The 115,343-nt window shown below is 55.4% G+C and carries 109 protein-coding genes (1 of these 109 only partly in view); 42 read left to right on the top strand and 67 right to left on the bottom strand.

Annotation, left to right across the window (positions count from 1 at the left end; translation table 11 throughout):
* The first annotated feature begins 59 nt into the window (after nucleotides 1-59).
* Complete coding sequence (locus tag QT230_RS02320) at nucleotides 60-518, top strand: ZapG family protein (RefSeq protein WP_308319870.1); 459 nt, start codon at nucleotides 60-62, stop codon at nucleotides 516-518.
* A gap of 53 nt (nucleotides 519-571) precedes the next feature.
* Here QT230_RS02320 and QT230_RS02315 read toward each other — a convergent pair whose 3' ends face one another.
* Nucleotides 572-1,333 (bottom strand): Nif3-like dinuclear metal center hexameric protein, encoded by a 762-nt coding sequence (locus QT230_RS02315; protein WP_308319869.1) that lies wholly within the window; start codon nucleotides 1,331-1,333, stop codon nucleotides 572-574.
* 128 nt (nucleotides 1,334-1,461) lie between these two features.
* On the opposite strand from QT230_RS02315, the gene QT230_RS02310 reads away from it, so the two are divergent.
* Nucleotides 1,462-2,736, top strand: a complete 1,275-nt coding sequence (locus tag QT230_RS02310) for a Do family serine endopeptidase (RefSeq protein WP_308319868.1) — start codon at nucleotides 1,462-1,464, stop codon at nucleotides 2,734-2,736.
* Nucleotides 2,737-2,797: 61 nt separating this feature from the next.
* Here QT230_RS02310 and hisD read toward each other — a convergent pair whose 3' ends face one another.
* From hisD to QT230_RS02265, 9 genes are all read right to left on the bottom strand, one after another.
* A complete protein-coding gene (gene hisD / locus QT230_RS02305; RefSeq protein ID WP_308319867.1) occupies nucleotides 2,798-4,138 on the bottom strand; it encodes a histidinol dehydrogenase in 1,341 nt (446 codons plus the stop codon).
* A 13-nt stretch (nucleotides 4,139-4,151) separates the two neighbouring features.
* Entirely contained in the window at nucleotides 4,152-4,805 is a 654-nt protein-coding gene (hisG, locus tag QT230_RS02300; RefSeq protein WP_308319866.1) for an ATP phosphoribosyltransferase, read from the bottom strand.
* 28 nt (nucleotides 4,806-4,833) lie between these two features.
* Nucleotides 4,834-6,096: a UDP-N-acetylglucosamine 1-carboxyvinyltransferase gene (murA, locus tag QT230_RS02295; RefSeq protein ID WP_308319865.1), complete on the bottom strand. Its 1,263-nt coding sequence runs from the start codon at nucleotides 6,094-6,096 to the stop codon at nucleotides 4,834-4,836.
* 10 nt (nucleotides 6,097-6,106) lie between these two features.
* Complete coding sequence (locus QT230_RS02290) at nucleotides 6,107-6,358, bottom strand: BolA family protein (RefSeq protein WP_308319864.1); 252 nt, start codon at nucleotides 6,356-6,358, stop codon at nucleotides 6,107-6,109.
* A gap of 113 nt (nucleotides 6,359-6,471) precedes the next feature.
* Nucleotides 6,472-6,810 carry an STAS domain-containing protein gene (locus tag QT230_RS02285; RefSeq protein ID WP_308319863.1) on the bottom strand — a complete coding sequence of 113 codons (339 nt, stop codon included), beginning with the start codon at nucleotides 6,808-6,810 and terminating at the stop codon, nucleotides 6,472-6,474.
* Entirely contained in the window at nucleotides 6,807-7,466 is a 660-nt protein-coding gene (locus QT230_RS02280; RefSeq protein ID WP_308320113.1) for an ABC transporter substrate-binding protein, read from the bottom strand. Before QT230_RS02280 ends, QT230_RS02285 begins: the two co-directional genes overlap by 4 nt.
* Before the next feature lie 39 nt (nucleotides 7,467-7,505).
* A complete protein-coding gene (mlaD, locus tag QT230_RS02275; RefSeq protein ID WP_308319862.1) occupies nucleotides 7,506-7,970 on the bottom strand; it encodes an outer membrane lipid asymmetry maintenance protein MlaD in 465 nt (154 codons plus the stop codon).
* A 16-nt stretch (nucleotides 7,971-7,986) separates the two neighbouring features.
* The gene (gene mlaE, locus QT230_RS02270) at nucleotides 7,987-8,787 is read right to left on the bottom strand and encodes a lipid asymmetry maintenance ABC transporter permease subunit MlaE (protein WP_308319861.1); all 801 of its coding nucleotides are present in this window, start codon (nucleotides 8,785-8,787) and stop codon (nucleotides 7,987-7,989) included.
* 18 nt (nucleotides 8,788-8,805) lie between these two features.
* Entirely contained in the window at nucleotides 8,806-9,627 is an 822-nt protein-coding gene (locus tag QT230_RS02265) for an ATP-binding cassette domain-containing protein (protein WP_308319860.1), read from the bottom strand.
* Between the two features lie 367 nt (nucleotides 9,628-9,994).
* Between QT230_RS02265 and QT230_RS02260 the strand changes: the two genes are divergently transcribed.
* The 10 genes from QT230_RS02260 to QT230_RS02215 all read left to right on the top strand — a co-directional run bounded on the left by QT230_RS02260 (nucleotide 9,995) and on the right by QT230_RS02215 (nucleotide 17,207).
* On the top strand, nucleotides 9,995-10,981 hold the full coding sequence (locus QT230_RS02260; RefSeq protein ID WP_308319859.1) for a KpsF/GutQ family sugar-phosphate isomerase: 987 nt from the start codon (nucleotides 9,995-9,997) through the stop codon (nucleotides 10,979-10,981).
* A 44-nt stretch (nucleotides 10,982-11,025) separates the two neighbouring features.
* Complete coding sequence (locus QT230_RS02255) at nucleotides 11,026-11,568, top strand: HAD hydrolase family protein (protein ID WP_308319858.1); 543 nt, start codon at nucleotides 11,026-11,028, stop codon at nucleotides 11,566-11,568.
* Nucleotides 11,569-12,138, top strand: a complete 570-nt coding sequence (gene lptC / locus QT230_RS02250) for an LPS export ABC transporter periplasmic protein LptC (RefSeq protein ID WP_308319857.1) — start codon at nucleotides 11,569-11,571, stop codon at nucleotides 12,136-12,138.
* Nucleotides 12,139-12,149: 11 nt separating this feature from the next.
* Complete coding sequence (gene lptA, locus QT230_RS02245; RefSeq protein ID WP_308319856.1) at nucleotides 12,150-12,644, top strand: lipopolysaccharide transport periplasmic protein LptA; 495 nt, start codon at nucleotides 12,150-12,152, stop codon at nucleotides 12,642-12,644.
* Between the two features lie 10 nt (nucleotides 12,645-12,654).
* Complete coding sequence (gene lptB / locus QT230_RS02240) at nucleotides 12,655-13,404, top strand: LPS export ABC transporter ATP-binding protein (RefSeq protein WP_308319855.1); 750 nt, start codon at nucleotides 12,655-12,657, stop codon at nucleotides 13,402-13,404.
* A gap of 164 nt (nucleotides 13,405-13,568) precedes the next feature.
* Nucleotides 13,569-14,984, top strand: coding sequence for an RNA polymerase factor sigma-54 (locus QT230_RS02235; RefSeq protein ID WP_308319854.1), 1,416 nt, complete (start codon nucleotides 13,569-13,571; stop codon nucleotides 14,982-14,984).
* A gap of 98 nt (nucleotides 14,985-15,082) precedes the next feature.
* Entirely contained in the window at nucleotides 15,083-15,391 is a 309-nt protein-coding gene (gene hpf / locus QT230_RS02230) for a ribosome hibernation-promoting factor, HPF/YfiA family (RefSeq protein WP_071692811.1), read from the top strand.
* Between the two features lie 4 nt (nucleotides 15,392-15,395).
* Entirely contained in the window at nucleotides 15,396-15,866 is a 471-nt protein-coding gene (locus QT230_RS02225; protein WP_308319853.1) for a PTS sugar transporter subunit IIA, read from the top strand.
* A gap of 93 nt (nucleotides 15,867-15,959) precedes the next feature.
* Entirely contained in the window at nucleotides 15,960-16,892 is a 933-nt protein-coding gene (gene rapZ / locus QT230_RS02220) for an RNase adapter RapZ (RefSeq protein WP_308319852.1), read from the top strand.
* 45 nt (nucleotides 16,893-16,937) lie between these two features.
* Nucleotides 16,938-17,207: an HPr family phosphocarrier protein gene (locus QT230_RS02215; protein ID WP_308319851.1), complete on the top strand. Its 270-nt coding sequence runs from the start codon at nucleotides 16,938-16,940 to the stop codon at nucleotides 17,205-17,207.
* Nucleotides 17,208-17,227: 20 nt separating this feature from the next.
* Here QT230_RS02215 and pmbA read toward each other — a convergent pair whose 3' ends face one another.
* A complete protein-coding gene (gene pmbA / locus QT230_RS02210) occupies nucleotides 17,228-18,568 on the bottom strand; it encodes a metalloprotease PmbA (RefSeq protein WP_308319850.1) in 1,341 nt (446 codons plus the stop codon).
* A gap of 140 nt (nucleotides 18,569-18,708) precedes the next feature.
* Here pmbA and yjgA point away from each other — a divergent pair, with 140 nt between their 5' ends.
* On the top strand, nucleotides 18,709-19,242 hold the full coding sequence (gene yjgA / locus QT230_RS02205) for a ribosome biogenesis factor YjgA (RefSeq protein ID WP_308319849.1): 534 nt from the start codon (nucleotides 18,709-18,711) through the stop codon (nucleotides 19,240-19,242).
* Nucleotides 19,243-19,277: 35 nt separating this feature from the next.
* Here the strand turns inward: yjgA and tldD are convergent, their stop codons facing one another.
* From tldD to QT230_RS02170, 7 genes are all read right to left on the bottom strand, one after another.
* Nucleotides 19,278-20,729, bottom strand: coding sequence for a metalloprotease TldD (tldD, locus tag QT230_RS02200; RefSeq protein ID WP_308319848.1), 1,452 nt, complete (start codon nucleotides 20,727-20,729; stop codon nucleotides 19,278-19,280).
* Nucleotides 20,726-24,580 (bottom strand): AsmA-like C-terminal region-containing protein, encoded by a 3,855-nt coding sequence (locus QT230_RS02195; RefSeq protein ID WP_308319847.1) that lies wholly within the window; start codon nucleotides 24,578-24,580, stop codon nucleotides 20,726-20,728. The genes tldD and QT230_RS02195 overlap by 4 nt, the downstream gene beginning before the upstream one ends.
* A gap of 2 nt (nucleotides 24,581-24,582) precedes the next feature.
* The gene (rng, locus tag QT230_RS02190) at nucleotides 24,583-26,046 is read right to left on the bottom strand and encodes a ribonuclease G (protein ID WP_308319846.1); all 1,464 of its coding nucleotides are present in this window, start codon (nucleotides 26,044-26,046) and stop codon (nucleotides 24,583-24,585) included.
* Between the two features lie 70 nt (nucleotides 26,047-26,116).
* Complete coding sequence (locus tag QT230_RS02185) at nucleotides 26,117-26,701, bottom strand: Maf family protein (RefSeq protein ID WP_308319845.1); 585 nt, start codon at nucleotides 26,699-26,701, stop codon at nucleotides 26,117-26,119.
* Nucleotides 26,698-27,186 carry a rod shape-determining protein MreD gene (gene mreD / locus QT230_RS02180; protein WP_308319844.1) on the bottom strand — a complete coding sequence of 163 codons (489 nt, stop codon included), beginning with the start codon at nucleotides 27,184-27,186 and terminating at the stop codon, nucleotides 26,698-26,700. The genes QT230_RS02185 and mreD overlap by 4 nt, the downstream gene beginning before the upstream one ends.
* Complete coding sequence (gene mreC, locus QT230_RS02175) at nucleotides 27,186-28,175, bottom strand: rod shape-determining protein MreC (protein ID WP_308319843.1); 990 nt, start codon at nucleotides 28,173-28,175, stop codon at nucleotides 27,186-27,188. Before mreC ends, mreD begins: the two co-directional genes overlap by 1 nt.
* 24 nt (nucleotides 28,176-28,199) lie before the next feature.
* Nucleotides 28,200-29,237: a rod shape-determining protein gene (locus tag QT230_RS02170; RefSeq protein ID WP_007114671.1), complete on the bottom strand. Its 1,038-nt coding sequence runs from the start codon at nucleotides 29,235-29,237 to the stop codon at nucleotides 28,200-28,202.
* 229 nt (nucleotides 29,238-29,466) lie between these two features.
* On the opposite strand from QT230_RS02170, the gene gatC reads away from it, so the two are divergent.
* The 3 genes from gatC to gatB all read left to right on the top strand — a co-directional run bounded on the left by gatC (nucleotide 29,467) and on the right by gatB (nucleotide 32,764).
* On the top strand, nucleotides 29,467-29,754 hold the full coding sequence (gene gatC / locus QT230_RS02165; protein ID WP_308319842.1) for an Asp-tRNA(Asn)/Glu-tRNA(Gln) amidotransferase subunit GatC: 288 nt from the start codon (nucleotides 29,467-29,469) through the stop codon (nucleotides 29,752-29,754).
* 95 nt (nucleotides 29,755-29,849) lie between these two features.
* Entirely contained in the window at nucleotides 29,850-31,310 is a 1,461-nt protein-coding gene (gene gatA / locus QT230_RS02160) for an Asp-tRNA(Asn)/Glu-tRNA(Gln) amidotransferase subunit GatA (RefSeq protein WP_308319841.1), read from the top strand.
* The gene (gene gatB, locus QT230_RS02155) at nucleotides 31,310-32,764 is read left to right on the top strand and encodes an Asp-tRNA(Asn)/Glu-tRNA(Gln) amidotransferase subunit GatB (RefSeq protein WP_308319840.1); all 1,455 of its coding nucleotides are present in this window, start codon (nucleotides 31,310-31,312) and stop codon (nucleotides 32,762-32,764) included. Before gatA ends, gatB begins: the two co-directional genes overlap by 1 nt.
* Before the next feature lie 54 nt (nucleotides 32,765-32,818).
* On the opposite strand, the gene sixA is transcribed toward gatB, so the two are convergent.
* The 4 genes from sixA to QT230_RS02135 form a co-directional block, all read right to left on the bottom strand.
* On the bottom strand, nucleotides 32,819-33,301 hold the full coding sequence (sixA, locus tag QT230_RS02150; RefSeq protein WP_308319839.1) for a phosphohistidine phosphatase SixA: 483 nt from the start codon (nucleotides 33,299-33,301) through the stop codon (nucleotides 32,819-32,821).
* Nucleotides 33,294-34,424, bottom strand: a complete 1,131-nt coding sequence (locus QT230_RS02145; protein ID WP_308320112.1) for an NAD(P)H-dependent glycerol-3-phosphate dehydrogenase — start codon at nucleotides 34,422-34,424, stop codon at nucleotides 33,294-33,296. The genes sixA and QT230_RS02145 overlap by 8 nt, the downstream gene beginning before the upstream one ends.
* 110 nt (nucleotides 34,425-34,534) lie before the next feature.
* Nucleotides 34,535-36,469 (bottom strand): molecular chaperone HtpG, encoded by a 1,935-nt coding sequence (htpG, locus tag QT230_RS02140; RefSeq protein ID WP_308319838.1) that lies wholly within the window; start codon nucleotides 36,467-36,469, stop codon nucleotides 34,535-34,537.
* A 136-nt stretch (nucleotides 36,470-36,605) separates the two neighbouring features.
* The gene (locus tag QT230_RS02135) at nucleotides 36,606-36,938 is read right to left on the bottom strand and encodes a YkvA family protein (RefSeq protein WP_308319837.1); all 333 of its coding nucleotides are present in this window, start codon (nucleotides 36,936-36,938) and stop codon (nucleotides 36,606-36,608) included.
* Nucleotides 36,939-37,076: 138 nt separating this feature from the next.
* Between QT230_RS02135 and QT230_RS02130 the strand changes: the two genes are divergently transcribed.
* Nucleotides 37,077-39,023, top strand: coding sequence for a transglycosylase SLT domain-containing protein (locus QT230_RS02130; RefSeq protein WP_308319836.1), 1,947 nt, complete (start codon nucleotides 37,077-37,079; stop codon nucleotides 39,021-39,023).
* A gap of 34 nt (nucleotides 39,024-39,057) precedes the next feature.
* Here the strand turns inward: QT230_RS02130 and QT230_RS02125 are convergent, their stop codons facing one another.
* Nucleotides 39,058-39,714: a LysE family translocator gene (locus tag QT230_RS02125; RefSeq protein ID WP_308319835.1), complete on the bottom strand. Its 657-nt coding sequence runs from the start codon at nucleotides 39,712-39,714 to the stop codon at nucleotides 39,058-39,060.
* Nucleotides 39,715-39,847: 133 nt separating this feature from the next.
* Here QT230_RS02125 and QT230_RS02120 point away from each other — a divergent pair, with 133 nt between their 5' ends.
* The gene (locus tag QT230_RS02120) at nucleotides 39,848-40,051 is read left to right on the top strand and encodes a cold-shock protein (protein ID WP_007114660.1); all 204 of its coding nucleotides are present in this window, start codon (nucleotides 39,848-39,850) and stop codon (nucleotides 40,049-40,051) included.
* A gap of 69 nt (nucleotides 40,052-40,120) precedes the next feature.
* On the opposite strand, the gene QT230_RS02115 is transcribed toward QT230_RS02120, so the two are convergent.
* The 4 genes from QT230_RS02115 to QT230_RS02100 all read right to left on the bottom strand — a co-directional run bounded on the left by QT230_RS02115 (nucleotide 40,121) and on the right by QT230_RS02100 (nucleotide 45,221).
* Nucleotides 40,121-40,984, bottom strand: coding sequence for a hypothetical protein (locus tag QT230_RS02115; RefSeq protein WP_308319834.1), 864 nt, complete (start codon nucleotides 40,982-40,984; stop codon nucleotides 40,121-40,123).
* Nucleotides 40,985-41,029: 45 nt separating this feature from the next.
* The gene (gene yegS, locus QT230_RS02110) at nucleotides 41,030-41,986 is read right to left on the bottom strand and encodes a lipid kinase YegS (protein ID WP_308319833.1); all 957 of its coding nucleotides are present in this window, start codon (nucleotides 41,984-41,986) and stop codon (nucleotides 41,030-41,032) included.
* Between the two features lie 44 nt (nucleotides 41,987-42,030).
* Nucleotides 42,031-44,661: an aminopeptidase N gene (pepN, locus tag QT230_RS02105; protein WP_308319832.1), complete on the bottom strand. Its 2,631-nt coding sequence runs from the start codon at nucleotides 44,659-44,661 to the stop codon at nucleotides 42,031-42,033.
* Between the two features lie 74 nt (nucleotides 44,662-44,735).
* Nucleotides 44,736-45,221, bottom strand: coding sequence for a YajQ family cyclic di-GMP-binding protein (locus QT230_RS02100; protein ID WP_308319831.1), 486 nt, complete (start codon nucleotides 45,219-45,221; stop codon nucleotides 44,736-44,738).
* 181 nt (nucleotides 45,222-45,402) lie between these two features.
* Between QT230_RS02100 and cobO the strand changes: the two genes are divergently transcribed.
* Complete coding sequence (cobO, locus tag QT230_RS02095; protein WP_308319830.1) at nucleotides 45,403-46,002, top strand: cob(I)yrinic acid a,c-diamide adenosyltransferase; 600 nt, start codon at nucleotides 45,403-45,405, stop codon at nucleotides 46,000-46,002.
* 106 nt (nucleotides 46,003-46,108) lie between these two features.
* Here cobO and QT230_RS02090 read toward each other — a convergent pair whose 3' ends face one another.
* The 11 genes from QT230_RS02090 to QT230_RS02040 all read right to left on the bottom strand — a co-directional run bounded on the left by QT230_RS02090 (nucleotide 46,109) and on the right by QT230_RS02040 (nucleotide 59,345).
* On the bottom strand, nucleotides 46,109-47,404 hold the full coding sequence (locus tag QT230_RS02090) for an adenylosuccinate synthase (protein WP_308319829.1): 1,296 nt from the start codon (nucleotides 47,402-47,404) through the stop codon (nucleotides 46,109-46,111).
* Complete coding sequence (locus QT230_RS02085) at nucleotides 47,404-48,600, bottom strand: ATP phosphoribosyltransferase regulatory subunit (protein WP_308319828.1); 1,197 nt, start codon at nucleotides 48,598-48,600, stop codon at nucleotides 47,404-47,406. Before QT230_RS02085 ends, QT230_RS02090 begins: the two co-directional genes overlap by 1 nt.
* 198 nt (nucleotides 48,601-48,798) lie before the next feature.
* Nucleotides 48,799-49,695, bottom strand: coding sequence for a protease modulator HflC (gene hflC, locus QT230_RS02080; protein WP_308319827.1), 897 nt, complete (start codon nucleotides 49,693-49,695; stop codon nucleotides 48,799-48,801).
* Nucleotides 49,696-50,961 carry an FtsH protease activity modulator HflK gene (hflK, locus tag QT230_RS02075; RefSeq protein WP_308319826.1) on the bottom strand — a complete coding sequence of 422 codons (1,266 nt, stop codon included), beginning with the start codon at nucleotides 50,959-50,961 and terminating at the stop codon, nucleotides 49,696-49,698. It abuts the gene before it with no gap.
* Nucleotides 50,962-51,109: 148 nt separating this feature from the next.
* Nucleotides 51,110-52,420 carry a ribosome rescue GTPase HflX gene (gene hflX, locus QT230_RS02070; RefSeq protein ID WP_308319825.1) on the bottom strand — a complete coding sequence of 437 codons (1,311 nt, stop codon included), beginning with the start codon at nucleotides 52,418-52,420 and terminating at the stop codon, nucleotides 51,110-51,112.
* 37 nt (nucleotides 52,421-52,457) lie between these two features.
* Nucleotides 52,458-52,706: an RNA chaperone Hfq gene (gene hfq / locus QT230_RS02065; RefSeq protein WP_280106403.1), complete on the bottom strand. Its 249-nt coding sequence runs from the start codon at nucleotides 52,704-52,706 to the stop codon at nucleotides 52,458-52,460.
* A 195-nt stretch (nucleotides 52,707-52,901) separates the two neighbouring features.
* A complete protein-coding gene (miaA, locus tag QT230_RS02060) occupies nucleotides 52,902-53,840 on the bottom strand; it encodes a tRNA (adenosine(37)-N6)-dimethylallyltransferase MiaA (RefSeq protein ID WP_308319824.1) in 939 nt (312 codons plus the stop codon).
* A 77-nt stretch (nucleotides 53,841-53,917) separates the two neighbouring features.
* Nucleotides 53,918-55,861 (bottom strand): DNA mismatch repair endonuclease MutL, encoded by a 1,944-nt coding sequence (mutL, locus tag QT230_RS02055; RefSeq protein WP_308319823.1) that lies wholly within the window; start codon nucleotides 55,859-55,861, stop codon nucleotides 53,918-53,920.
* Between the two features lie 9 nt (nucleotides 55,862-55,870).
* The gene (locus tag QT230_RS02050; RefSeq protein ID WP_308319822.1) at nucleotides 55,871-57,334 is read right to left on the bottom strand and encodes an N-acetylmuramoyl-L-alanine amidase; all 1,464 of its coding nucleotides are present in this window, start codon (nucleotides 57,332-57,334) and stop codon (nucleotides 55,871-55,873) included.
* On the bottom strand, nucleotides 57,325-57,840 hold the full coding sequence (gene tsaE / locus QT230_RS02045; protein WP_308320111.1) for a tRNA (adenosine(37)-N6)-threonylcarbamoyltransferase complex ATPase subunit type 1 TsaE: 516 nt from the start codon (nucleotides 57,838-57,840) through the stop codon (nucleotides 57,325-57,327). Before tsaE ends, QT230_RS02050 begins: the two co-directional genes overlap by 10 nt.
* 32 nt (nucleotides 57,841-57,872) lie before the next feature.
* On the bottom strand, nucleotides 57,873-59,345 hold the full coding sequence (locus QT230_RS02040; RefSeq protein WP_308320110.1) for an NAD(P)H-hydrate dehydratase: 1,473 nt from the start codon (nucleotides 59,343-59,345) through the stop codon (nucleotides 57,873-57,875).
* 194 nt (nucleotides 59,346-59,539) lie between these two features.
* Between QT230_RS02040 and queG the strand changes: the two genes are divergently transcribed.
* A complete protein-coding gene (gene queG / locus QT230_RS02035) occupies nucleotides 59,540-60,628 on the top strand; it encodes a tRNA epoxyqueuosine(34) reductase QueG (RefSeq protein WP_308320108.1) in 1,089 nt (362 codons plus the stop codon).
* 42 nt (nucleotides 60,629-60,670) lie between these two features.
* Here queG and orn read toward each other — a convergent pair whose 3' ends face one another.
* Nucleotides 60,671-61,264, bottom strand: a complete 594-nt coding sequence (gene orn / locus QT230_RS02030; protein WP_308319821.1) for an oligoribonuclease — start codon at nucleotides 61,262-61,264, stop codon at nucleotides 60,671-60,673.
* Between the two features lie 157 nt (nucleotides 61,265-61,421).
* On the opposite strand from orn, the gene rsgA reads away from it, so the two are divergent.
* From rsgA to asd, 3 genes are read left to right on the top strand one after another with little or no spacing between them, the layout of a single operon-like run.
* Nucleotides 61,422-62,441: a small ribosomal subunit biogenesis GTPase RsgA gene (gene rsgA / locus QT230_RS02025; RefSeq protein WP_308319820.1), complete on the top strand. Its 1,020-nt coding sequence runs from the start codon at nucleotides 61,422-61,424 to the stop codon at nucleotides 62,439-62,441.
* An 18-nt stretch (nucleotides 62,442-62,459) separates the two neighbouring features.
* Nucleotides 62,460-63,302 (top strand): sulfurtransferase, encoded by an 843-nt coding sequence (locus QT230_RS02020; RefSeq protein WP_308319819.1) that lies wholly within the window; start codon nucleotides 62,460-62,462, stop codon nucleotides 63,300-63,302.
* A 10-nt stretch (nucleotides 63,303-63,312) separates the two neighbouring features.
* On the top strand, nucleotides 63,313-64,155 hold the full coding sequence (gene asd, locus QT230_RS02015; protein ID WP_308319818.1) for an archaetidylserine decarboxylase: 843 nt from the start codon (nucleotides 63,313-63,315) through the stop codon (nucleotides 64,153-64,155).
* Here the strand turns inward: asd and QT230_RS02010 are convergent.
* A complete protein-coding gene (locus tag QT230_RS02010) occupies nucleotides 64,132-64,794 on the bottom strand; it encodes a TetR/AcrR family transcriptional regulator (RefSeq protein ID WP_308319817.1) in 663 nt (220 codons plus the stop codon). The two genes, asd and QT230_RS02010, sit on opposite strands and share 24 nt — an antisense overlap.
* A 180-nt stretch (nucleotides 64,795-64,974) precedes the next feature.
* Here QT230_RS02010 and QT230_RS02005 point away from each other — a divergent pair, with 180 nt between their 5' ends.
* Nucleotides 64,975-66,180 carry an HlyD family secretion protein gene (locus tag QT230_RS02005; RefSeq protein ID WP_308319816.1) on the top strand — a complete coding sequence of 402 codons (1,206 nt, stop codon included), beginning with the start codon at nucleotides 64,975-64,977 and terminating at the stop codon, nucleotides 66,178-66,180.
* Nucleotides 66,177-67,727 carry a DHA2 family efflux MFS transporter permease subunit gene (locus tag QT230_RS02000; RefSeq protein ID WP_308319815.1) on the top strand — a complete coding sequence of 517 codons (1,551 nt, stop codon included), beginning with the start codon at nucleotides 66,177-66,179 and terminating at the stop codon, nucleotides 67,725-67,727. Before QT230_RS02005 ends, QT230_RS02000 begins: the two co-directional genes overlap by 4 nt.
* 13 nt (nucleotides 67,728-67,740) lie before the next feature.
* On the opposite strand, the gene epmA is transcribed toward QT230_RS02000, so the two are convergent.
* Together epmA and efp are read right to left on the bottom strand one after the other, a co-directional pair.
* Nucleotides 67,741-68,721, bottom strand: coding sequence for an EF-P lysine aminoacylase EpmA (gene epmA / locus QT230_RS01995; RefSeq protein WP_308319814.1), 981 nt, complete (start codon nucleotides 68,719-68,721; stop codon nucleotides 67,741-67,743).
* Nucleotides 68,722-68,818: 97 nt separating this feature from the next.
* A complete protein-coding gene (efp, locus tag QT230_RS01990; RefSeq protein WP_308319813.1) occupies nucleotides 68,819-69,385 on the bottom strand; it encodes an elongation factor P in 567 nt (188 codons plus the stop codon).
* 97 nt (nucleotides 69,386-69,482) lie between these two features.
* Between efp and epmB the strand changes: the two genes are divergently transcribed.
* From epmB to QT230_RS01975, 3 genes are all read left to right on the top strand, one after another.
* Nucleotides 69,483-70,505 carry an EF-P beta-lysylation protein EpmB gene (gene epmB / locus QT230_RS01985; RefSeq protein ID WP_308319812.1) on the top strand — a complete coding sequence of 341 codons (1,023 nt, stop codon included), beginning with the start codon at nucleotides 69,483-69,485 and terminating at the stop codon, nucleotides 70,503-70,505.
* Between the two features lie 217 nt (nucleotides 70,506-70,722).
* Nucleotides 70,723-71,088, top strand: coding sequence for a hypothetical protein (locus tag QT230_RS01980; protein ID WP_308319811.1), 366 nt, complete (start codon nucleotides 70,723-70,725; stop codon nucleotides 71,086-71,088).
* 10 nt (nucleotides 71,089-71,098) lie between these two features.
* A complete protein-coding gene (locus QT230_RS01975; protein ID WP_308319810.1) occupies nucleotides 71,099-73,093 on the top strand; it encodes a pyrroloquinoline quinone-dependent dehydrogenase in 1,995 nt (664 codons plus the stop codon).
* 122 nt (nucleotides 73,094-73,215) lie between these two features.
* On the opposite strand, the gene leuA is transcribed toward QT230_RS01975, so the two are convergent.
* Both leuA and QT230_RS01965 read right to left on the bottom strand, forming a co-directional pair.
* Nucleotides 73,216-74,922, bottom strand: coding sequence for a 2-isopropylmalate synthase (gene leuA / locus QT230_RS01970; RefSeq protein WP_308319809.1), 1,707 nt, complete (start codon nucleotides 74,920-74,922; stop codon nucleotides 73,216-73,218).
* A gap of 15 nt (nucleotides 74,923-74,937) precedes the next feature.
* Entirely contained in the window at nucleotides 74,938-75,828 is an 891-nt protein-coding gene (locus QT230_RS01965; RefSeq protein ID WP_308319808.1) for an ion transporter, read from the bottom strand.
* 172 nt (nucleotides 75,829-76,000) lie between these two features.
* On the opposite strand from QT230_RS01965, the gene QT230_RS01960 reads away from it, so the two are divergent.
* From QT230_RS01960 to QT230_RS01935, 6 genes are read left to right on the top strand one after another with little or no spacing between them, the layout of a single operon-like run.
* Nucleotides 76,001-78,841 carry a monovalent cation/H+ antiporter subunit A gene (locus tag QT230_RS01960; RefSeq protein ID WP_308319807.1) on the top strand — a complete coding sequence of 947 codons (2,841 nt, stop codon included), beginning with the start codon at nucleotides 76,001-76,003 and terminating at the stop codon, nucleotides 78,839-78,841.
* Nucleotides 78,841-79,173: a Na+/H+ antiporter subunit C gene (locus QT230_RS01955; RefSeq protein ID WP_308319806.1), complete on the top strand. Its 333-nt coding sequence runs from the start codon at nucleotides 78,841-78,843 to the stop codon at nucleotides 79,171-79,173. Before QT230_RS01960 ends, QT230_RS01955 begins: the two co-directional genes overlap by 1 nt.
* Nucleotides 79,170-80,681 (top strand): monovalent cation/H+ antiporter subunit D, encoded by a 1,512-nt coding sequence (locus QT230_RS01950; protein WP_308319805.1) that lies wholly within the window; start codon nucleotides 79,170-79,172, stop codon nucleotides 80,679-80,681. The genes QT230_RS01955 and QT230_RS01950 overlap by 4 nt, the downstream gene beginning before the upstream one ends.
* Nucleotides 80,678-81,175 carry a Na+/H+ antiporter subunit E gene (locus QT230_RS01945; protein ID WP_308319804.1) on the top strand — a complete coding sequence of 166 codons (498 nt, stop codon included), beginning with the start codon at nucleotides 80,678-80,680 and terminating at the stop codon, nucleotides 81,173-81,175. Before QT230_RS01950 ends, QT230_RS01945 begins: the two co-directional genes overlap by 4 nt.
* Nucleotides 81,169-81,438 carry a K+/H+ antiporter subunit F gene (locus QT230_RS01940; protein ID WP_008958594.1) on the top strand — a complete coding sequence of 90 codons (270 nt, stop codon included), beginning with the start codon at nucleotides 81,169-81,171 and terminating at the stop codon, nucleotides 81,436-81,438. Before QT230_RS01945 ends, QT230_RS01940 begins: the two co-directional genes overlap by 7 nt.
* Before the next feature lie 43 nt (nucleotides 81,439-81,481).
* Complete coding sequence (locus QT230_RS01935) at nucleotides 81,482-81,868, top strand: Na+/H+ antiporter subunit G (RefSeq protein WP_308319803.1); 387 nt, start codon at nucleotides 81,482-81,484, stop codon at nucleotides 81,866-81,868.
* A 66-nt stretch (nucleotides 81,869-81,934) separates the two neighbouring features.
* On the opposite strand, the gene serB is transcribed toward QT230_RS01935, so the two are convergent.
* From serB to pgi, 4 genes are all read right to left on the bottom strand, one after another.
* Nucleotides 81,935-82,858, bottom strand: a complete 924-nt coding sequence (serB, locus tag QT230_RS01930) for a phosphoserine phosphatase SerB (RefSeq protein WP_308319802.1) — start codon at nucleotides 82,856-82,858, stop codon at nucleotides 81,935-81,937.
* Nucleotides 82,859-82,878: 20 nt separating this feature from the next.
* Nucleotides 82,879-85,131, bottom strand: a complete 2,253-nt coding sequence (parC, locus tag QT230_RS01925) for a DNA topoisomerase IV subunit A (protein WP_308319801.1) — start codon at nucleotides 85,129-85,131, stop codon at nucleotides 82,879-82,881.
* A 6-nt stretch (nucleotides 85,132-85,137) separates the two neighbouring features.
* Entirely contained in the window at nucleotides 85,138-87,033 is a 1,896-nt protein-coding gene (parE, locus tag QT230_RS01920; protein WP_308319800.1) for a DNA topoisomerase IV subunit B, read from the bottom strand.
* A 181-nt stretch (nucleotides 87,034-87,214) separates the two neighbouring features.
* Nucleotides 87,215-88,897 carry a glucose-6-phosphate isomerase gene (gene pgi / locus QT230_RS01915; RefSeq protein ID WP_308319799.1) on the bottom strand — a complete coding sequence of 561 codons (1,683 nt, stop codon included), beginning with the start codon at nucleotides 88,895-88,897 and terminating at the stop codon, nucleotides 87,215-87,217.
* 121 nt (nucleotides 88,898-89,018) lie between these two features.
* Between pgi and cmoA the strand changes: the two genes are divergently transcribed.
* From cmoA to cmoB, 3 genes are read left to right on the top strand one after another with little or no spacing between them, the layout of a single operon-like run.
* The gene (gene cmoA, locus QT230_RS01910) at nucleotides 89,019-89,759 is read left to right on the top strand and encodes a carboxy-S-adenosyl-L-methionine synthase CmoA (RefSeq protein WP_308319798.1); all 741 of its coding nucleotides are present in this window, start codon (nucleotides 89,019-89,021) and stop codon (nucleotides 89,757-89,759) included.
* Nucleotides 89,756-91,186, top strand: coding sequence for a phospholipase D-like domain-containing protein (locus tag QT230_RS01905; protein ID WP_308319797.1), 1,431 nt, complete (start codon nucleotides 89,756-89,758; stop codon nucleotides 91,184-91,186). Before cmoA ends, QT230_RS01905 begins: the two co-directional genes overlap by 4 nt.
* Nucleotides 91,187-91,202: 16 nt before the next feature.
* A complete protein-coding gene (cmoB, locus tag QT230_RS01900; protein WP_308319796.1) occupies nucleotides 91,203-92,207 on the top strand; it encodes a tRNA 5-methoxyuridine(34)/uridine 5-oxyacetic acid(34) synthase CmoB in 1,005 nt (334 codons plus the stop codon).
* Between the two features lie 27 nt (nucleotides 92,208-92,234).
* On the opposite strand, the gene QT230_RS01895 is transcribed toward cmoB, so the two are convergent.
* From QT230_RS01895 to QT230_RS01860, 8 genes are all read right to left on the bottom strand, one after another.
* The gene (locus QT230_RS01895) at nucleotides 92,235-93,461 is read right to left on the bottom strand and encodes a WD40 repeat domain-containing protein (protein ID WP_308319795.1); all 1,227 of its coding nucleotides are present in this window, start codon (nucleotides 93,459-93,461) and stop codon (nucleotides 92,235-92,237) included.
* Nucleotides 93,454-93,846: a hypothetical protein gene (locus QT230_RS01890; RefSeq protein ID WP_308319794.1), complete on the bottom strand. Its 393-nt coding sequence runs from the start codon at nucleotides 93,844-93,846 to the stop codon at nucleotides 93,454-93,456. The genes QT230_RS01895 and QT230_RS01890 overlap by 8 nt, the downstream gene beginning before the upstream one ends.
* A 144-nt stretch (nucleotides 93,847-93,990) precedes the next feature.
* A complete protein-coding gene (locus tag QT230_RS01885) occupies nucleotides 93,991-95,187 on the bottom strand; it encodes a hypothetical protein (RefSeq protein ID WP_308319793.1) in 1,197 nt (398 codons plus the stop codon).
* An 8-nt stretch (nucleotides 95,188-95,195) separates the two neighbouring features.
* On the bottom strand, nucleotides 95,196-96,107 hold the full coding sequence (locus tag QT230_RS01880; protein ID WP_308319792.1) for a hypothetical protein: 912 nt from the start codon (nucleotides 96,105-96,107) through the stop codon (nucleotides 95,196-95,198).
* Nucleotides 96,108-96,109: 2 nt separating this feature from the next.
* Entirely contained in the window at nucleotides 96,110-98,254 is a 2,145-nt protein-coding gene (locus QT230_RS01875; RefSeq protein ID WP_308319791.1) for a type VI secretion system tip protein VgrG, read from the bottom strand.
* A 206-nt stretch (nucleotides 98,255-98,460) separates the two neighbouring features.
* Nucleotides 98,461-99,135: a zinc metallopeptidase gene (locus QT230_RS01870; RefSeq protein ID WP_308319790.1), complete on the bottom strand. Its 675-nt coding sequence runs from the start codon at nucleotides 99,133-99,135 to the stop codon at nucleotides 98,461-98,463.
* A 120-nt stretch (nucleotides 99,136-99,255) separates the two neighbouring features.
* A complete protein-coding gene (locus QT230_RS01865) occupies nucleotides 99,256-100,374 on the bottom strand; it encodes a phosphatase domain-containing protein (protein ID WP_308319789.1) in 1,119 nt (372 codons plus the stop codon).
* Nucleotides 100,375-100,630: 256 nt separating this feature from the next.
* Nucleotides 100,631-101,518 carry a helix-turn-helix transcriptional regulator gene (locus tag QT230_RS01860; RefSeq protein ID WP_308319788.1) on the bottom strand — a complete coding sequence of 296 codons (888 nt, stop codon included), beginning with the start codon at nucleotides 101,516-101,518 and terminating at the stop codon, nucleotides 100,631-100,633.
* 136 nt (nucleotides 101,519-101,654) lie between these two features.
* On the opposite strand from QT230_RS01860, the gene QT230_RS01855 reads away from it, so the two are divergent.
* From QT230_RS01855 to QT230_RS01845, 3 genes are read left to right on the top strand one after another with little or no spacing between them, the layout of a single operon-like run.
* On the top strand, nucleotides 101,655-102,359 hold the full coding sequence (locus QT230_RS01855) for an ABC transporter permease (RefSeq protein WP_308319787.1): 705 nt from the start codon (nucleotides 101,655-101,657) through the stop codon (nucleotides 102,357-102,359).
* A complete protein-coding gene (locus tag QT230_RS01850; protein ID WP_308319786.1) occupies nucleotides 102,356-103,087 on the top strand; it encodes an ATP-binding cassette domain-containing protein in 732 nt (243 codons plus the stop codon). Before QT230_RS01855 ends, QT230_RS01850 begins: the two co-directional genes overlap by 4 nt.
* A 45-nt stretch (nucleotides 103,088-103,132) precedes the next feature.
* Nucleotides 103,133-103,942 carry a substrate-binding domain-containing protein gene (locus QT230_RS01845; RefSeq protein WP_308319785.1) on the top strand — a complete coding sequence of 270 codons (810 nt, stop codon included), beginning with the start codon at nucleotides 103,133-103,135 and terminating at the stop codon, nucleotides 103,940-103,942.
* A 69-nt stretch (nucleotides 103,943-104,011) separates the two neighbouring features.
* Here the strand turns inward: QT230_RS01845 and cysN are convergent, their stop codons facing one another.
* The 6 genes from cysN to QT230_RS01815 form a co-directional block, all read right to left on the bottom strand.
* Complete coding sequence (gene cysN / locus QT230_RS01840) at nucleotides 104,012-105,454, bottom strand: sulfate adenylyltransferase subunit CysN (protein WP_308319784.1); 1,443 nt, start codon at nucleotides 105,452-105,454, stop codon at nucleotides 104,012-104,014.
* Nucleotides 105,455-106,447 (bottom strand): sulfate adenylyltransferase subunit CysD, encoded by a 993-nt coding sequence (gene cysD / locus QT230_RS01835; protein ID WP_308319783.1) that lies wholly within the window; start codon nucleotides 106,445-106,447, stop codon nucleotides 105,455-105,457.
* Nucleotides 106,448-106,621: 174 nt separating this feature from the next.
* On the bottom strand, nucleotides 106,622-107,368 hold the full coding sequence (locus QT230_RS01830) for a metallophosphoesterase (RefSeq protein WP_308319782.1): 747 nt from the start codon (nucleotides 107,366-107,368) through the stop codon (nucleotides 106,622-106,624).
* A complete protein-coding gene (locus QT230_RS01825) occupies nucleotides 107,368-107,814 on the bottom strand; it encodes a DUF1249 domain-containing protein (RefSeq protein ID WP_308319781.1) in 447 nt (148 codons plus the stop codon). The genes QT230_RS01830 and QT230_RS01825 overlap by 1 nt, the downstream gene beginning before the upstream one ends.
* A 2-nt stretch (nucleotides 107,815-107,816) precedes the next feature.
* Nucleotides 107,817-108,506, bottom strand: a complete 690-nt coding sequence (locus QT230_RS01820) for an NUDIX domain-containing protein (RefSeq protein ID WP_308319780.1) — start codon at nucleotides 108,504-108,506, stop codon at nucleotides 107,817-107,819.
* A 72-nt stretch (nucleotides 108,507-108,578) separates the two neighbouring features.
* A complete protein-coding gene (locus tag QT230_RS01815; protein WP_308319779.1) occupies nucleotides 108,579-109,238 on the bottom strand; it encodes a TRAP transporter TatT component family protein in 660 nt (219 codons plus the stop codon).
* Between the two features lie 228 nt (nucleotides 109,239-109,466).
* Here QT230_RS01815 and greB point away from each other — a divergent pair, with 228 nt between their 5' ends.
* Nucleotides 109,467-109,997, top strand: a complete 531-nt coding sequence (greB, locus tag QT230_RS01810; protein ID WP_308319778.1) for a transcription elongation factor GreB — start codon at nucleotides 109,467-109,469, stop codon at nucleotides 109,995-109,997.
* Nucleotides 109,998-110,045: 48 nt separating this feature from the next.
* Here the strand turns inward: greB and QT230_RS01805 are convergent, their stop codons facing one another.
* The 5 genes from QT230_RS01805 to QT230_RS01785 form a co-directional block, all read right to left on the bottom strand.
* The gene (locus QT230_RS01805; RefSeq protein ID WP_308319777.1) at nucleotides 110,046-110,774 is read right to left on the bottom strand and encodes an SIMPL domain-containing protein; all 729 of its coding nucleotides are present in this window, start codon (nucleotides 110,772-110,774) and stop codon (nucleotides 110,046-110,048) included.
* A 378-nt stretch (nucleotides 110,775-111,152) separates the two neighbouring features.
* Nucleotides 111,153-111,995 carry a fumarylacetoacetate hydrolase family protein gene (locus tag QT230_RS01800; RefSeq protein WP_308319776.1) on the bottom strand — a complete coding sequence of 281 codons (843 nt, stop codon included), beginning with the start codon at nucleotides 111,993-111,995 and terminating at the stop codon, nucleotides 111,153-111,155.
* A gap of 22 nt (nucleotides 111,996-112,017) precedes the next feature.
* Nucleotides 112,018-112,761, bottom strand: a complete 744-nt coding sequence (locus QT230_RS01795; RefSeq protein WP_308319775.1) for an SDR family oxidoreductase — start codon at nucleotides 112,759-112,761, stop codon at nucleotides 112,018-112,020.
* A 190-nt stretch (nucleotides 112,762-112,951) separates the two neighbouring features.
* Nucleotides 112,952-113,977: a methyltransferase gene (locus QT230_RS01790; RefSeq protein WP_308319774.1), complete on the bottom strand. Its 1,026-nt coding sequence runs from the start codon at nucleotides 113,975-113,977 to the stop codon at nucleotides 112,952-112,954.
* On the bottom strand, nucleotides 113,974-114,783 hold the full coding sequence (locus QT230_RS01785) for a methyltransferase domain-containing protein (RefSeq protein ID WP_308319773.1): 810 nt from the start codon (nucleotides 114,781-114,783) through the stop codon (nucleotides 113,974-113,976). The genes QT230_RS01790 and QT230_RS01785 overlap by 4 nt, the downstream gene beginning before the upstream one ends.
* A 131-nt stretch (nucleotides 114,784-114,914) precedes the next feature.
* Between QT230_RS01785 and QT230_RS01780 the strand changes: the two genes are divergently transcribed.
* Nucleotides 114,915-115,343: the beginning of a substrate-binding domain-containing protein gene (locus QT230_RS01780; RefSeq protein ID WP_308319772.1), read on the top strand. Its footprint extends 588 nt past the window's final position; 429 of the gene's 1,017 nt are visible here — the first part of the coding sequence; its start codon is at nucleotides 114,915-114,917; the stop codon falls past the right edge of the window.

Genomic DNA, 115,343 nt, shown 5'->3' with positions numbered 1-115,343 from the left:
TAGTTTCTTAAGCTGCAGGCCAATGCAGCTACTGTTACATAAGGCGCCAGGAGAAAACTGTGGACGCAAGCTCACCATTAACCTTTGCCATCATCAGTCTTATCGTCGGTTTTATCGCAGGAATGGGGTGTTACCGCCTGTTCAGCAAAAGCCAGCGTGAGGCTGCCTCCATGCGTCAAAAGCTACTTGAAAAAGAGCATCAAATTGCAGAAATGAAAAACAGCGTAGGCAGTCATTTAACGGGGATTTATGAACGCCTCAGTAACATTCGCGATGAAGCCAATCAGTTGGAGCTTCAATTGAAAGAGGACGCTGCAGAGTGGGATATTCGTGATACGGCTATTCAGCCCAGCCTTGATTTCTCCAGTCTAAAATCACCCCAAGAGCAGCAGACAAAAGAGGGCAATAGTACGCCAACAACGCCCCGCGACTACGCCGATGGCAAAGGCGGCACGCTATCGGAAGATTTTGGCCTGAAAGGTAACGAGGCAGCGACTCCACAGCCCCCGCGCTATTAAAGCCACACGACACGCCCCGGCATCACGTATCAACGAGTCGGGGCGCTTTAGTATTAAGCAGGGTTATCAATATCAACAAATCGATGCTCGACGTCGTACTCATCGCTTAGCCATTCACCCATTGCCTGAACGCCGTAACGCTCGGTGGCATGATGGCCTGCGGCAATATAGTGAATCCCCATTTCGCGCGCTAAGTGCGTCGTTCGTTCCGATATTTCACCCGATACAAATACTTGCGCACCCGCCTCATAAGCGTTAGTAATCATGTCCTGCGCACCGCCAGTGCACCATGCAATGCGCTCAACTTCTCCTACCTGGACAGCCTCAACCACCAGTGGTTCGCGCTGCAGGGTGTGAGCAATCTGCGCTGCCAGCGCGTGCACCGACTGCGCTTGCGCTAGTCGCCCCGACCATAAAAGCCCCTCTCCCAGCTCGCCATCAATACACCCTTCAACCTTCCACCCTAGCCGCCTGGCCAACTCGGCGTTATTACCCATTTCTACATGCGCATCCAGAGGCAAGTGATAAGCAAGCAAGCTAATGTTGTGATCCAGCAGTGTTTTAATCCGCTTCTGCTTCATGCCAGTAATGGCAACCGGTTCATTTTTCCAAAAGTAGCCGTGATGTACCAACACCATATTGGCCTGCCAAGCAACGGCTTCATCCAGCAGTGCCTGACAGGCAGTCACCCCGGTCATAATGCGTTTAACGTGATCGCCACCCGCCACTTGCAAACCGTTGATCGTAAAGTCTTGAAACTGGGTAGTACGCATCTGATGGTCACAGGCCGCCACTAATTGGTCGCGATGAATCATAGAAACTCCGTTGATGATGTTATTGCAGCCGTGAGGAAGTAGCTAAGAAAGTGTTACCATTAAACCATTGTAAAACTCGCTTCATTTTATCGCGAACGGTAAGCCCGACCCGTTAAGGAATTTATTACATGCGACGCTATGTGTTGCCTTACTTATGGCCTGTTATCACTGGCGTGCTGGTCGCTTTGTTGGTCTTATTTGCACTGCCCGAGCAGTTGCCCAACCCATTTCGGGATTCAGAGCCACAACCCTCGGCGCCAGCTATTTCTCCACCCCCTACTATTTCCACTGTTCCAGCCGTTGTCGCCCCAAACTCTAATCGCCCTGCACCAAAGATTCATCAGGCAGCGCCACTTACCCGTGACCAGGGGCCTGCAAGCTACGCCCACGCCGTCGAGCAAGCCGCCCCGGCGGTCGTTAATATTTACTCGTCACGCATCGTTGAGCGTGATCAACACCCACTGATGTCAGATCCTTTTTTTCAACAGTTTTTTAACAATCAAAGCGATGACGCCACCACCCATCAGCGCATGCTATCTAGCCTTGGCTCCGGCGTTATTGTCAGCGAAGACGGCTACGTACTGACCAACCACCATGTCATTAATGGCGCCGATGAAATCCAGGTCGCGCTTCGCGACGGGCGCGAAACACTTGCTGAAGTAATCGGCACTGACCCGGAAAGTGATTTGGCAGTACTTAGAATCGACCTAGATGACTTACCGGTTATTGAGCTAACCGATTCAGCCGATGTAGCCATAGGCGACGTAGCGCTGGCAATTGGCAACCCTTTTGGCGTCGGCCAGACGGTCACCATGGGCATTATTAGCGCAACGGGGCGCAATCATTTAGGGCTGAACGCCTACGAAGACTTTATTCAAACCGATGCAGCCATTAACCCAGGCAACTCTGGCGGTGCGCTGATTAATCCCGAAGGCGCGATGGTCGGCATTAATACAGCAATTTTTTCGCGCTCGGGCGGCTCACAAGGCATCGGGTTTGCAATTCCCGCCAACCTTGCCCACAGCATTCTTGATGAGATAGTCACCCAAGGGCGGGTAATTCGTGGCTGGCTAGGCATTGAAGCGCAGGCGTTATCACGGGAACTGGCGGCTTCCTTTGGACTGCAAACGCCCCAAGGCGTCATCGTTGCAGGCGTCGTCAGCGATGGTCCAGCGGCAAAAGCAGGGTTAGAGCCGGGCGATGTGCTGCTTTCCGTTGATGGGCAGCCTATCTTGGACGCCCGCGCCACAATGAGCGAAATCGCCTCTATTCCACCCGGCACCTCGCTGCCGCTCACCATCGTACGAAGCGGTGAGCGCATGGAGATGACGCTAAAAGTCGGCGAGCGCCCGCTGCCCGCCATTCCGATTAACGAAGAGATACCAGGGCAGCGCGACTCATAATGGTTACAAGCACACCCAGGTAAGCACATGAGTGTGCTTACACCAGGCGTATTAGGGTGTATTAATCGCGAATACGATATTCGGCTGAGCGGGCGTGGGCAGTGAGTGACTCACCACGCGCCAATACCGAGGCGATTTTACCCAGTTCAGAAGCACCGTCTGCAGAGCAGTGGATAATCGAAGAGCGCTTCTGGAAATCATAAACGCCCAACGGTGAGGAGAAGCGTGCCGTACCTGAGGTGGGCAGCACGTGATTCGGCCCCGCACAGTAGTCACCCAACGCTTCGGCGGTGTAGCGCCCCATAAAGATCGCCCCTGCGTGGCGAATATCGTCCAGCCAAGCTTCAGGTTCGGCCACTGAAAGCTCCAGATGCTCTGGAGCAATCCGGTTAATCATGGTCACGGCTTGTTGAGCATCCTGGCAGTGAATCAAAGCACCGCGACGGCGCAATGACTCACGCACAATCTCTTCACGCTCTAAGCTAGGCAGCAGCCGCTCGATGGCCGCCTCAACGGCGTCCAAGTGCTCAGCATCCCAACTTACCAGGATCGCCTGAGCATCTTCGTCGTGCTCCGCCTGGGAGAATAGGTCCATCGCCAGCCAGTTAGGGTCGGTTTTGCCATCAGAAACGACCATGATTTCCGAGGGGCCGGCGATCATATCGATACCCACTTGACCAAACACTGCACGCTTGGCCGTAGCGACATAAATATTGCCGGGGCCAACGATTTTATCGACCCTAGGCACGCTTTCAGTGCCATAGGCGAGCGCAGCGATCGCCTGAGCACCACCGATCGTGAATACATAGTCGACACCCGCCAAGTGGGCAGCAGCCAGCACCAGCTCGTTTAATACGCCATCTGGAGTGGGCACAACCATGACTATTTCGCGCACTCCTGCCACATGGGCAGGTATCGCATTCATCAGCACCGAGGATGGGTACGCCGCTTTGCCGCCGGGAACGTAGATTCCAGCACGATCAAGCGGGGTTACTTTTTGCCCGAGCACCGTGCCGTCGGCCTCTTCATACTGCCAGGAGTTCGGCTTTTGACGCTCGTGATAGCGTTTAATCCGCTCGGCAGCGCTGGATAGCGCTTCGCGCTGCTCCGCAGGCAAGTTATCAAACGCTTGCTTCAACTGCGCTGGCGTTAACTGCAGCTCGCCCATGTGCGTGGCTGTGAGTCGATCGAAACGATTGGTGGCTTCGATCACCGCCGCGTCGCCACGCTGCTTTACGCTGGCAAGAATTTCTTCCACACGCGTCTGAACGGCTTTATCAGACACCCCTTCCCAGTCTAAAAGCGTATCTAAGCGATGGTGAAAATCTGCATCGCTGGTCGAAAGGCGTGAAATCATAGCGGTACCTTGATCATTATTGAGTTCACTTATCGGATCGCTCATGGATCACCTCACATCATTCGGCAAGCTGTGTCTGGCGCTTTCGAACCGCGCTTTCTAAACGGGCCAATAACGGCTTAATGCGATCATGCTTCATCGTCATGGCGGCTTTATTGACCACCAGCCGGGTACTGATATGGGCGATCAGCTCACGGGGCTCCATGCCATTCGCCCGCAGGGTATTACCGGTATCGACAATATCGACAATCTCATCGGCCAAATTCATCAAGGGCGCCAGCTCCATAGCCCCGTAGAGCTTAATGACTTCCGCCTGAATGCCCTGCTCGGCGTAATAGCGGCGCGCCACATTAACGAATTTGGTTGCCACACGGCGACGGGCGTGCGCTGGCAACTGCCCGGTAACGCCCGCCGTCATTAATTTACAGCGGGCGATCTCCAGGTCCAGGGGCTCGTACAGACCCTCAGCACCATGCTCAAGCAGCACGTCTTTACCCGCGATACCGACATCCGCAGCACCTAGCTGAACGTAAGTCGGCACATCCGTAGCGCGAATAATGACCAGCTTTACGTCGGGCAAGTTTGTATCAAACAGCAGCTTGCGGCTTTTACTCAGGTCTTCAGCGGGGGTTATGCCCGCATCCGCGAGTAGTGGCAGCGTTTCTTCAAGAATACGGCCCTTAGAGAGGGCTAAAATCAGTTGCTTACTCATCAAATAGGCCAGTAGTTGGTAGCTTGGCTTAGCCAGGAATACGGCGAATGCGCGCACCCAGCAGCTGCAGTTTCTCTTCGATACACTCGTAGCCACGATCAATGTGGTAGATCCGATCTACCAGCGTCTCGCCCTCAGCCATCATCGCCGCAATGACGAGCGAAGCGGAAGCGCGCAGGTCGGTCGCCATCACCGGCGCACCAGAAAGCTTCTCCACCCCTTCAATTATGGCGGTGTTGCCTTCCAGCACAATATTAGTGCCCATGCGGTTAAGCTCTTGAACGTGCATAAAGCGGTTCTCGAAAATGGTTTCAACTACTCGAGAATGCCCTATAGCCACCGCGTTCATGGCGACAAACTGCGCCTGCATATCGGTTGGGAAGGCGGGATAAGGTGCGGTGCGAATATTCACCGCCTTTGGTCGCTTACCGTGCATATCCAGAGCGATCCAGTCTTCACCGCTGGTAACTTCGGCACCCGCCTCTTCCAGCTTGGCAATCACCGCTTCCAAAATATCCGCGCGAGTGCGCCTAACCTTCACCCGCCCACCCGTCATGGCGGCGGCAACTAAAAACGTGCCTGTCTCGATACGATCAGGCATGACATCGTGTTCACAACCATGCAGCTTCTCAACACCTTCAATGGTGATGGTATCGGTGCCATGGCCGCTGATCTTGGCGCCCATTTTGATCAAACACTGCGCCAAGTCGACAATTTCGGGCTCACGGGCGGCATTTTCTAAAATGGTTTTGCCATCGGCCAGGGTCGCCGCCATCAGCAGATTTTCAGTACCGGTGACCGTTACGGTATCAAAGTAGATAGTCGCACCTTTGAGGCGACCGTCAACCCGTGCGCGGATATAGCCAGCCTCAACGCGGATTTCTGCGCCCATGGCTTCCAGCCCACGGATATGCAAATCCACTGGTCGTGAGCCAATCGCACAGCCACCGGGAAGCGACACATCCGCTTTCCCAAAGTGGGCGAGTAACGGCCCGAGCACGAGAATCGAGGCGCGCATTTTCTTAACTAACTCATAGGGCGCGTGGCACTGGGTGACCTGAGAGCCATCCAACTGAATGCTCAGCTTTTCACCCATTACGGGTTCAACGCCCATACGCCCCAACAGTTCAAGCGTGGTAGTAATATCCTGCAGGTGGGGCAAATTACCAATAATCACCGGACCATCAGCCAGCAGACTGGCACACAGAATGGGCAGCGCAGCATTTTTAGCACCGCTTGCCCACACTTCACCGTCTACTGACCCATTGCCAGTAATGAGTAGCTTATCCATAGGGCGGCCGTTATTGGACGTTTTCCGACGCAGTTTGCCACTGCGTCGGAGTAAACGTTTTGATGCTGATGGCGTGTAGCGCGCCAGAGGCGATCTCGTCGCTGAGCGCAGCGTAAACCAACTGCTGACGTTTGACCGGAGAGAGACCTTCAAAGGCATCGCCAACCGCAATCACCTGAAAGTTACAGCCTTCACCCTGAATATGAAACTGGCATCCGTCGATTCGGGATTCAAGCAGTGCTTTTACCTCGTTGGGCTGCATGGCGCAAAAAACTCCTTATGGGGTCTTGATAATTTAGGGGGTCTTGATGATCAATGAGCGTAAATAGGGTCAATATAATAAAGAAAAGCAGCGCGCTTGGCGATGCTGCTTCTTTAAACAGCCAGGGCAGTCGCCGGATGATCAATCAATTCATCCAGCTCCGCCAACGAGGCGAGCCGACGCATAGGGGCTGAAAAGAGGATGGCCTGAACTTGAATGCCGCGCTGCCGACAGGTACGCAGCCATTCAAACAGCACGCTAATGGCGACACTGCTAGCTTTATCGACACGACTAAAATCCAGCGATACGGCCGCTAGCTCTGTGAGATTGAGCCACTCAACGCCCCTGGCGGCCAAATTGGCCGCCAGGGTTACATCGACATCGCCAATAACCGTTAAGGCCGTATCTTCCACGCTAACGGTAACGCTAGGGTGCGAAAACAGCGCTGTCACGCATCGCCTCCCTGCTCTAGCTCATCAACACCCACCTCAGGTGACCAGCCTTCAATGACCGCATCGTAATCGCGGTTATTATCACGCATGGCTTGATCGAACTGATTACGGAACGTCAACCCCAGGTTGATACCGTTAACGATAACATTGACGACCCGCCATTCGCCGCCAGAGAGCCTTAAACTGTAGCTAACGGGATATACTTGCCCATTATCAGCCACCACTTCCATGGCCACGCTGGCTTGATCATCATGACGCTGAGATTGCTGAGTATCCAGAACACGCAGCTCTTTATAATCAAACGTCACTAATCCACGCGTGTAGGTGTCAATGAGCGTTTGGCGAAACACATCGGCAAAGCGACTGCGCTGCTCAGGCGTGGCATTGCGGAAATAGCTACCCATGACGCTGGCACCGATATAGCGAAAATCCGCTACTTGATCGAGGTTGCTATCCACTAAGGCTTCAAGCTCACCTAAATTATCGGCGTAATAATCTTTTCGCCCTTCGAGATCGCCCATAAGCGACTCAACGTTGTCGCGAATCATCTCCTCTGGGGATTGCGACTGCGCCTGGGATTGCAGCGGCATTAATAGTGCCACCACCAGGGTCGCAGCCAATAACCAGCGACCCGACACTCGGTTAATTCCATTCATCATCATTATCTCCCTACCCACTACCGCATTGGGTTGTGTTTAATTACTTGCCATATTGGACACAAATTGCTGAATAAGTTCTTCCAGCACCAGCGCCGACTGGGTATCGCGTATCCTGTCGCCGTCCTCAAGCATCTCAGGATCTCCACCTACGCTGATACCGATATACTGCTCACCCAATAGTCCAGCGGTCAGAATAGAGGCAATAGAGTCTCGCGACAGCTGGCCTTCGAGCTCGCTATCCAGACTTAGCACAACCCGCGCATCATACCACTCGGTGTCCAGTTCAATCGCCTCGACCCGCCCCACTGTGACTCCAGCCATGGTGACTCGAGCACGCGGTTTGAGGCTGCCAATATTGGCAAAGTTGGCCTCTAGCTGAAACGACTGTGTAGGCGCAGAGAGAGAAACCCCACTCACACGCAGACCTAGAAAAACTAAACCTAAAATGCCCGCGATCATTAACAGGCCAACACCGAACTCCATGGTTTTGCTGCGTTTCATGAAACTGCTCCACCCATTAAAGGCCGCCAAACATGACGGCAGTCAACATAAAATCAAGCCCCAGTACTGCAAGCGACGAGTACACCACCGTACGTGTGGTAGCGCGGGAAATACCTTCAGAGGTCGGCACCAAATCATAGCCTTGGAAGACTGCGATCCAGGTGACCACCAAGGCAAATACGGCACTTTTGATCATGCCGTTACCAATGTCGTTGAGAAAGGAGACGTTGGCCTGCATGCTGCTCCAGTAAGAGCCTTCAAAAACTCCCAGCCACTCAACGCCCACCAAATAGCCGCCGTAAATACCTACCACACTGAAGCCCACCGTCAGAATCGGCAGCGAAACAAAACCTGCCCACAGGCGTGGGGCCACTACACGGCGCAGCGGATCAACTCCTATCATTTCCATGCTAGTGAGTTGCTCAGTGGCTTTCATCAAACCTATTTCAGCCGTTAGCGCCGAACCAGCCCGACCAGCAAAAAGCAGCGCTGCGACTACAGGCGCCAGTTCACGCAATAGCGAAAGCGCCACCATCTGACCAAGCGCCTGCTCGGCACCAAAATCGATTAGAATGGTATACCCCTGCAGCGCCAGCACCATGCCGATAAACAGCCCCGACACCAAAACAATCGCTAAGGACAGAACGCCAACAAAGTGCATCTGATGCAACCACAGCCGCCAGCCTTCTCGGGACGGCACGCCAATCGCCGATTGGAAAAGAAACATCCCTGCTCGGCCTAGCGCTTCCATTAAATCGCACCCTCTACGCCCCAGTCGGGCGATGCGTGCGGTGCTAGCGGAGAATTTTGACTGCATTGACTCTACCTTTTGCATTTAGCCTATCTTGCCAATCGGGGCTTCATCCAGAATATCGTGATAAAACGCCTCAGCGGGATAGTGAAACGGCACGGGACCATCAGGCTCGCCGTGAATAAATTGGCTAACCCGAGGGTCTTGGTTGGTATCCAAGGTTTGCGGCGTCCCATGGGCCACCACTTGGCCATCGGAAATTAAGTAGAGATAGTCCGCAATGCTCAGCGTCTCTTTGATATCGTGAGAAACCACCACCGAAGTAAGCTGCAGCGCTTGGTTCAGGCGCTTAATTAGCTGTACTAGCACGCCCATTGAAATAGGGTCCTGCCCTACAAAAGGCTCATCATATAAAATCAGTTCAGGGTCCAACGCCACCGCGCGCGCCAACGCTACTCGGCGTGCCATTCCTCCTGAGAGCTCAGCGGGCGTTAAGTGACGCGCCCCGCGCAGACCCACCGCCTGTAGCTTCAGCAGCACCAGATCGCGAACCATAGTGTTGGGCAAGTCAGTATGCACGCGTAGCGGGAAAGCGACATTCTCAAATACATCTAAATCGGAAAACAGCGCGCCGCTTTGAAATAGCATTCCCATTCGTTTACGCAGCGTAAACAACGCCTTGCGCGAAAGCTGGTGAACATCCTGACCCTCGATTAAAACCCGCCCACGCTCCGGCGTTAGCTGCCCGCCGATTAGCTTAAGCAGCGTTGTCTTACCGGTACCGCTAGGGCCCATGATCGCCGTTACTTTTCCACGCGGGATAGTCATATTGACGCCACGAAAGATCTCGTGATCGCCACGGGAAAAATGGAGGTCTTCAATTTCTATAAAAGCAGCATCTGTCATGGATCAGTTGACTCTTAACGAAGCGCAGCTAGGGCTGGTCATCATACCCTACTTGCCGCCGGCGCAGTTAAAAAACGGCGTTTCTAAAACATTATCGAACATTGTATTATAACGCTACATGACGCTACTACGCGATTGAGTGTTCCTATTGATGAGCAAATTATTAACTAAACGGTCTCACCCAAGCCCAAGCGTATCAGGTTCATCAACTCAACTAGCGCCTGTTCAACTAGTGCCTGTTCAACTAGTGCCTGTTCAACTAGTGCCTGTTCAACTAGTGCCTGTTCAACTAGTGCCTATTAAGAGTGTCGAGATGTTATTCTTGGCAGCTAAGAGTTTAATTTTTTAATTGTTAAGAGAAAACGCTATGCGCCAGCCTCTCGCTTCACCCAGCCTACTGCGCGAAAGTGCACTGCGTACGCTGCAAATTGAGCAGGCAGCCATTGGTGGCCTTCAGGCCAAGCTCGACGAAAGCTTTGACCGCGCCTGCGAGCTGATCCTTGCCTGCCAAGGCCGCGTCGTTGTTACCGGCATGGGCAAATCGGGACATATCGCTGGCAAATTGGCAGCAACACTGGCCAGTACCGGCACTCCGGCTTTTTTTGTTCACCCCGGCGAAGCCAGCCACGGCGATTTAGGCATGATCACCCGTGCTGATGTGGTACTAGCGCTATCGAATTCCGGCGAAACCGCCGAGGTCACTGCCCTGCTGCCGCTATTAAAGCGCCTGGGCACGCCGCTGGTCAGCATGACCGGGCGCCCAAACTCGACCCTGGCCAAGCACGCTGATGCCCACTTAAACAGCGGCGTGGAGCGCGAAGCGTGTCCGCTGGATCTAGCGCCCACCAGCTCCACCACAGCAGCGCTTGCGCTGGGCGATGCGCTCGCCGTTGCGCTACTCGAAGCACGCGGCTTTACCGCGGAAGATTTTGCGCTTTCTCACCCAGGTGGCAGCTTAGGCAAGCGACTACTACTGCGCGTTAGAGACCTTATGCACGATGGCACGCGGCTGCCCCAGGTCGCACTAGGCAGCCCACTGCGCGACGCACTACTAGAAATTACCCGACAGGGGCTGGGCTTTACCTGCGTGGTAGACAGCGATGGCCGTTTGGCGGGAGTTTACACCGATGGTGATCTGCGCCGTACGCTGGATCATTTCCATAACCTGCGCGACGTTCTGGTTGACGACGTCATGACCCGGCCCGGTAAACGCATCGGCCCCGATATTTTGGCGGCCGAAGCGGTACGCATCATGGAAGAGAGCCGGATTACCGCGCTTGCGGTAGTTGACGAGCAGCAGCGCCCCATCGGCGCGCTACACATGCATGACCTTCTCGCCAGCGGCGTAATCTAACGCCGTTATCGCAAGGCATATTAAGTAAATGAAATGGAGGTTTTATGTCCTTACCGGCACCACTACTTGATCGACTCCGGCGCGTTCGCCTGTTAGCACTCGACGTTGATGGCGTACTCACCGATGGCCGCCTCTATTTCCAGGCTGACGGCATTGAAATCAAAGCGTTCCATACGCAGGACGGTCACGGCTTAAAACTACTTAAGCGCGTCGGCGTACATGTGGCGCTGATTACCGGACGCGACTCCCCGATGGTGAGTCAGCGCGCTGCAGCTCTCGGCATCGATCACGTCCATCAAGGTTGTGAGGACAAGCTTGCCACGCTACGCGGACTATGTCAGCGCTTGGATATTGAGCTGGACCAAGTGGCCTATTGCGGTGACGATCTACCCGATCTTGCCGCTATCAAACGTTGTGGGGTGGGGATTACCGTTCCCAATGCGCCGGACTACATGCACACCCACGCCGACTGGACGACAGAACGCCTGGGTGGCCACGGCGCCGTGCGTGAAATTTGCGACACGCTATTGGAATCTCAAGGGCACTGGGGCGCGGTGCTTGACACCTATTTGCACGGTCGAGCATAAATGTTTAAACGGCTAAAAGTGCGACTCTGGCTTGGCGGGCTAGTCATTGCGCTGGGCGCCCTGTTGGTATGGCTTGACCCAGGCGGTCCTCAAGACACGGCCATCGACCCAGAAGCGCAGGCACAGGAGCCCGGTCACGTGCTGGAAAACTCTGAAATCACGCTGTTTGGGGATAACGGCGAGGTGTTGCAATCGCTCAAAACACCACGCCTTATCCATACCCCCCAGCAAAGCGAAACCTGGACGGAAGAGCCTGAAGCCGTACTGTACGACAGCGAAAACCGTCAGTGGTTGGCCAACGCCGATGTCGGCACGCTCAACACCGCCACCCAAACCCTGCTGCTGTCAGGTTCGGCTCGCCTGATCGCACCGGATGAGGGTTGGCAGCTAGATACCGAGCTATTGCATTATGATGGCCTGAATCAACATGCGTGGAGTGAAACACCGGTGATGCTGCAGCAACCGCCTCAGCAAATGAGTGCCTCACGCATGGATGTGTGGCTTAACACTAGCCAGGTTCGGCTAACTGATAATGTGCGCGGCACCCACCCACCGGCCTCGCAACGCTAATAGGAATCGCCATGAAAGCACTGATTTACACAGCCCTTTTTGCACTCGCGATGCCGCTATCGGCACTGGCGCAAACCTCACAACAGGCCCCTGTGGAAGTGGAAGCTGACCGTTTAGATCTCGACCAGCGGGCGGGCACTGCGGTTTACACCGGGAATGTGGACATTCGCCAGGGCGAAATGCAGCTACGCGGCGAGCGGGTAGAGATCCAACGCAACGCGGCTGGCGAACTTTCGACGGCAACCGCCACCGGGGAGCGCGCCTACCTGCGCCATCAAGCCGAAGGGCAAGATGGCCCCACGGAGGGCTGGGCGAGACGGATTATTTACCACGTCGCTGAGCGCCGTGTAGAGCTAATCGACCAAGCCGAACTGATCCAACAGGAGGACACGTTCAGCGGCGGGCGCCTTGAGTATTTTATTGACCGCGAAGTGATTCAAGCGCGCTCTGACGTTGATGGCAGTGAGCCCCAGCGCATACGTATGACCATTCAGCCGGAACAATAGGAGCCAAGCTGTGGCAACTGCTGACACTGCGCCAATCAAGACTCTGTACGCCCACCACTTGGCGAAAAGCTATAAGCGCCGTCGGGTGGTTAAAGATATTAATCTGGAAATCTCTCAGGGGAGTGTCGTTGGCTTACTGGGCCCCAACGGCGCGGGCAAGACCACCTCGTTTTATATGATTGTCGGACTGGTGAAATCCGATGCTGGCAAAGTAGGCATTGATGAGGTGGATTTAACCCACGCCCCGATGCACGAGCGCGCAGCAGCGGGGATTGGCTACCTCCCCCAAGAAGCGTCTATTTTTCGTAAATTATCGGTTGCCGATAATATTATGGCGATCCTGGAAACCCGCAAAGAACTTGACCGCGCCGGGCGCGAGCAGCGCCTGGAAGCTTTGTTGGAAGATTTTCACATCACCCATATTCGCGACAATTTAGGCATGAGCCTTTCTGGCGGCGAACGCAGGCGTGTGGAAATTGCCCGATCGCTGGCCACCGAACCCGCCTTCATCTTATTGGATGAACCCTTTGCCGGGGTTGACCCTATTTCGGTCGGTGATATTAAAACGATTATCCGTGCGTTGAAGCAGCGTCATATCGGCGTACTGATAACCGATCATAATGTGCGAGAAACCCTCGATATTTGTGATATCGCTTATATCGTTGGTGACGGCCAAATCATTGCCAGCGGCTCACCAAGCGCAATCCTCGATAACCAGAAGGTCAGAGAGGTTTATCTGGGCGCTGATTTTCGTCTCTAAGCGGATCAACCGTCTATACAACAGATGCCTGCCAATAAACCTATTTTTTGTTTCTGTAAATAGCGCGCTACAACAACTTTACTACCAATGGCATGCTTATTGCACTTGCACTGGAAACCCTCTAGCACTAGGGTGAAGCTTTCCGATTACCGAGTGGTTCTCAGATGGTCATGAAAGCTTCTCTACAACTGCGTATTGGCACACAGCTGACCATGACACCTCAGCTGCAGCAGGCGATCGCCCTGTTACAGCTCTCTACGCTGGACCTGAGGCAAGAAATTCAGCAGGCATTGGATGCCAATCCCATGCTGGAGCAGGAGGATGAATTCAGCGAACAGGCTGTCAGCGAGCCTAAAGAGGAGGAGTGGTCAGAGAGCATTCCCTCTGAACTGTCGGTAGATAGCGACTGGTCAGATACCTATCAAGATTCAGGCAGCCTGGGCGGCAACAGCAGTGAAGGCCCTGATTTTGAGCGTCAAGCCGCCGGACAAAGCCTTCATGGACACCTGCTTTGGCAGCTTGCCATGACGGATTTCGGTGTTCGTGAACAGCTTGTTGCAGAGAGCTTAATCGACGCGCTGGATGCCAACGGCTATTTGACCCAACCGCTTAACGATATTCGTGAAGGTCTACGCGCCCAGGGAATTGATGGACTGAGCCAGCGCGAAGTAGAAACGATTCTGCTCAAACTCCAGCAGTTTGAACCGACCGGTATCTTTGCTCGCGATCTGCGCGAATGTTTAATGCTGCAGCTCGCAGCACTCCCGGACGACACACCGCTACTCGTCCCCGCTCGCCGCTTAGTGCGCCAGTTTCTTGAAGCGCTGGGTAAAGACGACATGCGCTTACTCAAGCGCCGTTTAGGGCTCGACGACGAGCAACTGACCGATGTCATTCAACTGATTCGTAGCCTCGACCCACGCCCTGGCAGCGCCTACGGCGACACCGACGACAGCTATGTGACGCCCGATCTGGTCGTTCGCCATGACCACGAAGGCTGGCACCTAGAGCTCAATCCAGAAGCCTTGCCGCGGCTACGCATTCAGCCTGATTACGCCAGTTTGATAAAGCGTGCAGACAAAAGTCAGGACAATCAGTTTCTCAAAGAGCATCTGCAGGAAGCGCGCTGGTTGATCAAAAGCCTCTCCAGCCGTAACGATACGTTACTGCGCGTGGGCCGCGAAATCATCACCCGCCAGATTGGCTTTTTAGAGCACGGCGAAGAAGCCATGAAGCCGCTGATATTGGCCGATATTGCCGAAGCAGTAGAGATGCACGAATCGACGATTTCACGGGTCACTACGCAGAAATATATCCATACGCCCCGCGGTGTGTTTGAACTCAAATACTTTTTCTCAAGCCAGGTGAGCGGCCAAGATGGCGACAGCCACTCTAGCACCGCCATTCGTGCCAGACTCAAAAAACTCATTCAGGAAGAACCGCCGGGCAAACCGCTTTCTGACAGCCGCCTAGTCACGCTACTGGATGAAGGCGGTATTCAAGTAGCGCGTCGCACGGTGGCTAAATATCGTGAAGCCATGGGCATCCCCTCGTCCAGCGAACGGCGTCGTCTTCGCTAGCACTCTCCAACGATTAAGGGAAACTGTCGACAAGGGCTTTGCAACGCGGCAAAAAGGGTTACAATCGAAGTACAGTCCGATGGATAAGGAGTACGTCAATGCAAGTAAATATCACTGGTCATCACGTAGATCTGACTGACGCCTTGCGTGACTATGTCAACGAAAAGCTTGAACGTGTAGAGCGCCATTACGACAATATAACCACGGTGCAAGTCACCTTATCAGTGGAGAAAGAGCGCCAGCAGGCCGCCTGCACACTGCACGCCGCAGGTGCTGATTTACATGCGGAAGCCCTCGACAGTGATATGTACGCCGCTATCGACGCCCTAGCGGATAAAATTGATCGTCAACTCGTTAAACATAAGGAAAAAGCACAAGCCCGCGCCCAAGGCGCAGGTGTGCGTTAATTCAATGACGTTGGAAACCATACTCCCCCCGGAACGTGTTCTGTTCGACGTGCCCGGGGGCAGCAAAAAAAGGGTGCTGGAATTTTTCAGCACCTTTATCGCACAAAATACGCCCAGCCTGGACAGCCAAGAAGTGTTTAGCCGGTTAATCGGTCGAGAGCGCTTAGGTAGCACCGGCATCGGTAACGGTGTGGCTATCCCGCACGCTCGCAGCCCTCACTGCTCGGCGCCTATTGCTGGTTTTTTAAAACTGTCAGAAGCGATTGATTTCGACGCCATTGACGGCGATCCAGTTGATCTGGTGTTTGTCCTGCTCGTGCCCGAAGAGGCAGATGACACGCACCTATCCCTACTCGGCCAGGTAGCGACCATCATGAATGATGCGGACACTCGCCAACAGCTGCGCAAAACAGGCAGTCAGCGCGAACTACTTGAGTTGATTACCGCCAAAATGCGCGAGCATTCAGCGTCCTAAGCCGGAAAAGCCACCTAACGGTACTTTATACGGCAGGATGATGCCCTCGCCCACCACCCCCAATGCAGCTTGATCTAAGCAAAGAGAGACTCTATGCAACTGGTGATCATTAGCGGCCGCTCCGGGTCAGGTAAATCTATCGCGTTGCAAGCGCTGGAGGATCTTGGCTACTACGCCATTGATAATCTCCCCGCCATGCTGCTGGGATCGTTGGTGGATCAATTACGCGATCAGGGCGACCGCGCTCATTTGGCGGTTAGCATTGATGCGCGTAATTTACCTAGTGCACTGGAACGTATGCCCACGTTATTAGACGAGTTGCGCCAGCGTAAGATTGATTTTCAGGTCATCTACCTGACTACCGATGCGCGCATTCTGCTCGAGCGTTACTCCGCCACGCGGCGGCGCCACCCGCTGACCCGCGATAGCGAAATGACGTTAGAAGAAGCTATTAATAAAGAAGAAGAGACGCTCCACGATATTCGCGACATGGCCGATCTGTTAATCGACACATCGCGGTTATCGGTGCACGACTTACGCCGACGCATTACCGATCAGGTGGCACATCAGCGACCGGATAAATTGACGCTAACGCTTGAGTCATTTGGTTATAAACGCGGTGTACCACTCGATGCCGATTTGGTATTCGATGTTCGCTGTTTGCCCAACCCTTACTGGGATCCAACGCTGCGCCAATTTACCGGTCGCGATGCTAATATCGCTGCATTCTTAAGCAGCTATCCGGTTGTCGATGCCATGAGCAACGATATACAGACATGGCTTGAGCGCTGGCTACCCGCCTACCAGAATAGTCAGCGCAGCTACATGACCATTGCTATTGGCTGCACGGGGGGTCAACACCGCTCCGTCTATATGGTAGAGCAGTTGGCTAAACGGCTGGCACCTGGAATGGGTGAAGTTCAGTTGCGCCATCGGGAACTAGGGTTGCAGTTCACACTAAACGAGCGGCCTGCTGCCCCCTTGGATAACACACATCATACTGGCGAGCGGCAAGAGACTTCCTAAGCGCTTCTACCCATTAATGACACCACTCGGCGAAAAGGAACCAGGGTGCCAGAACGAATACTCACACTCACCAATCAACGCGGGCTACACGCTCGTGCGGCGACAAAACTGGTCAAATGCGGCCAACAGTTCTCGGCTAAAATACGTGTTTACAAACAGCAACAGATGGCCGACGCTGCCAACATCATGTCGCTGCTCATGCTCGCCGCCCCTTGCGGTACCGAACTAACGATCACCGCCGAAGGTGATGACGCCGAGCAGGCGCTTGAAGCTATCCAAGCGCTGTTCGATGCTCGCTTCGAGGAAGATCAGTAGCCACATTTGGCTATTCCGACTTAATCACCGGCTACCGTCATGGCATCAATTAACCAGCTACCTGTGTGAACACTGCCACGGGTATCGGTGTCATCACCAATACCCACTAAGCCAGCAAACATTCGTTCCAGGTTACCGGCAATGGTGAACTCTTCAACCGGGTACTGCACCTTACCGTTTTCGACCCAAAAGCCTGCGGCACCACGGGAGTAGTCGCCGGTCACGCTGTTGACGCCCTGCCCCATCAGTTCAGTCACCCATATACCCCGGTCCATCTCTTGCAGCAGGCTATCGCGGGATTGCAGCGGAGCTACTAAACGCACATTGCGTGCCCCACCGGCATTGCCTGTGGTTTGCATATTGAGACGGCGAGCGCTGTAAGAAGAGAGCATATAGCTGGCAATGCTGCCCTGATCGATAAAGCGATTATTGCGGGTTTGCACGCCCTCGCCATCAAACGGCGAGCTGGCCGTGGCGCCGATCTCCATCGGCCGCTCTTCGAGACTAAACCAATCGGGAAACAACGGCGTGCCGAGCCGGTCGCACAAAAACGAGGCCTGACGGTAGAGCGCGCCACCGGCTAAACCGCCGAGCAGGTGGCCGATTAAGCCACTGGCCAAGGTTGGGTCGAACAACACCGGAAAGGTGCCCGTGGGCGGGCGTTTAGCACCAAGCCTGCGCAGCGTGCGGACGGCGGCCTCACGGCCCACCTCGGCGGGATCACGCAGCGCTTTGGGGTCGCGGGCAGAGGTATAGTCGTAGTCGCGCTGCATACCCGCCGCGTCTTGGGCAATCAGCATGCACGAAAGCGAATGGCTGCTGCCTTTTTGAGTACCTAAAAAGCCGTGGCTATTGGCGTAAACGCGCACCCCTTCGCCGCTGGAGAGTGACGCGCCATCCGACTGGGAGATGCCCTCAACATCACGCCCCGCCTGCTCGCAGGCAAGCGCCAGCTCAATCGCCTCATCCGTTGTCAGCGCCCAGGGGTAGTGCACTTTTAGATCGGGCAGTTCAGTGGCCATCAGTGACGCATCAGCGAGCCCTGCGGCCGGGTCTTCGCCGGTGTAGCGGGCAATTGCCAGCGCTTTCTCTACAGCTGCCTGAATCGAGGCACTGCTGGCGTCGGTGGATGAAGCGCTGCCTTTACGCTGCCCCACGTAAAGCGTGACGGCAATGCCCTGGTCACGGGATAACTCAACCGTTTCCACTTCTCCCAGGCGTACGCTGACGCCGATGCCCTGGTCTACACTTGCGCCCACTTCGGCAGCATCCGCGCCCAAGCGCTTGGCCAGCGCTAGCGCCTCTTCAGCGCGTGCGGTCAAGAGCGACTGCTGCGCGGATGCATCAAATGCCTGTGCCATATGGCCTCCTTTTTTCAACCGAATGTCTCTCAACCGAATGTCTTTTAAGAGAGTACCTTTTAAGAGAGTACCTTCGGCGAATCAATGTTGTACTCGCAGCTGGTATAATGCCGCCACGAATCTTGTCTGTGAGTCACACTATGCGTAAGCAACGCCCCGATACCGACCCAAATACTAATCAAGTAGAAGAGCAGGAAGAACGCCCTAGCAAGTCGCAACTCAAACGCGAAATGCATGCCTTACAGGCACTTGGGGAAACCTTAATCGCCATGCGTCCGGCGGAACGCGCCCGCTTCCCCCTCTCTGACGATATGCTGCGCGCTATAGAAGAAACCTCGCGCATTCGCTCTCACGAAGGTCGCCGCCGCCATATGCAGTATGTCGGCAAGCTAATCCGTAAAGAGGATCTCACCGCCATTCAAGCCGTGTTCGATTCCATCGACCAGGAGCAGGAGCAGCGCGACCATGCGTTTCATCGCCTAGAAAAGTGGCGGGAACGCTTAATTGACGAAGGCGATCCTGCTGTCGACCTGTTTATGGCAGAGCACCCCGATGCCGACCGCCAGACCCTGCGTCAACTGATTCGCAACGCCCAGCGGGAACGCGAGCAGGGCAAACCGCCGACCAGCTCGCGCAAGCTATTCAAACACCTGCGCGAGACGCTTGATCTTTAAAGACAGCACTTAAGATCTGCTTTTAAGACAAGCTCTTAAGACTGAGTACCGCCGACGGTCAGCTCATCCAATTTCAGGGTGGGCTGGCCAACACCCACCGGCACGCCCTGCCCCTCTTTACCACACACGCCAATCCCGGTATCCAGCGCCATATCGTGGCCAATCATCGATACGCGCTGCATCGCCTCCGGCCCATTACCAATCAAGGTGGCCCCTTTCACCGGCGCTGTCACCTTACCGTCTTCAATCAGGTAGGCTTCGCTGGCAGAGAACACGAACTTACCCGAGGTGATATCCACCTGCCCGCCACCAAAGCTCACCGCATAAATACCGCGCTTAACGCTTTTGATAATATCGCTGGGTTCATCCTGGCCAGCCAGCATAACAGTGTTGGTCATACGCGGCATCGGTAGGTGAGCGAAGGACTCACGCCTTGCGTTGCCGGTAGGTGCCATCCCCATCAGACGGGCATTAAGCTTGTCCTGCATATAGCCGGTCAAAATGCCGTCTTCGATAAGCGGCGTATATTGCCCTGGGGTGCCCTCGTCATCCACGCTCATAGAGCCACGGCAATCCGCTATCGTCGCATCGTCGACAATGGTCACGCCTCTAGCGGCAACACGCTGGCCCATTTTGCCAGCAAAGGCGGAGCTGCCTTTGCGGTTAAAATCCCCTTCCAGACCGTGGCCGACGGCCTCATGGAGCAGAATCCCCGGCCACCCTGACGCCAGCACCACCGGCATTTGCCCCGCAGGCGCATCGATAGCTTCCAGGTTGACCAACGCCTGACGTACCGCTTCTTTGGCGTACTGCTCCGCGACTTGATCATCGCGCAGCTTAGCCATGGAGTAACGGCCACCACCACCTGCACTACCGCGCTCACGGCGTCCATTCTTAACCGCGATAACGCTGACATTAAAGCGCACCAGAGGGCGAATATCTGCCGCCAGAGTGCCATCACTGGCCCGCACCAGCACCACTTCATAAGTGCCAGACAAGGAAGCACTGACCTGGCTAATGCTCGGGTCCTCCGCACGCGCCACACGGTCAGCCTGTTTTAACATGGCGACTTTGTCTTCGGCGCTTAGCCCGGCTAAGGGGTCAATGCCTGCGTAGCGCGACAGAGCGGAAACGGGCTGAACCAACTGCCCCGGCAGGCGTTGACCACTGCGCACAATACCTGCCGCCGTGCGGCCAGTGTCCATTAGCGCATCGGCGGTAATTTGGTTGGAGTAGGCAAAGCCGGTTTTTTCTCCAGCCAGTGAGCGCACGCCGACGCCACCGTCAATATTGTAGCTGGCCTCTTTCACCTCTCCATCTTCCAGTACCCAGCCCTCTTGCCAGGTACGCTGGAAATAGAGGTCTGCGTAGTCAATGCCCGCGCCCATGGCGTAGCCCAACCCCGTTTCCAGAGCGTCTAAGTCAAGTCCTCCAGGGGTCAACAGAATGGCGGCAGCCGTATCTACATCACTTTTATATGCGGTCATTGGGGGCCTTCTAAAGTAACCTGCGGCGAGGTCCAAGGGCCTCGCACGCGATAATGGAGTGTCGTGGCACGATCTAGGGCGTCGCCAAACAGCTGGTCAGCAAGGAACAGTGCGCCACCCACGATGGGCGCGCCGACGGCAATTGCCGCGATCGGTAAACTTTGCGTCACTGGTAGTGTGACGCCAAGCCGCTGGTCGAGTTCACGGGTCACCAGATCGACACTGCCGGTAAGCGTTAGGGTGGTGGCCGGCGCATCAATTTGCAATGGCCCGCGTAGCGTCAGCAGCCCACCGGTAACATCGGCGGTGCCTTTGACACGGTCAAATGCCGTGCCCCGGCCGGTAACGTCAGAAAAATCCAGGCGCAGACGACGTAAAATATTATCGAAATTGAGCAAACCGATTAAACGCGCCGGCGCCGACTCCAGGGTGACAAAACGGCCGTCGCGGATGTCGGTACTGATATAGCCATCTGAGCGGCTTAGCTCCAACTGCCAAGGCGCCCCCGGCCAATCTAGCGAAGCGGCCACATCGGTACTCCGGCTGCGCATGGCCACCGGCTGGTCAAGGCGCTCAAGGGCGGTGCCAATATCCCCCCCCTGAATCGTAATGTCTGCCCGGGTATGACTAGAAACGGCATCCCCCTCCCAGTGCAGCTCGCCACGCGCCGAGAGCTGCCCCAGGGTTAAGCCAACAGGGGTCAGCGAAAAGCGCTCGCCGTCGGTTTTCCAGTAGGCGGTCAAGGGGCCAAAGCGGCGCGGCCCCATGGCAATTTCGGCTAGGCGCAATCGACCATTGGGCACATCGGCTAGCCAATCAGGAATGGCTACAGGATCCTTACGCTGAGTTTCGACCGACTCCATCCATGAGTCTGGCATCGGTGCATCACTGTCATGCTCGACATTGGCTAACGCCAGCAAGCGATCAAGCGCCAGCGCTTCAATGGTCATATCCAAAGGCTGGGGGGAATCAGCATCGTACTGTAAATGCCCAGTGACCAGATTGCCGCTTAGGCCCAAATCGATCAGCCCCGCGCTCATGCCTCCCGAGGCATTAAGACTGCCTAAACACTCCTTTTGGTACACCACGCAGGGCGTGGTCAACGAAACCATTAGGGGCGTTTGAGTGCCTGCGCTAGACGCACCCGGCGCTCCTCCAGCCATTAGCGGTGCTATTGCCTGCTGCCATGCTAGCGGGTCAAGCCGTGGCACGGCAGCGTTGAGGCTGAACCCTGGTTGGGTGGGCCAGCCGGGTAGACGCATCGCCTGGCTGCCTAAATTCAGCTCTCCGGCAAACTCACCGTTACGCTGCTGAATTCGTGCTGCGGCGATATCAGCCAGCTTTGTTTCCAGCCGTTTGGCATCTAAATCGGCGGTCAATGTCCAGGGCCAGGGCTGCTGTGGTGACTTGGCAAAAGGTTCGGGCAGGTGGCTGGTGACGCCGAGCAAGCGACTCTCAAGACGCAGGGAGGGCGTTGGGTTTATGGTGACACGACCCTGCCACTCTATCGGCCCTTCTAAGGGCAGGCGCCCTTGGCTGCTGTCTAACCCAGCAAGTCCGAAAAGCGCCGCGGTGGCGACACTTCCGTGCAGTTGTATGCCGTCGCTTTGAGTATCAATATCAGCGTTGATAGCCCCCCCAAGCAACTGACCACTAGCCTCGCCGACGAGCCCCGAACTCTCCCCATCTTGAAGCCAGGCGAGATCCCCCTCAACCGATTGAAGACGTAGATCGAGCGGTTGATAAACCACTTGCGAGAAGCGCGGTCGGGCATTGATCTCCAACTGAAGCGCCTCGGGATTTTGTAACGGTAACGACAGCGCAATATCGCCGTTAACGTCTCCCGATACCCGCAAATCACTCAACTGGGACAGATCAATCTCGGGCATCGCCTGTAAAAACGACACCAGCGCTGGCCCATCTGCCTGTAACTGCCCCGAAAGGTTGAGCGTCTCATCTTCCATCACTAGCTCGCCCTCTGAAGCGGTGACACCATGGCTCTGGGCGTTATCTATTTCAGCTTCTAACACCCTGTTCTGCCACTTCAGACGCCCCTCGACGTCGTCAAGGCGCGGCCAGCCTGGCGCAATCGGCAAATGCCCTTGCGATACCGCCAGCGCGAGCGTCGCGGTAAAGTCTTTGGCGCTCGCCCCTTCGCCTAGCGGCTGGCTTAGTTGCAACGAGCCTTCGCTGACGTAGCCGCCAATATCATTGAGCAGCCATTCGCGAAGCTCGTCGTCCATTACGCTGAGCGGTAACCACTGAGCTAGCGGGCGTTCAAGGGCATCCACGTTGCTGAAATCAAGGTCTAAACCAAAGTGGCCACGTTGATTACCCGTCACTAAACCAAAACCACCGGATATCTGAGCGCCGTCCCAATCGACGCTTAGCCGTTTGCCACTCACCATGGTGTTGGGGCCGTCGTATACCCACTCGACCTCTCCTTCAGCACGCCGCAATTGCATGGGAGCGGCAAAAAACTCGGGAAAATAGAGAGTGCTATCACCGTTACTGCTAAACAGCACGCGACCGCGAAAATCCCGCGCCTGCACCCAGGCATCCAGTGGGCCACCGCCCGGCGCCTGCTGCCAGGGTGAGACTTCCACGCCGGTTATCGCTGCGTCGACTCCCCAGTGGCCATCCTGCTGCCCCACGTGCAACCCTTCAACTTGGCCGCGGGGAGCGAGGGTTTGCAATACCCGGGTGACGGACTCGGGGAGCAGCACATAGTCACGCCAAGCGGTCAACGAAGCCAGCTCAAAGGCACTGGTGCGCACTTCCCACTGCCCTGGCTGGTGGGTGGCGTGCCAGTGACGTGGCAAGGCAGGCCCAACGTTGCCTCCAGGGGGCTGCGCCCACTCCACGCTATCTGCATCACCGCTTAGCCACGCCTCCCCCCCATCGCCGTCGCGCTGCCACAACCCATTGGCCTCAATATCCTTTAACACCGCGTATTGAACCTGATGGCGTAGCGTCAACTGGGGTACGTCGACAGCAACGCGAGCCTCCTCAATGCGTCCGTTGCTCCAGCGCCCCCAAAGCCGCGCACTGCCCCCGGCTTGCTCTAAGTAAGCGGCATGATCCGGCCGGAACATATCCGCCAGAACGACCAACTGGTCAAGCTGAATATCCAGTTGCAACGCTGCCGAAAAATCGCTGAAACCCCGTTGTCCGGGCTGCATTTCGACCTTTATTTCCGCTGCTGGGAGCGCCTCTTCCCGGGCTTGCTGCATAGTTTCAGCAATGTTGATCGCGCCGGCCAGTCGCGTCCTCCGCTCATTACCGGTGAGCAGCAAGGTCTGGGCATGCAGCATCACGGTATCGTGCTGACCATGCAGCACCACACTGGTGTTATCTGCCCATACTCGCTGGCGTAAAATCAGACCTGTCCAGACATCTACGGTGTCGAGATCCACCTCAGGCTCTGGCGCCATCAGTGGCGGCAACTCGGCGGGCTCAGGCCACTGCCACGATTGGCCATCGCCTTGATAGAGATGAAACTCTAAACCGCTAATGCGGGCATCGCTAAAAATTGGCGCCCAATTGGCAAGTGTGGCCCATGTACCTAATCGCAGATCGGCATGCTCAAGAGAAAATAGCGTTTGACCGTCCGGCGTTTCAGCATTGACACCGTCAAGCCGCAATATCAAGTCATTACGGGCAAACGAAAGCGATAAGTGCTCGATAGTGACCGGCACGCCAATTTGCGTTTCAAGCAGCGTTTCAATACGCGGAGTCAGGGCGTCGGTTTGGCTGATAGCCAAACGCAGCAGTAACAGCAGCACGGCTACACTGCCTAGTAGCCAAGCCGCGATCAATAAACTCCAACGCAACAGCGAACGAGTCTGCATGATTACATCAGCACGATGTCGTACTGTTCTTGGGAGTAGTGCTGCTCGACCTGAAACCGAATCGTTTTATTGATAAACGTTTCAAGGTCCGCCACCGCCGCTGACTCCTCATCTAGCAAACGGTCAACGACGGGCTGCGATGCCAACACCATGTAGGTTTCAGCGCTATAGGCGCGCTCTTCGCGCAGAATCTCGCGAAAAATTTCGTAGCAGACGGTTTCTGGGGTTTTAAGCGTGCCCCGCCCACTGCAGGTGGGGCACGCTTCACACAGTGTTTGCTCCAGGCTTTCGCGGGTTCGTTTACGAGTAAGCTGGACAAGGCCAAGCTCGGTGATCCCTGTACACTTGGTTTTGGCGTGATCACGCTCCAGGGCTTTTTCCAATACCCGCAATACCTGCCTCTGGTGCTCAACATCGACCATATCGATAAAGTCGATAATGATGATGCCGCCCAAATTACGCAGCCGCAGTTGACGGGCGATTGCCGTGGCAGCTTCAAGATTGGTTTTGAAGATCGTCTCTTCAAGATTACGATGGCCAACATAGCCGCCAGTATTGACGTCAATGGTAGTCATTGCCTCCGTCGGATCAATCACCAAGTAACCGCCGGATTTCAGCTGAACCTTACGCCCCAGAGCTTTTTGTATCTCATCTTCGACGCTATACAGATCAAAGATGGGCCGCTCGCCGGGGTAGTACTCGATGCGCTCCACCGCGTCGGGCATAAATTCTTCGGCAAACTCGACCAGCTTGATGAAGTTTTCCCGGGAATCGATGCGCACTTTCTCTATATCGTCGCGCATTACGTCGCGCAGGGTGCGCATAAACAGCGGCAGATCATCATAAATGACGCTTTGCGGGGTAGCCGTAATTTTACGCTCACTCACTTTACGCCATAGCCGCAGCAGAAAGTGCATATCGCCTTTCAGCTCATCGTCCCCAACGCCCTCGGCGGCAGTACGGACAATAAAGCCTCCCGTCACTTCCAGCGTCTGCTCCGCCACACTGGTGTCCAACAGCGCTTTAAGTCGCTCGCGTTCACGCTCATCTTCAATTCGCTGAGAAACGCCGTGGTGCGGGGAGTCTGGCATATAGACCAAATAGCGGGAGGGGATCGAAAGGTGGGTCGTTAGCCGCGCCCCTTTACTAGCGATAGGATCTTTAGTCACTTGAACCACTAATGCCTGGCCTTCATGGAGCAATTGACCAATAGTTTGCTGCTCATCCGGCGGCGTGCCCGGCGGCATGACTTCATGAGCATGAATAAAGGCTGCACGCTCTAGACCAATATCGACAAAGGCAGCCTGCATTCCAGGCAGTACACGTACTACTTTGCCTTTGTAGATATTGCCCACGATGCCACGTCGGCGGGAACGTTCGATCAGTGCCTCTTGCAAAACGCCGTTTTCAACCAGCGCAACGCGGGTTTCCATTGGCGTTAAATTGATGAGAACTTCACCGCTCATGCAAAATTCCTTATTGGTTGACGTATTACTTGCTAGCAATACCGGTGGCATTCCTCTCAAGCCAAAAGCGTTAAACACGCTGCCAGATTGGAACTCCCTGTTGGTGTAGCAAGTTCGCCGTCTCAAACAGCGGTAGCCCTACCACTGCCGAATGACTGCCTTGAATCTCTTTTACAAATATGGACGCTAAACCCTGTATTGCGTAGCTGCCTGCCTTATCAGCGGGCTCACCAGTACGCCAATAGGCTGCCATTTCATGCTCATCTATCAGACGCATGGTTACCTGGGTGGCTACACAACAGCTAAGCATCCCTGCAGGCCCGCTCACCGCTACGCTGGTCAGCACATGGTGGCTTCTGCCAGAGAGCAGCCGCAACATACCCGCGCCTTCATCAAAATCCGCCGGTTTACCTAGGATACGCCCATCAACTACCACTGCGGTATCTGAACCTAACGTAGGCAGACCCGTCAACGGAGCCGCCGCTTCCGCTTTGGTAACCGCCAAGCGATACACATAGACTTCAGCCGACTCGCCAGCCAGCGGCGTCTCATCAATATGACATGGGCGAACCGTGACCGGTACGCCAATAGAGGCCAGTAGCGCCTTACGGCGCGGAGAGGCAGACGCTAAGCATAGGACTGGGGTTGCCGTCATGACGCGGTCAACCGGCGCTCTAACGCCTGGAACATGGTTGCCAGCCACGGCCAAAGCAAGGCGCTAATCAGCGAAGGAATTAAAAAGGCTAGATGTATCGAAAAATCGCCGACAATCGTGCGCAACCACTGTGCCATTAATTGCACCAAGCCGAGTAGCACCAGTACTAACGCCGACTGCTGTACCAACGAATAAGCTCGGAAGCGGGGGTAGACCAAGGCAGATAAGAAAGCCAAGAACGCATAAATCAGCGCATGCTGACCTAACGCAGTGCCTTCAATTAAATCCAATAAAATGCCCAGCACAAAGCCGTGAAAAACGCCAACTCTGTCGGGAGTACGCATACACCAGTAGATCAGCATCAGCCCCAACCACTCGGGGCGATAGACCTGCCAACCATCGGCCAGAGGCATAACTTGCAAACACAGCGCAAAAACAAGGCTAAACCAAACAATCAGTAGCGGAACCGTCGGTGCTCGGGCCATCAGGGCACCTCTTGAGATGATGCGTTTTGGTTGCGCAACGCGTTATTGGGCTGAGCGTTATCGTGCTGAACGCTGCCAGGAACGGCAAGATGTAGCGAGGAGCGCAGTGCCTCTGCCGAAATATCCAGCGTATCATCCCACGCGTGCTCTTCTATTTCCTCTCGCGGAGGCGGAAAAAGCAGCAAGAAGTGACGTGAACGCTGCAGCTGCGCCATGGGTTCGGCGGTTACCCGCGCGAACGGCTTACCCGGATCGTGAAAAACCTCGGTGACGCGCGCCACGGGATAACCTGGGGGGAAGCGCCCCGCCAAACCAGACGTGGTCAGTAGGTCACCTTCGCGGATATCCGCCGTATCAGGCACGTGCATAACATTCACGCTGCTGTAACGACCCGCCCCTTGAACGATAAAGCGCAACCCATTGCGATTCAGTTGAACCGGTAAGGCGTGGCTTGCATCTGCTAATAACAATACGCGACTGGAGTAAGCAGACACCGCCGTAATTTGCCCCACCAGACCAAACGCATCGATCACCGGCTGCCCCACGTAGGCGCCGTTGCGATGCCCACGGTTGACCACCATTTGATGGCTGAAAGGATCATTATCAAGCGATAGCAACTCGGCGGTGATATAAGGAATATCACGCCGCTCAGCGGCTTTAAGCAAATCGCGCAGCTCGCTGTTTTCTGCCGTCAGATTGGCCATTCGTTGGCCACGATGAGAAAGAGTAAGAATCTGCTCACGAAGGCGGCGATTCTCATCCACCAGCGCCTGTTGATCAGAGAGCGCCAGCGACCCCCAATTCAACAGGTCGCTAGGCACGCTAACGACCCATTGAATAGGCGCTACGATCATCGACATCTGCGCGCGCACTTGCTCCATACGCGTGAAACGCTGGTCGACAAACATCAAAGCACTGGCAGCCAACACGCAAAAAAACAGCCGGTAGCCCGGCAGTGGCCCGTGCGAAAACAGCGGTTTAATAGGCAATCCCCCCGCAATTAACCGCTGCGATTAGTCGCTCGACAGCAACTCAAAGGTGTGCTGATCAATCATCTCCAGCGCTTTACCACCGCCGCGAGCAACGCAGGTCAACGGATCTTCGGCAACAATCACCGGGAGCCCCGTCTCTTCAGCAATCAGCTTGTCCAGATCACGCAATAGCGCACCGCCGCCGGTTAACACCAAGCCTCGCTCGGCGATATCAGACGCCAATTCAGGCGGTGACTGCTCAAGAGCGCTCTTAATCGCGGCCACGATAGACCCCAGGGTTTCTTGTAAAGCTTCCAGGGTTTCGTGGGAATTAAGTGTAAAGCTGCGTGGAATACCTTCGGCCAGATTACGCCCGCGCACGTCAATTTCGCGCAGCTCGCCACCGGGGTAGGCACAGCCAATCTCTTCTTTAATCCGCTCGGCCGTCGCTTCACCAATCAGGCTGCCGTAGTGACGACGCACGTAGGCAGTGATGGCTTCGTCAAAGCGGTCGCCACCCACCCGAATAGACTCGGAGTAGACCACGCCGTTAAGAGAAATGATCGCGATCTCAGTGGTACCACCACCGATATCCACCACCATCGACCCCTGCGCTTCATCAACTGGAAGGCCTGCGCCAATCGCTGCCGCCATGGGTTCTTCAATCAAGAACACCTCGCGGGCCCCGGCACCTTCTGCTGACTCACGAATCGCCCGACGCTCTACTTGCGTTGACATGCAAGGAACGCACACCAGCACACGCGGGCTGGGGGTCAAGAAGGTGCTCTGGTGAACTTTACGAATAAAGTGCTGGAGCATCTGTTCGGTGACGGTGAAGTCGGCAATAACGCCATCTTTCATCGGCCGAATCGCAGTAATATTACCCGGCGTGCGCCCCAGCATTCGCTTGGCATCGGTACCGACTGCCGCGACGCTGCGCATATTGCCAGACTGGCGGATAGCAACCACGGACGGCTCATCGAGCACGATACCGCGACCGCGTACATAAATCAGTGTGTTGGCCGTACCCAAGTCGATCGACAGATCGCTGGAAAACAGCCCCCTCAAACGTTTAAACATGGATGTTGTTACCTAGTGCAGACCGGGAACCCTGTGCGGATGCAAACGGTATCACCGCAACCCCCTGGCAGCAAGCACGAGTCGCGCCTAACACTGCCAGTTAAGGCCAATATGTGGTACCTTTTGCGGCTATTTTCCACGTCTGCGACACAAGACGTTTTTTTGATGTCGGTATGTATACCGCTTAATGTGGAATATGTTCCATCACCTTTGCGAGGAAATCTCGAACATGGCGATTGAAGACTCTCATGTACGCCGGGCCGCCCACCTGGCCCGACTTGCCATTAGCGATGACCAAGCCAGCGGCTTTGTAGACGACCTAAGCCGGATTATCGACATGGTTGATCAACTACAAAGCATTGATACCACAGGGATTTCGCCGCTGTCTCATCCGCTAGATGCGACCCAACGACTGCGTGCCGATGAAGTAACGGAAACTAACCAGCGCGACACTTTTCAGCGCTGTGCTCCGGCAGTGGAAAATGGCCTGTATCTGGTGCCCCGTGTCGTTGAATAAACTCATTCAATAAGTACGCGGGACAATCGCGCACGAGCATTGACAGCCAACACTATTGCCTCTTTTTTTTCTCCCCTGAACGGAGCTTCTGGGTCATGCATGAGAAAACCTTAACGCAACTCGCTGCCGCTTTGAAAAGCGGCGAGTTTTCCAGCCGCGAGCTGACCGCTCACTTTTTACAGCGCATCGACAAGGCTGACGGCAAGCTGAACAGTTTTATCAGCGTGACCGCGGAACAGGCGCTGAGACAAGCTGAAGTCGCCGACAATGCACGAGCGGCAGGCAAGACCGGGCCGCTAGCGGGCATTCCTCTGGCGCTGAAAGATATTTTCTGCACCCAGGGCTTGAAAACCAGCTGCGGCTCGAAAATGCTGGATAACTTTATCGCCCCCTATAATGCCACCGTGGTTGAAAAACTGAATGCGGCGGGGACGATCAGCCTAGGCAAAACCAATATGGATGAGTTCGCCATGGGCTCCTCCAACGAAAGCAGCTACTACGGCCCGGTTAAGAACCCCTGGGACTTAACGGCAGTCCCCGGCGGTAGCTCCGGCGGCAGCGCGGCAGCCGTCGCGGCGGGCCTGGTGCCAGCGGCCATGGGCACCGACACAGGAGGCTCGATTCGCCAACCGGCGGCGTTTTGTGGCATCACCGGCTTAAAGCCCACCTATGGCCGCGTATCGCGCTTTGGCATCATTGCCTACGCCTCGAGCCTTGACCAAGCAGGTCCGCTGGCGCGCAGTGCCGAAGATTGCGCTCACCTGCTTGGCGTTATTGCCGGCCACGACGGTCGAGACTCCACCAGCGTTGCCCGCGGCGTACCCGACTACGTGGAGGGCCTGAATGCCCCCCTCTCGGGTCTCAAGATCGGCCTGCCCAAAGAGTATTTTGGCGATGGTTTGGATCCCGAAGTCGAAAAAGCCGTCCGCGAGGCGGTAAAAGTCTACGAATCCCTGGGCGCCACGGTACGCGAAGTCAGCCTGCCGCATACCCACTATGCGATTCCAGCCTACTACGTGATTGCCCCTGCGGAGGCTTCTTCGAACCTCTCCCGCTACGACGGCGTGCGTTTCGGTCACCGCTGCGACAACCCCAGCGATCTAATTGATCTCTACAAGCGTTCGCGGGAAGAAGGCTTTGGCGAAGAGGTCAAGCGACGCATCCTAATCGGCACTCATACGCTCTCAGAAGGCTTTTTTGACGCCTACTACACCAAAGCCCAGCAGGTGCGTCGCTTGATCCGTCAGGACTTCCTGGACGCCTTTGAAGACGTCGATGTTCTGATGGGCCCCGCCTCGCCTACGCCAGCCTTCGACCTGGGCGCCAAAAAAGACCCGGTGTCGATGTATCTGCAGGATATCTATACGATTGCCGTCAACCTGGCTGGCATCCCCGGTATTAGCGTACCCGCGGGTTTTGTCGGTGGCCGCCCGGTGGGCCTACAGATTCTTGGCACCCACTTTGCCGAAGCGCAGTTGCTTAACGTCGCCCACCAGTTTCAGCAAGCGACCGACTGGCACTTACAACGTCCTGCCTTTGCCGAGGAGTATGCCTAATGCAATGGGAAACCGTGATTGGGCTTGAAGTCCACGTTCAGCTCGCAACGCGCTCTAAAATTTTCTCCGGCGCCTCCACGGCGTTTGGCGCTGAGCCAAATACCCAGGCATGTGCGGTGGATTTAGGCCTACCCGGCGTACTGCCGGTGCTTAATGAGCAAGCCGTCGCCATGGCCGTGCAGTTTGGCCTGGCAGTGCATGCCGATATCGCTGAAGTGTCGGTGTTTGACCGTAAAAACTACTTCTACCCCGATCTGCCCAAGGGCTACCAGACTAGCCAGATGTACCACCCCATCGTCGGCCCTGGCGAGGTTGAAATTACGCTAGAGGATGGCAGCACCAAGCATATCCGCATTCACCACGCCCACCTTGAAGAGGATGCCGGCAAGTCACTACATGAAGATTTTCACGGCATGACCGGTATCGACTTGAACCGGGCAGGCACGCCGCTGCTGGAAATCGTTTCGGAGCCGGATATGCGCAGCGCCAAAGAGGCCGCAGCGTATCTCAAGGCGATCCACTCCATCGTGACCTACCTGGGCATTTCCGACGGTAATATGGCGGAAGGCTCCATGCGTTGCGACGTGAACGTCTCGGTACGCCCCAAAGGTCAGGAAGCCTTTGGTACCCGTGCGGAGATTAAAAACGTTAACTCCTTCCGCTTTGTCGAGCGAGCGATTGCCTTTGAGGTTGAACGCCAGATTGAGTTGATTGAAGATGGTGGCAGCGTGGTTCAAGAAACCCGCCTGTTCGACCCGGATCGCGATGAAACCCGCAGCATGCGCACCAAGGAGGAGGCCAACGACTACCGTTACTTCCCCTGCCCCGACCTGCTGCCGGTGGTGCTCGATCAGGCCTACCTGGACCATCTGCGCAGCCAACTGCCCGAGCTCCCGGCGGATAAGCGTGAGCGCTTTCAAAACGAGCTGGGGCTGTCCGCTTATGATGCCAACGTGATCTCTGCCAGCCGCGATATGGCCGAATTTTTTGAAGCCGTGCATAGCGAATGTGGCGATGCCAAGCAGGCGGCTAACTGGGTGCAGGGCGAGCTTTCCGGGGCGCTTAACCGCGAAAGTCTAAGCATTGCCAATAGCCCGATCTCTGCCCGCCAGCTAGGCGAGCTGATCAGCCGGGTGCTGGATGACACTATTAACGGCAAAGCCGCCAAAGAGGTCTTCCAAGCGCTGTGGAATGGCCAGGGCGAAAGCGCTGATGAAGTGATCGAAGCGAAAGGCCTCAAGCAGGTGACCGACACCGGCGCTATCGAGGCAATGATCGATCAGGTAATCGCCGACAGCCCCGCCCAGGTCGCTCAATACCGCGACTCGGAGCCGGAAAAACGCGGCAAAATGATCGGCTACTTTGTCGGCCAAGTGATGAAAGCGTCGCGCGGCACCGCCAACCCACAGCAGGTGAACGGCTTGCTAAAAGAGAAGCTCGACGCGTTGTTGTAAAAACCTAGAAAATGGCTGCTCAGGCAGCCATTTTTTTAATAGTACAAATCTGAACTAGGGCAACTGGCTGGGCTGGGTAAAGCGCTTCAACTGCGCACACCTCGCCGCCCATACCTCAGCCTCAAACTCGGCGATGGCGGCGGTAGGGAAACCAACCCCCTGCGCCGGGCTGCCTTCTACCAACAACCCCGCCAACTCTCCCACCAACGGCATATGGCTGACCAGTATTATTGGCGCGCCCTCAGGCTGCTCAAGTAGCCAGTCGCTTACCGCACGGGGGGAGTCATCTGGGGTGATAAAATCCAGCGTTTCAAGCGGCGTTCCCAACGCATCGCAGAGCCTTTGGGCGGTTTGCTGCGCCCGCGCATAGGGGCTGGCATAAATCCTCGGCACTGGCAGCTCACCTGCAGCGATACGTCCGACCAGCCAGCGCGCCATTTTTTCGGCTTCCAGCTCGCCGTGAGGCGTCAAACGACGAGCCTGGTCGGGATACCCCGGCGCGGCCTCGCCGTGGCGCATAATCAACACATCAGCCATTCCTGCCTCCACTGTCTTTAGAAGCTTGGTCCTTAGAAACTTGGTTGTGATGAGATTGATCCCGATGGGCCTGCTGTACGGCTTCGCGGGGCAAGATAAACTCTACGTCGCTGCTCTGCTCGCCCATCATCAGGGTTCGCGCCATCTCCTGGGCAGGCACACCGTCAAACAGCACGTGATTGAGGCCTTCTGCCAGCGGCATATAAACGCCCATTTCACTCGCTTTAGCGCACACCAGCTTAACGGTATTCACGCCTTCCGCGACTTGACCAAGGGCATCTACGGCCTCTTCCAGCGTGCGGCCTTCGCCCATGGCGTAGCCGACCCGGTAATTGCGCGACAGGTTAGAGGAGCAGGTGACGATTAAATCGCCCACGCCTGCTAAACCCAAAAAAGTCATCGGATTGGCGCCTTGGGCAACGGCAAAGCGGCTCATCTCTGCCAAGGCACGGGTCATTAACATGCTGCGAGTGTTTTCGCCCATGCCCAGCGCCGCCGCCATACCGGCGGCAATCGCATAAATATTTTTCAGCGCACCACCCAGCTCAACGCCATGGCGGTCATCGCTGGCGTAAACGCGAAAATAACGGCAGCCCAATACCTGCTGAACCCGCGTACGGGTCAATGGATCTGCACTGGCAATCACCGTGGCAGTTAGCTGTTTATCGGCTATTTCAGAGGCCAAATTGGGGCCGGCAATCACTCCAATATGGCTATAGCCCGTCTCCTGCTCAAGCACTTGGCTCATCAGCAGAAAGCCGTCCTGTTCGATCCCTTTGGTGGTACTGACCAGGATCTGCTCTGGCCTAAGCCACGCTTTCGCCGCTTGCACGACGCTGCGAAAGGCCTTTGATGGGATCGCGATCAGCACTAGTTCAGCGTCAGCCAGCACGGCTTGAAGATCGGTCGAGGCTTCCACGGCCGGATTCATAGCATAATGCGGCAGATAGCGGCCGTTACGATGCTCCTGATTAATTTGCGTGACCAACGCCTCATCACGCATCCACTGACGAACACGCGCACCGTTGTCGGCGGCAATGCTCGCCAGCGCCGTACCAAAACTACCGCCCCCCAGTACCGCTACGCGAGCGGGCACTGCACCGTTGGTTTGCTGCTCAGCCATCATAATAGTGTCCTAAGAAGTCGTGCAGAACGTATCACCCTACTCTATCAAAACAGACGGCCCGCTGGGGTTAACCAAGCGGGCCGTCGTCGTTAGCGCAGCGTAGATTATTAGGCCGTCAAAACGCTATTCAGACGCTTCACATAGGCGGCAGGGTCGTCCAAGTGACCGCCTTCGGCGATAATTGCCTGATCCAGCAGTATATGCGCTAACTGACCAAACAGGTCGCCTTCAGCCCCCTCCAGACGCGCCACCAGTGCATGGTCTGGATTAAGCTCCAGAATCGGTTTTACTTCAGGCAGCGGCTGACCAGCGGCTTCCATAATGCGGCGCATCTGGTAGCCCATCTCATGTTCTGGCAGCACCACGCAGGCCGGTGAGTCGGTGAGGCGGTGAGTCACTTTGACCTCTTGAACACCATCACCCAACGCTTCTTTAACACGCTTGACCAGATCCTCTTTGGCTTTGGCGGTCTCTTCCTGGGCTTTTTTCTCTTCTTCGTCTTCCACATCGCCGAGGTCAAGCTCGCCCTTGGCCACATCAGCAAAGGTCTTGCCGTCGAACTCGGTGAGATGGCTCATTAGCCACTCGTCGATACGGTCAGATAGCAATAGTACTTCGATACCTTTTTTGCGGAAGATTTCCAGGTGCGGGCTGTTTTTGGCCGCGTTGAAGCTATCCGCCACCACGTAATAAATCTTCTGCTGGCCCTCTTTCATGCGCTCAACGTAGTCTGCCAGCGCATGCTCCTGAGCAGCCGTATCGCTATGGGTTGAGGCAAAGCGCAACAAGCCAGCGATTTTCTCGCGGTTGGAGGGGTCTTCACCCGGCCCTTCTTTCAATACGCTACCGAAGGTATTCCAGAAGGTTTGATACTGCTCTTTATCTTTGGCCAGCTTCTTGAGCATATCCAAACCGCGCTTGGTGAGCGCCGATTTGATTTTGTCGACCTTGGGATCCTGCTGGAGCAGTTCGCGGGAGACGTTGAGCGACAGTTCGCGGGTATCCAATACGCCTTTGATAAAGCGCAGATAGAGCGGCAGGAACTGCTCGGCGTCATCCATGATAAACACGCGCTGGACGTAGAGCTTGACGCCTCGGGCACCGTCGCGCTCAAACAGATCAAAGGGCGCGCGACCCGGCACATAGAGCAGGCTGGTGTACTCAAGCTTGCCTTCGACCTTGTTGTGACTCCAGGTCAGCGGGTCAGAAAAATCGTGGGCAACGTGCTTATAGAACGCCTTGTACTCGTCGTCGGAAACCTCGCTCTTGGGACGCGACCATAGCGCCGTCGCCTCGTTAACAGTTTCCCAGGTAGTCACTTCACTACCTTCGATGGGATTGCCCTCATCGTCCTTGGCCGTTTCGGTTTTCGGCATGCGCACAGGCACTTCGATATGATCCGAATACTTGCGCACTAAGCCCTGTAGCCGATAGTCGTCGGCAAACTCTTTGGCGTCCTCTTTCAGGTGCAGCGTGATTTCCGTGCCGTGCTGAGCACGCTCGATATCGGCAACGGTAAACTCGCCCTCCCCTTTGGAGCGCCACTCAACGCCTTCGGCAGCTTCAGTGCCCGCTTTGCGAGTACGCACGGTAATTTCATCAGCGACAATAAAGCCTGAGTAGAAACCAACGCCGAACTGGCCAATTAATTTGGCATCTTTCTGTTGCTCGCCGGAAAGCTGCTTGAGAAACTCGGCAGTACCGGAGCGCGCGATGGTGCCCAAGTTGGCGATCACGTCTTCACGGTTCATACCCACACCGTTATCACGCAGGGTGATGGTGTTGGCCTTTTTATCATGTTCGATTTCGATACGCAGTTCGCTGTCGCCTTCGTAGAGCGCATCGTTATCAAGCGCCGCGTAGCGTAGCTTGTCACAAGCATCTGCCGCGTTTGAAATAAGCTCGCGTAGAAAAATCTCCCGGTTGGAGTACAGGGAGTGAATCATTAAATTCAGCAGCTGCTTAACTTCAGTCTGAAAGCCAAGGGTTTCTTCGTGGTTGGCTTGATTATCTGTCGTTTGGTCGTGGGTAGCAGTAGTCATGCGCTTAGCCCTTATCAATCACGTTGAGTCAACTACCCCTGCATTATACTGGCAGGGGGCTTAAAGTGGTTTCGTGGTCTTGATATGGGGCTAAGCAGAGATTTTTCAAGCAGCAGGGATTAACAAGTCGACAACATTAAGAAGGCGTCACATCGGGATCGCTATATTTCCAGGCCCGATAGCCTTCCAGGCGTTGATCGATACGATTGAGCAGCCAGCCGACTATCAATACGTCGTCCACAACACCGATGAGCATCAGAAAATCGGGGATCAGATCAAAAGGCATTACCAAATAGCCCAGCGCTAATGCCATCATGCCAAAAGCCGACCAGGGAGTAGGCCGAAAATCGCCACGGATCACGTCACGTGTCATGGGTATAAACAGCTTTAACGCACGCACAATGCGTTTTGTCGCCCAAACACGGGATTTGAGTCGACGTAAGAACCACCAAGTGGATAATGGGGCCATCGTAATTAGATCCTTTAAGTATCTGGGCGGTCAGATCATGACTGCGGGTACTCGTTCAGTATAGCGGTTACTCAGCAAACTAGGCGGGCAGCCCCCAAGCCCAGATAAAGTGACACCGATCGATAGAGAGAGAGCACCATGTTGGTTTTGCCATTTCGCCATACCGCCCGCGTGCTATGTACCGCATTGCTGGCGGGGTTACCCGCGTTTTCCTGGGGCGCTTCAGACAGTGAGTTACGTGACGCTCTCGCTGCCGCAAGGGAGCAACAGTGGTCGCGGGTTGATGAACGCTCCATCGAAGACCACCCGCTGCGGGGCTACGTGGAGTACCACCGCATAAGGGGGCAACTACCCCATGTCTCCCCCGACAGAGTACAGCAATTCATTGATCAATATGCTGACTCTCCGTTAGCGGGCTGGATGCGTGGTCAAGCGATCGCCAAGTATGGTCACGCAGGGCGCTATAGCGACCTGCTCGCGGTGGCCGACGGTGAACCGGCGGGCACCGCTCGCCAGTGCCACTACTACACCGCGCTGCTCGCCACTCAGCCCCAGGTGGCAAGCGAAGCCGGGCTGGACTTATGGCGCGTCGGCAGCTCTCAGCCGGACGCCTGCGACCCACTATTTGAACGCCTGCGGGCCAACGGCACTATCGACGCCACGGCTATTTGGGAGCGCAAAATGCTCGCTTGGCAGGCGGGCGAAACACGCCTCTCAAGCTATCTGGGCGGGCTATTAAGCGGCCAGTGGCAAACCGCCCTGGATACCGTCGACAGCGTAACCGCACGCAGCAGCGCCATTACCCAGGCACCCACTTGCCTGGGTCCGGAGTGTGCCGCCACGGCCAGCTTCTACCGGGCCGCCATGCAGCGCTACACCCGTGAAGATACTCCGGCAGCCTTTGCTGCCTGGCAGACGCTCTCATCGCGCTTAAACCTGCTCCCTAGTGACCGGCAGGCCATCGAAGAGGAACTGGCCTTTTACGCTTTAGTGCGGGATGTGCCCGGCACGCTTAGTTGGGTCGACGGGGCATTACCGACACTTGAGAGCGAGCGGGTGTTAGAGCTGCGTGTACGCCATGCGCTTGCTAACCGTGACTGGAACGGGGTGATCCACTGGATTGCTGAAATGCCGACAATCCAGCAGGAAAATAGCCGTTGGCAGTATTGGCTGGGCCGCGCCAACGGGCAGCTTGGCAACCAGGCAGCCGCCGAAGCGCGCTATCAGAAGGCCGCGCAGGATCGCAGTTTCTACGGTTTTGCAGCGGCAGAAAAAATTGGCCAACCCTACCGGTTGAATCTTGAACGCAACCATTATGACGAAGCGTCACGGCAACGTATTGCGCAACTTCCCGCCGTGCAGCGCACCGAAGCCCTGCTTCGCATTGGTGAAGACGGGCTTGCCAATAGCGAGTGGCTACACGCGGTTCAGAGTTCACCCCAGCAGGCCAGGGAATTGGCCGATTATGCTGCCCAACAGCAGTGGCATGCGCGGTTAGTGCAAACCACCATTGCTGGCGAACTTTGGGATGCCTTGGACTGGCGCTTTCCTCAGGCCTACCACGATAGCTTCCAGCACTGGGGCCGCCTCACTGGCGTTGATCCTTATCTGTTGATGGCCATTACCCGGCGTGAAAGCGCTTATAACCCTAATGCGCTTTCACCAGCCGGTGCGCGGGGCTTAATGCAGTTAATGCCCGGCACCGCGAGCCAAGTTAGCCGCGAGCTGGGCATCAGTGATCCAGGTCCCTACGGCGTCCTAGACCCAGAACTTAATATTCGCCTGGGCAGCACTTACCTACGTGATAAGCTGCAACGCTACCAAGGCAACCGCCTAGCCGCAGCCGCGGCATACAATGCTGGCCCAGGTCGTGTCGACCAATGGCTGGGGGATGGTGTAGAGGCGTTTGATCTATTCGTAGAAAGCATTCCTTTTCGCGAAACCCGTGACTACGTTCAGGCCGTACTGGCTTATCGGGTCATTTTTGAGAGCCTGGCCAACGGTGGCAGTAGCGAAGGCGTTTCGCTGCTCAGTGATAACGAACAGCAGGTACGCTACGACCGAGCCTTGCTCGCCCGCCGCTAGGCCCTCCTCTACTTACCACATTCCAGCGTCCGGGTTATACCGGGCGCTGTGTTAATGCCAGGCGAAGACCAAACACCACCAAGACCGCCCCCGTAGCGGCGTTTAGAGTTTGTGCAAAGCGTGCGCTGGCCAACCACTTACCAGCACTACCCACCATTAGCACGACACCGATTTGCCAAATATTGGCGATTATAAAGTGCACCCCTGCCAGCCATAGCGACTTCAGTAACGCAGGGTCACCGGGCGCAATAAACTGAGGCAGAAAGGCCATATAAAACACCACGGTTTTAGGATTCAACACATTGGACAAAAAGCCCTCTTTGACCGGCTGCCAGCGAGAAACAGCAGGCGTACCTGCTAGCACGCCATTAACCGGTAGCGGCTGCCCGCGACGCGCTGCCAGCAAACTGGTGATCCCCAGCCAAATGAGATAGCCCGCCCCCACCAGTTTCAGCATATGAAACGCCCAGGCCGATTGCAGCAAAATCAGCGAGATGCCCAACGCAGAAATCGTGGCGTGCACAAACAGGCCAAAGCAGATCGCCACACTGGTGGTAATGCCATCGCGGATCCCCCCGCGTGCCGTATTACGAATCACCAGCAGCGTATCGACCCCGGGGCTGATCGTTAGCAGCGTGATCGCTACCAAAAAGGAAATAAACTGCGCATCAATAAAACCCAACTCGATCATATAAGCCTGCTCGCAACGAAATAAAAAATCTTAGGAATGTCGCTGGACGACAGCCGCGTTTGCATCTAGAGTAATTGTAGCGGGTGGACAATTGAGTTGCCCGTGATTACTAAGCATGTTAAGGAAATAGAAAATGGCAACTGGCACTGTTAAGTGGTTCAACGATACTAAAGGCTTCGGCTTCATCTCTCCTGATGACGGCGGAGACGATCTGTTTGCCCACTTCTCCGAAATTCAAGCTGAAGGCTTCAAGACCCTGCAAGATGGTCAAAAAGTCAGCTTTGAAGTGACTCAGGGTAAAAAAGGCCTTCAGGCTTCCAACATCCGCCCCGCTTAATTGCTCACGGATGGACAAAGGCCCGCATTAGCGGGCCTTTTTTATTGCCTAATGATAAATGCTCAAGCGTCACCCCTCACCCCGCGATTCATCACTGGCATCGACTTCCTGGCTAGGTTCACTACTTTCAGCGTCACGGTTACCAGGATCATTGCTGTCAGAATCACCGTTATCAGGGACAATGCTATCAAGTTCGCCTGACGGTTCAACTACCGCGCCACTCACGGACTGTCGATTTTCCAACTCTTGAAACTGCTCTTCAAGCCGCTGCTGAGCCTCCTCAAAGCGGCGTTCGGTATCCTCAATCAAGGCGTCAACATCGGTTGTCTCGCGATCATCTTGCAACGGCGTCTGCTCTGGCAAACTGCTTTCGGTATCCCAACTCGGCGAGACGTCCCCACTTTCCATCGGCTCTAATGTTGGCGCCTGCTGCTCAACTTCCTGAAACTGCTCTTCCAAACGCTGCTCGGCCTCTTCGAAACGGCGTTCGTTTTCGGCGATGATGTCATCCACATCAGAACGGGTGGCCTCACCCGGCATAGCACCCTCTTCATCGAGCACATCTTCAGGATTAGCTGCCAGCGTATCTTCTCCAGCGTCAACTTCCTCTCCGCCAGCCGTCGCACTGTCACTAGACGCAACGCCATTAGACTGGGTGTCGTTCTCGCTTAATGCTTCCGCTCGCTCAAGCTCTTCAGCGACCTGGCGTGCTTCAATATCATCCTCCACTTCTTCGGGACTGGACATGTCTGCCGCGTTTTCAGCGGCGTCCGGTGCCTCTTCCTCACTCGCCCCCTCGTCGCGAGCGGTCTCTTCATCCGTCACCGCAGAATCCTCACCGGGTGTCACTGTAGGATCATCCTGGGAGTCTCCGCAGGCACTAAGCAATAGAGCCACGACGGCGAGTGCGGGTATCCACACGCGATTTGCCATTTGATTCTTCTCCTTTATAACGTAAAAAAATCTAAATCCAGTATGTTATGGCCGATTGAAGGAGAGCAACGGGCACTCCTCGGGCAGTAATACACGCAACGCAAGGGGTACTACTTCCGCGCAGAACTGATCGTAATAGCGCGCCTCGCCATCTAGCGTGAGTGGCCAGGGTGAATCATTCGGCTGAGTGGTCAACGTCAGTTGGGTAGTAGTGAAATAGCGCACAAATCGCCCGTCATAGGGAAAGTTTTGCAGTTCGTTGATAAGCCTGGTCAGCTCGGTTACTGACCGAAAGTCTTTGACCAGCAGTACGTCCAGACGACCATCATCCAGCTTGGCACGCGGCCCCAGCACTTGGCCACCGCCTGATTGGCGGCCATTGCCCAGCGCCAGTAGCAACAGCGATGCGTTCTCCTCTTTCTCATCCCAATGCAGCGTGCCGCGATAGCTACGATGGCGCCACGCTTTAAGCGCCCCCATTACGGAGTAAGCTCCGCCTCCGAGCAACCGCTTTAAGGTTTTCGGTGTCGTTGACGTCACTTCAGCGCCAAACCCACCGGTGGTCATATTGATATAGTAGCTGGTGGCTGACTTATCACCGGCACCTGCGGTCACGCGCACAACATCAATAGGATAGGCGCTTAGCTCCCTTACTGCAGCCAAAGCCTCGCCTGGCTCCAGCGGCAGGCCGACCGAGGTAGCAAAATCATTGGCACTGCCTAATGGCACAATGCCCAACACAGGTCGTCGGTCATGGGGCAAGCGCATTAGCCCATTCATGACCTCGCTGACGGTGCCATCACCACCACAGGCAATCACATGGGTGATCCCCATGGCGTCAGATTGCTCAGCAATATCAGCCGCATCGCCCCCTTCCCAGGTAGCGCGAACAGTAATCAGCATCCCTGCCTGACGTTGCGCATCGACTGCTTCACGCAATGCCGGATTACCGGCGGATTTACCATTAATAATCAGTAAATAGTGTTGCTGAGAATCTGTCACTGTTGTTATTCCTTTCCTTAGGACACATAGTTGATAGCAATACCTTATGCCAATGCCTTTTCGACCACCTCGTAAACATTTGCCGATAGCGGCTGTTGCTTAATGCGCTCAAGCTCCGACCGCATCAATGCTTGACGGGTTTCATCAAAGCGCTGCCAGCGGGTTAGCGGAGTGATAAGCCGCGCTGCAATCTCTGGATTAAGTCGATTAAGTTCAATGACCACATCGGCCAGCAATTGGTAGCCTTGGCCATCCAAACGGTGGAAATTCACTCGGTTCTGAGCAAAGGCCCCTATCAAGGCGCGGACTCGGTTGGGATTTTTGAGCGAAAATGCGGGGTGCTGCATCAGATACTTGACCCGCTCAAGTACATCCGGTTGAGGGCGCGATACCTGTACGGTGAACCATTGATCCATCACCAGCGGGTCATGGGCCCATTTCTCTCCGAACGCCTTCAAGGCGGGTGACGCAAGGTCATCGCGGTCACTGTGCACTAGCTGTGTCAGCGCTTGACGCACATCGGTCATATTGTGGTCAGCCGCGAATTGCGCCTCACACCAGGCCAAGCCCTGCTCATCCTCGATTGACATTAGATAAGCGAGCGCCACGTTTTTTAGACTACGCTGGGCAATTTGCTCCGGGGTCGGCGCGTACCCTTCTTCAGACATATTGGCTTCGTAGATGGCAGCAAACTCATCGCGCAGCGCCATGGCTAACGACTGACGCACAAACTCACGCGCCGCGTGTATGGCATCAACATCGACAATAGGCTGCTGCTCGGCGATATAGGCTTCAGAAGGCAACGTCAGCATCTCTGCCAAGACTGCCTTATCACTCATTGGCCCGTTCAGCAGTGCTTTAAAGGCATCCACAACGCGGCTGTCCATGACCTTTTCAACCCCATTGCGATGGGCGGCAATCAAGTCATCCAGGGCCAGTAGTGCCAGCCGCTGGCCCGCATCCCAGCGATTGAAGCCATCGCTGTCATGGGTCAACAAGAAGGCGAGATCTTCCCGTGAGTAAGGGTAATGGATCTTCACCGGCGCGGAGAATTCGCGTAGCAAAGAGGGCACTGGCGCTTCGGCAACATCAGTAAACACAAACGTCTGCTCGCCGTCACGCAGGTGAATGACCGCATCTTTGCCTATTTTTTCGCCATTGAGCGTTAAGGTTAGATCCTGGCCCGATTTGGTGCCCACCAAGCCCATACGCACCGGGATATGCAGCGGCAGCTTCTCCGTCTGGCCTGGCGTTGCAGGCGTGCGCTGACGCAGCGTTAAGTGGTACTCGCCGTGCACGTAGTCATACTCGCCGTGGGCATCAATGTCCGGTGTTCCCGCCTGGGAGTACCAGCGCATAAACTGGCTAAAATCTTCACCGGAAACTTCCGCCATACAGCCGACGAACTCTTCAATGGTTACCGCTTGACCGTCGAAGCGCTCAAAATAGAGGTCTGAACCGCGCCGAAACGTCTCCTCCCCCACTAAGTTACGCAGCATGCGGACGACTTCCGCCCCTTTCTCATAAATCGTCAGGGTGTAGAAGTTGGTAATTTCAATATAGTGGTCAGGGCGAATCGGATGCGCCGTGGGACCGGCATCTTCGGCAAACTGGGCGGTGCGGAAAAAGGACACATCCTGGATGCGCTTAACCGGCGCTGAATTGGCATCCGCCGAAAAGCACTGGTCACGAAAGACCGTAAAACCCTCTTTCAGCGAGAGCTGAAACCAGTCGCGGCAGGTGACGCGATTGCCCGACCAGTTGTGAAAATATTCGTGGGCAACGATACCTTCGACACTCTGAAAAGCAGCATCAGTGGCTGTCTGAGGATGCGTCAATACCGCCGCAGAGTTAAAGATATTGAGGCCCTTGTTCTCCATCGCCCCCATATTGAAGTCATTGACGGCCACGATCATAAATAGATCCAGGTCGTACTCGCGACCGTACGCCTGCTCGTCCCACTCCATGGCGCGCTTTAACGAGGCCATGGCATGTTCGGTTTTATCCAGGTTGTCTTTTTCCACCCAAATCTGCAGCGTCACGTCACGCCCGCTCATGGTGGTAAAGTGATCTTCTACGCTATGCAGGTTGCCTGCCACCAGCGCAAACAGGTAGCAGGGCTTGGGGTGCGGGTCTTCCCAGATGGCAAAGTGACGACCGCCGTCCAGCTCGCCGCGCTCTATCGGGTTGCCGTTTGCCAGTAAAACCGGTTCATGCTGCTGGTCGCCGATCACCGTGACCTTGAAAGTCGCCATGACGTCCGGGCGATCTGGGTAAAAAGTAATGCGCCGAAAGCCTTCGGCTTCGCACTGGGTGCAGTACATGCCGTTGGATTGATACAGCCCCTCCAATGCCGTGTTCTCCTGAGGGGCGATCTCAACTTCGCTCTCCAATACAAATCGCTGGGGAACCTTGGCGATGCGCAGACTCTCTGCATCCATTTGGTAAGCAGCCTCCGCTAACGGCGCTTCATCAATCGCCAGAGAGATCAACGTCAAGTGTTCGCCGTTTAATACCAGCGGCGCATCCGCGTCAGCCTCGGCATGACGCTCGATTAAAAGTCGCGCTTTCACACGGGTCGCGGCGGGGTCAAGATCAAACGTCAGCTCGGTATGGGTTACCCGATAAGCGGGTGGCTGGTAGTCGCTTAAATAAACCGGCTGCGGATCAGACATAGTGCGTGACTCCTGTATAAAACGAATATTACATAATAAAAAATGTTCGACAGCTGAATACCAATACCAGCGGCTTAGTCGCGGAAGTTATCGAACTGGAGTGGCAAGTCAGGTCCCTCCTCGCCGCGCAGCAGCGCCATCACAGCTTGTAAATCGTCGCGCTTCTTACCCGTGACACGCACCTTCTCACCCTGAATTTGTGCCTGTACTTTGAGCTTGCTGGCTTTGATACGTTTGACCACATCTTTGGCCTCGGCCGCATCAAGCCCCTCCTTGAGAGCGACTTCCTGACGCGCTTTCACGCCGGAGAGTATCGGGTCTTGAACGTCCATGCAGCGAGCGTCAATGCCACGGGCAATAAGACGTGCGCGCAGTACATCGAGCATTTGTTTGAGCTGGAAATCAACTTCCGCCTCGAGCTGCACTTTGTCGCCTTCAAGGGTGAAGCTGGCATCGACGCCTTTAAAATCAAACCGTGACTGCACTTCTCGGTTGGCTTGATCGACGGCGTTGGCGCCTTCGTGTTTATCGAACTCTGAGACAATATCAAATGAGGGCATGATGTGATTCCTGACAAGACATGACCCCCTATTCTAGAGCAGCGAGACCCCTAGGGGCCAATTCTGTTGTTTTTCTCTTCTTTTAAGGCAAAATTACTGAACCCATTGTTAATTTTAATCGACAATTTTCTATACAAGATTTATTCAAAATATACTCTAAAGCGCATCCTTAGGAGACTCTATGAGTGACCGTGACACCCGCCATAAAGCATCGATGCAGAAACTTAAAGCGCGCGTAGACGAAAAAGTCGCCAGTGCTGACGAACAACGCGGCCAAATCATTATTAATACAGGCAATGGTAAAGGCAAAACCACCGCAGCCTGGGGGACGGTTACCCGAGCTTTAGGTTACGGCTATAAAGTAGGCGTGGTGCAGTTTATTAAAGGGTTATGGGAGTGTGGCGAACGCAACCGTTTAGAAGAGGATGCCAATTTGGAAGTGGCGATCATGGCGACCGGTTTTACCTGGGACACCCAAAATCGCCAAGCGGATACCGACGCCTGCCACGCCGTGTGGAAAGAAGCTGAGCGAATGCTGGCCGCGCCCGACACCTATCTAGTGGTGCTCGATGAAATCACTTACATGCTGAAATTTGGCTACCTGGAGATCGACACGGTTAAACGAGCACTGGAGAATCGCCCAACGGAGCAGACGGTCATCATTACCGGACGCAATGCCCACCGCGAACTCGTCGCTATGGCCGACACGGTAACCGAAATGCAGGAAGTTCGCCACGCCTTCAATAACGGGCTACAAGCGCGCCGCGGCATCGACTTTTAGCCACCGTCAATACATGCAAGCTATACATGCAAAAAGGGGCAACTAAGTTGCCCCTCAACCAAGCTGCCCCTTCCATTCCACTCACCCGAATCAGCTTACATCACTCTTAGCTGTCGAACGGATTACGCAGGATGATGGTTTCCATACGGTCTGGGCCGGTGGAAATAATATCGATGCTGGTGCCCACCTGCTGCTCAAGGTAGCTGATGTAAGCGCGAGCGTTGGCAGGCAAATCCTCTACACATTTAGCGCCGAGAGTCGACTCTTTCCAGCCGGGCAAGTCCTCATAAAGCGGCTCAATGGCTTCAAAGCCTTCGGAATCCACCGGGTTATCCATCACTTCACCATCTTTGCTGCGATAGCCCACACAGACACGGATATTTTCTAGTCCGTCCAATACATCCAGTTTGGTCAAACAGATACCGGATACCGAGTTGATTTGTACCGCGTGACGTAGCGCCACGGCGTCAAACCACCCACAGCGACGCGCACGACCCGTGGTCGCGCCAAATTCATGACCACGCTCGGCCAGATGGCGGCCGTCAACGTCGAAAAGCTCGGTGGGAAATGGGCCAGAACCAACGCGCGTTGTGTACGCTTTGGTAATCCCCAAGACATAGTCCAAATAGAGCGGCCCAACACCAGAGCCGGTCGCAACCCCACCGGCGGTGGTGTTGGAGCTGGTAACGTAAGGATAGGTACCGTGGTCGATATCCAGCAGCGAGCCTTGAGCCCCTTCAAACAGAATATTCTCGCCGGCCTTGCGCAGATCGTGCACCATGCTGACGGTGTCGCAGACCATGGGGCGTAACTCTTCCGCCATCTGCATGGCAGTGTCGAGGACTTCTTGGAAGTCGACCGCCGGCTCGCCGTGATAGTTGACTAGCACAAAATTGTGGTAGTCGAGCACTTCACCCAGCTTGGAAGCGAAGCGCTCGCGATGCAGCATATCGCCTAAGCGTAGGCTACGGCGCGCCACTTTGTCTTCGTAGGCAGGTCCAATGCCGCGGCCGGTGGTACCAATTTTAGCGATACCACGGGCTTTTTCACGGGCCTGATCCAAACGTACGTGATAAGGCAAAATCAGCGGGCAAGCTGGCGAAAGGCGCAGTCGTTCACGTACTGGCACGCCTTTGGCTTCCAGTTCACGAATCTCTTTGATTAGCGCTTCCGGTGAAAGCACCACACCGTTGCCGATGACACACTTTGTACCTGGGCGCAGAACACCTGAAGGAATCAGGTGAAGGACGGTTTTTTCACCGTCGATGACCAGCGTATGGCCCGCATTGTGACCACCCTGGAAACGCACCACGGCAGATGCGGACTCAGTTAGCAGATCAACGATCTTACCTTTGCCTTCGTCACCCCATTGGGTGCCCAGTACTACGACATTCTTACCCATTATGATGCACTCGTCTCTTGTGTCAGGGCCGTTGGCTGCCAACGACCATCGATAAGCTCAAGACAGCGGTCACAGTCGTGCTCCGCCGGCCCAGTACGCTGCCCAGGCAGCGCTTGAATCACGCGTTCCCCCTGCTCACGCAGCGCGACAACGGCAGCGTTAAGCGCCTCATCCTGCTTGGCAGGCGACCAAATGGCCCCTCGACTCGGTGACGCCATCGACAGCGAAGCCAACTGCTTCAGGTCCATCGAGAAGCCCGTCGCTGGACGGGCGCGGCCGAAGGCGCGGCCCGTATCATCGTAGCGTCCACCCTTGGCGAGCGCATGCCCATAACCCGGCACATAGGCGGCGAACATCATACCCGTGTGGTACTGATAGCCGCGCAGTTCAGCCAAATCAAAATAGAGCGCTACGTCAAAGCGTGCCAACACGCCTTGATACAGCGCATCTAACTGATCCAGTGCCGCCGTTACGGACGCAGGAGCACCCGCAAAACGCTCGCGCGCTTGGCTTAAAACGTCCGCCCCTCCATGCAATTCACCCAGCGCCAATAACATCTCCGCTAACGCCGGGTCACTGACACTGGTCTGCACCAATTGCGCCAACTGACTAGGGGATTTTAGCGCCAGCGCTTCAAATAGTGCACTCTCTTGCTCGTCACTTAGCGCTGCCGCTTCAACCAGGCTGCGATAAATCCCGATATGTCCCAGCGCTAAGTGAATTTCCTTAGCCCCTGCCGCCTCCAAACTAGCTAACGCCAAGTGAATAATTTCACTGTCAGCTTCAAGACCCGCATGACCAAACAGCTCAGCGCCCACCTGTACCGGGCTACGCCCACCTTGATGCTGGTCCGCTTTGGCCCGCAATACGTTTGTGCAGTAGCAGAGACGCACCGGCCCCTGGCGTTTTAACGAATGGGCATCCATGCGCGCTACTTGCGGCGTTACATCCGCAGATGCGCCCATCATACGGCCGGTTAGCTGATCGGTCAGCTTAAACGTCTGGAGATCAAGATCCCTACCGGTGCCTGTTAACAGCGAGTCCAGAAACTCTACCGGCGGCGGCATTACCTGATCATAGCCCCAGCGTTGATAGAGATCGAGCAGTGCACGGCGAAGCTCTTCCATGCGGCTTGCCTGAGGCGGAAGCACCTCATCCATGCCGTCGGGCAGCAGCCAGCGGTCAGCGATGGTCATGTGAACAATCCTGCAAGACGATGAAGGCCCAACAAATTCTATCGCTAACACCACATGCTCATTGGAGACGTTAACGTTAAACGAGGGCCACAAAAAAACCGGGCGACGCCCGGTCAACAAATTCTATCACGTTTATAGCCTTGATGAACCCCGCCAGGCACTTGGAAAACCAGGGCGGGGACACCGGCCAGCAGCGCTTTACTCGCTGTCGCCACTACTCTCTTCAGGCGTCGCGCTACGTAAATAGCGGAAGAAATCGCTATCAGGCTCTAATACCATCAGATTTCCGTCATCGGCGAAGCTGTTGCGATAGGCATCCAAGCTGCGCCAGAAGGTAAAGAACTCCTGATCCTGACTGTAAGCCTCAGAGAAGATCGCAGCGGCCTGAGCATCCCCCTCACCGCGCAGCGTTTCAGAGCGCTCATTGGCCTGGGCTAGCAGTACTTGGCGGCGACGATCCGCGTTAGCACGAATGCGCTCGGCCTCTTCTTGACCTTGAGCACGCCATTCGCGAGCTTCACGCTCACGCTCGGAGCGCATACGCTCAAACACTGCGGCTGAAACGTCCTCAGGTAAATCGATACGCTTAATACGGATATCGCGAATGGCGACACCGAGCTCTTCGCGCATCAGCTCGTCCAGCTCCGCGGTCGGCCCGGTCATAAGATCATCACGGCGTTCAGCAATGATTTCCTGAAGATTTAAGCGGCCAAACTCATTACGCAGACTTTCATCTACACGCGGCTGAATCAAACGAATCGCCATGAGCTCATCGCCAGCCGTTGCCTCGTAGTAACGCGTTGGATTAACAACTTGCCACTTAACGTAGGAGTCAACAATCACCGCTTTCTGCTCAAGCGTCAGATAGCGGCTGGTATCAGTGTCCAGCGTCAGCAAGCGTGTATCAAACTTACGAATCGTCTGAGCAATTGGCACCTTGGTGTGTAAACCAGGCTGAATATTCTCTTCAATGACTTCACCAAAACGCAGCTTCACGGCACGCTCTGTTTCGTCTACCACGTACAGCGTGTTGCTCGCCAGCCACGCAACGGCAGCCAATCCTCCAACAACTAGCAGGGATCGATTATTAATCATTTACCGGCCCTCCCTGCGAATGGAGCTACTATTAGTGTTCGATGAGGAGCTAGAGCTGCCCTGAGTATTGCGTAAACGCTCAAGCACACTGGGGTCTAACTGCTCATCGCTATTTGCATCACTCGACGATGAATTGTTGCGATTACCACCACGCAATTGATCCAGTGGTAGATACATCAACGGAGCATTTTCGCTCACATCAAGCAACACCTTCGGCGAATTACTAAATACTTCTTCAATCGTATCGAGGTACATACGTTCGCGCATAATATCCGGCGAATTGGAGTACTCAGATAGCAGCGAGTTGAAGCGGTTAGCCTGACCTTGCGCTTCTGCAACCACCGACTCGCGATAACCCTGGCCCTGCTCAACGATACGTTGCGCCTGACCTTGCGCTTCAGGAATGATGGCGTTGGCGTAAGCGATACCTTGGTTAATGGTACGCTGGCGATCTTCACGGGCACGAATAACGTCATCGAAGGCATCAATAACGGGCGCAGGCGCGGTCGTTGATTCGATGTTGATAGTTTGTAAACGAATACCCGCTCCATAGTTATCGAGGTAGGACTGCAAGCGGCTAGAAACCGAGCTGCCCAAAATCTCACGACCCGAAGTAAGGATATCGATCATATCGGTACCGCCTACTACGTGACGCAGCGAAGAATCCAACGCGTTCTCGATCGAAATAGCAGGATCCCGGACGTTAAGAACGAAATCGCGCGGATTGGCGACCTGGTATTGGGCTGAAATTTCTACTTCAACAATATTTTCGTCGCGGGTCAGCATCGACTGCGTTTGGGTTAATGACCGCACACGCGTCACATTGACCATTCGTACTTCGTCAATCAATGGCGGATTCCACTGCAAACCCGGATCAACAACACCCTGGAATTCACCAAAGCGTAGTACAACGCCACGTTCAGATTGGTCGACTAGATAGAAACCCATTGCCCCCCAGATAGCCAATGCAACGATAATCAGCAGGCCCGGCAATGCAAAGGGGTTGCGGCTTTTACCACTACCACCACCGCCGTTGCTTTTCTTACTACCACCCTTCTTACCGCCGCCTAGCATGCTATTAAGCTTATCCTGAAATTTCTTCAGCGCTTCATCCAGGTCAGGAGGCCCTTGATTATTCCCCCCTTTATTACCCCCACCGTTGCCGTTGTTACCACCACGGTTTCCGTCTCCGTCACTTCCACCGCGTCGGCCGCCACTACTCCAAGGGTCGTGCTGGTTGCCACCACCAGGCTCATTCCAGGCCATACTTCGTCTCCACTAAGGTATTCGCTAACGCCCATGCCATCGCTTGATAACGACGTTATTGCGTTTTGATATTATTGCTTTATGAATCTTGTACCATTTTTATACGATACAGAATACTGGTAGCGCTTTAGAGTGATCAACAAAGTGCCTACCACTCTTCGGACTCGCGTAGCGCTTCAGGCAAATAGGTATTGGCACGTTCGCCTAACTGTGCCATCAATTGATTAAAATCGCGCCGCGGCAAACGCACATCCAACACTGAATGGCCCTGCTCGTCAAAGGCCTCTTCGCGAACCGCATTTAACTCATGCAACCCAGCACGCAGCTTACCTTGCTCAGGAGTGAGTGTCAGTGAAAAGCCAATAACGTCATTTGCCAAGCGCTCTGTCAGCGCTTCATGCAGCAGATCCAGCCCCTGCCCCTGCTGGGCCGAGAGCCATACAACCTCTGGCACGCCATGACCGTCACGCTCAATTCGCGGTGCGCTGTCGAGCTTATCAATTTTATTCATCACTTTGAGCACCGGCACGTCATCGGCACCGATCTCTTTTAGCACCAGTTCTACCTGTTCCACGTTTAACTCGCGATCAGGATCTGCCGCATCAATCACGTGAACCAGTAGCGTTGCTTCCGATGCTTCCTGCAGCGTGGCTTGAAAGGCTTCAACCAGCTTATGTGGCAGGTGACGAATAAACCCGACGGTATCCGCCATTACGACTGGGCCAACGTCTTCTATTTCAAGCCGCCGCAGCGTTGGATCTAACGTCGCAAACAGCTTGTCAGCGGCGTAAACCTCGGCATTGGTTAAGGCGTTAAACAGCGTCGACTTACCCGCGTTGGTGTAGCCTACCAGTGATACGCTATGAATTTCAGCACGCGCACGGGCGCGGCGATTTTGGTCGCGCTGGCTACGTACTTTATCCAGGCGTTTATGAATCGATTTAATCCGTCCACGCAATAAGCGGCGGTCGGTTTCAAGCTGTGTTTCACCTGGGCCGCGCAGACCAATACCGCCTTTTTGGCGTTCAAGGTGTGTCCAGCCGCGCACTAGGCGAGTGGACATATACTCGAGTTGAGCAAGCTCTACTTGCAGCTTACCTTCATGGGTTCGTGCCCGCTGCGCAAAGATATCGAGAATCAGACCGGTACGGTCAAGCACTCGGCATTTGAGCTCTTGCTCAACATTGCGCTCTTGAGAGGGACTTAAGCTGTGGTTGAAGATCACTAGTTCTGCCGCATGAGCCGCGAGCAGTGCCCGCAGCTCTTCCAACTTACCTGACCCAATAAACGTACGTGAATCGGGACGGTGTCGGCTAGCAGTGAGTAGAGTCGCAGGCTCTGCACCAGCAGAGCGCACGAGTTCTAAAAACTCACCCGGGTCTTCACGTTTTTGCTCATCATGAAAATCGACATGAACAAGAACTGCCGTTTCACCGGCGTCTGGGCGTTCGAAAAACAATCAATACCTCGTGGGCTCTCTTGCTAATCCAGCGATGTTAAATCTCTGCATCCTGATCTGCCGGATCTTGCGCGGGCAGACGAACGTTACGAGATGGCACGACCGTGGAAATAGCGTGTTTATAAACCATCTGACTGACGGTATTGCGCAGCAAGATAACAAACTGGTCAAACGATTCGATCTGACCCTGCAACTTAATGCCGTTAACCAAAAAGATCGAGACCGGGATGCGCTCTTTGCGCAAAATGTTCAAGTATGGGTCTTGAAGGGACTGCCCTTTGGACATGTTGCTCTCCCTAAAACTGTCGTTGGGGTTAATTATCAATGGCGTGCCCTACCAGTGCTACGCCGCACGTTTAATGCCCGAAGGCCTACTTTTGCCTGAAAGGCTCAGTGTCGACGAAAGAGCCTGCTGGCCACTCGCAAACACACGCTTACTCATTCACTTTCTTGAAGAACTTCTTTGAACGACTATCTTACGCTAAGCACCGCTTTCACGCACGAGTTTCAGCACCTTATCCAACGCGTCAGAGCTCTGTGAATCTATCCACTTGAGCTCTGGCCAACTTCTCAACCACGTTAGCTGTCGCTTAGCGAGCTGACGAGTGGCAATGACGCCCCGCTCAACAAGCGTAGCGTAATCGTACTCACCTTCCAGGTACTCCCACACTTGACGATAACCAACGCTCTTCATCGCCGGCAGGCCTAAATGTAAGTCATCACGCTTTTTGAGGGCGGTGACTTCATTTATCAAGCCCTTACCCAGCATTACTTCGAAACGCTGGGCAATGCGCTGATGCAATAAAGCACGGTCAACGGGCGCCAGAGCTATCGACAGCACCCGCCATGGAAAGGTTTCCGGCTGCTGCTCTGCCCATAGCTCACTCATCGGGCGCCCGCTGGCACAATACACCTCTAATGCACGCATTAAGCGCTGAGGGTCATTAGGGTGAATACGCTGAGCGGAGATCGGATCCACCTCAGCCAGCTGTTTATGCAGCGATAATAACCCTCCAGCGCGCCACTGGGCTTCGAGTCGTTGACGAATTACCGGGTCTGCAGAGGGTAAATTAGCCACGCCTTCGACCAGCCGCTTGTAGTAAAGCATAGTGCCACCGACCAACAGCGGAGCCCTGCCCGCCGCGCTGATTTGTCGCATTAGCTGCAGCGCATCTTCACGGAAGTCGGCGGCGGAATAAGGCTCTGCAGGATCGCGAATATCGATCAGGTGGTGGGGCGCACGAGCGAGCTCGGCAGGGCTGGGCTTGGCGCTGCCAATATCCATACCGCGATACACCATGGCCGAGTCAACGCTAATCAGTTCATGACCTAAACGCTCGTGAAGCGCCATCGCAGTGTCGGTTTTCCCGGCGGCCGTCGGTCCCATTAAAAAAATCGCCCAAGGACGCGTATCAGCCATGCGCACTAAAACTCCCAATCGCTAGAAAATATAATAGGTAAAAAAATATAGCTTAACCGAGTAGAATGCCCGCGCCGCTACTGTCCGCGCAAGAACAGCCGATCAAGCGCTTTGAGACCCATTTGCGTCCATGTAGGACGCCCGTGGTTGCACTGATCGCTGCGTTCGGTACGCTCCATATCGCGCAGCAGCGCGTTCATTTCGTCGATCGTCAGCCGGCGATTGGCTCGCACGCTGCCGTGGCAGGCCATGGTGGAGAGCAACTCATGCAAGCGAGTCTCCACTTGATGGGTACGCCCATACCACGCCAACTCCTCCAGCATCTGGCGCACCAACGCTTCAGGGTCAGCTTGGGCAAGCAAAGCGGGCAATTGACGCACCAGCAGTGTCTCCGGCCCGGCGATATCAAGCTCAATACCCAGCTTTGCAATCGCTTCTTGCTCGCTCTCTGCCGTGGCCACTTCCGCTCGGCTAGCGGCGATGGAAACAGGCACTAGCAGCGGCTGCGCATCCAGTCCTTTAGCAGCGGCCAACTGAGTTTTCATGCGCTCATAGACAATTCGCTCGTGGGCGGCATGCATATCCACCAGCACTAACCCTTCAGCGTTCTGAGCTAGGATATAGATACCGTGCAACTGCCCCAGCGCAAACCCCAGCGGCGGCGCTGCAGTGGGGTCGTTGTCGGGCATCGCCAGGGGCGCTTCACGGACCTCATTGCCCCGCTCGCTGGAGGCACTCGGCTGAGGCGTTAACAGCGTCTCTTCGTGATCGGGGTGAAGTGCCTGATAACCCTGCATAAAGCGGCGTACGCGCTCAGCCCCAGGGTGTCGATCCGGCGTATGTGTGAGCGCAATACCCTGCTGCTGCCAGCGGGGTTGTTCAACGTTTTCGCTGCCCCCCTCATCTACCCGGGGAGGCTGATCATGTGCTGGCTGCTGGTGAGCGCCGACACCATTCGCCACTTCGTCGCTATTTTCCTCACCGCTTTCAGTGGGCTTGGAAGATGCCAAACAGTGATGGAGGCTCGAATAGAGGAAGTCATGCACCATTCGACCATCGCGAAAGCGCACTTCGTGTTTAGTCGGATGAACATTGACGTCTACCACGTCCGGATCAAGCGTTAGATAGAGCACAAACACCGGATGGCGGCCATTAAATAGTACATCACGGTAGGCTTGACGCACGGCATGGGCAACGAGGCGATCGCGCACCACCCGCCCGTTAACGAAAAAGTACTGCTGATCGGCCTGTGAGCGCGAATGAGTAGGCAGCCCCACCCAGCCACTTAGCCGCAAGCCGCCCGCTTCGCGTTCTATATAGCGGGCGTGCTCAATAAAATTCTTACCTAGCAGCGAGGCAATGCGCCGTTCGCGGGCCGCCGCGGAGTGGCCTACTGGCAACTGATGAATCACTTTCTGGTTATGGCGCAATACCCAGGCGATGTCATAGCGGGACAGTGCCTGGCGGCGAAACGCCTCTTCCACGTGGGCAAATTCAGTTTTCTCAGTACGCAGAAATTTGCGCCGAGCGGGAGTATTAAAAAACAGATCACGCACGCCAACACTGGTGCCTCTAGGATGGGGAGCTGGCGTCACTCGAGCATCCATGCCTCGTCCTTCAGCGACTACCCGCCAACCATGGCGAGGGTCTTCTTGCGCATTTGAGATCAGCTCTAACCGGGAAACAGAGCTGATTGATGCCAGCGCCTCACCGCGAAAACCTAACGAGCTGACCCCTTCCAAATCTTCCAGGCTGCCAATTTTACTGGTGGCGTGGCGCGCCAGGGCTAGCGGCAAATCCTCTTCACCGATGCCGATGCCATCATCGCGGACCTTAATCAGCCGCGCGCCGCCCTGCTCGATTTCCACTTCAATACGCTGACTGCCCGCATCGATGGCGTTTTCAATCAGCTCTTTGGTCACCGATGAGGGGCGCTCAACCACCTCCCCAGCGGCAATTTGGTTAGCCAGCCGGGGATCGAGCACATGAATACGCGGTGCTTTAGTCGTTGTATCAGTCAAAACGGCACCTCATGAACGAGGAATCTGTAACACTTGGCCCACTCGAATCACGTCACCATTAATGTCATTCGCCTGCTTGAGCTGATTTACCGGTACGCCATGGCGCACGGCAATCGCTGACAGCGTATCGCCCGACTGGATTCGATACTCGTTACCCGAGGGGCGGCGCTGATTATCACGCTGCCAGGCCAGCAGGCTGGCAGGCGGCGGATAGCGCTGAAAGTGATCGCGCAAGCCACTGAAAATAGCCTGAGAAAGCCCCGACTGATGCACCGGATCCCGCAGGCGACGCTCCTCATCAGGGTTGGAGATAAACCCCACCTCAATCAATAGCGAAGGAATATCGGGCGACTTCAGCACCATAAACCCCGCTTGTTCAACGCGGGTTTTATGCAACTGATTAACTCTGCCCAGTTGCTCCAGCACCTGCCCGCCGATCGACAGCGAATCATTGAGCGTGGCGGTCATGGTCAAATCCAACAACACGCCGCGCAGCACTTGATCTTTATCGCGCAGCGACAGGCTGCCATCGACACCGCCGATCAAATCAGAGCGGTTTTCGCTATCGGCCAGCCACTGTGCCGTTTCGGAGGTGGCACCACGCTGAGAGAGCGCGTACACCGAACTACCCTGAGGGCGTGGACTTGTGAAGGCATCCGCGTGAATGGAAACAAAAAAGTCGGCTTTCTGCTCACGCGCTAGGGCAGTACGTTGACGTAACCCAATGTAGTAGTCACCGTCCCGCACAAGCACGGCTTTAAAGCCTTCGGTGCCGTTCACCTGTGCAGCTAAACGCCGAGCGATTTCTAGCACGACGTCTTTTTCCCGAGTACCCGCAGGTCCAATAGCCCCCGGGTCTTCACCACCGTGACCAGCATCGATAGCAATAATAATATCTCTACGCGGATGCGGCTTGGCTTCTTGAACTTCAACTGGAGCATCGTTACTGGGCGGTTCGACACTGCCCGGCAACTGCGCCTGAGCCGATGCTCTCTGCGCTTGAATCTCCTGCTCACGAATCATCGCTTCGATGGGGTCGATGGGGTTTTCAACAGCGCTTTCGCCTGGGTATTCGAGATCGACCACCAAACGGTGCCCATACTGATCATTCGGGGTCAGGGTGAAATGGCGCGGTTCAATCTCGCGGTTAAGTTCAAGCACCACCCGCAGGCCACCGCCCTCCCGTACGCCAGTCCGAACCGACTCAATCGCACTGTCATGCAAAGGCAGCGTGCTTGGGTCGGTATCCATCTGAGTATCATCCAAGTCAATCACCAACCGCGCCGGGTTCTCCAGCGAAAACACGTTGGCATTAGTAGGGGCGGAGAGATCAAATACCAGCCGGGCATGATCCGGCGCCGCCCACAAACGCATACTTTCCACGTTGGACGCTTGAACATTAACCGCCGCTAGGGCAAGAAAACTGGCGACTAATACACGATTTACGCGTGCCGCTATGCCCTTTATTTCCATTGAATCACACCACTCTCCAACTGGTCAGAACTTAGCTTACTTACGTTACTTATCCGACGTTGCAAGGCGGTCAATATGCGTTCACCTTGATCACTACCTGCGGCTAAGGAAATCAAGCGCCCCGGATCAGCCAGCTCCAACCTCAGACGCAGATCCGGCTCAGGCAGCCACCCTTCTCCGCGGCTAGGCCACTCAACAATACTAAGCGCATCGTCGGCAAGCACATCGCGACCACCGATAAACTCTAGCTCTTCAGGATCCGCCAAACGATACAAATCTAAATGATAAATACGCTGAGCGCCTAAATCATAGGGCTCTACCAGCGTATAGGTAGGGCTTTTAACCGCTCCTAGATGGCCATAAGCGCGCAGAATACCACGGGTCAAAGTGGTTTTACCGGCACCCAGCTCACCTTCCAGATACACCAGCCCGCGTCCTTGCAATATACGCCCAAGAGCTTCGCCAAACGCGACCTGGGCCTCTTCGTTATTTAATTGCACCTGCATAGGATTTAACTGCACCTGCATGTGGGCTGCCTTCAAGGATTAATCAATTTTCGCGCATAGGATGCCAGATCGCTGGCTAGCAGGCCACGCTCGCCTTCCTGCTCGGCCGCGCAATCTGCCGCTAACGCGTGCATCATGGTCCCCAACCAAGCGCTGAACTCCACCTCGCCACGCTGGGCAACCAGCGCGCCCAGCATACCGCTGAGTACATCGCCCATGCCGCCACTGGCCATACCGGGGTTACCGTAAGGGCAAACGACCAAGCCACTGGGGCCGGCGATGAGGCTGCCTGCGCCTTTTAAAATTACGACACCGCCTCGAGCGCGCTGCAGTGCCTGAGCGGCGGCAGGCCGATCGGCCTGAATATCGGCCACCGAACAGCCCAACAACCGCGCGGCTTCGCCGGGATGGGGAGTTAAAATCCAGTTATCACGGCGAACATCCGGCCACTGGCGGGCCAAAAGATTCAGTCCATCAGCGTCGACCACCAGCGGCGCATTCGACTGCAGCGCACTTTGAAGTACCGCCTGCCCCCAGGCGGCCTGGCCAAGCCCAGGCCCTACCACCACAACATCTGCATCACTGGGCAACTCAGCCGCCTCCGCGCCTCCGCGAACGCCGTGCGCCATCACTTCCGGGCAGCGTACCAAGCTGGCGGTGATATGCTCAGGGGCTGTCGCCAAACTTACTTTACCGGCGCCCAGCCGCGCGGCGGCTTGGCAGGCCAGCAACGCCGCACCGCCAAAGCCGAGGGCGCCGCCCATGACCAGCACGTGCCCCATATCGCCTTTATGGCTGGTTCGTCGACGCGGTGCAAAGGCTTCTGCCAACAACGAATCATCCAGCCGCCAAGCCGTGGCGGGAATATCGAAATACGCCTGAGCTTTTACGCCCAGCGGGCGAAAATCGATTTCACCGGTATAAGCGGGCGCATCACCAGTATGAAGACCTACTTTATCGCCTATAAATGTCACCGTGCAGTCGGCCTCTACCGCAACCCCCAGTACAGCGCCGGTGTCAGCGACCAGCCCGGAGGGTATATCGATCGCCAGCACTGGCCGATGCGCGGCATTGATCATTTCAACCGCGCGCTTGAAGCGCCCCTCTATCTCGCCCGTCAAACCGGTGCCCAGCAACGCATCGATGATCACCTCGCCAGTCAACTCGATCCCGGCGTGCCATTCCTCGCAGTCCACTCCCGCCGATGTTGCCAGTTGAGCAGCGCGGGCCGCATCGCCGCTTAGCTCTTCGAGGGGTTTTAGCGTTACCCGCTGTACTTTAAGGTTGGACTGCATCGCTAGCGCGGCGAGCACGTGTCCATCGCCGCCGTTATTACCACTCCCGCACACAACGGTTAAGCTGCGCGCCTGGGGCCAGCGTGAACGAAAACTATGCCAAGCGCTTGAGGCGGCGCGTTGCATCAATGCAAACCCCTCAATACCACCCGCTATGGTGCGACGGTCTAATTCACGCACCTGGGCGGCTTTGTAAAGAGGGCGTAGCATAGTTGTATTCGGGATCGTCACGATCGCTCCTTTTTCACATATGTTGATGCGCATGTTGTGATAGCTGCCAATGCGTTAGCATAGCGCGCTTAATACTTGCTGTTGATTGATACTATTGAACTCACTCTCCATTTGCCTGACTTGTTTGAATAATCATGCCGGATTCCACTGCCCTTGAACGCCCTAATGTCGCAATGACTGGCCCGCAGCTTGCTCGCCTTGCCGACCTGATTAAAACCTGGGGACGCGAGCTGGGATTTCAGCAGGTAGGCATCACCGATACTGAACTATCGGCTCATGAAGCCCATCTAGACGCGTGGCTGGAAAAAGGTTATCAAGGCGAAATGGGCTTTATGACCAAACATGGCACCAAGCGCACCCGTCCTGCAGAACTTGAACCCGGCACTCAGCGCATTGTCAGCGTGCGCATGGATTACCTGCCCGCCGAAGTGGAGAGCACCAAGGTACTCGGCCAACCCAGCCGCGCTTATGTTTCGCGCTACGCTTTAGGGCGTGATTATCACAAGCTAATACGCAAACGGTTAGCCCAATTAGCCAAAAAAATTGAGCAGGAAGTCGGCGAGTTCGGCTACCGCGCGTTTGTCGACTCAGCGCCGGTAATGGAGCGCGCCCTGGCCCAAAAAGCCGGACTTGGCTGGTTCGGCAAAAACGCCATGCTGCTCAACCCCAAAGCAGGCTCGCTATTCTTTCTGGGCGAGCTCTATACCGATCTACCGTTGCCCATTGATGAACCGTTTGTGCAAGAGCACTGCGGTAGCTGCAGTGCTTGCCAAACCGCCTGCCCCACCGGCGCGATCGTGGACGACAAAGTGGTCGACTCGCGCAAATGTATTTCCTACCTCACCATCGAACTGCACGACGCGATTCCGGTTGAGTACCGCCGCGCCATGGGTAATCGTATTTACGGCTGTGATGACTGTCAGCTTGTGTGCCCCTTCACGCGCTTCACCCGCATTACCCAGGAAGATGACTTTGCCCCGCGTCATGACCTAGACCGCGCATCGCTGATCAGCCTATTTGCCTGGGGCGAAGCGGAGTTTCTGGATAAAACCGCCGGCAGCCCTATTCGGCGTATTGGCTACGAGCGCTGGTTGCGCAATATTGCCATTGGCCTGGGTAACGCGCCTTGGAGCGAGACCGTTGAGGCCGCACTGTGGGCACGTCGCGGCTTCCCTAGCGCTTTGGTGCGTGAGCACGTCGCCTGGGCGCTTGAGGAGCAGCGCCTTAAGCGCGCTGACCGCATTGCCACTGACGCGTCTTAAACGCTACTCATCTTAACTGCTCTGCCTAGCTATTCTTCCAAGCTATTCTTCTTCATCGCTACGCTGATCAACGCGTAAAAATGTATCCCGGTAGTGAGCAAGCTCAGCAATCGACTCTTTAATATCGTCCATGGCCAAGTGCACATTCTGCTTACTAAAGCCCGCTAGCGCGCCGGGGTTCCAGCGTTTTGCCACCTCTTTTATGCTAGACACATCAAGATTGCGGTAATGAAAGAAGTTGAGTAGAGCAGGCATTTCTCGCTCCAGAAAACGCCGATCCTGATGGATGCTGTTGCCACACATCGGCGAGGAGCCCGCCAATGCGTACTGCTGCAGAAACGCCAACGTTTGCTGCTCAGCTTCAGCTGTTTCCACCTGGCTTGCTTTCACACGGGCGACTAAGCCCGACTCGCCATGGGTTTTCTGGTTCCAATCGTCCATCTGCGCCAACAGGCTATCGGGCTGTTTCACCGCGATGACCGGCCCTTCCGCAACTACGTTCAAATCCGCATCGGTAATGAGTGTGGCCACTTCAATAATGCGCTCTTTATTTGGATCTAAACCCGTCATCTCTAGATCGATCCACACCAGCAGATCATCGCGTGGCGCCGCTGAATCCGTCGTTTCGTTGCTCATTAGCGTTATCCCTTTGCCTAAATGGTCATTAATATCATGCCAGTGTGCCTTAAATAGGCCTACCAAGCAGCTATACAGGACAGCTTGAGCACTTGATAAGTACAAAGATATTTTTGATAGGTACAATGCTATTTATTATACCGATCATTAGGTGGTCATGAGCAAACGTAAATTAAGTCGCCAGCAGCAGTGGCGCGTCGAGAAAGTCCAGGCGGAACGTGCCCAGCGCGCGGAAAAGCGCGACGTGCAGGACGCTGAAAAACTCGCCGCTGGCGAATACGGCGCCGAACAGCCGGGCCGTGTTGTCGCTCACTTTGGACGCACCCTTGAAGTGCGTAACAGCGATAATGAGCCGGTGCGCTGCCACTTACGCGCCAACCTTGACGGCCTGGTCACTGGCGACCGCGTGATATGGCGCGCCGGGCAAGAAGGCTCCGGCGTGGTAGTTGCCCGAGAAGAGCGCGATAGCGTACTTAAACGCCCGGACGCCCGCGGCCTGCTCAAACCGGTAGCCGCCAATATCGACCAACTGTTGATCGTGTTCGCGGTGGAACCCGCGCCCCACGCCAACCTAATCGATCGCTATCTGGTCGCCGCCGAAGCCACCGGCATTGCGCCGGTGCTGGTGCTCAATAAAACCGACCTGCTGCCGGAAGATGGCGGCGAGCTGGGTAAGCTACTCGAACGCTATCGCGCTTTAGGTTACCCCGTGGTGCGCACCACCACCGCCACCCAGAACGGGCTAGACGAGCTACGCTGCCAGCTTGAAGGTCGCACTTCGGTGTTTGTTGGCCAAAGTGGCGTCGGCAAGTCATCGCTGATCGACCTTTTGCTACCCGACGAAACCCTGCGCATCGGTGCGCTCTCGGAAGACTCCCGCAAAGGCACCCATACCACCACCACGGCACGCCTCTACACCATGAGCCGCGCCGAGGTGGCCGACGGCGACCTTATCGATTCGCCGGGCATTCGCGAGTTTGGCTTGGTGCACCTTAACGAGCAGGAAGTCACCGACGGCTTTATTGAGTTTCACCAATTCCTTGGCCACTGCCGCTTCCGTGACTGCCGCCACCGCAATGAACCCGGCTGCGCTTTACTTGCCGCGGTCGAGGCAGGCAAGATTCATCCAGCACGCTTTACCAGCTATCGGCGCATTCTCGATAGTTTGGATAGCTAGGATCTACAGGAGTTAGCCATGAGCACTGAACGCCAATCGTCGGAATCCAACTTGCTGCCACTGATCGTTGAACCCGAACAGCTGCAGGAGCATTTGGGTGATCCAAACCTGCTGATTATCGATGTGCCGATTAACGGCGACAGCTATCGCCAGGGCCATGTGCCCGGCGCTATATTCCTCGATTTCCGCTATTTAATGCGCGGTGAAGGGCCAGTCCCCAGCGACGTTCCCGATGTGGATGCGCTCTCCAGGCTGTTTAGTGCCCTAGGCCTTACTCGCGATACCCACGTAGTAGCTTACGATGACGAAGGCGGCGGCTGGGCAGCACGCTTATTGTGGACGCTAGATCTAATCGGCCATACCCGCTACTCCTACTTAAACGGCGGCATTCACGCCTGGCGCGATGCGGGCCTGGACGAAAGCAGCGAACCGACGGCCCCTACAGCCAGTGAATACAGCGCTGAGATTCTCAACCCCGACACCCTGATCACTTTTGATGAGATCAAAGAGAAACTCAACGATAAACAGTTCGCGATATGGGATGCGCGCTCCAAAGATGAGTACGATGGTGTACGCGGCAATAATAAACATCTGGGTCATATTCCCGGTGCCGTCAATATGGACTGGCTGCACGCCATGGATCGCCACCGCGCGCTGCGCATTCGCGATTACGCCGAGCTTATCACCGAGCTAGGCGCCCTAGGTCTCACGCCCGATATGGAAATCGCCACCCACTGCCAGAGCCACCACCGCAGCAGTTTCACTTGGCTAGTAGGTAAAGCCTTGGGCTTCAATATGCGCGGCTACGCGGGCTCCTGGGGTGAGTGGGGCAACCGCGACGACACACCGATCGAGAAGTGAAAATATTACTGTGATCCTTTCTCAAAAAGCCTTTTCGCTACTCCAATACCCGTTGCCTCACCACGCGCTCTCGCGCCTGACTGGCAAGTTTGCCCAGTGCGACAACCCTTGGGTGAAAAACACCCTGATCAAGGCGTTCATCAAACGCTTTAACGTGGATATGAGCCAAGCGCTGGAGCCAGATCCCACCGCCTACGCCACGTTCAACGACTTCTTTACCCGCGCGCTAAAAGCCGATGCCCGCCCACTGGGCGATGGCATCCTAAGCCCCGCCGACGGCACGCTCTCCCAATACGGGCGTTTACAGGCCGGGCAACTGGTGCAAGCCAAAGGCCACACCTACTCCGCCCAATCCCTGCTGGGCGGCGATACGGCGCTGGCAGAAGAGTTTCTGGGTGGCAGCTTTGCCACGGTTTACCTATCGCCACGGGACTACCACCGGGTGCATATGCCGGTCACCGGCACCCTGCGCGAAATGATCTACGTCCCCGGGCGACTGTTCTCGGTCAACCAAGCCACCGCCAACTACGTGCCGGGCCTATTTGCCCGCAATGAAAGGCTAGTGTGTATCTTTGATACCCAGCAAGGCCCGATGGCAATGGTATTGGTCGGGGCGATGATCGTTGCCGCTATCGAAACCGTCTGGTCAGGGCAAGTAACACCGCTTTCAGGACACCCGCAACGCATGCAGTTTGGCCAACCCATCACGCTAGAAAAAGGCGCCGAGATGGGCCGTTTCAAGCTCGGTTCCACGGTCGTCATGTGCTTTGCCGACCAAGTCAATTTCGCAGAGCTCCCCACAGCCACCATGGTGCAAATGGGGCAGACGCTAGGAACGGGCCACACCCGATAGAAAAATCGCCACACAGCGCCGTGCCCGGGCGCGGCACTGCGCCTCATCAAGGCATAAGTCGCGGCCAAGCAGCGCGTCAATATGCCACTCACCCAGCAGCATACCCGTAAACATACCGGCCGCCTCGCGGGGGTTATCAAGGTCAAGGCGGCCCGCAGTGATCTGCTCGCCAAGATATGCCGCTAACGCCTGGCGGGTCTGGTCGGGACCGCGGGTAAGGAACAGCTCGCAAAGCTCGGGGGATCGTTCAGCCTCAAAGGCCAGACCGCGAACCAGACGAATCACCCCTGGATCACACACCAGCGCCAACATGCGGCGGCCCAGCTCGTAGAGTACCTGTTCAAGCGCATGATGATCCCGCCGCCCCTCTTCCAGCACGGCCCATGCAGTGGCGATATGGCGCTCCATGGCCGCGGTAAATAACCCCTCCTTGCTGCCAAACTGCTTGTACAGCGTCGCCAGCGACCCGCCCGCGCGGATCACCACTTCGTTAACACTGGCACCTGCATAGCCCTGTTCGAGAAAGACATCTCGGGCAGCGTCCAACAGGCGTTCACGACGCGCCATACCTCTTGAAGTCACTGCGGCATCCGCACTATTAGGGTGACCGGGCGAACCAGATATTGTTGAACGAGGCATTTCCACTCCCGTTGAGGCATACGATTGATCGTCAATGATAGAGACGCTAAGCGGGGATGACATGTTTTTGCGCTAGATATGTAGTGTAGCATTCATTACACTATGCATCTTCACTTCCACGGGCGGTGTCTCTACCTCCCAGGAAAACCCCTTTGGGACGGTAGGTATCGAGGAGTGGCCATGGCAGCGGAAGGCAAGCGCAGCGAGGTACAGGTCAAACACCAGGGCGAACACCAGAGCAGCGATTCAGTCTCAGACCGAAAGGCAGGGCCCAACAAAAAACCTAAGCGCAAACTACTCATCGTACTAGCCGGGCTTATTGGCTTGTCGGCGTTAGCCTGGTGGGGTCTAGGCTGGTGGCAAACTGGTCGTTTCATCGAAGAAACCGACAATGCCTATGTGCGCACCGACAGTGTGGCGGTGCGCGCGGAACTCTCGGCACGGGTCGCCGAAGTAGCGGTGGACGACAACCAGATAGTCAAACAAGGCGATCTGCTCGTACGCCTGGACGCCGAAAGTTATCACGACCAGGTCACCCAAGCTGAGGCACAGCAGGCCGTGGCAGCGGCCTCGATTACCCAATCCCGCCGTCAGGTAGACCTCCAGCAGGCGGCCATCGATCAGGCTATAGCGGAGCAGCAGGCCGCCCAAGCTAACGTTGATCAGGCGCGCCAGCATCTCGAACGCTCCACCTCCCTTGCTGCCAATAACTATGCTTCGCGCCAACAGCGTGAAGACGACCAAGCCGCATTGCGAGTCGCCGAAGCCAATCTGGCTAAAAGTCGTGCCGCCGTCGTATCAGCCCGGCGACAGTTGGCAGTCGCCGAAAGCGACGTAACCCGCGCCAAGGCCAATCTAGACGCCGCCAGCGCCGATCTTGACTATGCGCGCCACCAGCTCGATAAGACCCGAATCGTCTCTCCTCGCGATGGGATAATCGGTAACCTTAGGGTCGAGACCGGTACGCTGGCCCAGCCGTCGTTGACACTTCTTCAGTTAGTACCGATTGATTCGGCCTACGTGGCTGCCAACTTTAAGGAAACCCAGCTCGCGCGGATCCGCGTCGGCCAGCCGGTCGAGGTACACCTCGATGCCTACCCGGATATCACTTACCAGGGGGTGGTCGACAGCTTGTCGCCAGCCACCGGCACCGAGTTCAGCCTACTGCCCCAGGACAATGCGACCGGCAACTTCAACAAAATCGTCCAGCGAGTACCGGTCAAAATTCGCGTTACGGGCCCCACCGAGGCGTTAGGTAGACTACGCGCAGGACTATCCGCCATGCCCGAGATCGACACCCGTGAACTGAACCCTCGAACGGATGATGCGACCACAGAGAGGGCCCATCCGGTGGCCGCATCTTCCGGCCCTCTGACCGATTCGTGAGCAAAGTGACCGCTGGTGCAGTCGCAGGCGTCAGCGACATGCCGCCCTGGCCGCAGCGCATCGGCTTCATCGCCGCGGTGTTCGGTATGTTTATGGCGATTCTGGATATTCAGATCGTCGCCAGTTCACTCAACGAGATCCAGGCAGGTCTGTCGGCCAGCGAAGATCAGATCTCCTGGGTGCAGACCGCCTACCTGATCGCCGAAATTGTGATGATCCCGCTGTCGGGCATGCTGATGCGGATCCTCTCAACCCGGGTAGCCTTCACCCTCTCCTGCGTCGGCTTCACCCTGGCGAGCCTCGGCTGCGCCCTGGCCACCTCAATTGAGCAACTCATTATACTGCGCGCCATTCAGGGTTTTATGGGCGGGGCGATGATTCCCATTACCCAGGCAGTGAGCTTTTCGATCTTTCCCCGGCGAGTGATGGGCAGCGTCCAGGCAGTAATCGGCATGGTAGTGACCATGGCACCCTCGGTCGGCCCCACTGTGGGCGGCTATATCACCGAAACGCTAAGCTGGCATTGGCTGTTCCTGGCCAACGTGATTCCCGGGGCGCTGGTGTGCTGGGCGGCGTGGACGTTCTTAGACATCGACAAGCCTAACCACGCCGTGGCGCGCAACCTGGACATCATCGGGTTGATACTGATCGCCCTGTTTCTCGGCTCGCTGGAGTTCGTGCTTGAGGAGGGGCCCGGCGACGACTGGTTCGCCAGCAAGCAGATCATGCTACTCAGCCTGACTTGCCTGGTAGCGGGGGTGTGGTTTTTCACCCGCACCTTGCGCCACGACCACCCGATTGTCGATCTGCGCGCTTTTGCCAACCGCAACTTCGCGATCGGCGCGGGAATGGGCTTTATCATCGGCATCGCGCTCTATGGGCTGGTCTACATCATGCCGCTGTTCTTCGGTTTTGTGCGCGGCTATTCAAGCCTGCAGATCGGCCAAGTGATGTTTGTCACCGGGGTAACGATGTTTCTGTGCGCGCCGGTCGTCGGCCAACTGACCAACCGTCTTGATCTGCGCATTATGCTGTTCATTGGCCTACTACTGGTCGGCGTGGGCACCATGATGAACAGCAACCTCACCGTCGAGTCGGGCTTCTGGCAGTTCTGCGTGCCCCAGATCGTACGCGGCATGGGTCTAATTATGTGCATCATCCCGGCTTCGCGTATCGCCATGGGCACTCTGCCGCCCAACGAGGTGGGCAACGCCAGCGGGCTGTTCAGCGTAATGCGCAACCTGGGAGGTGCTATCGGGCTGGCGCTGCTCGATACCGTGCGCGACATTCGCGAGGACTTTCACTGGAACCAACTGATTCCGGCCATCGATACCAGCCGCGAGGTGGTAGTCACGGAGATCGCCAAGTACCAGGCGATGCTCGCGGGTTCGGTACCCGATGCCTACCACGCCGCCGTCGCGATGCTGGCCCAGCGAGTCTCACAGCAGGCCCAAGTACTGGCCTTTAATGACATCTTTACCTGGCTGGGGCTGATCTACGTCGCCACGGTGCCGTTAGTGTTCCTACTTAAACGCATTGAGGCATAAGCGTTGTTGCGGCTTAGCAATTAGGCGTTGAGAATGCCAGCACATCTTCCAGGCGTGCTTTGCCCAGCGCCAGTTGAATAAGGCGATCAATCCCCAGCGCTACCCCGGCACCTTCGGGCATTCCATGCTCAAGGGCAGCCAGCAGACGCTCGTCGACATCCACTTCTGGCAAGCCCAAGCGGCGGCGCTCGGCGTTATCTTCAATAAAGCGGGCACGCTGCTCAGCCGCATCGGTCAGCTCATCGTAGCCGTTAGCCAGCTCAATACCGTTTAGATAGACCTCAAAGCGGGATGCTACCCACTCACCGTCAACATCTTGGTGGCGGCGCGCCAAAGCCGCTTGGCTGGCCGGGTAATCAGTCACCACGCTGAGCTCCTGCTGGCCTAGCTGCGGCTCGATCACCACGCTCATCAGTAGGTCAAGGCAGGTATCGCGCCCCTCGTCAGCAAATGACTGAGCGGGCATTTGCGCACGTTTAGCGGCCAACGAACGCAGTTTTTCCACTGAGGTGGTGAAGGGATCGACGTCTAAGTGAGTATGAAACAACTCCCGGTAGCGATAATGCACAAGCGGGCCGGGAAAACTGGGTAGCAGCGTCATGATCAGGGTAGCGGTCTCATCAATCAGCTTTTCCAGCGTAAACTGTGGCCGATACCACTCAAGCATGGTGAATTCGATGTTATGGCGCCCACCTACTTCACCATCACGAAAACTTCTCGCGAGCTGAAAGATCGGCCCACTGCCAGCGGCAAGCAGCCGCTTCATATGAAATTCAGGGGAGGTTTGTAGCCAGAGACGGCGCTGACCTTTATCCGTGCGTGCTAAGGTGTGAAGTGACACCAAGTGAACATCCGTGCTGCCACCTTGCCCAAGCACCGGCGTTTCTACTTCCAGCACATCACGTTGGGCAAAAAACGCGCGCACTTGGACCAATAACCGCGCTCGCTCGTGCAGCGTTTCAATTGACGCTGAGGGTTGCCAATCAATGGCCATCACTACTCCTTAGACACACGGTTGCCAAGTAAAATGGCCACGCACAAGGCGTGGCCATCTAATCGGGCCAGCAAATAGAGCTAGTGGTGAAAAGTCATTAAGCGCGGGAGACGTAGTCGCCACTGCGCGTATCAATTTTCAGCACCTCACCCTGGTTGATAAACAGCGGTACGCGGACCACTGCACCAGATGATAGCGTCGCAGGTTTAGAGCCACCCTGTGCGGTATCGCCTTTCAAGCCGGGATCCGTTTCAACGACTTCCAGCTCGATGAAGTTCGGCGGCGTCACGGAAATTGCCTTATCATTCCACAGGGTAATGATGTAGGGCACCTGCTCCTTGAGCCATTTTTCAGTGTCCCCCAACGCTTTTTTCTCTACCGCGTACTGCTCGAAGGAGCCATCGGTCTTCATAAAGTGCCACATGTCGCCATCGGTGTAGAGATACTCCATCTCTAGATCCATTACATCGGCGCCTTCCAGCGAGTCACCGGATTTAAAAGTCCGCTCGCCGACACGGCCAGTCATCAGGTTGCGCAGCTTAACGCGGTTAAACGCCTGCCCCTTACCCGGCTTAACCAGCTCGTTCTCAACGATCGAACAAGGGTCGCCATCGAGCATTACTTTCAGACCGCCTTTAAATTCATTGGTAGAATAACTCGCCATATTGCCTCTCAATTACCTATTCTTAACGACTTTGTCTGCGAAGCCGCAGCTTCACGCTATGATCTGTGCGCCGCATGATAACCCGAAGGAGGGCTTTTTGCAGGAGAACATTATTGTCGTCGCCAAGCAGGCGTCTGACCAGGCATCCCCCTCGTGGCAACAGCAACTCTCCCATGCCATTCGCGACCCACGAGCACTTTGCGAACGGCTAGGGCTCAGCCACGATTGGTTGACAGGCGCCCAAATAGGTCACGAACTGTTTAAGGTATGCGTGCCAGAAGCGTATCTCAGCAGAATAGCCTATGCCGATATAAACGACCCGCTGCTACGCCAAGTAATACCGCTAGGCGAGGAAGCGCACACGCCTCAGGGCTATGTCGTTGACCCCCTTAAAGAGGCCGACCACCAACCCGCTAAAGGGCTGATTCATAAGTATGCGGGCCGGGTACTGCTGATCGCCAGCCCGACTTGCGCTATCAACTGCCGCTACTGTTTTCGCCGCCATTTTCCCTATAGCGACAACTCACCTTCTAGAGCGCAGTGGCAGGAAGCCCTCGACTACTTACGTCACGATATTACCATTCATGAAGTGATCCTCTCTGGCGGCGACCCGCTGGCCGCCAGCGATCGTCAGTTGGCTTGGCTGGTAGCGCAGTTAGAAGGCATCCAGCACCTTACAAGGCTGCGCATTCATACCCGCCTACCGGTGGTCATTCCCGACCGGGTTGATGACGCCTTACTTGGCTGGCTAGCATCGACCCGCTTTCAAAAAGTCGTGGTGCTGCATATTAACCACGCCAACGAGATTGACCAAGCCGTCATTGATGCCTGTGCTCGCCTGAAACAAGCCGGGGTAACACTTCTTAACCAGAGCGTCCTGCTGCGTGATGTTAACGACGACGTGACGACCTTAGCTACACTGTCGGAACGGCTATTTGAAGCGGGCATTTTGCCCTATTACCTACATGTATTAGACCCCGTGCAGGGCGCTGCGCATTTTGATATCTCGGATGAAGAAGCCCGCGCGCTGGTGGCTGCGTTACGCAACCATTTGCCGGGTTTCTTAATGCCGCGGCTAGTGCGGGAAATCCCTGGCAAGGCAAGCAAAACGCCGCTTTAACACTGATCAAACGTCACACATTCATCCTAAGCGCTAAACTTGTAATTATGGCGCTTGAGGTGGATCTCTTTGCTTTTCCATACAGGTGTACTAAACAGGTCCACTAAACAGGTATACATAGGTCGAAACAATCACCTTAAACTGCTATAGTTAACATGCTAACGACATTGACTTAGCCTCAATGCCGGGTTTTTCACTTACCAGTAGGCCATATGCTATGTCGCCCTCTCTCTCTTCTAAGACAAGCTCAATCGTGCTTCTAGTCGCCTCACTCGCCGGGCTTGCCATCGCTCTATACGCTTATTTCGCCCCTCTGACCGGAGTTACCGGAACGCTCGGCGCGCTGGTGGCTATTGTGGCCTGTATCGCGCTGGTAGTGTTGGCCCTACTTCTCGCTACTGTAAAAGGGCGTGGCGCTTCCATTACCCTGCGAGTACTTATCCTATTAGGTCTGGTCGGGACATTTTTCGCTGGAATACTTCTCCATCAGTGGTGGATCTGCGTTGCGATGGTCGTCGGTCTTGTTGGCCTGATACTCGATATTATCCTCCCCTCGCGCCAAGCTCGCCTAATCCACTCTTGAGGAGCCATTCATGCCGTCTTGCTTATTTTCCAAAAGGACTCAATTCAGCTCCTTCACCTCAGGCCTGGGCACAATCACCGCTTTGGCTCTTTGCCTAACGCCCTCGGCGCTGCTAGCTCAAGAGAGCTCTGAGCCAACAGCAGCGATTCCACTGGTACCTGGAGAGCCGACCTGGGACAGTTTTCATGGTCAGCTTAACGCCCAGAAATATAGTCCGCTTGATCAGATTAATGCCGACAATGTTGGCGAATTGGAAAAAGTCTGGGAAGTGCATACCGGCGATGTTGCGGATGGTTCAGGGGATTTACCCGCGACGGTCTGGTCTGCCACGCCGGTGTTTGCCAACGACACGCTGTATATCGGCACACCATTCTATCGAATCCTTGCATTAGATCCCGGTAGCGGTGAAGAGAAGTGGAGCTTCGACACCCAATCCTCTCTTGAGGCACTGACGCAGCCTGCCTTGAAGAATCGCGGTGTCGCTTATTGGGAAGCGGACGAACCGGAAGCGGATGAGTCCTGCCAGAAAATTATCTATATGGGCACCATGGATGCCCAACTGTTCGCGGTCGATGCCAATAGCGGCGAGCTGTGCGAAAGCTTTGCTGATAATGGCGTGCTCGACGCCAATCAGTGGAATGACACCAATGAAAAATGGCCGTTGTCGCTGCTACAACCACCTACCGTGGTGGGAGACCATCTGATTTTAGGCTGGGCAGGCATGGACTGGGCCTATGAAGAGGCGCCCCCTGGCACCGTCTTCTCAATCAATGCCCGCACCGGAGAGCTCGAATGGACGTTCCAGGCACTCTCTGATGAAATGCGTGAGCAGAGCGGTACCGCCAATGTTTGGACGCACATGTCCGCCGATGAAGAGCTTGGCCTGGTCTATTTGCCGGTCTCCTCCCCTTCGCCGAACTACTGGGGCGGCAACCGCACCGAAGAGGTGCCGCTGGGCACATCGACCACCGCCGTGGATATTGAGACCGGTGAAGTGGTTTGGTCGCGCCAATGGGTGCACCACGATATATGGGATTACGACATTAACTCAGCCCCAACACTAATGGACCTTACCGTCGATGGCGAAGAGATCCCTGCGCTGATTCAGGCGACCAAAATGGGCTTTCTATTCGTGGTTAATCGCGAAACCGGCGAGGATGTATGGCCGATTGAGGAGCGCCCGGTGCCAAGTGGTGACGGTTTGATCGAGGGCGAAGTTTACGCCCCAACACAGCCCTTCCCGACTAAACCGGCCCCCCTGTTAGATCAGTCAGAAAAACCCAAAGTATGGGCGTTGGCTGATGTGGCCAGCTTCGGTGAGTGCTCGGCGCTCTGGGATGACCTCAGCTATGAAGGCATGTACACCCCACCAACAACCCAAGGCGAAGGCACGCTTGGCTACCCCATCAGTGCGGGCGGCGTTCAGTGGGGCGGCGTAGCCTTCGATCCCGAGAGCCAGACAGCGATCGTCAATACCTCGCATATCGTGCAATACATCAAGCTCTATAATCGCGAAGATTATGAAAAAGCCGATAGCGGATCGGGCAATGAAAGCGGCTTTGCTCCCCAGGAAGGCGCGCCCTATGGGATGCGTTTAGAAGTCGCACTCAATCGGTTGGGCATGCCCTGCTGGGAACCACCCTTTGGTGAGCTTGTTGCCCTTGATATGACGACAGGTGATATCAAATGGCGTCGCCCGGTGGGCGCATCGCAACAGTACGGCTTCTTTATGCCCGAGAGCTGGGGGTCGCCCACTATCGGTGGCCCAGCGGTAACCGCTGGCAACGTTATCTTTATTGGCGCTTCCATGGATGCCAAGGTGCGTGCCTACTCCCTGGAAACCGGCGATGAGCTGTGGTCGGATCAGACCGAGGCCCCTTCTGTCTCGAACCCTGCCATCTACGAGTACAACGGTCGCCAATATGTCGCCTTTGTTTCCGGTGGCAACAGCATCTTGAAAGATCAGGTGGGCGATCAGGTTGCGGTTTACGCCCTGCCGGAATAACTCTCTCGATTGTTCAATAGAAGACTAACGGGGCGGCCTTGAGGCCGCCCCGTTTATGTTCAGTCTTCTGTTCTTAGTTAGTCTCTTCGACTTGCCTTTGAGTACGCTGGACTAACGCCTGATTATCCCAACGTCTCCGCCGTTACATTCGCCGCCGCAGGCTGGGTGGAGTGGTGGCGATTGATGGCACTAAGAACGCCCTTCATGGAGGCACTGGTAATGCTCTCGTCAGTGCCTACGCCAAACACCGCGTTGCCATCGATACGCACTTCCACGTAAGCAATGGCTTCCGCATCGGCGCCCTGGCCACGAGAGTGTTCGTGGTAGTCGATGATTTCTACATCGTGCCCGGCCGCGGCCAGTGCCTTTACAAACGCTGCAAGCGGACCGTTACCTTCGCCGTTGAGGGCTTGTCGTTCGCCGTTTTGTTCGACCACGGCGTCCAGCGTTACTTTGGGGCTGTCAGGTTCAGATGACAAACGGTGATTAACTAATGCAAAGGGCGCCCGCTGCTCCAAATACTCATCGGCAAAAGCCTGATAAATCATTTGTGAGGTGATTTCTTTACCTGTGCGCTCAGCCACTTCCTGCACCACCTGACTGAATTCGATGGAAAGCCGCCGCGGCAGCTCGATTCCGTGTTCTTGTTCCAACAGATAGGAAACACCGCCCTTGCCCGACTGGCTGTTAACCCGAATAACCGCTTCGTAGCTGCGGCCTACATCCAGAGGGTCGATAGGTAGATACGGCACATCCCACAATGCGTCTGGATTCGCGCGGCGGTCCGCCATGCCCTTTTTGATCGCGTCCTGATGGGAGCCAGAGAAGGCAGTAAATACCAGATCGCCCACATAAGGATGGCGAGGGTGCACCGGCAGTTGGTTACAGTACTCCACTTCACGCATGATGGGCGTGATATTGGAAAAATCGAGCTGCGGGTTAACGCCTTGGGTGTACATGTTCATTGCCAAGGTAACGATATCGACGTTGCCGGTGCGCTCACCGTTCCCGAACAGGGTACCTTCAACACGATCAGCACCCGCCATCAACGTTAGCTCGGCGGCCGCTACGCCGGTACCGCGGTCGTTGTGCGGGTGAACGCTGACAATCAGATGATCACGATTTTTGACGTGGCGGCAGAACCACTCAATTTGATCGGCGTAGTTATTTGGCGGTGCGACTTCTACCGTGGCCGGCAGATTAACGATCATGGGTTTATCGGCGCTGGATCCGTAAGCATCCATGACCGCTTCGACGATTTCAACGGCGAAATCCATCTCAGTAGTGGTAAACAGCTCTGGCGAGTACTGAAAAGTCCAGTTGGTTGCCGGTGCTGCCTCCATCTGCGCGCGAATATGCTGAGTCGCCTCCACGGCAATTTGGACGCATTCAGGCTTATCCACGTTAAACACCACCCGGCGAAACATGGGATCGGTGGCGTTATAGACGTGGACGATGGCGTTTTTGGCCCCCTGAAGCGCTTCAAAGGTACGTTCAATCAAGTGCGGGCGCGCCTGGGTCAGTACCTGAATGGTCACGTCTTCGGGAATTTTATCCTGCTCAATCAGCGAGCGGACAAAATCAAAATCCGTTTGCGATGCCGACGGAAAGCCTACTTCTATCTGTTTAAAACCCACGCTTAGCAGCATGTCGAATAAGCGCTGCTTGCGCTCCTGATCCATAGGATCAATCAGCGACTGATTACCATCGCGAAGGTCAACGCTGCACCAGATAGGCGCTGTTTCAATACGCTGGCTCGGCCATTGGCGGTCGGGCAAATCAACGGCCACAAAGGGGCGGTACTTTTTTGCAGGATCAGTCAACATCATGGCAGCTCTCCTAAATCAGTCGGTTGTGGGCTTTTCGTTACACGCAGCGTCGGCGTCATTATGGCCGACACGAGATGTCTCGTGAGCATGAGCAAGGGCTGACTCCATACGGTCAAGCTGGGCTTTTAGCCCGTGAACATCGTTGCGTAACAACTGCAGCTCAGCCTCTTCGCCCTCACCGTTATCCAGCGCCATCTGGGCACTCTCTTTCTGCATGACATCCAGCACAATACCGATCATCATATTGAGAAAAATAAAGGCGTTTAAAAAGATGAAGGTTAAAAAATAGATCCAGGCGTAAGGGTAAACCTCCATGGCCGGATATAGCACCGCGGTGGCCCAACTCTCAAAGGTAGCGACTTGAAACAGCGTCAGCATCGCCAGCGAAATATTACCCCACAGCCCTTCATCGACATTGTGAAACAGGAAGCTGCCAATGGCGGCGTAAATATAGAAAATGATAAACATCAGCAGCACCACATAGCCCATCCGCGGTACTGACTTCACCAGCGCACTGAGCAGCATCTGCAGCTCAGGAATCATCGACACCAAGCGCAGTACGCGGAAAATACGCAGTAATCGCGCCAGCAGCACCATTTCCGAGTCGTCCATCGGAATCAGACTGGCGGTCACAATTAAGAAGTCAAAAACGTTCCAGCCTTTTTTAAAGAAACTAAGCAGTGTGCGTTCCGCGGCCATTCTGATTAAAATTTCAATTAGGAAAAAAATCGTCACTGCCATATCAAGATAGAGCAGCCACTGCTCCACCTGAGAGGTTTCTTCGTAGGTCTTTGCCCCTATCACCAGAGCAGAAATAACGATAATGGCAATTACCATAGCTTCAAAAAACTTGTTACTACGCAGCTTTTCGAAGCGGGCTTGCCAGGTATTGAATGGTTCACTCATGGAGCTGAAAATCTCTTAACGGTTGACCGGCACACTTTATACTAAAATTACACACCTGCTACACAAGTGATATCCTGTTGTTTAACTTGATGTATCCTGCGCCATCAAAATGCTACATAGGCGTCTTGGTGGTACTCTTATGATTTTTTGATATTAGCCGCTGGATGATCCCATGACACTGCTTTGGATAGCCTTATTGCCGCTGCTGGGCGTACTGGTGCCGGCACTCACCGAACGCCACGGTCGCAATATATGCTCACTTGCGACGGCAGTGCTGCCGGCTATCGCCTTAGTAATGACGCTACTCAACGTGCCAGCTCTGCTGGATGGCGAGCAACTAAGTTTTTCTGTTGCCTGGATGCCAGAACTAGCGCTGGACTTAGCGTTTCGCCTGGATGGGCTATCGCTACTGTTTAACCTGCTGATACTAGGCATCGGACTGCTGATTATTCTGTATGCCCACTACTACCTAGCAAAAGATGAACCCTTTGGCCGATTCTACGCCTTCCTGATGCTATTTATGGCATCAATGGTGGGCATTTCAATGTCAGATAACCTGATTTTGCTCTGGCTATTTTGGGAACTCACCAGCCTATCGTCTTTCTTGCTGATCGGCTATTGGTCACACCAATCGGATGCTCGCAAAGGCGCGCGGATGGCGCTAACCGTCACCGGCGCGGGCGGTCTTGCGCTATTGGCTGGCCTACTGCTACTGGGCGATATGGCAGGCAGTTACAGCATGGGCGATGTCCTGGCCAGCGGTGAGATGATTCTTGCCGATCCGCGCTACCCGCTTATGCTCGGTTTGGTGCTGCTAGGGGCCTTTACCAAATCAGCGCAGTTCCCTTTCCATTTTTGGTTACCCCACGCCATGGCGGCACCCACGCCGGTCTCGGCCTACCTGCATTCTGCCACCATGGTCAAGGCGGGCATTTTCCTGATGGCGCGGTTGCACCCCGCCATCGCCGGCAGCGAACTGTGGAGCGTGGTCGTTTCATTGGTGGGCATTATCACCATGCTGTATGGTGCTTGGTTTGCCCTGATGAAGACCGACCTCAAAGGCATTTTGGCGTTCTCCACGGTGAGTCATTTGGGATTGATCACCGTGCTGTTGGGCATCGGTAGCCCCATGGCAATCTTGGCCGCACTGTTTCATATTCTCAATCATGCCACTTTTAAAGCCGCGCTATTTATGAGCGCCGGTATTATCGATCACGAAACCGGTACCCGAGAGCTGAAGCAGTTGGGTGGGCTTAAAAAAGCCATGCCTGTCACTGCGCTACTGACCACATTGGCAGCGGCTGCCATGGCAGGAGTCCCGCTGTTTAATGGCTTTTTATCTAAAGAGATGTTCTTCACTGAAGCGCTAGCGACGCCCGTTTTAGGCGGACTGAGCTGGCTACTGCCTGCATTGGCAGCGCTCGGTGGAATCCTTTCGGTAGCTTACTCGCTGCGTTTAGTGCACGCCGTGTTCTTCAAACCGGCCCGCGAAGCGCCGCCAAAATCGCCCCATGAGCCACCGCATTTGATGCGCCTACCGGTAGAGATATTAGTGGCGCTCTGCGTAGTAGTCGGTCTATTCCCGGCATTTATGGCCACAGGATTACTAGAGCTCGCCAGCCAAGCGGTGATCGGCAGCCCGCTCGATTTTCATCTGGCTATCTGGCACGGGGTTAATCTGCCGCTGATTATGAGCTTGCTCGCTTTTGCGGTGGGTATTGCGCTCTATTGGCGTCACGCTGATGTACGCCGGTTTACCCAGCAGTTTGCAAGCGTCGATGCCCGGCGTGTGTTTGAGCGCATTGTTGTTGCTATGGGCTATCGCGCCGAGCAGCTTATCGCGACACTGGAAGGCAATTCGCTACAGCGCTATGTAGGCTGGCTGTGGCTGGCGGCGCTGTTGATGGGAGGTATTGGTCTAGTTCAAATCACTGACTTAACCGGCGCAGCAGGCAATCAGGAACTGGATGGTATTCTCCTAATTGGCGCTGGCATGTTGATATTCGGCGGCATTGCTACCGCCGCCACCCACCGCTACCGATTAATCTCTTTGTTGATGCTCTCGGTAGTGGGGCTTTTTGTAGCGCTTACCTTTGCACGTTTTTCGGCGCCAGACTTGGCGTTGACACAGCTGTCGGTGGAAGTTGTCACCATGATTCTGCTGATGCTGGCGCTATTTTTCCTGCCGCAGAAAACGCCCCCAGAATCCAGCCCGCTGCGAAATATCCGCGATATGCTGCTAGCAGGTTCACTTGGGCTTGTAGTCGCCAGCCTTAACTACGCGGTCATGACCCGTGAGATGCTGTCGATTTCCAGCTTTTTTGTGGAAAACAGCAAGCCCGGCGGGGGCGGCTATAACGTGGTTAACGTTATCCTGGTTGACTTCCGTGGCTTCGATACCCTAGGCGAAATCACTGTATTAGCGATTGCGGGTCTCGCGATATTCAAACTACTCAACCGATTACGCCTGTTTATACCGCACAGTGATGGCGAAGGCCGGGTATGGTCGCCGGACCGCTACCCGGCAATTTTGACGTCTGTTTCAATGACGATACTACCGCTAGCCTTGCTGGTTTCTGCGTTTATCTTCCTGCGCGGCCATAACCAGCCAGGCGGCGGCTTTATCGCCGGGCTGATTACTGCGGTAGCGCTGATCCTGCTATATATGGCGCGGGGCGTGGCGTGGGCGCAAGAGCGTTTGGACTTCCCCTTCCAGCCGGTGGCCGTGGTTGGCGTAGCCGTTGCTACCCTAACGGGGTTAGGTAGCTGGCTGTTTGGTCATCCGTTCTTAACCTCGGCCTTCGGTTACTTCTCGCTACCGCTGATCGGTACCTTTGAGCTGGCCACCGCGCTGCTCTTTGACCTAGGTGTGTACTTAGCCGTGGTAGGCGCCACGCTGATGATTCTTGCCAATCTGGGCAAAGTCACCACCGCCCACCGCCCGGTGACCGAAGCCGCCGAAAAAGATGCCGACACCAGCGCTGTAACGCCCTCTGCCAAGGAACCTCGCTAATGGAACTACTCTACGCGATAACCACCGGTGTATTGACAGCCTGTGGCCTTTACTTGACGTTGCGCGGCCGCACGTTTCCGGTCGTCGTGGGGCTTACGCTGCTCTCTTACGCCGTTAACCTGTTTCTGTTCTCCATGGGCGGCTTAACTACCGATGGCCCCGCCATCGTTTCTGAGGGTGCTGACGTTGCTGATCCACTTCCTCAAGCACTGGTGCTTACTGCAATTGTAATTGGCTTTGCAATGACCGCGTTCGTGGTCATTCTGGCAATGCGCGCGCGCAGTGAAGTAGGTAACGACCACGTAGACGGTAAAAAGGAAGACCGAGAATGATGCAGCACTTGATTGTTTTTCCGGTTGTTTTACCGCTCATTGCGGGCATCTTGCTGCTTTATCAGCGCCAGGGATTAGTGCGCTATAAGCGTATTGTCAGCGTCGTTGCTACTGCGCTACTGCTGCTGGTAGCAATAGGCCTGTTACGCCAAGCCGACAGCGGTGAAGTCACCTACTACGCCCTGGGTGACTGGCAAGCCCCGTTCGGTATTGTGCTGGTGCTGGATCGCCTCTCAGCGTTAATGCTGCTGCTTACGGCCGTGCTGGCCGTTGGTGCGGTGGTCTTTGCCTGCGCAGGTGATGATGAAAAAGGCAGCAACTTCCACGGCCTTTTTCAGTGGCAACTGTTGGGCATTAACGGCGCCTTTTTAACCGGTGATTTGTTCAACCTATTTGTCTTTTTTGAAGTACTGCTGCTGGCCTCTTATGCGCTGTTACTGCACGGCGGTGGCAAAGTGCGCATTCAGGCTAGTGTGCATTATGTGGTTCTCAACTTAGCTGGCTCTTCGCTATTCCTGATTGCGGTGGGGATTCTATACGGCGCCACGGGCACGCTTAATATGGCGGATATGGCTATCCGAGTAGCTGAACTACCGGCAGAGCGTGAAGGCTTGGTTACGGCGGGCGCGCTGATGCTGCTGGTGGTATTTGGCTTAAAAGCGGCAATCCTACCGCTCTACTTCTGGCTTCCCAAAGCCTACTCTTCTGCCCCGGCGCCGGTGGCGGCACTGTTTGCGATCATGACCAAGGTGGGTATCTACGCCATTTTACGCGTCTACTCACTCATTTTTGGCGATAGCGCAGGCGGCTTGGAAGCACTGGAACAACCGTGGATATGGTGGCTATCGCTGGCTACTCTCGCCATCGCTGGGGTTGGGGTGATGGCCGCACGAGACTTACGCCTAGTGGTTGCTTACTTAGTGCTAGTGTCGGTAGGTACTCTGTTGGCAGGTATCGGGCTTGGTTCGCCCGAGGCAACCTCCGCGCTACTCTACTACCTGATTCATACCACGCTGATTACCGGCGGACTATTCCTGCTCGCGGAAATGATCGGCCTACAGCGTGGTAAGGCAGGAACACGCTTGGTAAAAGGGCGCCCTATGGTGCAAGGCGCGGTACTCGCCATGCTGTTTTTTGTCGGCGCGATCGCCGTCGCAGGCATGCCGCCGCTTTCAGGGGCCATCGGTAAAGCACTGATGCTCAATGCTGCCGAGGGCATACAACGCCTGTGGCTTTGGCCACTGCTGTTGCTAACCAGCCTGGCCTCGCTAATTGCGCTTTCACGGGCGGGCTCTACGCTATTTTGGCGTAGTCAACGCGGCAGTATCAACGGCAGTCCGTTATCCCCTCGCCAGTGGTTCGGGGCTATTTGGTTGCTCAGCGCAGCGCCGCTATTAGTCATACTGGCAGGCCCTGTGAGCAACTACACTCAAGCCACGGCGGAGCAACTCGCCAACCCCCAGGTGCTGATTCGCACGCTACTACCTGAAGCTGGAGATGCCCAATGATCGCGCCGCGTTCCTGGCTACCCACGCCGGTTTTATCCATCTTACTACTAGTGGTTTGGCTACTGCTGGTACGCAGCTACGCCTTCGGTCAATTCGTGTTAGGCGGTTCGTTAGCTATTTTGATTCCCCTGCTTACCCACCGCTTTTGGGATGCCCGGCCACTGATCGCCAAGCCGTTTACCTTGCTGCGTTTTATCTTCCGAGTGCTAGGCGACATCGTCATCGCCAACTTTGAAGTGGCTTATCTGATCGCTAACCCCTGGCGCAAACTTAAACCTCATTTCATTGAATATCCGTTAATGCTCGAAGAGCGTTTCACTATCACTCTGCTCGCCAGTACGATCAGCCTGACGCCGGGGACCGTTTCGGCCAACCTGCGTATGGACGGGAAATCACTGCTAATTCATGCTTTAAATGTCGACGATGAAGAGGGGCTGATCGAACAAATACGCGAACGCTACGAACGTCCGCTAAAGGAGATTTACGAATGTTAAGCATTGCACTCTATATCACCTTAGCGCTGGTCGTGATGGCACTGCTGATGAATCTCTACCGGCTGACCATTGGCCCTAGTCTGCCCGACCGGGTGCTTGCCCTAGACACCATGTACGTCAACTCGATTGCGCTGATCGTGCTGTTGGGGCTGTGGCTGAACAGCAAAACCTACTTCGAGTCGGCGCTATTGATCGCAATGCTCGGTTTTATCAGCACCGTGGCGGTGTGCAAATATATTCTGCGCGGGGACATCATCGAATGATTAACATGAATGATCGAATGATGGATATGAGCCAGGGGGAACTATGTCATTAATTATTGAAGCGGTTATCTCACTGCTGCTGATCGCTGGCGGAATCTTTGTATTTATCGGCTCGTTGGGAATGGCACATTTGCGGGATTTCTACATGCGTCTGCATGGCCCCACCAAGGCCACCACGCTAGGCATCGGCTGTATGCTGATGGCCTCAATGCTGTATTTCTGGAGTGTCGATGGCAAGCCGGATATTCAAGAATTGCTGATTACGCTATTTCTGTTTATCACTGCCCCCGTCAGCGCCCACCTGCTGGCCAAGTCCGGGTTGCACCTGCGCTTAAAGCATGCGGTTAAAACCCAGGGCCATCCAGTAGAACTAAGGGCTGAAGAAGTCGGCGACAAACCCGTCCCTCACCCCGATAAAGGCCATGGCTAACGCCATGCTAACAAGGCAAATAAGGGGGTGCTCGCAAGCACCCCTTATTTTTTGATGTCCTATTTTTTACGACGTTAAGTCATGCTGCTGATAGCCAAGCAAATAGAGCACGCCGTCCAGGCCCACCGACGATATCGCCTGTCGCGCCTGAGCACGCACCATAGGTTTGGCTCGAAACGCGATGCCCATACCTGCTTTGGCTAGCATTTTGAGATCATTGGCGCCATCGCCCACAGCAATCGTCTGATCCAAGCTAAAACCTTGCCGTAGCGCTATGGTTTCTAGCAGTTCGGCTTTACGCTCAGCATCCACTATCGGCTCGCACACCTCGCCGGTCACCTTGCCATTTTCGATCACCAGTTCGTTGGCATGGATCTCGTCGAATCCCAGCTTCTCCTGCAAGTAGCGAGCAAAGTAGGTGAAGCCGCCGGAGAGGATGGCAGTTCGATAGCCCAAGCGCTTTAGATTGGCCATCAACCGCTCAACGCCGTCCATCAACGGCAGTTCCTCAGCAATCTCCGCTAACACTGATTCATCCAAACCGGCCAGCTTGCTCATGCGCTCACGAAAGCTCGCCTTGAAATCCAGCTCGCCGCGCATGGCACGCTCGGTGACTTCAGCCACTTCATCGCCGACGCCGTGGTGGCGTGCCAGCTCATCAATCACTTCGGCTTTGATCAACGTGGAGTCCATATCGAAACAAACCAAGCGGGGCTGCACGTGATCGCGAGCATCTTGCTGAATAACGATATCCACGCTCAGGGTTTCGCTCAGCACTAGCGCCGCTTTACGCACTGCCTCAACATCTACCTCGCCTGTCAGACGATACTCAACGCAGTCAATGTCTTCGCCATCTAGAGAAACATCGGCAAGCCGTTGAGTGCTGCTTTCCTGCAAGACAAACTGCGCAATTAACGCATCTACTTGCCTTTGAATATCGGCCGTTAAACGTGCTGCTAGTACGGTTAGGATCAAATCACCGCCTGCCATCAATTAGCTCCTGCCATTGTCTATTCCCCTGCCTCTAACCAGTCTACTTTTTGGAAACCACGAGGCAGCTTGCTGCCGCGTCGACCTCGCTCGCCGCGATAATAAGCCAGATCGTCAGCTTTTAACGTTAGCTTGCGTTTACCTGCATGAATCATAAGCGCGTCGCTAGACGCTAGTACGACAATGCCCGTGACAAACTCTTCCCGCCGCGCTGCCCGCGGGCCTGGGATATCGAGCATCTTATTGCCTTTGCCTTTGGACATCTCAGGTAGTTGATCTAGCGGGAACAACAGCAGCCGGCCTTCGTTTGAAACCGAGGCAACCCACAATTCGTCGCCCTCAGGCACGTCAACCGGTGCCATCACGTTGCAGCCTTTGGGTAGACTAAGCACCGCTTTACCGGCTTTATTTTTACCGGTGAGCGTATCGAGCCGCGCTATAAAGCCGTAGCCGCCATCGGTGGCAAGCACGAAACGTCGCTCGGGAGGCGCAAACATTAGCCCCGCCATTTTCGCCCCGGCGGCAACGTTAGCCCGCCCGGTCACTGGCTCACCCTGGCCCCGGGCACTGGGTAAGTTATGCGCTGAAAGCGTATAGGCCCGCCCCGTATCGTCTAGCAGCACCAGCGGCTGATTGGTTTTACCCTTCGCCGCCAGTTGGAAGCTGTCCCCGGCTTTATAGGAGAGCCCTTCGGGGTCGATGTCGTGCCCTTTCGCGGCACGAATCCAGCCTTTGTCCGATAGCACTACGGTAATCGGGTCGGCACCCATGAGTTCCACTTCAGACAGCGCCTTGGACTCTTCACGCTCTACCAGCGGTGAGCGGCGTTCATCGCCGTGCTCTTTACCGGCGGCACGGATCTCTTTTTCGATTAGGGTGGTAAGTTTGGCTTCACTACCCAGCAGCCCCTGTAAATATTTGCGCTCTTTTTCCAGTTCATCCTGCTCGCCGCGAATTTTCATCTCTTCGAGTTTGGCAAGGTGACGCAGGCGCAGCTCGAGAATGGCTTCGGCCTGGCGTTCGGAAAGACTGAAAGTAGCGATCAGCGAGGCTTTGGGATCATCCTCTTCGCGGATGATGCGGATCACTTCGTCAAGATCCAGGTAGGCAATCAGCAGGCCTTCCAGGATATGTAGGCGGTCTTCGACTTTGCCTAGACGGTGCTCTAAACGGCGGCGTACCGTACTGCGGCGGAACTGCAGCCACTCGCCCAACATTTCAGGCAACGGCATTACCCGTGGGCGACCATCCAGGCCGATCACGTTCATATTCACCCGCACGTTCTTTTCAAGGTCGGTGGTGGCAAACAAGTGTGCCATCAGCGACTCAACATCGATGCGGTTGGAGCGCGGCTCAATCACCAGCCGTGTTGGCTCTTCATGGGTCGATTCATCGCGCAGGTCGGCCACCATGGGGAGCTTTTTAGCCTGCATTTGGGCAGCAATCTGCTCAAGTACCTTGGCACCGCTAACCTGATACGGCACCGAGGTGATGACGATATTGGCTTCTTCGCGAATATAGCGGGCACGCAGTTTTACCGAGCCCCGGCCGGATTCATAAAGCTTACGCAGATCCGCAGGCGGCGTAATAATTTCCGCATCGGTGGGGAAATCCGGCGCGGGCACGAACTCCATTAAATCGGCGGTAGTCGCCTTGGGGTTGCGCAGCAGATGGCAGGTGGCTTCGACAATTTCCGAGACGTTATGGGGCGGAATATCGGTAGCCATGCCGACGGCAATCCCGGTGCCGCCGTTGAGCAGCACATGGGGGAGCTTGGCGGGCAGTACTAGCGGCTCCTGCATGGTGCCATCGAAGTTGGGCGCCCAATCAACGGTGCCTTGGCCCAGCTCGCCGAGCAGCACTTCGGCAAACTTGGAGAGTTTCGCCTCGGTGTAACGCATGGCAGCGAAAGATTTAGGGTCGTCAGGGCTACCCCAGTTGCCTTGACCGTCCACCAGCGGGTAGCGGTAGCTAAACGGCTGCGCCATCAGCACCATGGCTTCGTAACAGGCGCTATCGCCATGGGGATGAAATTTACCCAGCACGTCACCGACGGTACGCGCCGACTTTTTGTACTTGGCGTTGGCGTGCAGCGCCAGCTCGCGCATGGCGTAAATAATCCGCCGCTGCACGGGCTTCATGCCGTCGCCGATATTGGGCAAGGCGCGGTCGAGAATGACGTACATCGAGTAGTCGAGGTAGGCTTTTTCGGTGTAGTCGCGCAGGGAGAGTTGTTCGACGTCGCCCTCCGCAACTTGAATATCCATGGTCATCGGGGGTTATACCTCAATGTCTGCGAGGTTGCCGTAATCTTCCAGCCACTTTTTGCGGTCACCGGCGCGTTTTTTGGCCAGTAGCATATCCATCATCTCCATAGTGCCGTCGCCATCGGTCAAAGTGAGCTGCACCAGGCGGCGGGTTTCCGTCGACATGGTGGTTTCACGCAACTGCAGCGGGCTCATTTCACCCAGGCCTTTAAAGCGCTGTACGTTAGGCGTGCCGCGCTTATTGGCCAGTTGTTTGAGAATCGCGGCTTTTTCGCTCTCATCCAGGGCGTAATGCACTTCTTTGCCCAGATCGATGCGGTAGAGCGGTGGCATGGCCACATAGACGTGGCCGGCATCTACCAAGCTCGGGAAGTGGCGCACAAACAGTGCACATAGCAGCGTGGCGATGTGTAGGCCATCCGAGTCGGCGTCGGCGAGAATACAGATCTTGTGGTAGCGCAGTTTTTCCAAATCGGCGCTACCGGGGTCGGCGCCAATGGCGACCGCTATATCATGAACCTCCTGGGAGCCGTAAATATCGTGGGTTTCGACTTCCCAAGTATTCAAGATTTTACCGCGTAGCGGCAGTATCGCCTGGGTTTCGCGGTTGCGCGCCTGTTTAGCACTACCGCCGGCGGAGTCCCCTTCGACCAAAAACAGCTCGCTTTGCGCGGGATCCTGGCCGGAGCAGTCCGCCAACTTACCGGGCAGCGCCGGGCCGGAAGTGACCTTTTTACGGGCGACTTTTTTGGCTTTTTTCTGACGATTCTGCGCCGCATTGATGACCAGCTCGGCAATCGCTTCGGCTTGATCCACATGGTGGTTCAACCATAGCGAGAAAGCGTCTTTAACCACCCCGGAAACAAACCCTGCGATAGTGCGCGACGACAGCCGCTCTTTGGTTTGCCCAGCAAACTGCGGGTCGAGCATTTTTACCGAAAGGACAAAGAAGGTGCGCTCCCAGAGGTCATCGGCGGTGAGCTTGATGCCGCGAGGTAACAGGTTGCGGTATTCGCAAAACTCGCGTAGCGCGTCCAACAGACCGGAACGAAAGCCGTTTACGTGAGTGCCGCCCTGGGGTGTGGGGATCAGGTTGACGTAGCTCTCCAGCAGCGCTTCGCCGCCTTCGGGAAGCCACTGAATCGCCCAGTCCACACCGTGCTCGTCGTCATTGAAGTGGCCTACGAAAGGCTCACGAGGCAGCACTTCATAGCCGTCGGTGGCTTCAACCAAATAGTCGCGCAGGCCATCGGCAAACTCCCACTCGGTAGAGGTACCGTCGGGTTCTAGCAAGGTGACTTTTAACCCGGGGCACAGCACCGCTTTCGCACGTAGCAGGTGTTTTAGCCGCGTTAGCGCTAGTTTGGGACTATCAAAGTAGCTTTCATCGGGCCAGAAGCGCACCAGGGTGCCACTCGCCCGCTTAGGGGCTTTGCCAATTTCATGTAGCTCTTCGACCTTCTCACCGAACTCGAAGGCCATGGCATGGCGCGCGCCATCGCGGGTGACTTCGACATCCAGGCGGCGCGAAAGCGCGTTAACCACCGAAACCCCTACCCCATGTAAACCACCGGAGAAGCGGTAGCTGGTGGAGGAGAACTTGCCGCCCGAGTGCAGCTTGGTAAAGATCAGCTCAACGCCGGAGACGCCGTGCTCGGGGTGCAGGTCGATCGGCATACCACGGCCGTTATCCTGCACTTCGATCCCACCGTCACTATGCAGCTTGACGTTGATCTCGGTGGCGTGGCCCGCCAGCGCTTCATCGACGCTGTTATCAATCACTTCCTGAGCAAGGTGGTTGGGGCGTGTGGTGTCGGTATACATACCGGGACGCTTACGTACCGGCTCGAGGCCCGACAGGACTTCGATGGAACTCGCGCCGTACTGAGAGGCATCAAACTGGGTCATGTAACGTCGATTCCCTGAAAAATCGTACTTGGCAATTAATGCTGGCAAGCCGTACTAGATGTTTTTAAGAGAGTTGGCGGCTGGCAATGAGGCACAGGATAGCGGAAAAGCAAAAAGCTGTATATCTAGCCATGCTTATTACCAGGGGCGCCGGGTAGCCCCGGCTGACCACCAGCTTAATTCACTCCTGCTCAGCCGCCCAAAACGCCTCAATCAACCCCTTACTGGAAGCATCCATCCGCGATAGATCGCCCTGGTGGTCGATGATTTTCTGAGTATCGGTGGCAATCTGTTTGCCCAACTCAACGCCCCACTGATCGAACGGATTGATATCCCAAATCACCGCCTGAACAAATACCTTGTGCTCGTAAAGCGCGATCAGCGATCCAAGGGTCGCGGGCGTCAACTGGTCAAGCAGCACCGTGGTAGAGGGCTGATTGCCCCGATAGCGCTTGTGCTCAGGCCGCGGACCGTCGTCTTCCAAAGCATCGTCGCCGAGCATTAACACGCGGGACTGAGCAAAGCAGTTCGCCAGCGCTAGCCGATGCTGGGTTTTAAGATGGCGGCGGGTATCCGGTTCTTCCACCTCATCGTAGCGCTTCAGCGGCGCTATAAAGTCACATACCACCGACTGCGTGCCTTGGTGCAGTAACTGGTAAAACGCATGCTGGGCATTGGGGCCCAATTGTCCCCAGAGTACTGGGCAGGTCGAGTAGTTAACCGGCTGGCCTTGGCGGGTGACCGACTTGCCGTTGGACTCCATCTCAAGTTGTTCCAGATAAGCGGCGAAATACTCCAAACGGCCGTCATAGGGCAGGATCGAGTGCGCGCGAATATCCAGAAAATTGACGTTCCAAATACCTGCCAACCCAAGCAGCACGGGCAAGTTATCTTCCATCGGTGCTTCAGAAAAATGCCGATCCATGGCATGGGCACCGGCGAGGAATTCGCGGAAATTATCCATGCCCACTACCAGCGCAATCGGCAAACCAATCGTGCCCCACAGCGAGTAGCGCCCGCCTACCCACTCCCAAAAGGTTAACTGGTGGTCGGGAGTAATACCCCACTCGGTCATTTTGTCCGGGCTCGCCGAGACACCGATAAAGTGCTGACGAACAACTAGCTCTGCGCTGATCGGCGTCGCACCATGCTGAGTCAAGCGGCTCAGCAGCCACTCCCGCGCGGTATTAGCGTTGGAGAGCGTATCAATGGTGGTGAACGACTTTGACGACAGCACGAAAATGGTGGTTTCTGGATTCAAACGGCTGAGATAATCCGCCAACTGCGAGCCATCCATGGTGGAAGCAAAATGCACCTCCACCGGATGAATATCTTTGGGGCGAAAATCGGCCAAGGCATGGGTGACCATTAACGGCCCCAGGTCGGAGCCGCCTACCCCTAGATTCACCACATGCCGAATAGGCTTGCCGGTAGCTCCACGCCATTGGCCGGCGTGCAACCGGCTGACCAAACGCTCCATTTGAGCAAGGCTTTCGTGCACGGCGGCGACGATATCTTCTCCCTCAACCTCAAGGGTGGCATCAGCAGGTAAACGCAACGCTGTGTGTAACGCCGGACGATTTTCGCTAACGTTCACTCGCTTACCGCTTAGCAATGCCTCAACCGCCGAGGGCACGCCCGCCTCGCTGGCCAACGTAAACAGGTGCTCTAAGGTATCGTCATCCCAGCGCTGCTTGGAGAGATCCAGCGTCAAGCCCGCCACTTGGCGAGTAAAACTCTCCCAGCGCGAGGGCTCGGAGCCAAATAGCGTTTTCAGATGCACGTGCTGCAGCGTTTCAGCGTGATGCTTTAACGTCTGCCACGCAGGTAACGTATCGGGGGTAGCGCTTGATGCTGAGGCCATGTGGCGTCTCCAGTGGCGTCGTTCCATGCAAGGTCTGTTCTGGCGTACTGTTGTGACTTACTGTTCTGAACTAAATAGGACGCGTAAACTACGCAACCTTATCAATAATTTTGGCTTGATCATGAGTGATGCATCTTACCGTGACGCTATCTTTTCGACACCCCTAGACAAGGTGGCGAGGTTTTCCTTTGACGAACAGGTGGTCGCGTGCTTTCCCGACATGATCCGCCGCTCGGTGCCCGGTTACGGGCAAATACTAGGCATGCTGAGTCTAATAGCCCAGCGCCACCTACGCCACGGCGCCCATGTGTATGATCTGGGCTGCTCGCTAGGCGCCTCTGGGCTTGCACTGGCGGGGGCGTTGGCGCCTGACGCTTTTCGCTATACGGGCGTCGATCTCTCTCCCGCGATGGTGACTCAGGCACGGCAAACCTTTGTTGATGAGTGCCCAGCGTACGCTATGCAGGTAGAAGAAGCCGACATTCGTACCCTAGAGTATGCGCCTTCCGGCATGATCATTCTCAATTTTACCCTCCAGTTTCTGCCCGCCGCTGATCGCGATGCGCTGTTGGCAAGACTGTATGCCGCGCTGGAGCCCGGCGGCGTGCTGATTCTTTCCGAGAAAACCGTGGATGCCGACGAGCGCGACAACGCCTGGCGAGTCGAACGCTACCACGATTTTAAGCGCGCCAACGGCTATAGCGATTTAGAGATCAGCCAAAAGCGCACCGCACTTGAGAACGTGCTGGTGCCTGACACCCTTGAAGGGCTCCACGGTCGTTTGAAACAAGCGGGCTTTCCTCGCTCTATGACCTGGTTTCAGTACCTGAATTTCGCGTCCATCATTGCCTTTAAGCCATGAGTATCTGGGCCGTACTAACCACTGCGGCACTGGCTCTCTATCTGGTCACCGCTTGGTGGCACTCGCGCAAGCATCTACCATCCGGCCTTAGCGTCGAGGGCAAATGGCGCTTGCCTATTGCACCACGGCTGCTACTCGACGAAACCTTTGTCGATGCCGACGGCCAACGCCACTGCCGCCAACAGATTTTTGACGAAATATTTCGCCTGATCGGCCAAGCCGAAAAACTGGTGGTACTGGATATCTTCCAGTTTAACGACCCCGCCGACAACCGCCACGACTGTCATCGGCAAATATCGGTGGCGCTGCGTGACGCACTATTGGCCCGTAAGCATCAGCGTCCTGAGGTTGAAATGGTGGTGATCACCGACCCCATCAACGCCGTTTACGGCGGGCTCGAGCTTAGCCATCATCAAGCCCTTGAAGCGGCGGGCATCCGCGTCGCCACTACCGATCTGACCATCGGGCGCGACCCCAACCCCAGTTGGACCGCGCTATGGCGACTGTGCTTTCGCTGGCTGCGCCATTCGCCCCGCGGCGGCTGGTTGTCCAACCCTATTGGCCCCGGCAAAGTCGGCCTGCGCAGCTACCTGACCCTGCTTAATCTCAACGCCAACCACCGCAAGACCCTGGTGGTCGACGAAGGGGAACGCTGGACCGCCGTCATCAGCTCAGCCAATGCCGATGACGGCAGTAGCGACTATCGCGATGTGGCAATGCGCGTCTCCGGCGATACCGCCCTCGACCTACTCGCCTCCGAACGCGAGATCGCGGCCCACAGCGGCGTTACTATTGGCCATGGTCAACCGACGGCACCCACTACCGACGCAAGTGGCGACACACCGCGCCTTCGGCTGCTTAGCGAGGGCGCTATCAAAGAGGCCTTACTGGCAATCATCGACAATGCCCGTGCAACTGAGCGACTTGATATCGAGGTGCTATATCTTTGCCACCGAGGTGTCATCAACGCCCTGGCTAGAGCGGTGGTAAGGGGTGTGGAGGTACGCGTGCTACTCGATCCCAACCATCACGCCTTTGGCGTCTCTGGCAGCGGCATTCCCAATCGCCAGGCAGCCAACGACCTGGTCACCGCGGGTATCCAACTGCGCTGGAGCGATACTCATGGCGAGCAGGCCCACAGTAAAGTGCTGCTGCGCCACGGCGGCGAACGCCCTGCGCATCTGCTGCTAGGCTCGGCCAACTACACCCGACGCAGCCTCAACGATCTCAACTTCGAGGCCAATGTAGAGTGGGTCGCCGCCAGCGATGACCCCATCATCAAATCGGCCTGCACAACCTTTGACCGCCACTGGCACAATACCAACGACGAGCACTACAGCACCGGCCCCGAGACGCATCTTGACCCTTCCCGTCGCCGCTATTGGCAGTATCGATTGATGGAAGCCAGCGGTTGGTGCACTTTCTAGACACAGCGAGACAATCATGCACCACCCCCATAGCCACCGCGAGCTCTACCACGCCTTCATTGATCAAGGCCTGGACACCTGGCTGGCACGCTTGCCTGAACAGCTGACCCGCGGCCTGGATCGCAACCGCCACGGCGATTTACCCGCCTGGGAAAAAGCCGTGGCTAAACTGCCAGCGCTACCCAATGAGCGGAACGTACAGTTGGACAGCGATACCATCAGCGTTGAGCTAAACCTTAGTGATAGCCAGCAGCGCCAATGCTTCAATCTGCTGAGGAAGCTTGCTCCCTGGCGTAAAGGCCCCTTTCAGCTAGGCGGCATTCATATCGACACCGAATGGCGCTCGGACTGGAAGTGGCAAAGAGTGGCACCGCACCTTGCGCCGCTTAAGTACCGCAAAGTGCTCGATGTGGGCGGCGGCAGCGGTTACCACGCCTGGCGAATGACTGGGGCAGGCGCGGCCTTTGTATTGGTGATCGACCCCTCGCCGCGCTTTTACTGCCAGTTTCAGGCGGTGCGGCACTTTGTCGGTGATGCGGATGGAGGTAGAACCCAGTTTTTACCGGTCGGCATTGAAGACGTGCCAGACAACCTGGCGTTCTTCGATACCGTCTTTTCCATGGGTGTGCTCTACCACCGTTCGGCTCCACTGGAACATCTTCAGCAATTAAAAGCCGCCTTGGCGCCAGGCGGCGAGCTGGTGCTGGAAACCCTAGTCGTAGAAGGCGATGAGCAGACAGTATTTATGCCCGGCGAGCGCTACGCTGCCATGCCCAACGTCTACTTCCTGCCCTCCTCCAAAGCGCTGTGCCACTGGCTGGAACGCTGCGGCTTCACTAATGTACGGGTAGTGGATGAAGCCGTCACCACACTTGAAGAGCAGCGCTCAACGGAGTGGATGACCTACCAATCGCTGGCCGATTTTCTTGACCCTAACGATCGAACCCGCACCATTGAAGGCTACCCAGCACCGCGCCGAGCGGTGATTTTGGCCAATAAACCGGGTAATGAGTTTACGTAAAGAGTTACTTATCCGATAGCCCGAAACTCACCGCCCCACCCACTCCTTCGCTAACGTGCGCTCCTCGGGATCATAACGGTACACGGTGATGCCGCCATCAAAAGCATGGCCGGTGACCAGCATGTTCGCATCAGGTGCGGAGTCGATGCTCAGGTTGCGAGAGTAGTTATTGATTGAGGGAAAAGGATCCGTACCTAGATCAAGATACGCCTGGGGCCAGGGGTTGCCTCCCTCGAACAGAGCGGCATAGGCCCGACTCATCTCCTTGCCCTCGTATTGGGCTTGGCCAATACGTAAGAACTCTTCGCTGTCATTGACAAAGGCGATGGCAATGGTTTTCGGAGTCGCTAAGGATCGAATATTTCCCCACTTATCCTGCTTGGTAGACTCGGGCACTGAGATCAACTGGCTCTCATCCCAGTATTCATCTTCCTCTAATCCCTCCGGTAGGTTGTCGCGATAAAGACCGTGATCATAGCTTGCCATTCGGTGGCGCTCTTCCGGCAACTCTGTGTTCCAGAAAAGTCCGATGGTATTCTCGTCACCACTGACTACCCACTGCCCATCCGGGCTGATGGTGGCATAGGTTTTGGATGAGTTACCCAGCAATTTAGCCACTGGCTCCAAAGTATCAATATCCCACAACGTCACCCCGCCATAGCTAGAGGAAAAACGAAACTCATCCTCTTCTCGAACTGGCGGGGAGTCTTCAAGCTCGCCACCCGGACTTCCCGAGCCACCGGAAACAAAAAAGCCGCCGCCCATCGAAAGGTTCAAGACTTGCCCTGTGCCGGTAAAGCTGGGACTTTGGCTATCTAGCAAGACGGGACGTAAAGCATCACCATACCCATGGTAAATGTTCCATGTTTGGTTACTGGAAAGGTAGTGCTGTCTATCGGCAGACATTACATGCCCGTATGTAGGGAAGTGCTCGAATTCCTCAACTACCTCTCCATCAACGCGCTGCACATACACCACGTCATTCTGATCCTGCCAAAGGAATGCATCGCCTTCGGGAATAAAGTAAGCGCTATAAAGATTGGAGTCATCCGCCAGTTTCTCTCGCTGCTGGGCGTCTATATCCCATAGCACTAACGCGCCATCTTCGTGGGCAGAGATCACATAGCGGCCATCGCTAGAAACACTTAACGAGGTCACCGGCTCTAGACGAGTAAACGCACGTACCCCGTAATAGGCCATAGCTACTACAATGCCTACGCCTAATAAAAGAACGATAATTTTTTGCTTATTCATAGCGACCAAAACGCGATGCCTCCTTGATCCGATCAACGATCCCTTGCTGATAGCTCTTCTCAAACACTTCAGCGCTGGGGATTTTCATTCCCGAGTGATCGAATAGCCAAGGAGTCTGGTCGACGAAGCCGTAAACCTCGTTAACCAGCTTACTCTCGACGAACCGATTCTCTTTACGCACCTCACCAAACCCAATACTCCCCAGCGCTGCGCGTGGGACTTTCCCTGCTCGCCAGTTTCTGCCCACCAGCCACTGCAGGGTGTCAATATAGGCGGCAGCGCGTTCTTCGCTCACCACGGTATGATGGGCTAGCGGTGCCAATAGATCATACTCGGGTAAGGGGTCGGCGCTGGCGAGTGCGTCTCGCGCTTCCTCAATCGCCATCTCTCTGAAGGCCTGCCAAGCCCGAGCAGCGCGATCCTCGCCATAAGGATCAGGGCCGATGGGGATGGGCTAAGGCACAGGAGCGGGGTGCCATTGCTCTATCTGGGTGAGTATCTGAAAGGCCTTGTCTAAGAGCCGTTTCGCTCAAGGAATCTCGCGGCGATAAAGTGAATAGCCAGCTACCCGCCAGCGCTCGCCCGTACGGGTGTCATAGTAGCCGCCTTGGGCACTGCGACCTTCATCCTCTATACGCCAGTCGGCACCGCCATCGTAGCTAACCGCAGTCACGTCCTTGCCCAGCAGGCTACCTTCGTTAACACCATCAAAAAGCAGCCCTTCTTCCGGTGTTATATATAGGGCATACCCCACCAGATCACTGTCAAACTCATACAGTTCCGCAAGTTGATTGCCATTCCAATGCCAGATAGAGGTCGGGTGGTGCACTAACTGCTCTTTGGGCATCAGTGACATGGGGCGACCTTTGCGAGCCAGAATATACACTTCACCGTGTTCATTAGCGGCAATATCATTCACGCCGTAATCGCCGATGCCCACTTCGAAGCGTGGTTCGGTTTCCCCCCAGGACATTGAGTAGATAACGCTTTCGCCACGCATTTGATCGAAGAATGCCATACGCAGCACGTTATCCTGACCGAGGGCGACTAAGTCGAAACGCTTCCGTTCATTTTCCGGATCACGCGATTTCGCTGGCACAGGAATCTCTTCCCAATGCTCACCGCCATCCTCCGTACGCCATATGTGTGGTCCCCAGCCAATCAGATAGCCCCGCTGGGCGTCGAGAAAGCGAAGTGCCGAAATATTTTGACCTTCAGGCCAGCGTAATTTTTCCCAGGACTCGCCTTGGTCGGTAGATTTAAAGAGCTGGGTAAGCTGCGGAGTGTAGTGCTCGCCAGGGGCTGGATCTATGTGATAATCCATCCATCCTGTCGCGAGGTAGAGGGTGTTCCAGTCTGGTGAGAGCCACCAGTCGGCCTGTTGGGCTCGTTCTTCGAAGCGTCGCTCGACGCCATTTTCGGTATCACCGGCCAGGATACGTACTGTACGGCGGTTGGCTATTTCACTTACGTCGCCCATCCATGGCTCGGTAGGCTCGGCTCTATTAGGGTCACTTCTTTCCTCGCGTGGTTTGAAGGTCGTCTTGGGGTTCGTAAGTTTCATAGAGATTACCTGTTCACCCCGGATGCGGAAGTCCCCTGGGCCGTAGGGCGTATCGTCCTTCATGAAATCGTTACTGACGCGCTCCCACATGCCACCACTCCCTATTACATATCCTGTTATCGAAATGACCAGTATCGCCATTGCCCAACGAAAACGGCGCATATTAGCTCCTAACGTAGATGATTCATCAACCGTGAGAGCGCTTGCTCTACAGCACCGACGCCTTCATTCACCCGTGCATTCACGGCTTCTGCCGCTGCTTGTGCCCCGCTTGAGATAGCATCTCTCGCGCCAATAGCTTTATCTCGTGCCACTTCAATGCCGCTGTCGATCGCTTGGTTCCATGTTTCTCCATCCAGCCACTCTTCAACATTGGGTTGAGTCCCAATTCGCATCAAATCGTTTATGGGCAGATCGGCTAATCCCGCATCTAAATAAGCCGGAACATGAGTGTTAAAAGCAAAGGTTTTAAAGGTGGCTTTATCGGTTTCTAACTCCTGCTTGGGGACCGCCATTTGAACATTGCGGTTGGGGTAACGACGACAGACCACATTGATTTCTTCTCCCTTCATATTGTCTTTAAGACCGAGCTCGATGTTTCTTTGTAACAGATAGCGTGCTTCATCTAACCAATCACCACCTTGGTCACTGAGCCGCGGCCTTAAACGCTCTCCGTAGGTATAGCAATAATAATAGCCGTAACTAATGTAATAGTCGGGGGGCTGATGTCCGCAGCCGATGTGGCGCATCATGAAGTTAGCATGTCTCGACCAATGCTCATGAGTACTATCCGGGGCGATCAGCACATCACGGTTTGCCAGCAATCGGCGCATCACATCGATGTCATCGAACGGGTTCCACCGTGTCGCCCATGCCCTTATGGTTTCCCAGGTGGCTACGCCGGTTTTGTCGATAAACTCATCATGCAGTGGGCGATAGTAGAACTCGCAGTTACCTAAAAAGCTTGCATTGGCGGAAGGCACTTCCTTATCGCAAATATGTAAATTGACGGCGACAGGCTGTGTATCATCGGTAGGTGTATAAGCCGCATCAGCAGCACCTAAAATATCGTCAGTAGCCACGCTTAGTCCCCCAAAATATCGATATGCAATCGGCCTGGTGCTTCGCTTTCTGTAAGCCCGGTTTCACCCAGGTCATTTGTTCGCCCCTCTTTAATGACACTGCCTTGTGCATCGGTAATGCGGTAGCGCATATTGGCAGCGGGTATTTGAGTGCCGCTCCACATAGCAACGAATGACTGGTTGTAATTACCCAGACCACTTTCACCACCTTGAGGCTTTAAAGGTTCGAGTACGGCCTGACCACTCCCCACACCAGGGCTACCGCCGGAGTTAATTTTGACCTGGGCACCAACGATGGTAATACCGCTGGGGTCGAGCTTGACGAAGCTGCCCCCGGCCTTGAGGGTGATCTCTGCGCCGGCATAAATCACCGTTTTACTGCCTGATTTTTGATGTACTTCCTGCCCTGCCTCCAGCAGCTGCGCTCGGCCGACTTTTTCGTGGCGAGTGCCGCTCACCATCAGGTGGTCATCACCATCTACCTGGATATGGCGGTTGTTATGCACCGTGTGGTGATCGTCGTTATCGATCTCGCTGATGCGGTCGTTGTGAACTTTGAGATGGCTATCGCGACGAATTTCTTCGGTGCGATCGTTAAGGGTGAGCAGTTCCAGGTCTTTCTGGGCGTGGAGCCAGATTTGCTCTTCGCCCGCTTCGTCTTCAAAGCGCAGCTCGTTAAAGCCGTCGGCCTTGTGGCTTTGGGTACGAATGACGGTGCGGGTTTTATGCTCCGGCAATGGGTACGGCGCGGTATTCACGGCGTGGTAGGTCCGCCCGGTGATTAACGGCTGATCGGGGTCGCCCTCTAGGAACGACAAAATCACCTCATGGCCGATCCGGGGGATAGCGATGCTGCCATAACCGCCGCCTGCCCAGCCTTGGGCAACCCGCACCCAACAGCTCGCCGTGTCATTGGGCTCGGCGTAGCGGTCCCAGGGGAACTGGACCTTGACCCGACCGTGCTCGTCGCAGTGGATCTCTTCGCCTTCCGGGCCGACCACAAAGGCGACCTGGGGCCCATCGACCCGAGGTTTGGGGTTGGGGGTCGCTCGCCAGGGGGCGTCGCCAGGAATCAGTGTGACCTGGTTGTGGTAGCGGGTCATCCCGTTGGCGTCACCCTGAGACTCTTTATCGACAAGCATCCCATCCTCTTCCAGCGCCTGGGGTTGCTCGCCGTGGTGTACCACTTCAATGGCCTGCCAGTCGCGGTTGAGGCTGTCGGTGTCGTGATCCGTCAGACTAAAGCGCACACCAGGAGCGAGTTCGGGCAGGTCGCTTTCGGCACTGGCGGTGATCGCTTCCCGGCGCAGCTGTTCCAGGCGGATGCGGGTGAACGGCTCACCGGAGGCGTCCTGCTTGTAGCGGCCGGGGTAGTCGTAGTGTTCGTAGTCCACTTGCTGGCCGTGCTGCTCGACGTCACGGCCCAGGTGATCGTGGAGCTGTGCATAGGCGGGATTTTTAAAGCTGTAATCTTTGAGCGTGGCGGATGAACTTGCTACCCGAGCGGTGTGGCTGAGTTTACGCACATGGCGCATGGGCGCGGTGCCACCGGCGCGGCTGTGATAGCTGCGCTCGCCTAGACTAGTGAGAACCTGAGGGTCATCCGCAAAGACCAGTCGATGACCATTTTCTTCAAATTCATGAAAGTAAAACAACCCTTCTTCGGCGGCCAGGCGCTCGATAAAGGCAAGGTCGGTCTCGCGGTACTGCACGCAGTACTCGCGCTCGGCAAGCTCGCGGGTGACCGCAAAAGCAACCTCCCTGATACCCCGTTCATCGCATAAGGTATTGATAATAGTGAGCGGATTGGTCTTCTGAAAAATACGCGAGTTGTGGCGCAGCGAAAGCCGCCAGAGCGCCGGGCGCAGTACCAGGGAGTAGAAGGTACGTCGGTGACCGCGGTCACCCTGGCCAAACTCGCAAACGATACCGTGCACTCGGCGCAGCGGTTCGCCATCCTGCCAGATGGTCAGAGTGGCTTCGCGATCCAGCAGCTCAGCAGCATCCAGACTGCCATCGCGGCTGGCCAGGTTGATTGCCAGCTCGAAAGGCTGGGAGAGCGCTTCGCGGTGAGTGAAATCGATCACCGCCACGTCATCCACCCCCGGTAGTGTTAGGGTGAATTGCAAACCAGTGCTGGCTGACATCGCGCCACTCCTTGGATCATCAAACACTTATTAAAACGATCAGCGTAGCGATATCTGTTACCAGAACAACCCATCCTGAATACGAAACGTCAATGTCTTACAACATTTTAAGAAATATCTTACAAACTGGCGGCTAAGCGGGTGCGAACCCAAGGCTCTGATTGAGCTTGACGGAGTAAGCCAGGAGAAGGTATGTCCATTCTGTATCAGCGCCGTAAAATCACCAGCCATCGGCCCAGGTTCATCACGCTGGCGAGCGAGGCGGCCACATAGGTAAAAGCGCAGGCACTGAGCACGTGTCGTGCGCCTTTCATGTCGGCGGGTGGCACATACTCTTTCAGCAGCGGCAGCGCGCGGTTAAAGCTGGCATCAAACTCTACCGGCAGCGTCACCAAGTGCACCAACGCCGCAGTACCAAAGCTAATCACCGCCATGACAATCACCACTGCCAAGCCACCCGGTAAGCGCGTTAGGAGAAACAAGAATGGTGCGGCCATCATTAAGATGGCACCCAATTTTTCGGCTTTTTGCGCGACGCCCACTAAGCGGCTACGCGCCAGCAGTGGCGCATAGCCCTGATGGTGCTGAATAGCATGGCCTACTTCATGGGCAGCGACCGTCACCGCAGTGAGTGAGCGCCCATCGTAGTTATCTGGGGAAAGACGCACACAGCGCGTTTCGGGATCGTAATGATCGCCAAACTCGGTGCGCTCTACGCTAGCGCCGTCAATACCAAGTCTGCGCAGCAAATGGTCAGCAAGCTCAGCCCCTGTACCGGGATAATCGTCACGGCCACGGGTGTGGCGCTTAAGTACCCATTTAGCCCACACATTGGGCAGTACAAAAACGGCCAGCGCAAAAATGATCAGCACAACAACCATGGCATCCCCTGTTGATAATTAAACGTACGCAGCTAACCGCACGCCAACAATCTCTCATAGACCAATGGATCCGTTTTACCATGGGGACCAGCTTGGCAACAGCATTATGCAGGAGTGTGGTTAGGTAGGATTGTTACGGTGCTCTTCAACGTCACGCTGAACTGCCTGCAACCCGTGAGCAGATATATCCCCCTGGGCGTGAGCGTGTTCGGCAATCAACACACTATCAGCGGCGAGCACCAACTCGCACTGGGTACCCACCAGCTCATCGCGCAATTGCTGAATGGCCTCCTCCCGCTTAGGGTCTTTATCCACACGCCGAATGTAGATAGCTTTAATGCGGTTTGGGTAGGCTTTTACGATCTCAATATAGACTTCTGGGTCGTGCTGGCCGCTATCACCAATGAGTATGCACGGCATATCGTTATAAAGAGTAAGCATGCGGTCGATCAGATCACGCTTGTGCTCTTCGGCACGCCGTGGCCAGGGCCTGTGCCAAGAGATCCCCCACTCGCGCAGAAATAGAATGGGGCCAACGGGGATGCGGTTAATCTGGAAAAAGGTTTCGAGCATTTCGTATATCGCCCACGGCCCACGAGAGACATACAAAATGGGGCGTTCAGCGCGTTCGCTTACGCCACGATGCAGCGCTTGATAAAGCGATGCAACACCAGGAAAAGCAGTACGCCGGTGAGGTTTTCTAACGAACAGGCGGTAAAGCATTTTTAGCTTTTCTGCCACGCCGGTAAACATGACGGTGTCATCGATATCGCTGATCACCAGTAAGTCCGCTTCTGGCGGTGGCACGTAAACTTCTACGTGGGTGCGTACCGGGGTCTGGCCGGGGCAATGCACCAAAATATCGGCGCGGTGCCAGGAGACGTCGACGGGTAACGTATGGCTAATCGGCAAGTGCACATCGAAATAGCCATCTCGATCAGTACCTACGCAGAGCTGGTTTTCGCCAACATGTATTTCAACCTGAGCGTCAGCCATCCCCCGGCGCAAAACACGCCGAGCAACGTCAGCGGTATCGCGCAGCATGCCATGACGTGGGATTACTCGTCCTAGCGCGGCTTGGCGAAACACTCTCCCCATGACAAACACTTCACGCTGAGAACCATAGCCGCGGTAAGGATGAACCACCATGCCACCACGGCCACTGTCACCTTTAATGGGTTTGGCAATGACGTGGACAAGCCGTTTGACAAAGCTTGTCCACTGACGAAGTAGCGCCATCAAGCGTGCTGGCCTTGTCGAGGCGTTCTTACAGCGTCAGCGGCTTGTGCTCGTTTCATCGTGCTCTCCTTTTCATGATGATAAATCGCTATCACTGCATATTAATGCGAAGTGTAAGAAACACTAAGCATTAGAAACACTAAACATTAGAAACATTAAGCATCAAAAACACTAAGTATTGGAAATATAGTAATTGGAAATATAGTAATTAGAAATATAGTAACAGCATCGATCATGCAACCAAATGAATGACGACCTAGGCGTTATAAACAATCTTTCCGACGTCACTGATATCGTAGCCGCACAGCCTAGTTGCCCGTTCGGCAAAGCGTGCCTGGTGAGAAAATGCCAACAGCCGCTGTACGGCGGGTTCGAAATAGCTGCGCCGCTGCATCACTAAATCAAACGGCTCTTGGCAAAGCGGTATAAACGCCAGTTGTTGACGCTCGGCGGCAGCTTCTACCCCCAGCCCTACATCGGCCTCACCCTGGCAAATACTGAGCGCTAAATCATCCTCATTTAACGAGGCGTGCGGCGCCCAATTAAGCGCTGAGCTTTCAATCCCCGCTTGCTCTAGCAAACAGCTAAGCAGCCTTGCTGCTCCTGCGTCTGGCTGGCGATACGCCACACGAATACCGGTTCGCTTTAAATCGCTCAGTCCGGTGATTTTCAGCGGGTTGTCGACGGGCAACAACAGCCCTTGGCGACGCTTGGCCCAGTGCACTACTAACAGGTCTCGCATACCGCTTAATCCAAGTGCGCTTGGCTCGTTATAGCGTTGGGTGGCGGGATCCAACAGATGGATACCGGCCAGCATGGCTTTGCCATCCAACAAACGCCGAACGCCGTCACCACTGCCCTGACAGAGCATCGCCAAATCAGAGCCGCTCTCCCGAACCGCCCACTCCAGCAATGGATCCTGACTGCCCGCGACCACCAGCGGCACTGATAAGCGCTGCGCCTGATCACCCTCTAAATGGCTCAGTACCCATAGATCAATCTGCTGACGAGGAAACAGCAGCTTTCCGGTGATCCGGCTACAAGGGATCTGTCCCTGGCGCACCAGGTCATACACCTTGCGCTCTTTCAAGCGCAGGTAGTCGGCGACTTCTGTGGTGGTTAAATAAGTATGTGAGTCCGGCATCGCGATAGGCCTCTCCGCGGAGTGTCAGCCACTACCAATTTACTGCATAAGGCTGCATTAGTTTCAGCTGCGTGTGCAATCGGGCATTTTTCCGTACATCATACTCAATCTAACCTAATAACGATGCCGCCGCTCAATGCCGATCAGTGACAATGCCTTCAGTACTGCTCTCGCCCTGATCCTGAGTATGGACAGCGCGCTCATCTCGATCGTGATGCTCTCACTGCAGGTATCGCTGATGGCAGTGCTGATTGCCAGCCTAATAGCGCTGCCGCTAGGCGCTGCTCTTGCGCTATGGCGCTTTCCCGGGCGCAACGTCGTTATCGTTGCCCTGAATGCCATGATGGGCTTACCGCCCGTAGTCGCCGGGCTATGCGTTTATCTGCTACTTTCGCGCGCGGGCCCGCTGGGTGAATGGGGGTTGCTGTTTACGCCGACGGCGATGGTGATTGCCCAAGTCATTCTGGTGCTACCCATTATTGCCGCCCTCACCCGCCAACAGATTGAGGGGCTTCACGGAGAGTATGCCGAGCAGTTGAACTCATTCGGACTGAGCCGCCAACGTATGATCCCCACGCTGCTCTGGGATGCACGCTTTGCGCTCTTAACGGTGATTCTTGCCGGCTTTGGCCGCGCCAGTGCCGAAGTGGGCGCAGTGATGATTGTGGGCGGCAATATCGATGGCGTCACCCGTGTCATGACCACCAGCATCGTGTTGGAAACCAGTAAAGGCAACCTGCCCCTGGCGCTCGGTTTAGGCATTATTCTGCTTGCGCTGGTCACCATGATTAACGCTATCGCTCATGTCATCGGCGAAACGTCGAAAAGGCGGCTGGGATGAACGCACACCACACGCCTCCCGTCGCCTCACTCGAGCTCGATAGCGTTGGATTCATCCATCGCGGCCAGACGCTGCTAAAACCTACATCGATGCGCCTTGCAGGCTGCCAGCGCACATTAATAATGGGGCCGAACGGCGCGGGCAAAAGCCTGTTAATGCGTCTAGCTCACGGCCTGCTAACGCCCACCAGCGGTTCGGTTCGCTGGCAAGGTGCCCAGCCCGCGCAAGCCATGGTTTTCCAACGTCCTGTGCTGTTACGTCGCTCTGCGCTGGATAACCTGACCTATGTGCTAGCCATCAATAAGGTGGCGCGACCAGAACTGAAAGCGTTACCTCGAAAAGCCCAGGCGATGAATGCCCTTGAGAAGTTTGGCTTAGCCCATTTGGCTAAAAGACCAGCGCGAGTCCTCTCCGGCGGCGAGCAACAGCGCTTAGCGCTAGCGCGGGCTTGGCTACTCAATCCGCAGGTGCTGTTTCTTGACGAACCTACCTCAGCATTAGACCCCGCGGCCATTAAAGCCGTTGAAGATGCGGTACTTGAGTTTCATCACAGCGGCACACGCATTGTGATGTCCACCCACGACTTATACCAAGCGCGCCGCTTAGCCGATGACGTGCTGTTTATGCATGACGGCGCACTACTTGAACACACCCCCGCCAACGATTTTTTTACCGCGCCTACCTCACGCGAGGCAGGCGCGTTTATTCGGGGCGAACTCGTTTGGTAGCCCTGGGACAGCTGGATGAATGAAAAGCGATCAAGGAGTCATACAATGAACAAGACAACCGCATTGTTAACCGCAGGTGCGCTAGGACTGACCTGGAGCGGCACGCTGCTGGCAGACGATGACTACATCACGCTGGCCTCGACCACCTCTACCGAAAACTCAGGTTTGTTCGACGCGATTATTCCCACCTTTACCGAAGAAACCGGCATTGATGTGCGCGTGGTCGCGGTAGGTACCGGTCAGGCGTTTGAAATTGGCCGCCGTGGCGATGCCGATAGCCTGCTGGTGCACGATACCGCGGGCGAAGAGCAGTTTGTAGCTGACGGCTACGCCACCGAGCGTCTTAATGTGATGTACAACGACTTCGTGATCGTTGGCCCCAGTGATGATCCTGCCGGCATCAGCGGCAGCGAAACCGTTACCGATGCCATGCAGCTCATTGCTGAAAGCGAGTCGCCCTTCGCCTCACGGGGTGACGATAGCGGCACCAACCGCGCCGAACTGCGTTTATGGGAAGATGCAGGGATCACGCCTCAGGGCGAGTGGTACCGTGAATTGGGCAGCGGCATGGGTCCCACAATAAATACCGCTGCGGCTATGGGCGCCTACACGCTTACCGACCGCGCCACCTGGGTTGCGTTTAAAAATCCGCAAGACTTAACGCTGCTGTTTGAAGGTGATGAAGCGCTGTTCAACCAGTACGGTAGCCTTCTGCTCTCAGAAGAGCGCCATCCGCACTTAAAACATGATCTCGCCGCCCAGTGGCACGAATGGCTGGTTTCTGAACAGGGCCAGCAAGCAATTGCCGATTATAAGGTGGATGGCCAGCAGCTGTTTTTCCCTAACGCTGAGTAATCTTGCCAAACGCCCACATAGCAACGGCCCGCCTTAAGAGGCGGGCCGTTGTACTTTGAGCGTTTACATTCAGCGGTTAAATAAGTCGCTGATATCTTTCGCTTCCCAGTGAGGAAAATGCTTGCGCACCAGCGCATTCAGGTCGCGCTCAAACGCCGCCCAGTCGGTCGTGTTTGAAACAGTGCCTGGAGCGCTTGCGGCACCACGAATCATCCCGGCACCCACAGTGACGTTGGTTAACCGGTCAATGATGATAAAGCTACCGGTGCCAGGACTGGTGCGGTAGTCATCCACCGGAATGGCAGCAGTCAGTTCTACGTCGCAGCGGGCAATCGCATTTAAGCCCAGCGAGTGAGTGGTATGCTTCTCCAAGGTATTGACATCAATCTGGTAGTCAATCGCGCTTACCTGGCCAGAAAGATCCCGGGTCGCCAGCTTGAAATCGTAGAGCCTACCCGGCGTAAGAACCTCTTCATGCATCCAGACAATATCGGCTTTAAAGGTATTGGAAAGCGGCAGCTCGCAATCTGCCGCTACCAGCCAATCACCGCGGGAGATATCGATTTCATCTTCCAAGGTGACCGTGATGGCCTGACCGGGATAAGCAGCAGCTAGGTCACCGTCATAAGTGACGACACGCGCCACGGTCGATGTTTTACCCGATGGTAACGCTTTCACCGCTTGGCCGGGGCGCAATACACCAGCGGATAATGTGCCGCAATAACCGCGGAAATCGAGATTGGGGCGGTTCACGTACTGCACAGGCAAGCGCAGATCACTGAGGTTCTGATCGCGGGTAATCTCGACGCTTTCCAACAGTTCGATCAGCGTTTGCCCCTGATAGCCACCGGCAAAGTACCATGGCGTTTGCTCGCTGCGATTAACCACGTTATCGCCATTCAGCGCCGACATGGGCAAAAAGCGAATGTCGGGGGCCTGTAGGTTGTCAGCAAAAGCGCGGTACTCGTCGACTATCTCGTTAAAGCGCTGCTCAGAGAAGTCCACCAAATCCATCTTATTGACCGCGATCACCAAGTGCTGAATACCCAGCAGATCGGCAATAAAGCTGTGGCGGCGCGTTTGGGTCTGCACGCCGTAGCGGGCATCGATCAGAATAATCGCCAAGCTGGCGGTTGATGCGCCAGTAGCCATATTGCGGGTGTACTGCTCATGCCCCGGTGTATCGGCGATAATAAACTTGCGCTTATCAGTAGAGAAAAAACGGTACGCCACATCGATGGTAATGCCCTGCTCACGCTCGGACTGCAGACCATCCACCAAGAGCGCCAAATCAACGGTATCGCCGGTCGTGCCGCTGGTTTTAGAGGCCTGAGTGATCGCCGCCAACTGATCCTCAAAGATCATTTTCGAGTCATGGAGCATACGGCCAATCAGCGTCGATTTACCGTCGTCGACGCTGCCGCAGGTAATAAAACGCAGCAGGTCTTTATTTTCATGCTCGTGCAGGTACTCTTCGATATTGTCGGCGATTAAATTAGATTGGTGAGACATTTAAAAATAACCCTCGCGCTTTTTCTTCTCCATCGAACCCACTTGGTCACGGTCGATGGCGCGGCCACTGCGCTCGCTGGTGCGGGTCAGCAGCATCTCTTGAATAATTTCCGGCAGCGTCGCAGCCTCGGACTCAACCGCCCCGGTCAACGGGTAGCAGCCCAGGGTTCTAAACCGTACCGACTTCATTTCCGGCACTTCGCCGGGCGCAAGCGGCATACGCTCGTCATCGACCATGATTTGCATACCGTCGCGCTCAACGATGGGTCGTTTGGCCGAGTAGTAGAGCGGCACGATGGGAATCGACTCTAAATAGATGTACTGCCAGATATCCAGCTCGGTCCAGTTGGAGAGCGGGAACACACGGATCGACTCGCCTTTATTAACCTTGGCGTTATACACGTTCCACAGTTCAGGGCGCTGGTTTTTAGGATCCCAACGGTGATACTTATCGCGGAACGAATAGACGCGCTCTTTAGCACGTGACGCCTCTTCATCTCGGCGGGCGCCACCGAAGGCCGCATCAAACCCGTGCTTGTCCAGCGCTTGCTTGAGCGCCTGGGTTTTCATGATATCGGTATATTTAGCGCTGCCCTGATCGAACGGGTTGATATTCGCCGCCCGCCCCTCTTCATTAGTATGTACGATCAGCTCCATACCCGCGTCTTTCGCCATGCGGTTACGAAACTCGATCATCTCGCGAAACTTCCAAGTGGTGTCAACGTGCAGCAGCGGAAATGGCGGCGTACCAGGGTAAAAGGCTTTGCGCGCCAAGTGCAGCATGACCGAAGAGTCTTTACCGATGGAGTACATCATCACCGGATTGGAGAACTCGGCGGCGACCTCACGGATGATATGAATAGACTCAGCTTCTAATTGCTTGAGGTGGGTTAATCGCGCAGCATCAGGCGTAACAGACGCTTCGCTTCGCGGCTCTGAAGAGCGCGACTTTTCAGCGAGCGCCCCTAAAGAAAGAGTGGAAGATTGGCTCATGGCCCATTACCTCGCAAGAACAAGCTCGTTACACAAGCTAGAAAACGGTATACGTTCTAAAAATTCGTTCGAATGCGAGTAGGGTAACGCCGAGTAGATAATAACCCAAAAGAATTAATAACTATCTTTTTATTCTTTTATGACCTAACCATCTAAGATTGCAGCGCCAAAGGCTCAATCAAGACGTTCGACCCAGCTCTGCCACTCGCCTCCGAGGGGTTCACTCCAGCATAAATCAATAACGCGGTAGCCAGGGCGGGAGGCTTCATCAATGGCGAACTGTTCGGCACCGGGCTGAAACTGATCCGCCATCGCCGGGCAGCCAAAAACGTCAATGGTCATTTCACCCGAGGAGTAGTGCTCGGCGTAGGCTTGGTGTACGTGACCAAACAAGACGATTTTGACCTGAGGGTAGCTGCTTAGCAGTTGCCAAAACGCGTCACGATCCTGCAAACCAATGGCATCCATCCATACCGCGCCCACTTCCACTGGCGGGTGGTGCATGGCGATTAGCGTGGGTCGATCATCCTTCTCAAGCTGCTCAGCGAGCTCGGCTAGGCGTACGCTTCCCAGTTCCCCGTAAGGCTGGCCTTCTACCTGGGTATTAAGCAGCAGTATGCACCACGGTCCCAAATCCACCTGATCGACCATTGGTCGCTCGGCAGCCATCAATTCGAGCTGGTCGTGATTCCCCGGCAACCAGTACCAGGGGCAAGGCAACTGCTCCATCGCCTGCGCGGCCAAGGCGTAGGAAGCGGCTGACTCGTCCTGGCTAACGTCGCCGGTAAATAGCACGATATCGGGCTTCTCGGCGACAACGGCACTCAACACCTGCTGAAACTGCCGCCAAGGAACACCCACGCGGGAGCGCGCTTCGGTATCCGCATAAAGGTGGGCGTCGGTAATCTGCACCACGCGCATTAGGGCATCTCCGGTACGTCAATGGTGTGACCATGGGCAAGGCCATGAGCCAGCCACTCACCTAAAAAGCGGTTGAGTTGCAGTTTCTCATCCGGCTGGTGCATCCGGGCGTTAGGGTAGCGATAGCGGCCACTAAAATGGCGCTCGCGCTGAAAGTCGGTCACCTCGGCCATTCGCACATCGTGATAGAGGTGTACCCGCATCCGCGGCCCTTCCAAAACGGCATCCAGCGGACCCGTTTGGGAAACATCCACCATAGTGGTGTAAGGCGCCTGCTGTTGAATATAGAGATGCAAATCTCCAAAGTGCTGCTTATTACCGCGCAGGGCAATATCACGGCGCTGGCCGGCCTCCATATCGCCCACCAGCCGCACCAAACGTAAATAGTTGGCGCTGCACTCCCCTTGGAGCGATTTTAAATCGGTGACATAGGCCATTCTCGCCATGTTCACTCCTTGTCTGTTTCGCTTCTCGTCGTTCCACTTTCCGATAAAGCTCGCTGAGAAGCGGCACGCAGTGAAGCGCGCTGGTTATTCAGCCAATGTAGACCAATTAAACACATGGCGTTGTCGAGTCGCCCGCGGAGTAAGAGTTCCCAGGCAGCAGGAAAAGGCACCACGTGAACGCGAATATCCTCGTGCTCTTCATCTAAGCCGTGAATGCCGCCCAGGCCGTGGGTATCTACCAAACCACAAAATAGGGTCACTTGCTCGTTGCAGGCACCAGGACTTGGATAATAAGTGTGAAGTTTGGTCAGCTCGGTTACTTTACAACCTGCCTCCTCCCACGCTTCACGGCGGGCCACGTCTTCCAACGATTCGTCTTTTTCGGCTAAACCGGCGACGATTTCTAATTTCCAGGGAGAAACCGCGTCATCGATAGCACCAGCACGAAATTGTTCAATCAGCACCAAAGAATCGCGCTCGGGGTCATAAAGCAGGACACCCACCGCATCAAAGCGATTGTGCACTTCGCGACGCATGGGCTGGCTCCACCCCCCTTCAAATAGGCGATGGCGAAGCTCGAGAGCTTCCAAACGGAAAAACCCCTGGTGCAGCGTCTCACGCTTGAGTAGCTCGACATCGTCGCGCTTTAACAGCGGAACGCTAAGAGATGAGATAGTGGGACTCGTCGGCATGCGGCACTCCCGGTGGTGATAAGCGTTCTATTATCAATGCTTGCCACCGGGAATGCCAATTCAGTTAGCGGATTACAGCTGATTGAGCAGCGCCTCGGCATCTCGGCGTAGCGCTTCATCTGACACTTGCCGGTTGTCGCGAGCAGTGCCGTTAACCGCACGCTCGGCATGTTCACGAGCCGCCTGATCGTTGCCCTCTTCTTGTAAAAAGGCGGCATAGTAGTAGTTAACGTCGATACCGTCTGGGCGGATTTCCAAGGCACGCTGGAACATGCGCTCTGCGGTATCGCTATTGCCAAAACCGAGTGGTCGACCCGGCACTCGGTCATAGAGCGCGCCAAGCGTCACGTAGGCCGAGCCATTCAATCCCTGTGGATCAATTTTGATCGCCTGTTCGAGCACTTCGCGGGCATCGCCAGCGGTGCCAAGCGCACCTAAACCACCGCGCTCACGGGCATAAGACGCCAGAATAATCCCCTGCCAGACCAGTACATCGGCCTCGTCGCTGTGCTGTTTGGCTAGCTGTTCTGCTTCACCCGCCAACGATTTAAGCGTGCTCTCGCGCTCGTTGGCAGGCAGCTCCGTCACCGAATACTCCCAGCGGTTCTTTAGCGAGAACAGTTCACTTTCAAAAGCGGCTGCGGTTAACGGTGTTAACGCCAGCGTGCCGCCGATGGCAGCGGCGATGAGCAAACGCGATAAAGTTAAACGGGATAATGAGAGTTTTTGCATAGTTGCTCCTGATTTATTGTTGTCCTGCTTAGGTTTGGACTACCTAGACCTATCACCTTAGATCTATCACTTTAGACCTATCACTTTAGATCTATCACTGGCAGGCCTCCCCCCAATATAGCAAATAATCTAACGAACGTTTGAATGATTCATCGGCGGCATGTTGCTTGGTATGCTTCACGCATTTAACGTAGAGTAGATAGCTTAATACCTGATAGGGAATTGGTAATGAAAGGCCGCAACATGACCCGCTGGCGCGATCCAGCCAAAGATCCGCGTCAAGCCCCAAAGAGCAACTTGATTACCGCTGAGGGGGCGTCCCGCTTGCGCGCTATTTTAGATCACCTATCACGGGTTAAACGCCCGGCCATTTCAGCCAAGGTCGGCGAAGCGGCCGCCCAGGGAGACCGCAGTGAAAATGCCGATTACACCTATAACAAGAAAGAGTTAAACCGCGTTATTGCCCGGATTACTTATTTGACAAAACGCTTGGATGAATTACAGGTAGTCGACCGCCTACCTGCCGATACCAGTAAGGTATTTTTCGGCGCCTATGTGAGTCTGGAAGATGAAAACGGCGGGCAGGTTCATCTCAGGATTGTTGGCCACGATGAAATCGACACTAAAAAGCGCTGGATCAGTATCGATGCCCCCATGGCCAAGGCGCTATTAGGCAAACAGGTCGGTGACGATGCCAAAGTACTTACCCCTAATGGCGATACGTTTTATACCATCACCGCTATCGATTACACCGGCTAATCTCAACTTAGCTATCACCGACCTCGCTTATGGCGCGTTTTTTAACGCTTAATCCTCTAGCGCATAGTCAACAGTGGTGACAACGCGCACACGTTTGGTTTGCGGCGTATAGCTGTCCAGGTCTTCAATGGAAAAGTAGCCCTGGGTGGCTTGGCGGATCTGGCCCACTTGGCTACCGGAGTCTTCAGCAAACTGCTGAGCGGCGCTACGAGCATCCGCCGTGGCTGCCGCGATCATTTCAGGCTTTATGGCATCAAGTCCGGTAAATAAAAACTCTGTGCGGTATTCATAGCTGGGCGACAACAGTACGCCCTCACGTACCAGCGAGGTCGCACTGGGAATTGCCTCGATAACCCTCTCAACATCAGGCGAACGCAACAGTAGCGTTGCTTCTGCGCGATAACGCTCATCGGGGCGCTGACCGCCGTACTGATTGCTAAATTGATCGGTAATGCGCGGCGGTGTCGAGCTAACGTGTTCTGACGAAAATCCTTGAGCATCTAGAAATTCGCGAATTGCCTGCTCGTCTTCTGACAGCTGCTGCTCCAGCTCTCCCAAACTGTTGGCACTGACACTGTAGTTAAACGGCCACAATACTAAGTCCGCCGCCACTTCACGCTCAGCCAAGCCGCGCACCGTGACGCTACGCGACGACTGCTGCCACACTTCAGCAGCTCCCTTGATATAGCTACCGCTCCAAACCAGTCCCAGCGCTAGCAACCCACCCAATAACACAGCGCTTCCCAGTACCGCTGTAGTACGAACGCTTCCTGCCATTTCAGCCTCTCCCACCCACGACCATTAAATTAACGTCTACTAACTTGCATCATAGACCCTAAAGATAACTTCGTCGGCGGCTGATTGTGGAAAGTTTGAGCAAACGACGAAGAAGTATTAAACGTCAATCGAGATCATGGCCTTGATAACCTGATTAGCCGGATCACACCTCTGGGGCATTTGGGTGGGTACGCCCGCAAGAGGTGCCCGGTGAGTAAGTTGCCGCCACAAGCATGAATATCCGTTCCACAGATACCGATACGGCGAATCCGCACCACGGCATGCCCAGGCAAACACTTAGGTTTATCGGCGTGAGCAAGCTCCAAGTGGTGCGGTTTTTTACAGACAAGCACTTGCATGAGTGCGCCTCCATCAATGCTAAGCCTGTACGACCCGCTGCAACTGCTCACCAAGTCCTTCAATACCTAAACGCATTTGCTGCCCATCACGAAGGTAAATAGGCGGCTTCTGCCCCATCCCGACGCCTGGCGGCGTTCCGGTTGAAATCACATCGCCGGGCTGCAAGCTCATGAAACGGCTCAAGTAACTAATCAGAAAAGGCACTTGGTAGACCATGGTGCGGGTATTGCCATCCTGATAGCGGTGGCCGTCAACCTCTAGCCACATACTCAGCTGATGGGGGTCAGCAACTTCATCGCGCGTTACCAGCCAAGGGCCTAAAGGGCCGAACGTATCGCAGCCTTTACCTTTATCCCAAGTGCCGCTGCGCTCTAACTGAAACTCACGTTCAGACACATCGTTAACAACACAGAAGCCCGCCACATGGGACATCGCATCGGCTTCATCAATGTAACGGCCGCCTTTGCCAATAATCACCCCAAGCTCCACTTCCCAGTCGGTCTTATTAGAGCCACGGGGGATTTCAACATCGTCATTAGGGCCGCAGATCGCGCTGGTCCACTTATTGAAAATAACCGGTTCTGGCGGCACGTCAGCGCCGGTTTCAGCCGCATGATCAGAGTAGTTGAGGCCAATACAGATAAACTTGCCGACCCGACCGACACAGGGCCCAAAACGTGTATCGTCCGGCACTTCCGACAGTGTCGTCACATCGATATCACGCAACTTCTTTAAGCCCGCATCGCCCAGTACATCACCAGCAATATCGCCCACGATGGAAGAAAGATCACGCACCTTACCTTGACCATCTAAAATGCCCGGCTTTTCCTGGCCCGGTGAACCAAAACGTACAAGTTTCATATTGTTATACCTTCTAAAATGATTAGTTTGCCCAGCCGCCATCAATCAATTGTACCGTACCCGTAATAAACTCAGATTCATCACTGGCCAGGAACGTTGCCAATGCGGCGACCTCTTCCACTCGCCCTAACCTGCCCATTGGTTGGCGCGCAATAAAAGACGCCAGCACGTCTGCGTCGCTGCGCCCCTCTTTACGCGCCTGCTCGGCGATACGTTGCTTTAAGGAGGGTGATTCAACCGTGCCAGGGCAAATCGCATTACAGCGTATGCCTTGGGTCATAAAGTCTGCAGCCACCGATTTGGTGAGACCAATCACCGCCGCTTTGGAAGTCCCATAAGCACAGCGGTTAGCCACGCCTTTAACGCTTGAGGCCAGGGAAGCCATATTGATAATACTGCCGCCCCCATTCACCAGCATGCCCGGTAAAAAAGCCTGCAAGGTATGAAACATAGAGGTGACATTAAGATCCAGTGAGCGTTGCCAAGTGGCTTCATCACACTCGAGCACAGATCCTCCCGCCACCATACCCGCACAGTTAAAGAGTATGTCCAGATTAGGCAGCGAGCTAGCCAGTTCATGAATCGCCTTGCTGTTCGTGACATCCAGGCAGTACGCTTCAACGCCCTCCACTCCTTCTAGCGTGGCGATATCGATGTCGGTTGCAAATACCCGCGCACCTTCGGCTACAAAGCGCTCGGCGGTAGCGCGTCCAATGCCATTCGCAGCGGCGGTGACCAGTGCATTTTTGTTGTTGAGTCGCTTCATGTGGCACATCCCTGGTAACGGCATGACCCAGAATGGTAGGCACATGCCTAGAGTCGTAACATCTGACTGTATGACAGCTTGACCAATAAATCGAGTGTGGACGAGCAATTTTGGCCCTGGCAAGCTTACCTAGGGCCAAATAACGGCTTATGAATCCTCATTTATAGTAGAAGTTGATTGGCGGCTGGGGCTAGCGGCTTAGTTGCTTTGCTGTGTATACCTTGAAGCGACGGTTATCCGCCAAAATATGAAAATCTTGAAAAGCGCGCTGTAAGTGATCGGGATAAGGCAGAAAACCATTCGCCACAATGACCAAACGTCCACCGGTTTTTAGGTGCTCAGGCGCTTTGCTAATCAAGCGCTGGCTGGGACCATAGCTAATATCACGCTCTTTATGGAAAGGCGGATTGCTGACAATCCAGTCAAACTGCTCGCCCTCAAGCGCGCTGAACACATCGCTACGCAGCACGCGCCCTTCTAATCCATTCGCCGTTAAGGTGCGTTTACAGGCTTCTACTGCAAAAGCGCTAACGTCCACGGCGGTCACAAGGTGACCTCGCTGCGCTAACCAAGCGCTAATAATGCCATCGCCACAGCCCATATCCAGAACCTTGAGCGGTTTTTTAGGCAAGCTACTTTCCAGGCTTTCCAACATTAACAGCGTGCCTTCATCGACTTTGCCATGACCGAATACGCCTGGGTGACTTACCAGCGTTAGCCCTGGCGTCTCAAACGTCTGCCAAGCGGTGTCGCTTGATCCACTGGCTGAATTTAAGGCAACGGTATGAGAGGCAAATAGCGTACAGCGTCGGGCGTTATCGCGCTTGTCCCATGGCAGCCCCAGTTCCTCAAGCATTTGGGGCACGCGCTTAATTCCTCCCAGGTGCGCACCGACAATGTCAAACGGCGTTCCGCTGGGTAGCTGTTCACATAACCACTTGAGCCACCAAATGCCCAGTTGGTGGGCTTTCGGCCAAAACAGCACAATGTCTTTATCCTGCCCGTTACCCAGTGCGTCATCCGTCGCGATATCAAAGGGCGTCCTGACTTGCTTGCCTTTAGTAGCCCATTCGATGAGAACGTCATGATCACCGCTCACCACCCCGGCTGATCGATCAACAAGCCAGCTATCTATTGGCGGGCCAACAACCCACAAAGCATCATAATTATCTTGCTGGCGTGCGAGCAATTGGCAAGCAGGATCTTGAGCACTCATACAAGGGTCTCCGGTTTGGTTAGGGTATAGAGTAGGTAGCGACCCAAACGCCAGTGTGGATCCTGTCGGCAGTACTGCTTTTCCAGCGCAAGCAGTGTTTCATTTTCTACGGGTGTTGCTGGCGGTTTGCGTAAGTAATCTTGAAAGACACGGATACCGGCGACTGACGCTATCTGCAGGCCGCTCGCAGCGCTCCACTGAGCAATCTCTGCATGGCTGACGGGTGAGATCGGCGTTAACCGTTGTCGCTTCCCCTTCCCCGCCAAGCGGTCGCTCAAGGCCTTCTCAAGATTGCCTTTCACCACATTAGAGAAACGTAACGCATCACGGTTGAACACCATCAAACTGAGTTGCCCACCGGGCGCTAATAACGCGTCTAGGCTAGCTAATGCTGCTTGCGGGTCGCCTAACCACTCCAACACTGCATGGCAAGTAATCAGCGGCCATGGCCCTGGCGCTTGTGTAGACAGCGTTTGAATTGGCGCCTGAAGGTAGCGAATCGACTCGCGGGGTAACGCGCTGTCGTCGGAGTGCCACTGCTTGGCGTGGCTAAGCATATCTTCTGAGGGCTCAGTCATGGTCACCGCATGCCCACGCTTGGCAAACCACGCCGCTTGCTGGCCCAAACCACCGCCAACGTCGAGGACTTTCTGCTCGTTTAACAGCAACATTTGCGGCAACAGATAGTCGAGCATGGCCAGGCGCAGCTCACCTCGAGGCGCTTGATAGAGCGAACGGGAAAATTTGTCCGCCAGACCATCGAAGTAGCGGTCTCCCGCTTCTGTCAGTTCGTAAGTAGGGTGCATTCAGTCAGCCAAGCGTCGAATAAAACCAAGTAGTTTACTCCGGCCAACATTGGAATGCTTGCCAGTATGTTAATTGCTCAAAAGTGATAAATCTTTTACCTTGGAACCGTTCCCATTGTTTCAAGTACATTATGACAACCGAGTCGCGCCGTTCCACTATCATTGAAGTCGCTCGTTTAGCAGGCGCTTCTAAAACCAGCGTCTCGCGCTATTTTGGCGAGGAGCGTGAGCGACTGTCGCCCGCTCTTCAGACGCGTATTGCTCAAGCTGCTCATACCCTCGGCTATCACCCCAATCAGATGGCGCGCGGATTAAAAGGCGGGCGCTCTAAGTTAGTTGGAATGCTGGTCGCCGATATCCGCAATCCTTTTTCGGTCGCCATTACTCATGGGGTCGAGCAAGCGTGCCGTCAGTACGGTTACTCACTATTAGTGGGTAATACCGACAACGACCCTGAGCTGGAACGCCAGCATTTAGCCTTGCTTAGCGCCTATCAAGTAGAAGGCTTGGTAGTCAACGCGGCAGGTAGTCCTGAACGAGAGCTTGATACGTTTATCGCT

Origin of the sequence: Halomonas sp. SpR8 (assembly GCF_031010195.1) — a bacterium.
In the GTDB taxonomy this organism is placed as follows: Bacteria; Pseudomonadota; Gammaproteobacteria; order Pseudomonadales; family Halomonadaceae; genus Vreelandella.
The sequence above is the reverse complement of the archived record's forward strand: the minus strand, read 5'-3'. Positions and strand labels throughout refer to the sequence as shown.

Coding starts and splice junctions, on each gene's coding strand:
- QT230_RS02130 (WP_308319836.1), top strand. CDS start 37,077: ATGTTGGTTTTGCCATTTCGCCATACCGCCCGCGTGCTATGTACCGCA.
- QT230_RS02125 (WP_308319835.1), bottom strand. CDS start 39,714: ATGATCGAGTTGGGTTTTATTGATGCGCAGTTTATTTCCTTTTTGGTA.
- cmoA (WP_308319798.1), top strand. CDS start 89,019: ATGAGTGATGCATCTTACCGTGACGCTATCTTTTCGACACCCCTAGAC.
- QT230_RS01875 (WP_308319791.1), bottom strand. CDS start 98,254: ATGTCAGCCAGCACTGGTTTGCAATTCACCCTAACACTACCGGGGGTG.
- queG (WP_308320108.1), top strand. CDS start 59,540: ATGACTGGCCCGCAGCTTGCTCGCCTTGCCGACCTGATTAAAACCTGG.
- tldD (WP_308319848.1), bottom strand. CDS start 20,729: ATGACCGCATATAAAAGTGATGTAGATACGGCTGCCGCCATTCTGTTG.
- QT230_RS01950 (WP_308319805.1), top strand. CDS start 79,170: ATGATGCAGCACTTGATTGTTTTTCCGGTTGTTTTACCGCTCATTGCG.
- QT230_RS02040 (WP_308320110.1), bottom strand. CDS start 59,345: ATGCTACGCCCTCTTTACAAAGCCGCCCAGGTGCGTGAATTAGACCGT.
- QT230_RS01830 (WP_308319782.1), bottom strand. CDS start 107,368: ATGCGCGTGGTGCAGATTACCGACGCCCACCTTTATGCGGATACCGAA.
- serB (WP_308319802.1), bottom strand. CDS start 82,858: ATGGCAGGCGGTGATTTGATCCTAACCGTACTAGCAGCACGTTTAACG.
- pgi (WP_308319799.1), bottom strand. CDS start 88,897: ATGGCCTCAGCATCAAGCGCTACCCCCGATACGTTACCTGCGTGGCAG.
- QT230_RS01965 (WP_308319808.1), bottom strand. CDS start 75,828: ATGAGTGAACCATTCAATACCTGGCAAGCCCGCTTCGAAAAGCTGCGT.
- QT230_RS02090 (WP_308319829.1), bottom strand. CDS start 47,404: ATGGGTAAGAATGTCGTAGTACTGGGCACCCAATGGGGTGACGAAGGC.
- pmbA (WP_308319850.1), bottom strand. CDS start 18,568: ATGGCACAGGCATTTGATGCATCCGCGCAGCAGTCGCTCTTGACCGCA.
- QT230_RS02115 (WP_308319834.1), bottom strand. CDS start 40,984: ATGGCAAATCGCGTGTGGATACCCGCACTCGCCGTCGTGGCTCTATTG.
- QT230_RS02050 (WP_308319822.1), bottom strand. CDS start 57,334: ATGGAAATAAAGGGCATAGCGGCACGCGTAAATCGTGTATTAGTCGCC.
- QT230_RS01870 (WP_308319790.1), bottom strand. CDS start 99,135: ATGGTTGTTGTGCTGATCATTTTTGCGCTGGCCGTTTTTGTACTGCCC.
- hflK (WP_308319826.1), bottom strand. CDS start 50,961: ATGGCCTGGAATGAGCCTGGTGGTGGCAACCAGCACGACCCTTGGAGT.
- cysD (WP_308319783.1), bottom strand. CDS start 106,447: ATGAGCCAATCTTCCACTCTTTCTTTAGGGGCGCTCGCTGAAAAGTCG.
- QT230_RS01960 (WP_308319807.1), top strand. CDS start 76,001: ATGACACTGCTTTGGATAGCCTTATTGCCGCTGCTGGGCGTACTGGTG.
- QT230_RS01890 (WP_308319794.1), bottom strand. CDS start 93,846: ATGGCGATTGAGGAAGCGCGAGACGCACTCGCCAGCGCCGACCCCTTA.
- QT230_RS01980 (WP_308319811.1), top strand. CDS start 70,723: ATGTCGCCCTCTCTCTCTTCTAAGACAAGCTCAATCGTGCTTCTAGTC.
- gatA (WP_308319841.1), top strand. CDS start 29,850: ATGCATGAGAAAACCTTAACGCAACTCGCTGCCGCTTTGAAAAGCGGC.
- QT230_RS01845 (WP_308319785.1), top strand. CDS start 103,133: ATGAACAAGACAACCGCATTGTTAACCGCAGGTGCGCTAGGACTGACC.
- gatB (WP_308319840.1), top strand. CDS start 31,310: ATGCAATGGGAAACCGTGATTGGGCTTGAAGTCCACGTTCAGCTCGCA.
- murA (WP_308319865.1), bottom strand. CDS start 6,096: ATGGATAAGCTACTCATTACTGGCAATGGGTCAGTAGACGGTGAAGTG.
- pepN (WP_308319832.1), bottom strand. CDS start 44,661: ATGTCTGATCCGCAGCCGGTTTATTTAAGCGACTACCAGCCACCCGCT.
- QT230_RS02170 (WP_007114671.1), bottom strand. CDS start 29,237: ATGTTTAAACGTTTGAGGGGGCTGTTTTCCAGCGATCTGTCGATCGAC.
- QT230_RS01955 (WP_308319806.1), top strand. CDS start 78,841: ATGGAACTACTCTACGCGATAACCACCGGTGTATTGACAGCCTGTGGC.
- tsaE (WP_308320111.1), bottom strand. CDS start 57,840: ATGCAGGTGCAATTAAATAACGAAGAGGCCCAGGTCGCGTTTGGCGAA.
- mlaE (WP_308319861.1), bottom strand. CDS start 8,787: ATGCAGTCAAAATTCTCCGCTAGCACCGCACGCATCGCCCGACTGGGG.
- QT230_RS01975 (WP_308319810.1), top strand. CDS start 71,099: ATGCCGTCTTGCTTATTTTCCAAAAGGACTCAATTCAGCTCCTTCACC.
- hpf (WP_071692811.1), top strand. CDS start 15,083: ATGCAAGTAAATATCACTGGTCATCACGTAGATCTGACTGACGCCTTG.
- QT230_RS02235 (WP_308319854.1), top strand. CDS start 13,569: ATGGTCATGAAAGCTTCTCTACAACTGCGTATTGGCACACAGCTGACC.
- QT230_RS02260 (WP_308319859.1), top strand. CDS start 9,995: ATGCGCCAGCCTCTCGCTTCACCCAGCCTACTGCGCGAAAGTGCACTG.
- QT230_RS01945 (WP_308319804.1), top strand. CDS start 80,678: ATGATCGCGCCGCGTTCCTGGCTACCCACGCCGGTTTTATCCATCTTA.
- QT230_RS02120 (WP_007114660.1), top strand. CDS start 39,848: ATGGCAACTGGCACTGTTAAGTGGTTCAACGATACTAAAGGCTTCGGC.
- QT230_RS02195 (WP_308319847.1), bottom strand. CDS start 24,580: ATGCAGACTCGTTCGCTGTTGCGTTGGAGTTTATTGATCGCGGCTTGG.
- QT230_RS01860 (WP_308319788.1), bottom strand. CDS start 101,518: ATGCCGGACTCACATACTTATTTAACCACCACAGAAGTCGCCGACTAC.
- leuA (WP_308319809.1), bottom strand. CDS start 74,922: ATGATGTTGACTGATCCTGCAAAAAAGTACCGCCCCTTTGTGGCCGTT.
- QT230_RS02265 (WP_308319860.1), bottom strand. CDS start 9,627: ATGACAGATGCTGCTTTTATAGAAATTGAAGACCTCCATTTTTCCCGT.
- hflC (WP_308319827.1), bottom strand. CDS start 49,695: ATGATTAATAATCGATCCCTGCTAGTTGTTGGAGGATTGGCTGCCGTT.
- parE (WP_308319800.1), bottom strand. CDS start 87,033: ATGACCCAGTTTGATGCCTCTCAGTACGGCGCGAGTTCCATCGAAGTC.
- QT230_RS01815 (WP_308319779.1), bottom strand. CDS start 109,238: ATGCAAAAACTCTCATTATCCCGTTTAACTTTATCGCGTTTGCTCATC.
- gatC (WP_308319842.1), top strand. CDS start 29,467: ATGGCGATTGAAGACTCTCATGTACGCCGGGCCGCCCACCTGGCCCGA.
- epmA (WP_308319814.1), bottom strand. CDS start 68,721: ATGGCCATTGATTGGCAACCCTCAGCGTCAATTGAAACGCTGCACGAG.
- cysN (WP_308319784.1), bottom strand. CDS start 105,454: ATGTCTCACCAATCTAATTTAATCGCCGACAATATCGAAGAGTACCTG.
- lptA (WP_308319856.1), top strand. CDS start 12,150: ATGAAAGCACTGATTTACACAGCCCTTTTTGCACTCGCGATGCCGCTA.
- QT230_RS01855 (WP_308319787.1), top strand. CDS start 101,655: ATGCCGATCAGTGACAATGCCTTCAGTACTGCTCTCGCCCTGATCCTG.
- QT230_RS02225 (WP_308319853.1), top strand. CDS start 15,396: ATGACGTTGGAAACCATACTCCCCCCGGAACGTGTTCTGTTCGACGTG.
- QT230_RS01865 (WP_308319789.1), bottom strand. CDS start 100,374: ATGGCGCTACTTCGTCAGTGGACAAGCTTTGTCAAACGGCTTGTCCAC.
- QT230_RS02005 (WP_308319816.1), top strand. CDS start 64,975: ATGGCAGCGGAAGGCAAGCGCAGCGAGGTACAGGTCAAACACCAGGGC.
- QT230_RS02280 (WP_308320113.1), bottom strand. CDS start 7,466: ATGAATGGAATTAACCGAGTGTCGGGTCGCTGGTTATTGGCTGCGACC.
- QT230_RS01820 (WP_308319780.1), bottom strand. CDS start 108,506: ATGCCGACGAGTCCCACTATCTCATCTCTTAGCGTTCCGCTGTTAAAG.
- htpG (WP_308319838.1), bottom strand. CDS start 36,469: ATGACTACTGCTACCCACGACCAAACGACAGATAATCAAGCCAACCAC.
- QT230_RS01935 (WP_308319803.1), top strand. CDS start 81,482: ATGTCATTAATTATTGAAGCGGTTATCTCACTGCTGCTGATCGCTGGC.
- rsgA (WP_308319820.1), top strand. CDS start 61,422: ATGAGCAAACGTAAATTAAGTCGCCAGCAGCAGTGGCGCGTCGAGAAA.
- QT230_RS02135 (WP_308319837.1), bottom strand. CDS start 36,938: ATGGCCCCATTATCCACTTGGTGGTTCTTACGTCGACTCAAATCCCGT.
- rapZ (WP_308319852.1), top strand. CDS start 15,960: ATGCAACTGGTGATCATTAGCGGCCGCTCCGGGTCAGGTAAATCTATC.
- QT230_RS02185 (WP_308319845.1), bottom strand. CDS start 26,701: ATGACGGCAACCCCAGTCCTATGCTTAGCGTCTGCCTCTCCGCGCCGT.
- hisG (WP_308319866.1), bottom strand. CDS start 4,805: ATGAGTAAGCAACTGATTTTAGCCCTCTCTAAGGGCCGTATTCTTGAA.
- QT230_RS01850 (WP_308319786.1), top strand. CDS start 102,356: ATGAACGCACACCACACGCCTCCCGTCGCCTCACTCGAGCTCGATAGC.
- QT230_RS02315 (WP_308319869.1), bottom strand. CDS start 1,333: ATGATTCATCGCGACCAATTAGTGGCGGCCTGTGACCATCAGATGCGT.
- QT230_RS02010 (WP_308319817.1), bottom strand. CDS start 64,794: ATGCCTCGTTCAACAATATCTGGTTCGCCCGGTCACCCTAATAGTGCG.
- efp (WP_308319813.1), bottom strand. CDS start 69,385: ATGGCGAGTTATTCTACCAATGAATTTAAAGGCGGTCTGAAAGTAATG.
- QT230_RS01895 (WP_308319795.1), bottom strand. CDS start 93,461: ATGAATAAGCAAAAAATTATCGTTCTTTTATTAGGCGTAGGCATTGTA.
- lptC (WP_308319857.1), top strand. CDS start 11,569: ATGTTTAAACGGCTAAAAGTGCGACTCTGGCTTGGCGGGCTAGTCATT.
- QT230_RS02290 (WP_308319864.1), bottom strand. CDS start 6,358: ATGCAGCCCAACGAGGTAAAAGCACTGCTTGAATCCCGAATCGACGGA.
- QT230_RS02310 (WP_308319868.1), top strand. CDS start 1,462: ATGCGACGCTATGTGTTGCCTTACTTATGGCCTGTTATCACTGGCGTG.
- QT230_RS01885 (WP_308319793.1), bottom strand. CDS start 95,187: ATGCGCCGTTTTCGTTGGGCAATGGCGATACTGGTCATTTCGATAACA.
- QT230_RS01790 (WP_308319774.1), bottom strand. CDS start 113,977: ATGAGTGCTCAAGATCCTGCTTGCCAATTGCTCGCACGCCAGCAAGAT.
- QT230_RS01795 (WP_308319775.1), bottom strand. CDS start 112,761: ATGAAGCGACTCAACAACAAAAATGCACTGGTCACCGCCGCTGCGAAT.
- QT230_RS02145 (WP_308320112.1), bottom strand. CDS start 34,424: ATGGCTGAGCAGCAAACCAACGGTGCAGTGCCCGCTCGCGTAGCGGTA.
- QT230_RS02255 (WP_308319858.1), top strand. CDS start 11,026: ATGTCCTTACCGGCACCACTACTTGATCGACTCCGGCGCGTTCGCCTG.
- hisD (WP_308319867.1), bottom strand. CDS start 4,138: ATGAGCGATCCGATAAGTGAACTCAATAATGATCAAGGTACCGCTATG.
- greB (WP_308319778.1), top strand. CDS start 109,467: ATGAAAGGCCGCAACATGACCCGCTGGCGCGATCCAGCCAAAGATCCG.
- QT230_RS02085 (WP_308319828.1), bottom strand. CDS start 48,600: ATGACCATCGCTGACCGCTGGCTGCTGCCCGACGGCATGGATGAGGTG.
- mreD (WP_308319844.1), bottom strand. CDS start 27,186: ATGGCCCGAGCACCGACGGTTCCGCTACTGATTGTTTGGTTTAGCCTT.
- cobO (WP_308319830.1), top strand. CDS start 45,403: ATGAGTGACCGTGACACCCGCCATAAAGCATCGATGCAGAAACTTAAA.
- rng (WP_308319846.1), bottom strand. CDS start 26,046: ATGAGCGGTGAAGTTCTCATCAATTTAACGCCAATGGAAACCCGCGTT.
- QT230_RS01805 (WP_308319777.1), bottom strand. CDS start 110,774: ATGGCAGGAAGCGTTCGTACTACAGCGGTACTGGGAAGCGCTGTGTTA.
- yjgA (WP_308319849.1), top strand. CDS start 18,709: ATGCGTAAGCAACGCCCCGATACCGACCCAAATACTAATCAAGTAGAA.
- QT230_RS01905 (WP_308319797.1), top strand. CDS start 89,756: ATGAGTATCTGGGCCGTACTAACCACTGCGGCACTGGCTCTCTATCTG.
- parC (WP_308319801.1), bottom strand. CDS start 85,131: ATGACCATGGATATTCAAGTTGCGGAGGGCGACGTCGAACAACTCTCC.
- hfq (WP_280106403.1), bottom strand. CDS start 52,706: ATGTCCAAAGGGCAGTCCCTTCAAGACCCATACTTGAACATTTTGCGC.
- QT230_RS01940 (WP_008958594.1), top strand. CDS start 81,169: ATGTTAAGCATTGCACTCTATATCACCTTAGCGCTGGTCGTGATGGCA.
- mlaD (WP_308319862.1), bottom strand. CDS start 7,970: ATGAAACGCAGCAAAACCATGGAGTTCGGTGTTGGCCTGTTAATGATC.
- QT230_RS01785 (WP_308319773.1), bottom strand. CDS start 114,783: ATGCACCCTACTTACGAACTGACAGAAGCGGGAGACCGCTACTTCGAT.
- QT230_RS02100 (WP_308319831.1), bottom strand. CDS start 45,221: ATGCCCTCATTTGATATTGTCTCAGAGTTCGATAAACACGAAGGCGCC.
- QT230_RS01825 (WP_308319781.1), bottom strand. CDS start 107,814: ATGGCGAGAATGGCCTATGTCACCGATTTAAAATCGCTCCAAGGGGAG.
- sixA (WP_308319839.1), bottom strand. CDS start 33,301: ATGGCTGATGTGTTGATTATGCGCCACGGCGAGGCCGCGCCGGGGTAT.
- QT230_RS01800 (WP_308319776.1), bottom strand. CDS start 111,995: ATGAAACTTGTACGTTTTGGTTCACCGGGCCAGGAAAAGCCGGGCATT.
- miaA (WP_308319824.1), bottom strand. CDS start 53,840: ATGGCTGATACGCGTCCTTGGGCGATTTTTTTAATGGGACCGACGGCC.
- cmoB (WP_308319796.1), top strand. CDS start 91,203: ATGCACCACCCCCATAGCCACCGCGAGCTCTACCACGCCTTCATTGAT.
- QT230_RS02020 (WP_308319819.1), top strand. CDS start 62,460: ATGAGCACTGAACGCCAATCGTCGGAATCCAACTTGCTGCCACTGATC.
- orn (WP_308319821.1), bottom strand. CDS start 61,264: ATGAGCAACGAAACGACGGATTCAGCGGCGCCACGCGATGATCTGCTG.